The organism is Halomonas urumqiensis, assembly GCF_003028575.1.
In the GTDB taxonomy this organism is placed as follows: domain Bacteria; phylum Pseudomonadota; class Gammaproteobacteria; order Pseudomonadales; family Halomonadaceae; genus Halomonas; species Halomonas urumqiensis.
This window is the reverse complement of sequence record NZ_PYUD01000003.1, coordinates 399973-508656: the sequence shown is the minus strand read 5'-3', so window position 1 is coordinate 508656 and position 108684 is coordinate 399973. Positions and strand designations below refer to the sequence as shown.

109 protein-coding genes and 1 tRNA gene (1 of these 110 only partly in view) are annotated in these 108684 nt (G+C 63.4%); 50 read left to right on the top strand and 60 right to left on the bottom strand.

The window, feature by feature from the left end:
* The 5 genes from C6V82_RS12160 to def form a co-directional block, all read right to left on the bottom strand.
* On the bottom strand, positions 1-127 hold a 127-nt coding region (locus C6V82_RS12160), incomplete at its 3' end, for an NAD-binding protein (RefSeq protein ID WP_146157041.1).
* A gap of 107 nt (positions 128-234) precedes the next feature.
* Positions 235-441 carry a dodecin gene (locus C6V82_RS12155; RefSeq protein WP_102587263.1) on the bottom strand — a complete coding sequence of 69 codons (207 nt, stop codon included), beginning with the start codon at positions 439-441 and terminating at the stop codon, positions 235-237.
* Positions 442-519: 78 nt separating this feature from the next.
* Positions 520-1887 (bottom strand): 16S rRNA (cytosine(967)-C(5))-methyltransferase RsmB, encoded by a 1368-nt coding sequence (gene rsmB, locus C6V82_RS12150; protein WP_102587262.1) that lies wholly within the window; start codon positions 1885-1887, stop codon positions 520-522.
* A complete protein-coding gene (gene fmt, locus C6V82_RS12145) occupies positions 1884-2873 on the bottom strand; it encodes a methionyl-tRNA formyltransferase (protein WP_102587286.1) in 990 nt (329 codons plus the stop codon). Before fmt ends, rsmB begins: the two co-directional genes overlap by 4 nt.
* A gap of 110 nt (positions 2874-2983) precedes the next feature.
* Positions 2984-3496 carry a peptide deformylase gene (gene def, locus C6V82_RS12140; protein WP_102587261.1) on the bottom strand — a complete coding sequence of 171 codons (513 nt, stop codon included), beginning with the start codon at positions 3494-3496 and terminating at the stop codon, positions 2984-2986.
* 163 nt (positions 3497-3659) lie between these two features.
* On the opposite strand from def, the gene C6V82_RS12135 reads away from it, so the two are divergent.
* The 5 genes from C6V82_RS12135 (at position 3660) to aroE (ending at position 8378) form a co-directional block, all read left to right on the top strand.
* Complete coding sequence (locus tag C6V82_RS12135) at positions 3660-4769, top strand: LysM peptidoglycan-binding domain-containing protein (RefSeq protein ID WP_102587260.1); 1110 nt, start codon at positions 3660-3662, stop codon at positions 4767-4769.
* A gap of 80 nt (positions 4770-4849) precedes the next feature.
* A complete protein-coding gene (gene dprA, locus C6V82_RS12130) occupies positions 4850-5932 on the top strand; it encodes a DNA-processing protein DprA (RefSeq protein WP_102587259.1) in 1083 nt (360 codons plus the stop codon).
* Positions 5933-5976: 44 nt separating this feature from the next.
* Entirely contained in the window at positions 5977-6540 is a 564-nt protein-coding gene (gene tsaC / locus C6V82_RS12125) for an L-threonylcarbamoyladenylate synthase type 1 TsaC (RefSeq protein WP_102587258.1), read from the top strand.
* Positions 6541-6627: 87 nt separating this feature from the next.
* A complete protein-coding gene (hemF, locus tag C6V82_RS12120; protein WP_102587257.1) occupies positions 6628-7566 on the top strand; it encodes an oxygen-dependent coproporphyrinogen oxidase in 939 nt (312 codons plus the stop codon).
* The gene (gene aroE / locus C6V82_RS12115) at positions 7566-8378 is read left to right on the top strand and encodes a shikimate dehydrogenase (RefSeq protein ID WP_102587256.1); all 813 of its coding nucleotides are present in this window, start codon (positions 7566-7568) and stop codon (positions 8376-8378) included. Before hemF ends, aroE begins: the two co-directional genes overlap by 1 nt.
* A 16-nt stretch (positions 8379-8394) precedes the next feature.
* Here the strand turns inward: aroE and C6V82_RS12110 are convergent, their stop codons facing one another.
* Positions 8395-8652 carry a hypothetical protein gene (locus C6V82_RS12110; RefSeq protein WP_102587255.1) on the bottom strand — a complete coding sequence of 86 codons (258 nt, stop codon included), beginning with the start codon at positions 8650-8652 and terminating at the stop codon, positions 8395-8397.
* A 35-nt stretch (positions 8653-8687) separates the two neighbouring features.
* Positions 8688-9491 carry a M48 family metallopeptidase gene (locus C6V82_RS12105; protein ID WP_102587254.1) on the bottom strand — a complete coding sequence of 268 codons (804 nt, stop codon included), beginning with the start codon at positions 9489-9491 and terminating at the stop codon, positions 8688-8690.
* 153 nt (positions 9492-9644) lie between these two features.
* On the opposite strand from C6V82_RS12105, the gene C6V82_RS12100 reads away from it, so the two are divergent.
* Positions 9645-10511 (top strand): ATP-binding protein, encoded by an 867-nt coding sequence (locus C6V82_RS12100; protein ID WP_102587253.1) that lies wholly within the window; start codon positions 9645-9647, stop codon positions 10509-10511.
* Between the two features lie 61 nt (positions 10512-10572).
* Here the strand turns inward: C6V82_RS12100 and der are convergent, their stop codons facing one another.
* The 14 genes from der to trmJ form a co-directional block, all read right to left on the bottom strand.
* On the bottom strand, positions 10573-11976 hold the full coding sequence (gene der / locus C6V82_RS12095) for a ribosome biogenesis GTPase Der (protein WP_102587252.1): 1404 nt from the start codon (positions 11974-11976) through the stop codon (positions 10573-10575).
* The gene (gene bamB, locus C6V82_RS12090; RefSeq protein ID WP_229843182.1) at positions 11973-13121 is read right to left on the bottom strand and encodes an outer membrane protein assembly factor BamB; all 1149 of its coding nucleotides are present in this window, start codon (positions 13119-13121) and stop codon (positions 11973-11975) included. Before bamB ends, der begins: the two co-directional genes overlap by 4 nt.
* Before the next feature lie 11 nt (positions 13122-13132).
* Positions 13133-13807 carry a YfgM family protein gene (locus C6V82_RS12085; protein ID WP_102587250.1) on the bottom strand — a complete coding sequence of 225 codons (675 nt, stop codon included), beginning with the start codon at positions 13805-13807 and terminating at the stop codon, positions 13133-13135.
* A gap of 70 nt (positions 13808-13877) precedes the next feature.
* Entirely contained in the window at positions 13878-15188 is a 1311-nt protein-coding gene (gene hisS / locus C6V82_RS12080) for a histidine--tRNA ligase (protein WP_268248455.1), read from the bottom strand.
* Between the two features lie 28 nt (positions 15189-15216).
* Complete coding sequence (gene ispG / locus C6V82_RS12075) at positions 15217-16332, bottom strand: flavodoxin-dependent (E)-4-hydroxy-3-methylbut-2-enyl-diphosphate synthase (RefSeq protein ID WP_102587248.1); 1116 nt, start codon at positions 16330-16332, stop codon at positions 15217-15219.
* 10 nt (positions 16333-16342) lie between these two features.
* Positions 16343-17419: a RodZ domain-containing protein gene (locus C6V82_RS12070; protein WP_102587247.1), complete on the bottom strand. Its 1077-nt coding sequence runs from the start codon at positions 17417-17419 to the stop codon at positions 16343-16345.
* A 30-nt stretch (positions 17420-17449) separates the two neighbouring features.
* Entirely contained in the window at positions 17450-18199 is a 750-nt protein-coding gene (pilW, locus tag C6V82_RS12065; RefSeq protein ID WP_102587246.1) for a type IV pilus biogenesis/stability protein PilW, read from the bottom strand.
* A gap of 113 nt (positions 18200-18312) precedes the next feature.
* The gene (gene rlmN, locus C6V82_RS12060; protein ID WP_102587245.1) at positions 18313-19440 is read right to left on the bottom strand and encodes a dual-specificity RNA methyltransferase RlmN; all 1128 of its coding nucleotides are present in this window, start codon (positions 19438-19440) and stop codon (positions 18313-18315) included.
* Between the two features lie 75 nt (positions 19441-19515).
* Positions 19516-19938: a nucleoside-diphosphate kinase gene (gene ndk / locus C6V82_RS12055; RefSeq protein ID WP_229843181.1), complete on the bottom strand. Its 423-nt coding sequence runs from the start codon at positions 19936-19938 to the stop codon at positions 19516-19518.
* Positions 19939-20172: 234 nt separating this feature from the next.
* On the bottom strand, positions 20173-20499 hold the full coding sequence (locus C6V82_RS12050) for a HesB/IscA family protein (RefSeq protein WP_102587243.1): 327 nt from the start codon (positions 20497-20499) through the stop codon (positions 20173-20175).
* Between the two features lie 77 nt (positions 20500-20576).
* Complete coding sequence (locus C6V82_RS12045) at positions 20577-21734, bottom strand: aminotransferase class V-fold PLP-dependent enzyme (RefSeq protein WP_102587242.1); 1158 nt, start codon at positions 21732-21734, stop codon at positions 20577-20579.
* A gap of 64 nt (positions 21735-21798) precedes the next feature.
* Positions 21799-22269, bottom strand: a complete 471-nt coding sequence (gene iscR / locus C6V82_RS12040) for a Fe-S cluster assembly transcriptional regulator IscR (RefSeq protein WP_102587241.1) — start codon at positions 22267-22269, stop codon at positions 21799-21801.
* 81 nt (positions 22270-22350) lie between these two features.
* A complete protein-coding gene (cysE, locus tag C6V82_RS12035; protein ID WP_102587240.1) occupies positions 22351-23202 on the bottom strand; it encodes a serine O-acetyltransferase in 852 nt (283 codons plus the stop codon).
* A 123-nt stretch (positions 23203-23325) separates the two neighbouring features.
* Positions 23326-24117, bottom strand: a complete 792-nt coding sequence (gene trmJ, locus C6V82_RS12030; protein WP_102587239.1) for a tRNA (cytosine(32)/uridine(32)-2'-O)-methyltransferase TrmJ — start codon at positions 24115-24117, stop codon at positions 23326-23328.
* 142 nt (positions 24118-24259) lie between these two features.
* On the opposite strand from trmJ, the gene C6V82_RS12025 reads away from it, so the two are divergent.
* The gene (locus C6V82_RS12025; RefSeq protein WP_102587238.1) at positions 24260-25054 is read left to right on the top strand and encodes an inositol monophosphatase family protein; all 795 of its coding nucleotides are present in this window, start codon (positions 24260-24262) and stop codon (positions 25052-25054) included.
* Between the two features lie 106 nt (positions 25055-25160).
* On the opposite strand, the gene secF is transcribed toward C6V82_RS12025, so the two are convergent.
* The 5 genes from secF to queA form a co-directional block, all read right to left on the bottom strand.
* A complete protein-coding gene (gene secF, locus C6V82_RS12020; RefSeq protein WP_102587237.1) occupies positions 25161-26087 on the bottom strand; it encodes a protein translocase subunit SecF in 927 nt (308 codons plus the stop codon).
* 9 nt (positions 26088-26096) lie between these two features.
* Positions 26097-27947: a protein translocase subunit SecD gene (gene secD, locus C6V82_RS12015; protein ID WP_102587236.1), complete on the bottom strand. Its 1851-nt coding sequence runs from the start codon at positions 27945-27947 to the stop codon at positions 26097-26099.
* Between the two features lie 155 nt (positions 27948-28102).
* Positions 28103-28435, bottom strand: coding sequence for a preprotein translocase subunit YajC (gene yajC / locus C6V82_RS12010; protein ID WP_102587235.1), 333 nt, complete (start codon positions 28433-28435; stop codon positions 28103-28105).
* Positions 28436-28548: 113 nt separating this feature from the next.
* Positions 28549-29667 carry a tRNA guanosine(34) transglycosylase Tgt gene (gene tgt, locus C6V82_RS12005; protein ID WP_102587285.1) on the bottom strand — a complete coding sequence of 373 codons (1119 nt, stop codon included), beginning with the start codon at positions 29665-29667 and terminating at the stop codon, positions 28549-28551.
* Between the two features lie 26 nt (positions 29668-29693).
* The gene (gene queA / locus C6V82_RS12000; RefSeq protein WP_102587234.1) at positions 29694-30734 is read right to left on the bottom strand and encodes a tRNA preQ1(34) S-adenosylmethionine ribosyltransferase-isomerase QueA; all 1041 of its coding nucleotides are present in this window, start codon (positions 30732-30734) and stop codon (positions 29694-29696) included.
* 152 nt (positions 30735-30886) lie between these two features.
* On the opposite strand from queA, the gene C6V82_RS11995 reads away from it, so the two are divergent.
* Positions 30887-30973 (top strand) — tRNA-Leu (locus C6V82_RS11995).
* A 99-nt stretch (positions 30974-31072) separates the two neighbouring features.
* Positions 31073-31378, top strand: coding sequence for an addiction module antidote protein (locus C6V82_RS11990; protein WP_102587233.1), 306 nt, complete (start codon positions 31073-31075; stop codon positions 31376-31378).
* Positions 31379-31500: 122 nt separating this feature from the next.
* On the opposite strand, the gene C6V82_RS11985 is transcribed toward C6V82_RS11990, so the two are convergent.
* Entirely contained in the window at positions 31501-33567 is a 2067-nt protein-coding gene (locus C6V82_RS11985; protein ID WP_102587232.1) for a TonB-dependent receptor family protein, read from the bottom strand.
* Between the two features lie 246 nt (positions 33568-33813).
* The gene (locus tag C6V82_RS11980) at positions 33814-34074 is read right to left on the bottom strand and encodes a hypothetical protein (RefSeq protein ID WP_102587231.1); all 261 of its coding nucleotides are present in this window, start codon (positions 34072-34074) and stop codon (positions 33814-33816) included.
* 92 nt (positions 34075-34166) lie between these two features.
* On the opposite strand from C6V82_RS11980, the gene C6V82_RS11975 reads away from it, so the two are divergent.
* The gene (locus C6V82_RS11975; protein ID WP_102587230.1) at positions 34167-35210 is read left to right on the top strand and encodes a patatin-like phospholipase family protein; all 1044 of its coding nucleotides are present in this window, start codon (positions 34167-34169) and stop codon (positions 35208-35210) included.
* A 78-nt stretch (positions 35211-35288) separates the two neighbouring features.
* Here the strand turns inward: C6V82_RS11975 and C6V82_RS11970 are convergent, their stop codons facing one another.
* On the bottom strand, positions 35289-36026 hold the full coding sequence (locus C6V82_RS11970; protein WP_102587229.1) for a Crp/Fnr family transcriptional regulator: 738 nt from the start codon (positions 36024-36026) through the stop codon (positions 35289-35291).
* A 780-nt stretch (positions 36027-36806) separates the two neighbouring features.
* Here C6V82_RS11970 and C6V82_RS11965 point away from each other — a divergent pair.
* Together C6V82_RS11965 and C6V82_RS11960 are read left to right on the top strand one after the other, a co-directional pair.
* On the top strand, positions 36807-36989 hold the full coding sequence (locus C6V82_RS11965; protein ID WP_102587228.1) for a hypothetical protein: 183 nt from the start codon (positions 36807-36809) through the stop codon (positions 36987-36989).
* A gap of 146 nt (positions 36990-37135) precedes the next feature.
* The gene (locus C6V82_RS11960; RefSeq protein WP_102587227.1) at positions 37136-37330 is read left to right on the top strand and encodes a hypothetical protein; all 195 of its coding nucleotides are present in this window, start codon (positions 37136-37138) and stop codon (positions 37328-37330) included.
* 88 nt (positions 37331-37418) lie between these two features.
* On the opposite strand, the gene C6V82_RS11955 is transcribed toward C6V82_RS11960, so the two are convergent.
* The 3 genes from C6V82_RS11955 to C6V82_RS18125 form a co-directional block, all read right to left on the bottom strand.
* Entirely contained in the window at positions 37419-37913 is a 495-nt protein-coding gene (locus C6V82_RS11955; protein ID WP_102587226.1) for a DUF4124 domain-containing protein, read from the bottom strand.
* Positions 37914-38028: 115 nt separating this feature from the next.
* On the bottom strand, positions 38029-38625 hold the full coding sequence (locus tag C6V82_RS11950) for an exopolysaccharide biosynthesis protein (protein ID WP_102587225.1): 597 nt from the start codon (positions 38623-38625) through the stop codon (positions 38029-38031).
* Positions 38615-38770 carry a hypothetical protein gene (locus C6V82_RS18125; protein WP_180978238.1) on the bottom strand — a complete coding sequence of 52 codons (156 nt, stop codon included), beginning with the start codon at positions 38768-38770 and terminating at the stop codon, positions 38615-38617. Before C6V82_RS18125 ends, C6V82_RS11950 begins: the two co-directional genes overlap by 11 nt.
* A gap of 164 nt (positions 38771-38934) precedes the next feature.
* Here C6V82_RS18125 and C6V82_RS11945 point away from each other — a divergent pair, with 164 nt between their 5' ends.
* The 7 genes from C6V82_RS11945 to C6V82_RS11915 all read left to right on the top strand — a co-directional run bounded on the left by C6V82_RS11945 (position 38935) and on the right by C6V82_RS11915 (position 46247).
* Complete coding sequence (locus C6V82_RS11945; protein WP_102587224.1) at positions 38935-39552, top strand: LysE family translocator; 618 nt, start codon at positions 38935-38937, stop codon at positions 39550-39552.
* Between the two features lie 155 nt (positions 39553-39707).
* Positions 39708-40904, top strand: coding sequence for an EAL domain-containing response regulator (locus C6V82_RS11940; RefSeq protein ID WP_180978237.1), 1197 nt, complete (start codon positions 39708-39710; stop codon positions 40902-40904).
* Positions 40905-41084: 180 nt separating this feature from the next.
* Entirely contained in the window at positions 41085-41630 is a 546-nt protein-coding gene (locus C6V82_RS11935) for an NUDIX hydrolase (RefSeq protein ID WP_102587222.1), read from the top strand.
* Positions 41627-42553, top strand: coding sequence for an AAA family ATPase (locus C6V82_RS11930; protein WP_102587221.1), 927 nt, complete (start codon positions 41627-41629; stop codon positions 42551-42553). The genes C6V82_RS11935 and C6V82_RS11930 overlap by 4 nt, the downstream gene beginning before the upstream one ends.
* A gap of 1 nt (position 42554) precedes the next feature.
* Positions 42555-43502: a DUF58 domain-containing protein gene (locus C6V82_RS11925; RefSeq protein ID WP_102587220.1), complete on the top strand. Its 948-nt coding sequence runs from the start codon at positions 42555-42557 to the stop codon at positions 43500-43502.
* 23 nt (positions 43503-43525) lie between these two features.
* Entirely contained in the window at positions 43526-45691 is a 2166-nt protein-coding gene (locus tag C6V82_RS11920; protein WP_180978236.1) for a transglutaminase TgpA family protein, read from the top strand.
* Positions 45692-45761: 70 nt separating this feature from the next.
* Complete coding sequence (locus C6V82_RS11915) at positions 45762-46247, top strand: glutathione peroxidase (protein WP_102587218.1); 486 nt, start codon at positions 45762-45764, stop codon at positions 46245-46247.
* Positions 46248-46265: 18 nt separating this feature from the next.
* Here C6V82_RS11915 and C6V82_RS11910 read toward each other — a convergent pair whose 3' ends face one another.
* On the bottom strand, positions 46266-47060 hold the full coding sequence (locus C6V82_RS11910) for an IclR family transcriptional regulator (RefSeq protein WP_102587217.1): 795 nt from the start codon (positions 47058-47060) through the stop codon (positions 46266-46268).
* Positions 47061-47436: 376 nt separating this feature from the next.
* Between C6V82_RS11910 and C6V82_RS11905 the strand changes: the two genes are divergently transcribed.
* The 6 genes from C6V82_RS11905 to C6V82_RS11880 all read left to right on the top strand — a co-directional run bounded on the left by C6V82_RS11905 (position 47437) and on the right by C6V82_RS11880 (position 52569).
* Positions 47437-47895 carry a 2,4'-dihydroxyacetophenone dioxygenase family protein gene (locus C6V82_RS11905; RefSeq protein WP_229843180.1) on the top strand — a complete coding sequence of 153 codons (459 nt, stop codon included), beginning with the start codon at positions 47437-47439 and terminating at the stop codon, positions 47893-47895.
* 82 nt (positions 47896-47977) lie between these two features.
* Positions 47978-48967, top strand: coding sequence for a tripartite tricarboxylate transporter substrate binding protein (locus tag C6V82_RS11900; RefSeq protein WP_229843179.1), 990 nt, complete (start codon positions 47978-47980; stop codon positions 48965-48967).
* Between the two features lie 34 nt (positions 48968-49001).
* Positions 49002-49472, top strand: a complete 471-nt coding sequence (locus tag C6V82_RS11895) for a tripartite tricarboxylate transporter TctB family protein (RefSeq protein WP_102587216.1) — start codon at positions 49002-49004, stop codon at positions 49470-49472.
* A complete protein-coding gene (locus C6V82_RS11890) occupies positions 49472-50977 on the top strand; it encodes a tripartite tricarboxylate transporter permease (protein ID WP_102587215.1) in 1506 nt (501 codons plus the stop codon). Before C6V82_RS11895 ends, C6V82_RS11890 begins: the two co-directional genes overlap by 1 nt.
* A gap of 24 nt (positions 50978-51001) precedes the next feature.
* Complete coding sequence (locus C6V82_RS11885) at positions 51002-51700, top strand: SDR family NAD(P)-dependent oxidoreductase (RefSeq protein WP_102587214.1); 699 nt, start codon at positions 51002-51004, stop codon at positions 51698-51700.
* Between the two features lie 80 nt (positions 51701-51780).
* Entirely contained in the window at positions 51781-52569 is a 789-nt protein-coding gene (locus C6V82_RS11880) for an SDR family oxidoreductase (protein WP_102587213.1), read from the top strand.
* A gap of 206 nt (positions 52570-52775) precedes the next feature.
* On the opposite strand, the gene C6V82_RS11875 is transcribed toward C6V82_RS11880, so the two are convergent.
* Positions 52776-53165 (bottom strand): DUF7079 family protein, encoded by a 390-nt coding sequence (locus tag C6V82_RS11875; protein WP_102587212.1) that lies wholly within the window; start codon positions 53163-53165, stop codon positions 52776-52778.
* A gap of 165 nt (positions 53166-53330) precedes the next feature.
* Between C6V82_RS11875 and fabV the strand changes: the two genes are divergently transcribed.
* From fabV to C6V82_RS11855, 4 genes are all read left to right on the top strand, one after another.
* A complete protein-coding gene (fabV, locus tag C6V82_RS11870; RefSeq protein ID WP_102587211.1) occupies positions 53331-54551 on the top strand; it encodes an enoyl-ACP reductase FabV in 1221 nt (406 codons plus the stop codon).
* A gap of 62 nt (positions 54552-54613) precedes the next feature.
* Positions 54614-54826 (top strand): hypothetical protein, encoded by a 213-nt coding sequence (locus C6V82_RS11865; RefSeq protein WP_102587210.1) that lies wholly within the window; start codon positions 54614-54616, stop codon positions 54824-54826.
* Positions 54827-54981: 155 nt separating this feature from the next.
* Complete coding sequence (locus tag C6V82_RS11860; RefSeq protein ID WP_180978235.1) at positions 54982-55959, top strand: GlxA family transcriptional regulator; 978 nt, start codon at positions 54982-54984, stop codon at positions 55957-55959.
* Positions 55960-56011: 52 nt separating this feature from the next.
* The gene (locus C6V82_RS11855) at positions 56012-56923 is read left to right on the top strand and encodes a DMT family transporter (RefSeq protein WP_102587209.1); all 912 of its coding nucleotides are present in this window, start codon (positions 56012-56014) and stop codon (positions 56921-56923) included.
* 19 nt (positions 56924-56942) lie between these two features.
* Here C6V82_RS11855 and C6V82_RS11850 read toward each other — a convergent pair whose 3' ends face one another.
* Complete coding sequence (locus C6V82_RS11850; RefSeq protein WP_102587208.1) at positions 56943-57560, bottom strand: class I SAM-dependent methyltransferase; 618 nt, start codon at positions 57558-57560, stop codon at positions 56943-56945.
* Between the two features lie 169 nt (positions 57561-57729).
* Between C6V82_RS11850 and C6V82_RS11845 the strand changes: the two genes are divergently transcribed.
* The 5 genes from C6V82_RS11845 to astB all read left to right on the top strand — a co-directional run bounded on the left by C6V82_RS11845 (position 57730) and on the right by astB (position 63974).
* Positions 57730-58944 carry an aspartate aminotransferase family protein gene (locus C6V82_RS11845; RefSeq protein ID WP_102587207.1) on the top strand — a complete coding sequence of 405 codons (1215 nt, stop codon included), beginning with the start codon at positions 57730-57732 and terminating at the stop codon, positions 58942-58944.
* Positions 58945-59012: 68 nt separating this feature from the next.
* Positions 59013-60077 carry an arginine N-succinyltransferase gene (locus tag C6V82_RS11840; protein ID WP_102587206.1) on the top strand — a complete coding sequence of 355 codons (1065 nt, stop codon included), beginning with the start codon at positions 59013-59015 and terminating at the stop codon, positions 60075-60077.
* Complete coding sequence (astA, locus tag C6V82_RS11835) at positions 60077-61093, top strand: arginine N-succinyltransferase (protein ID WP_102587205.1); 1017 nt, start codon at positions 60077-60079, stop codon at positions 61091-61093. The genes C6V82_RS11840 and astA overlap by 1 nt, the downstream gene beginning before the upstream one ends.
* Before the next feature lie 41 nt (positions 61094-61134).
* Positions 61135-62604: a succinylglutamate-semialdehyde dehydrogenase gene (astD, locus tag C6V82_RS11830; protein WP_102587204.1), complete on the top strand. Its 1470-nt coding sequence runs from the start codon at positions 61135-61137 to the stop codon at positions 62602-62604.
* Complete coding sequence (astB, locus tag C6V82_RS11825) at positions 62601-63974, top strand: N-succinylarginine dihydrolase (protein ID WP_102587203.1); 1374 nt, start codon at positions 62601-62603, stop codon at positions 63972-63974. The genes astD and astB overlap by 4 nt, the downstream gene beginning before the upstream one ends.
* 92 nt (positions 63975-64066) lie before the next feature.
* On the opposite strand, the gene C6V82_RS11820 is transcribed toward astB, so the two are convergent.
* Positions 64067-65116 (bottom strand): SPFH domain-containing protein, encoded by a 1050-nt coding sequence (locus C6V82_RS11820; RefSeq protein ID WP_102587202.1) that lies wholly within the window; start codon positions 65114-65116, stop codon positions 64067-64069.
* A 2-nt stretch (positions 65117-65118) separates the two neighbouring features.
* Positions 65119-65589, bottom strand: a complete 471-nt coding sequence (locus C6V82_RS11815) for a nodulation efficiency, NfeD-like protein (RefSeq protein WP_102587201.1) — start codon at positions 65587-65589, stop codon at positions 65119-65121.
* Between the two features lie 126 nt (positions 65590-65715).
* Here C6V82_RS11815 and C6V82_RS11810 point away from each other — a divergent pair, with 126 nt between their 5' ends.
* Entirely contained in the window at positions 65716-66459 is a 744-nt protein-coding gene (locus C6V82_RS11810) for a trimeric intracellular cation channel family protein (RefSeq protein ID WP_102587200.1), read from the top strand.
* Between the two features lie 7 nt (positions 66460-66466).
* On the opposite strand, the gene C6V82_RS11805 is transcribed toward C6V82_RS11810, so the two are convergent.
* The 6 genes from C6V82_RS11805 to C6V82_RS11780 all read right to left on the bottom strand — a co-directional run bounded on the left by C6V82_RS11805 (position 66467) and on the right by C6V82_RS11780 (position 77405).
* A complete protein-coding gene (locus C6V82_RS11805; RefSeq protein ID WP_102587199.1) occupies positions 66467-67288 on the bottom strand; it encodes a PEP-CTERM/exosortase system-associated acyltransferase in 822 nt (273 codons plus the stop codon).
* Positions 67289-70123, bottom strand: coding sequence for a bifunctional diguanylate cyclase/phosphodiesterase (locus tag C6V82_RS11800; RefSeq protein WP_102587198.1), 2835 nt, complete (start codon positions 70121-70123; stop codon positions 67289-67291).
* Positions 70124-70156: 33 nt separating this feature from the next.
* Positions 70157-71383, bottom strand: coding sequence for a hypothetical protein (locus tag C6V82_RS11795; protein ID WP_229843178.1), 1227 nt, complete (start codon positions 71381-71383; stop codon positions 70157-70159).
* On the bottom strand, positions 71352-71786 hold the full coding sequence (locus tag C6V82_RS11790; RefSeq protein ID WP_229843177.1) for a hypothetical protein: 435 nt from the start codon (positions 71784-71786) through the stop codon (positions 71352-71354). Before C6V82_RS11790 ends, C6V82_RS11795 begins: the two co-directional genes overlap by 32 nt.
* 455 nt (positions 71787-72241) lie before the next feature.
* Complete coding sequence (gene nhaD / locus C6V82_RS11785; RefSeq protein WP_102587197.1) at positions 72242-73729, bottom strand: sodium:proton antiporter NhaD; 1488 nt, start codon at positions 73727-73729, stop codon at positions 72242-72244.
* 118 nt (positions 73730-73847) lie between these two features.
* Complete coding sequence (locus C6V82_RS11780) at positions 73848-77405, bottom strand: translocation/assembly module TamB domain-containing protein (protein ID WP_102587196.1); 3558 nt, start codon at positions 77403-77405, stop codon at positions 73848-73850.
* 141 nt (positions 77406-77546) lie between these two features.
* On the opposite strand from C6V82_RS11780, the gene C6V82_RS11775 reads away from it, so the two are divergent.
* Positions 77547-78263, top strand: coding sequence for a DUF3581 family protein (locus C6V82_RS11775; RefSeq protein ID WP_102587195.1), 717 nt, complete (start codon positions 77547-77549; stop codon positions 78261-78263).
* Between the two features lie 132 nt (positions 78264-78395).
* On the opposite strand, the gene C6V82_RS11770 is transcribed toward C6V82_RS11775, so the two are convergent.
* On the bottom strand, positions 78396-79412 hold the full coding sequence (locus C6V82_RS11770) for an acyltransferase family protein (protein WP_102587194.1): 1017 nt from the start codon (positions 79410-79412) through the stop codon (positions 78396-78398).
* Between the two features lie 163 nt (positions 79413-79575).
* Between C6V82_RS11770 and C6V82_RS11765 the strand changes: the two genes are divergently transcribed.
* A complete protein-coding gene (locus tag C6V82_RS11765; RefSeq protein WP_229843176.1) occupies positions 79576-80520 on the top strand; it encodes an alpha/beta hydrolase in 945 nt (314 codons plus the stop codon).
* Here C6V82_RS11765 and chrA read toward each other — a convergent pair.
* Positions 80517-81716: a chromate efflux transporter gene (gene chrA, locus C6V82_RS11760; protein WP_102587193.1), complete on the bottom strand. Its 1200-nt coding sequence runs from the start codon at positions 81714-81716 to the stop codon at positions 80517-80519. The two genes, C6V82_RS11765 and chrA, sit on opposite strands and share 4 nt — an antisense overlap.
* A gap of 132 nt (positions 81717-81848) precedes the next feature.
* On the opposite strand from chrA, the gene C6V82_RS11755 reads away from it, so the two are divergent.
* Positions 81849-82817 (top strand): magnesium transporter CorA family protein, encoded by a 969-nt coding sequence (locus C6V82_RS11755; RefSeq protein ID WP_102587192.1) that lies wholly within the window; start codon positions 81849-81851, stop codon positions 82815-82817.
* A gap of 48 nt (positions 82818-82865) precedes the next feature.
* Here C6V82_RS11755 and C6V82_RS11750 read toward each other — a convergent pair whose 3' ends face one another.
* The 11 genes from C6V82_RS11750 to C6V82_RS11700 all read right to left on the bottom strand — a co-directional run bounded on the left by C6V82_RS11750 (position 82866) and on the right by C6V82_RS11700 (position 92250).
* Positions 82866-84023, bottom strand: a complete 1158-nt coding sequence (locus C6V82_RS11750; protein ID WP_102587191.1) for an MFS transporter — start codon at positions 84021-84023, stop codon at positions 82866-82868.
* Between the two features lie 92 nt (positions 84024-84115).
* Positions 84116-84967, bottom strand: a complete 852-nt coding sequence (locus tag C6V82_RS11745; RefSeq protein ID WP_268248453.1) for a DNA-3-methyladenine glycosylase family protein — start codon at positions 84965-84967, stop codon at positions 84116-84118.
* Between the two features lie 86 nt (positions 84968-85053).
* Positions 85054-85263, bottom strand: coding sequence for a DUF3820 family protein (locus C6V82_RS11740; RefSeq protein ID WP_102587189.1), 210 nt, complete (start codon positions 85261-85263; stop codon positions 85054-85056).
* A 154-nt stretch (positions 85264-85417) separates the two neighbouring features.
* Positions 85418-85624, bottom strand: a complete 207-nt coding sequence (locus C6V82_RS11735; RefSeq protein ID WP_102587188.1) for a cold-shock protein — start codon at positions 85622-85624, stop codon at positions 85418-85420.
* Between the two features lie 265 nt (positions 85625-85889).
* On the bottom strand, positions 85890-86672 hold the full coding sequence (locus C6V82_RS11730) for a DUF1499 domain-containing protein (protein ID WP_102587187.1): 783 nt from the start codon (positions 86670-86672) through the stop codon (positions 85890-85892).
* A gap of 121 nt (positions 86673-86793) precedes the next feature.
* Positions 86794-88068 (bottom strand): TRAP transporter large permease, encoded by a 1275-nt coding sequence (locus tag C6V82_RS11725; protein ID WP_102587186.1) that lies wholly within the window; start codon positions 88066-88068, stop codon positions 86794-86796.
* Between the two features lies 1 nt (position 88069).
* Positions 88070-88639 (bottom strand): TRAP transporter small permease, encoded by a 570-nt coding sequence (locus C6V82_RS11720; protein ID WP_102587185.1) that lies wholly within the window; start codon positions 88637-88639, stop codon positions 88070-88072.
* A gap of 5 nt (positions 88640-88644) precedes the next feature.
* Positions 88645-89670: a TRAP transporter substrate-binding protein gene (locus tag C6V82_RS11715; RefSeq protein ID WP_219724482.1), complete on the bottom strand. Its 1026-nt coding sequence runs from the start codon at positions 89668-89670 to the stop codon at positions 88645-88647.
* A gap of 43 nt (positions 89671-89713) precedes the next feature.
* The gene (locus tag C6V82_RS11710) at positions 89714-90670 is read right to left on the bottom strand and encodes a C-terminal binding protein (protein WP_180978234.1); all 957 of its coding nucleotides are present in this window, start codon (positions 90668-90670) and stop codon (positions 89714-89716) included.
* 98 nt (positions 90671-90768) lie between these two features.
* The gene (locus C6V82_RS11705) at positions 90769-91524 is read right to left on the bottom strand and encodes a fumarylacetoacetate hydrolase family protein (RefSeq protein ID WP_102587182.1); all 756 of its coding nucleotides are present in this window, start codon (positions 91522-91524) and stop codon (positions 90769-90771) included.
* 3 nt (positions 91525-91527) lie between these two features.
* A complete protein-coding gene (locus C6V82_RS11700) occupies positions 91528-92250 on the bottom strand; it encodes a FadR/GntR family transcriptional regulator (protein ID WP_102587181.1) in 723 nt (240 codons plus the stop codon).
* A 200-nt stretch (positions 92251-92450) separates the two neighbouring features.
* On the opposite strand from C6V82_RS11700, the gene C6V82_RS11695 reads away from it, so the two are divergent.
* The 3 genes from C6V82_RS11695 (at position 92451) to C6V82_RS11685 (ending at position 95187) form a co-directional block, all read left to right on the top strand.
* Positions 92451-92804 (top strand): hypothetical protein, encoded by a 354-nt coding sequence (locus C6V82_RS11695; RefSeq protein WP_102587180.1) that lies wholly within the window; start codon positions 92451-92453, stop codon positions 92802-92804.
* A 52-nt stretch (positions 92805-92856) separates the two neighbouring features.
* Entirely contained in the window at positions 92857-93429 is a 573-nt protein-coding gene (locus tag C6V82_RS11690) for a nucleoside deaminase (protein ID WP_102587179.1), read from the top strand.
* Positions 93430-93588: 159 nt separating this feature from the next.
* The gene (locus C6V82_RS11685) at positions 93589-95187 is read left to right on the top strand and encodes an SLC13 family permease (protein WP_229843174.1); all 1599 of its coding nucleotides are present in this window, start codon (positions 93589-93591) and stop codon (positions 95185-95187) included.
* A gap of 86 nt (positions 95188-95273) precedes the next feature.
* Here C6V82_RS11685 and C6V82_RS11680 read toward each other — a convergent pair whose 3' ends face one another.
* The gene (locus C6V82_RS11680) at positions 95274-97484 is read right to left on the bottom strand and encodes a heavy metal translocating P-type ATPase (RefSeq protein ID WP_102587177.1); all 2211 of its coding nucleotides are present in this window, start codon (positions 97482-97484) and stop codon (positions 95274-95276) included.
* 312 nt (positions 97485-97796) lie between these two features.
* Here C6V82_RS11680 and C6V82_RS11675 point away from each other — a divergent pair, with 312 nt between their 5' ends.
* On the top strand, positions 97797-99005 hold the full coding sequence (locus C6V82_RS11675) for an MFS transporter (RefSeq protein ID WP_229843173.1): 1209 nt from the start codon (positions 97797-97799) through the stop codon (positions 99003-99005).
* 49 nt (positions 99006-99054) lie between these two features.
* Here the strand turns inward: C6V82_RS11675 and C6V82_RS11670 are convergent, their stop codons facing one another.
* From C6V82_RS11670 to C6V82_RS11660, 3 genes are all read right to left on the bottom strand, one after another.
* Positions 99055-100362 (bottom strand): MFS transporter, encoded by a 1308-nt coding sequence (locus C6V82_RS11670; RefSeq protein WP_102587175.1) that lies wholly within the window; start codon positions 100360-100362, stop codon positions 99055-99057.
* A 129-nt stretch (positions 100363-100491) separates the two neighbouring features.
* Positions 100492-101100 (bottom strand): glutathione S-transferase N-terminal domain-containing protein, encoded by a 609-nt coding sequence (locus tag C6V82_RS11665; RefSeq protein ID WP_102587174.1) that lies wholly within the window; start codon positions 101098-101100, stop codon positions 100492-100494.
* 30 nt (positions 101101-101130) lie between these two features.
* Positions 101131-102303, bottom strand: a complete 1173-nt coding sequence (locus C6V82_RS11660) for a YbfB/YjiJ family MFS transporter (protein ID WP_102587173.1) — start codon at positions 102301-102303, stop codon at positions 101131-101133.
* 69 nt (positions 102304-102372) lie between these two features.
* Between C6V82_RS11660 and C6V82_RS11655 the strand changes: the two genes are divergently transcribed.
* The 8 genes from C6V82_RS11655 to C6V82_RS11620 form a co-directional block, all read left to right on the top strand.
* Complete coding sequence (locus C6V82_RS11655) at positions 102373-102558, top strand: hypothetical protein (protein WP_102587172.1); 186 nt, start codon at positions 102373-102375, stop codon at positions 102556-102558.
* An 83-nt stretch (positions 102559-102641) separates the two neighbouring features.
* The gene (blaOXA, locus tag C6V82_RS11650; RefSeq protein WP_102587171.1) at positions 102642-103433 is read left to right on the top strand and encodes a class D beta-lactamase; all 792 of its coding nucleotides are present in this window, start codon (positions 102642-102644) and stop codon (positions 103431-103433) included.
* A 114-nt stretch (positions 103434-103547) separates the two neighbouring features.
* The gene (locus tag C6V82_RS11645) at positions 103548-104309 is read left to right on the top strand and encodes a metallophosphoesterase (protein ID WP_102587170.1); all 762 of its coding nucleotides are present in this window, start codon (positions 103548-103550) and stop codon (positions 104307-104309) included.
* 125 nt (positions 104310-104434) lie between these two features.
* Positions 104435-104725 carry a nucleotidyltransferase family protein gene (locus C6V82_RS11640; RefSeq protein ID WP_180978233.1) on the top strand — a complete coding sequence of 97 codons (291 nt, stop codon included), beginning with the start codon at positions 104435-104437 and terminating at the stop codon, positions 104723-104725.
* The gene (locus C6V82_RS11635; protein WP_229843172.1) at positions 104718-105080 is read left to right on the top strand and encodes a HepT-like ribonuclease domain-containing protein; all 363 of its coding nucleotides are present in this window, start codon (positions 104718-104720) and stop codon (positions 105078-105080) included. The genes C6V82_RS11640 and C6V82_RS11635 overlap by 8 nt, the downstream gene beginning before the upstream one ends.
* Before the next feature lie 142 nt (positions 105081-105222).
* A complete protein-coding gene (locus C6V82_RS11630) occupies positions 105223-106068 on the top strand; it encodes an AraC family transcriptional regulator (protein WP_102587168.1) in 846 nt (281 codons plus the stop codon).
* Positions 106069-106113: 45 nt separating this feature from the next.
* Positions 106114-106725: a LysE family translocator gene (locus tag C6V82_RS11625; RefSeq protein ID WP_229843171.1), complete on the top strand. Its 612-nt coding sequence runs from the start codon at positions 106114-106116 to the stop codon at positions 106723-106725.
* 339 nt (positions 106726-107064) lie between these two features.
* A protein-coding gene (locus C6V82_RS11620) for an OmpA family protein (RefSeq protein WP_102587167.1) crosses the window boundary here: on the top strand, positions 107065-108684 show its 5' portion. 591 nt of this gene lie beyond the right edge of the window; 1620 of the gene's 2211 nt are visible here — the first part of the coding sequence; its start codon is at positions 107065-107067; the stop codon falls past the right edge of the window.

Below are 108684 nucleotides of genomic sequence, written 5' to 3'. Positions count from 1 at the left end.
GCTTGGTGTGCAGCTCGCGCAGCTTGTCACCGTCGGTGTCGACCACGGTGATGTCGTTCTCTTCGCGAGCCAGGTGTTCCGCCAGGGTGCCGCCGACCTGGCCGGCGCCGAGAATGATGATCTTCATCGCTTATTCGAATCCGCTGCCATCGATGGCGACGCTGGGTTGTGCGTCGCAACAAGATGACGGCTAGCCTAAACCAGCCGTCGCGGGAAAGACAGGGTTCAGCAGGATCAGTCGAGGGTGAAACCGACCTTGATGGTGACCTGCCAGTGGGCGACGCGGCCATGCTCGATATGGCCGCGGGTGTCGGTTACCTCGAACCAGCGCATGCCGTGCAGGCTTTCCGAGGCCTTGGTGATGGCGTTGGATACGGCGTCTTCGATGCCCTGATCGGAGGAGCCGGTGAGTTCGATATGCTTGTAGGTGTGGTGGCTCATGCGTTCTCCTTCGTGTCGCTACGAATCATCTTGCCAGGTGGCGTGCCAGGGTAGCCCTGGCAGTGACCTTGCCTGGTATCAGTCTGGCATACGCTTGCGCAATCGTGCATAGAAGAAGCCATCGTGACTGTCGTTGGCCGGCAGCAACTGGCGGCCGGCGCCGGCCGGACGGCCCCAGGCGACATCGCCGGGGGTGGTCGGCTCGACATCCGGGGTGCGCGAAATGAACGCCGCGACCTGATCGGCATTCTCCTCGGGCAACACCGAGCAGGTGGCATATAGCAGGGTGCCACCGGGCCGCAGCAATGGCCACAGGTTGTCGAGCAGCCGCGCCTGCAGGGCGGCAAGTTTGGTGATGTCAGAGGGTCGGCGCAGGCACTTGATGTCCGGGTGTCGACGGATCACCCCACTGCCGGAACATGGTGCATCCAGCAGGATGGCATCGAAGGGCGAGCCATCCCACCACTCACGGCCGGTGGCGTCGCCGTGATCGAGGGTCGCCGAGAGCCCGAGTCGGGTCAGGGCGTCCTCCACCTTGGCCAGGCGGGCGGCGTCGCTGTCGACCGCATACAGGTCGATGTCGAAGACCTCGAGCAGGTGCGCGGTCTTGCCCCCCGGTGCGCAGCAGGCATCCAGTACCCGGGCGCCCGGGCGTGGCGCAAGTGCCGGGCCGAGCAGCACGCTGGCAAGTTGGGCGGATTCATCCTGGACACTGACCTGGCCTTCCTCGAAGCCGGGAAGCTCATGGACGTCACATGGCGTTTCCAGGGTGATGCCATCCGGGGCATGGATGCACAACCGGGCGGCCAGACCCGCGGCGTCGAGCTGGTTCATGTAGGCTTCACGGTCGCCATGGCGGCGATTGACGCGCAAGGTCATGGGGCCCGGCGCGTTGTTGGCCATGGCGATCTCGCGCCAGTCATCGGGCCATGCCTGGCGCAGCGTCTTGAGCAGCCATTTCGGATGCAACAAGGCCACGGCGGGGTCCTGGTCGACCTCGGCCTGGAGAGCCGCGGATTCGCGCTGCAGGCGACGCAGGCAGCCGTTGAGCACGCGGGTCGCCCACTCCTTGCCGAGCAGGCGGGCCGCGCCCGCGGTTTCGCCGACGGCGGCATGGGCGGGAATGCGCAGGTAGAGCAATTGATAGGCACCCAGCAGCAACAAGGCCTGTACATCGGCATCGCGGGCCTTGAACGGCTTGACCAGCAGCAGGCTGGCCAGGGCTTCGAGACGTGGCAGGGTGCGGCAGGTGCCGTAGCAAAGCGCCTTGAACAGTGCCCGGTCGCGAGCGACCACCTGGTGGTCGTCAAGTCCGGTCAGCGATCCCTTGCCGGTGATGACCGGCACCAGCGCCTGGGCGGCGGTGGCTCGCACGGCAAGCCCGTTGTCGTGCTGCGTCGGGCGGGAAGGGCGGCGGCCCTGGCCGTTGGGTGTCTCGCGGCTCATGCCGGGGTCTCCTCGTCATGACGGCCCAGGCGCAGGCCCGGGGGAAAACGGTCGGCGCGGGCGTGCAGCAAATCATCGACGTTCAGTGCCTTGCCACCCGGCAGTTGGGCGCGGGTGACCCGCAGTACCTCATCACCCTGCTTGCCACAGGCGATGCGCAAGGCATCCCTGTCGCTCTCGAGCAGTGTGCCAGGCGCGCTGGGTGATTCACCCTCGGCAAGCGAGGCGGGCTGGGCCATCAACAGGCGCAGGCGTTCATCACCCATGGCGCACCAGGTGACAGGCCAAGGGTTGAAGGCGCGCACCCGAGCGGCCAGCGCGGTGGCCGGCGCTCGAAAGTCCAGCTCGGCTTCGGCCTTGGAGAGTTTGGCGGCGTAGGTGACGCCTTGCTCGGGCTGTGGCGTGGCGGGAAGGCTATCCTCGGCCAGCGCATCGAGGGCCTCGACCAGTGCCTCACCTCCCAACGTGGCCAGGCGGTCATGCAGCTCACCAGCGGTGGTGGTGGCGGTGATCGGCGTGCGCTTGACCAGCAGCATGTCACCGGTGTCCAGGCCCGCGTCCATCTGCATGATGGTGACCCCACTCTCGGCATCGCCAGCCTCGATGGCACGCTGGATCGGTGCGGCGCCACGCCAGCGTGGCAACAACGAGGCATGCACATTCAGGCAGCCGTGCCTTGGCGTGTCGAGCACCGCCCCGGGAAGGATCAGCCCGTAGGCCACCACCACCATCAGGTCGGCATCGAGTGCGGCGAGTTCTGCCTGTGCCGCTTCGGACCTGAGGCTCTCGGGTTGATACACCGGCAGGTCATGGCGCAAGGCCAGCGACTTGACGGGGCTTGGGGTCAGTTTGCGGCCACGCCCGGCGGGGCGGTCCGGTTGTGTATAGACGGCGACGACATGGTGTCGGCTACCCAGCAGGGCAGTGAGACTCTCGGCGGCGAAGTCGGGCGTGCCGGCGAAAACGATGTTGAGGGGTCGAGACATGATCTGGGCCTTGCCGGGGTGGATGCCCTTCCATGATAACGGAGCCAGCCACAAACGACGAAGGCCGACTGTTGGGTCGGCCTTCCTGCCATGGCATGACGGTCGGTTGGTCAGGCCGGCTGGGTCAACTTGTGACGCTTCAGCATCTTCTTCATGATTCGCTCGCGTTTCAGCGCCGACAGGTAATCGACGAACAGCACACCCTCAAGATGGTCGTGCTCGTGCTGAATGCAGTGGGCAAGCAGACCTTCGGCTTCCAGTTCATACGGATTGCCCTCGCGATCGAGCGCCTTCAGTTGCACTTTCAGGGCGCGCGGCACCTCGGCGTAGTATTCCGGAATCGACAGGCAGCCTTCCTGCATCGGCTCGCGCGCATCGCCGATCGGTTCATAGTGCGGGTTGATCAGCACCAGCGGCTGCGTGCCGTCGTCACTGACATCCATGACGATCACTCGGCGGTGAACGTCCACCTGGGTAGCGGCCAGGCCAATGCCACGTGCCGCATACATGGTCTCGAGCATGTCGTCGACCAGTTGGCGTACGTCGTCGTCGACCGCCTCGACCGGTGTGGCTTTGGTGCGCAGCCGCTCATCGGGGAATTCGAGGATGGGTAATTTGGCCATGGCGTTGGAACCACCGTTATGCTGTCATTCAGGAAATGCCACTATTCTAGGAGTGCGTGATTTCCTATGGAATCAACGCACATGCATCGTAGCGATAAAATCAGACTATATCATGCCGCCACGGTTCCATGTGGCAGGTGTGTAATCAGCGGGAGCAGCGGGGATGAAGCAGACGTCGGATGGCAAGTCACGTGGGCGGCGATTCAAGGGTGCGGCGGGATCGCTCGGGCTTGCCGCCATCCTGTTACTGTCGGCCAGTGGCCTGGCGGCCCAAGGCTTGAGCTGGGAGGATGGCCTGCAGCGTGATGCGCCGGACCGCTACACCGTGGTGCGCGGCGATACACTTTGGGACATCTCGGGGCGCTTCCTGCGCCATCCCTGGCAATGGCCGGAGGTCTGGCAGGTCAACCCGCAGATTCGCAACCCTCACCTGATCTACCCGGGCGATGTGGTTTATCTCTACGATTGCAACGGTCGCCCTTGCCTGGGGCTCGAGCGCGGGCAAGGTGTCGCGCGACTTTCGCCAGGTGTGCGCACCACCTCGCATCGTGATGCCATTGAGCCGATTCCGCTCGAGGCCATCCGTCAGTTCCTGCGCGAACATCGCATCATCGATGACCCGGAAAGCCTTGATGAACTGGCCTACGTGGTCGGCGGAGATGACCGTCGCCTGCTCAGCGGCGAAGGGGATCGACTCTATGCGCGTGGCAGTGTGGAGCGTGGTGGCCGCGTTGGCTTCTATCGGATCGGTGAGACGTTCCGCGATGCCGAGAGTGGCGAAGTGCTGGGGCTGGAGCTCGAGTCGATTGGCCAGGCGCGCCTGGAGCGCAGCGAGGACGACATCGCGGTGCTCGAGGTCACGCAGTCGCGGCAGGAAGTGCGCAACAACGACATCGTGATGCCGCTCGAGAGCCGTGATCTTCAGACCGAGTTCTATCCGCGCCCCCCGGAGCGCGAGGTCGAGGGTCGCATCCTGGCGGTACCGGGAGGTGTCCAGTTCATCGGCACTCTGCAGGTCGTATCCCTCGACCGTGGTCGCCGCGATGGACTTGAACCGGGACACGTACTGATGGTCGAGCAGATGGGCGAGCAGGTCAGTGATCCGCGCACCGGTGAGTTGCTGCGGCTACCTGGCGAGGACGCTGGCCTGGTCATGGTATTTCGCGCCTACGAAAAAATGAGCTATGGCCTGGTCATGCAGGCCACACGGCCCCTCGAGGTCGGGGATCGACTCTATAATCCCCGTAGCGGCCTGGGTACCGCCTCGCGCTAGCGTTGCTGGCTCTGTGACATCGGACTAGGCGCCGGGATGGCGAGCATCACCGTGAGGCGGAAGCCTCGGGAGGGAGTGTCATGCAGGCCAGGGAATGGCTGTTGCTGTCGAGTCTGCCGGGTATGGGAGCGGGACGGCTTGCCGAGCTTGCCGAACACCAACCGGTCTGGCCGGAAGGCTGGCTCGCCGTGCTACCCGGTCGTGCCGCCTCGGCCATGCGGTTGTGGCTCGAACACCCCAAGCGAAGTCCCCTTGATGAGATGCTGGCCCGCCACGAGGCTTGGCTTGACGCCGAGCCCACGCGACAATTGTTGTATGCGGGCCACTCGGCCTGGCCGGCACTACTCGCGCAGATTCCCGATCCCCCTCCGGTGCTGTGGGCCGATGGTGATACCGGCGCACTGGCACCCCCGCGCCTGGCTCTGGTGGGTTCCCGCCGCCCGACCCGAGAGGGGCTGACCAATGCCGCCCATTTTGCCTCGGCGCTTGCCGATCGAGGCTGGTGCGTTGTCAGTGGCATGGCGCTGGGTATCGATGCCGCCGCTCAACAGGCGGCCCTGGAGCGAGGCGGTAGCAGCATTGCGGTGCTTGGCTGCGGCGTGGACGTGGTCTATCCGCCTCGTCATCACCGGCTGCACGCCAGATTGCGTGAGCCCGGCGGCCTGCTGCTCTCCGAACATCCTCCTGGCACCGTGGCCAGGCCGGGCTTCTTTCCACGACGCAACCGCATCGTCACCGGGCTTTCGCTCGGGGTGCTGGTGGTCGAGGCCGCCGAGCAGAGTGGCTCGCTGGTCAGCGCGCGGCTGGCCGGTGAGCAAGGACGCGAGGTTTTTGCATTGCCCGCGTCGATTCACAACCCCCAGGCCAGCGGCTGCCTCAGGCTGTTGCGTGAAGGTGCGGTGCTGGTGCGCGATATCGACGATATCCTCGCCGAACTGGTGCAATGGTGCACCCTGCCGGTTGTCGAGGCGACCCCCGGCTTGGATGAGGGGCTACATGACCCCTTGCTGCGCTGGCTGAGTGGTTCGCCGACCCCGGTGGATGCCCTGGTGGGGTTGTCGGGGCTCGGGATTGCCGAGTGTCAGCGCCGGTTGCTGGAACTGGAGCTTGCGGGGCAGGTGGCGCACACCGCCGGTGGCTGGGTGCGTCTGTCGGGGTCGTGATAGAATCTGTGCTCGTTTATGACTCGAATTACCGCGAGGAGCCCATGACCGAGCCCCGTTCACCCGAGCTCGATGCCGCCGTATCCGCTCTGCGGTCGGGTGGTGTGATCGCTTATCCCACCGAAGCCGTGTGGGGGCTTGGCTGCGACCCCGACAACGACGAGGCGCTGGCCCACCTGCTGCGACTCAAGGCCCGCGACCCGGCCAAGGGCATGATTCTGGTGGCCGCAAGCATTGCGCAGTTCGCGCCCTGGCTCGAGGGGTTGCCCCTGGCACTGCATGCCCCGCTGGTGGACAGCTGGCCGGGCCCCAACACCTGGCTGGTTCCCGACAATGGCCGTTCTCATGCGCTGGTGCGCGGCGCCCATGAGCGCGTGGCGTTGCGAGTGAGTGACCACCCGGTGGTGGTGGCGCTTTGCGATGCCTTCGGCGGGCCAGTGGTCTCGACATCGGCCAACAAGGCAAGCGAAGCGCCGGCGATGAGCGCTGCCCAGGTGCAGAGCATATTCTCCGATGGGCTGGCGGCGATCCTCGATGGCCCGCTGGGGGGGCATGAACGTCCCAGCACCATCCGCGATCTGGCGAGTGGCCAGGTGCTGCGCTCATGAAGGCCCATATCGAACGCCTGCTCACGCCCCTTGCGGCTTGCCAGGCTCACATCCCGACTTACCCGATATCAGTGCGAGGAGGCTTGCGTGGCTCACCCCAGGCTCGATGAGGTCAAGACCTATCTGCTCGATCTACAGGATCGCCTTTGCCAGGCGTTGGCCGAGGAGGATGGCGGCAGCGGTTTCGTCGAGGAGTCATGGCAGCGCGAGGAAGGCGGTGGTGGCCGTTCCAGGGTGCTGGTTGAAGGCGGTGTGTTCGAGAAGGGGGGGGTCAACTTCTCGCATGTGTTCGGCGAGGGGCTGCCACCCTCGGCAACCGCTGCCAGGCCCGAGCTCGCGGGTCGTAGTTTCCATGCCGTGGGTGTCTCGTGGGTCCTGCACCCGCGCAACCCCCACGTGCCGACCAGCCACGGCAATGTGCGCTTCTTCATCGCCGAGAAACCAGGTGAAGCGCCAGTGTGGTGGTTCGGTGGTGGCTTCGACCTGACACCGTTCTATCCGGTATTCGAGGATGCGGTGCACTGGCATCGTGTCGCGCGTGATGCCTGCGCGCCGTTTGGCGATGATGTCTACCCGCGTTACAAGGCGTGGTGCGACGAGTACTTCACCCTCAAGCATCGGGATGAGACCCGCGGGGTCGGCGGGCTATTCTTCGATGACCTCAACGAGGGCGGCTTCGAGGCCTGCTTCGCCTTCCAGCGCGCCGTGGGCGATGCCTTTCTCGAGGCCTATCTGCCGATCGTCAAGCGTCGTCGCGACACGCCTTATGGTGAGCGCGAGCGCCAGTTCCAGCTCTACCGCCGGGGGCGCTATGTGGAGTTCAACCTGGTGTGGGACCGCGGCACGCTGTTCGGCCTGCAGAGCGGCGGGCGCACCGAGTCGATCCTGATGTCGATGCCGCCCCTGGCGCGCTGGGATTATGGCTGGACACCCGAGCCACAAAGCCCCGAGGCGCTGCTGTATGACCACTACCTACACCCGCGGGATTGGCTAAGTGAGGCCGAGACGCACGCTAAGGAGACCTAATGACTGATCGTTACTGCGTCTTTGGCCACCCGGTGGGCCACTCGAAGTCGCCCGGCATCCATGTCGCCTTCGCCACCCAGACCGGGCAGGATATCGACTATACCGCCATCGAGGCGCCGCTGGACGACTTTCCCGGTGCCTGGCGAGCGTTCACGGCCGCGGGTGGCTGCGGCGCCAATGTCACCGTGCCGTTCAAGGAAGATGCCTTTCGGCTGTGCGATGTCTTGAGTCCCCGTGCGCAGCGAGCAGGGGCGGTCAATACCCTGGTGCTAGGCAAGGATGGCCAGACGTGGGGTGATACCACCGATGGTGTCGGGCTGGTGCGCGATCTCAAGCACCACGGTGTGGCGCTTGCCGGGTCTCGGGTATTGGTGCTGGGTGCGGGGGGGGCAGTGCGCGGGATATTGGAGCCTCTCCTGGTGGAAGGGCCTGAACAGCTGATGGTGGCCAACCGCACCCCCGCCAAGGCCGAGGCGCTGGCCGCGGACTTTGCCGATCTTGGCGCCATCCATGGCGGCGGCTTCGAGGCGGTCGCGGGTCCCTTCGATGTGGTAATCAACGGCACCAGTGCCAGCCTTGCAGGCGATCTGCCCCCACTGCCGGACGACCTCTTCGCGGAGGGGGCCAGCGCCTACGACATGATGTATGGCGCCGAGCCCACGGTATTCCTGCGCTGGGCCAGTGCGCGTGGCGCACGCTGCACGGATGGCCTGGGCATGCTGGTCGAACAGGCCGCTGAATCCTTCTTCCTTTGGCGCAACCGTCGCCCGGATACCGCGCCGGTACTCGAGGCGCTCAGGAAGTCGCTATGACCGAGCGACTGGTGTCTCAGCGCTTCTTGACGTAGAGCCCCACCATGCACATCCCCATGCCGATCACCGATAGCAGCATGCCACCGTTGACCAGCCACGGGTGGCGTTGCAGCCAGGAGACGAAGGGTTGAGGCGTGTCTCGGCACACCCCTTCCAGGTAGTCCCAGTGCCCACCGGACAGCGTGCATTCACGCACATCGCCGAGTTCCCAGAAATAGACCCCCAGCAGGACCAGAATGGGGGCGACCAACAGCAATAATCCGAGTCTCAGCATGCGTGTTCCGTGTCAGGGCGTGTATCGAAATCGCCTTATGGGCGTGGGCAGTTCGGGGTGCGGCCGGCCTGGCGTGCCTGCTGGAAGCGAGCCACGGCGTCGTCCATGTTGGCTTCGAGCCCGGACATGCGCTGGCCCTGGCTCGGGTGGGTCGACATCCAGGCCGGTGGGCGAGCGCCGTCGGAGGCGGCCTGCATGTTCTGCCACAGCGCGACGCTGGCGCGCGGGTCGAACCCAGCATCGGCCATTATCTCGAGGCCATAGACGTCCGCTTCGCTCTCATGACGGCGCGAGAAGGGCAGCAGAATACCGTATTGGGCGCCCATGCCAAGTACCCCCATCATCTGCTGCCCGCCAGCCCCCTGCATGCCGGATGCCGACGACAATACCGACAGGCCGAGCTGTGTGGCCGATTGGGTGGAGGCCCGCTCATTGGCGTGGCGCGCCAGCACGTGGGCGATTTCGTGGCCGATGACCGCCGCCAGTTGATCCTGGTTCTCGGCAATATCGAGTAGCCCGGTATTGATGCCCATGTAGCCACCCGGCAGGGCGAAGGCGTTGGGCTCGTCGGATTCGAAGACGCGAATCTGCCAGTTCTGCTGGCGATCCTCGCCGGAGAGGGTGTTGACCAGCGCGCTTGCCACGCATTCGGCATAGCGATGAGGCGTGCCGCCGACCGTGGGCAGGTCCTGCTGGTATTGAGCAAAGGCCTGCTGGCCCATTTGATTGAGCTGTTCGTCCGAGTAAAGGGTGAATTGCTGGCGACCGGTAGGCGAGGTGGTACAGGCCGCGAGGGTGATGCTCAAGGCGCCAATGGCGATACAGTGCATCCAACGCATGGGAGGTCTCCTGGTGACCGGCTCTTGTGAGTGACATCCGTTTCCAAGCGAGTGCATCACCATAATGCCCCTGGACGGAACATCACGGTTCGCCACAAGATACCCGGAATGCCCACAAGGTCAACTCTCGCAAGACGATAAGGAGCCAACGTCATGGACGCCGAACTATCGCGTCGCCTGCTCAACCTGCTGGATCACGTTGAACACTGGATGCCCCCGCCCCCGCAGGAGGTGGACTGGTCCCGGGACGTGGCGGCGCTGTGGCAGCGCCACACCCTGGGCGGACGGTTGTTGCCGGTCCCCGTGCGCGATGCCTTGAGCCTCGACGACCTGCTTGGCATAGAACGCCAGAAGCTGGCATTGGTCGACAACACCCGTGCCTTCCTCAAGGGCCTGCCGGCCAACCACGCCTTGCTGTGGGGGTCGCGCGGCAGTGGCAAGTCTTCGCTGGTGCGCGCCCTGCTCAATAGCCTGTCAGGCGAAGGGTTGCGCCTGGTACAAGTAGACCGCCACGACCTCGCCGGGCTTCCGCTGCTGGTCAACCAACTGCGCGACCAGACGCATCGCTTCGTGGTGTACTGCGATGACCTCTCCTTCGAGGGGCATGATGATGCCTACAAGGCGCTGAAGAGTGTGTTGGATGGTGCATTGACTGGCCCGCCGCCTAACGTGCTGCTGTATGCCACCTCCAACCGTCGTCACCTGCTGCCGGAGTCGATGAGCGACAACGAGGGCTCGCGGCTGGTAGGCGACGAGCTGCATCATGGCGATGCCGTGGAGGAGAAAATCTCGTTGTCCGACCGTTTCGGCCTATGGCTGGGGTTCCACCCCTTCAATCAGGATGTCTACCTGGAAGCCTGTTGCCATTGGGTCACTCAACTGGGACGTGCCGAGGACTGGAACTCTGAGGCGCGTGCCGAGGCCATCCGCTTTGCCACCCTGCGAGGTGGCCGCAGCGGCCGAGGCGCCTGGCAGTTTGCCACCCAGTGGGTCGGTAGCCGGCGCTTGCACGGCGAGTAGCATCAGGCAGCGGCTAGCATGAATGGCCGCTGCCGGGTATCAAGTGCCGACTATCAAATGCCTAGCGCCGGCTCTTGCGCGCCTCCTTGGTGCGACCAAGCTCGCGTTTCTTGGCTTTTTCCCTGTCGCTTGCGCCGGCCATGCCGTCGAAGGGGTTGTTGCCCGAGCGGAACTCGAAGCGTAGCGGCGTGCCACGCACCTTCAGCACCTTGCGGAAGGTGTTGGTGAGGTAGCGGCGATAGGCCTCCGGCAGCGATGAGGTCTGGTTGCCATGCACCACGATGATCGGCGGGTTACTGCCGCCCTGGTGAGCCATGCGCAGCTTGATGCGACGCCCATTGACCAGCGGTGGCTGATGCTGCTCGACGGCATCCTGGAGAATGGTAGTCAGTCGGTTGGTGGACCAGTGGCTGTTGGCGGAGGCGAAGGCGCGTTCTATCGACGGATAAAGGTCACCGACCGCGGTGCCATGCAGCGCCGAAATGAAGTGCAGTTCGGCGTAGTCGGCAAAGCCCAGGCGGCGCTTGATCTCGGCACGCATCTTCTCCTTGGCTTCCTGCTCCAGGCCATCCCACTTGTTGACCGCAAGAACCAGTGCGCGGCCGGTGGTCAGCACGTAATCGAGCAGGTGCATGTCCTGCTCCACCAGCCCGCTGCGCGCATCCAGCACCATGACCGCGACATGGCACTCCTTGATCGCCTCGAGAGTCTTGATGATCGAGAACTTTTCGGCGATTTCACGGACATTCTTGCGCCGCCGCACTCCGGCGGTATCGACCAGCACGAACGGCTTGCCACGTCGCTCGAAGGGGATCTCGATGGCATCGCGTGTGGTGCCGGCCTCATCGAACACCACCACCCGTTCCTCGCCGAGCAGACGATTGACCAGGGTCGACTTGCCGACATTGGGACGGCCGATGACACCGATACGGATGCCCTTGGTGCCGGTGTCGGCGGGGATGCTCTCGTCGCGCTCCGGGAAGGGCGCCAGCACTTCCTCGATCAGCGTGGTGACGTTGCGTCCATGGGCGGCGGCGATGGGGCGCGGGTCGCCAAGCCCCAGTTGCCAGAAATCGGCCATGGCGCTGTGCTCTTCGAGGCCGTCGACCTTGTTGACCACAAGCCAGGTCTTCTTCTGGTTGACCCGCAGATGGTTGGCGATGGCCTCATCGGCGACATTGAGACCGGCCCGCGCGTCCACCATGAACAGCACGATATCCGCCTCGTCGATGGCCGCCAGGGACTGCTCGGCCATGGCCGCGTCGATGCCCTCCTCGTCGCCACTGATGCCGCCGGTATCGATTACCGTGTAGGCCTTGCCGCCCAACAGGCCGTTGCCGTACTTGCGATCCCGGGTCAGCCCCGGAAAATCGGCCACCAGCGCATCACGTGAGCGAGTGAGGCGGTTGAACAGGGTCGACTTGCCGACATTGGGCCGGCCAACCAGGGCGATCACGGGTGTCATTGGATATCCAGGGTCTCGAGGCTGCCGTCGTTGGCGAGGGCATGAATGCGGGCGCCATCGGTGACAGGACGCACGCTGATGCCGGACTTGTCGACCCGGGTACGGCCGACGATCTCGCCGCTGCGGGCATCGAGGAGGTGCAGGTAACCCTCGAAGTCACCGAACACGATGTTGCCTCCGGCGAAGGCCGGGGCGGTCAGGCTGCGCCCGCCAAGGGCCTCGTTACGCCACACTTCGTCGCCGTTGTCGGCATTCAGTGCCAGTACGTGCCCGGCTTCGGTGACGGTGAACAGCAGGTCGCCGACCAGCAACGGGGTCAGGTAGCTGGAGTGCTCCTTGGCCCAAAGTGGCTCGCCTCGGGTGGCCTCGAAGGCTGCCAGGCGACCGTTGAAGCTGGTCACGAACAAGCGACCATCGGGGGTCAGCACCGGCTGGCCGGCCAGATCGACGAGACGTTCGATATCGCTGCGGCCCTGGGATACGGCGACTCGACGCTCCCACACCGGTTGGCCGTTGCGGTTGTCGAGCGTCACCAGGCGACCGTTGGAGAAGCCGGCGAAGGTCACCGGGTCTATCACCGTGGGTGTACCGGTGCCGCGCAGGGTCAGCGAGGGGCGGTTAGTGCCGTAGACCCAACGCTCCTGACCAGTGTTGCGGTCGAGTGCCGTAACGCTGCCGTCGACGCTCTGGATGACCAGCAATTGCTGATTGGGCTGTGGCGCGGCCAGCACTTCACTGGGTACCCGAGCCCGCCAGCGTATGCTGCCGTCACGCTGGTCGACCGCCAATACCTCGCCATTGCGGGTGCCGAGGTAGATGTCGCCGGCCACTGCCGTCAGGCCACTGGAGATGGGTACCTCGAGCTCGGTTTCCCATTGCACCTCACCGTCATCGGCATCCATTGCATAGAGCCTGCCATTGGCATCGGCGGCAAACAGGTTATCGCCGTCACGCGAGGGGGCGATGGGGTAGCGGGCACGGCCAAGGCCGTCGCCAATGCCCTGGCTCCAGGCTTGGCTTAATTCGGCCTGGGGCGTTATATCACGCAGTTCCTTGGGCGGATATTGGGGTTGTACCTGGCTGCCGGAGCAGCCGGCGAGCAGTGCCAGGCCGGCCATGGCGGCGATCAGGAAAGTCGGTTTCATGCTGTTGATTCTCATGCGCCTGAATCCTCCGTGCCCGGGGCATCGAGGCCCAGGTTGTCGAGCTTGAGCTGAATGCCGTAGAGCGGCTGGTCTTGTTCATCGGCGAGGCGCATGGCGTCGCGCCAGGCCTGGTGGGCGTCTTCCTTGCGCCCGAGTGTATCGTAGGCATCGCCACGTACCTCAGCACGCTGGGCGGCGAGGGCCTCTGGCACGCCACTTTCGAGTGTGTCGAGTGCCGTCTCCGGCTCTCCATCGGCGAGTTGCAAGCGCGCCAGGCGCAGGCGGGCCAGCCCGGTCACGTAGTCGCGTTCGGTTTGCGAGATGACGGTCTGCAAGGCATCGCGTGCGCCGTCCAGGTCATCCTGGGCGACGGCGAGGCGCGCATCGATCAGCAGGGCGAGGTCGGCGTAGAGTGTCTTGCCGTGCTCATCATTGATCTCCACCACCAGCTGGCGCGCCTCGACGATGGCATCCTCGCCGAGGTCATTGCCGGCAGTGAGGTTGATCAACTGCTGGTAGCGCATCGAGGCCGCTTCGGCCTTGCCCGCCTGGTAGTCCTGCCAGGCGTTCCAGCCAAAGATACCGGCGGCGGCGATCGCCACACCGGCGATCAGCGCCATGCCGTTTTCCTTCCACCAGCGCTTGAGCGCCTCTACCTGTTCTTCTTCGGTTCTCAGCTCCGCCACGGGCGGTCTCCTTTTTCATTCGGGTATGCCGAAAGGCATGCGGGTTGACCGAAAGCATCCCGCTTGACGATCAGGCTCGCGTATCGTCGAGCAAGCGGCGCAGCGTCTCGGCAAGCTCGGCCTGGGGCAGGCTCAACTGGTCGCGCTCCTCACGCAGGAACTTGAGTGTCGCCGTACCGTTAGCCAGTTCATCTGCACCGAGCAGGATCGCTAGGCGGGCGCCACTCTTGTCGGCCTTCTTGATACGGCTCTTGAAGCTGCCGCCGCCGCAGTGCAACTGGACACGCAGGTCGGGCAGCGCGCTGCGCAGGCGCTCGGCAAGCAGCAGTGCCTGTGAGCTTGCGCTGTCATCCATGGCCAGCAGGTAGAGGTCGAGTTCGCCAAGCGCGTCATCAGGCACCAGCTCGAGGGTCTCCAGCAGCAGCACCAGGCGCTCGATGCCCATGGCGAATCCCACCGCCGGGGTAGGCTTGCCCCCCAGTTGCTCGACCAGGCCGTCGTAGCGGCCACCGGCACACACGGTCCCCTGGCTGCCCAGCGCCGTGGTGGTCCACTCGAACACCGTGCGGCCGTAGTAATCGAGCCCCCGCACCAGGCGCGGGTTGATCACGTAGGCGATACCCGCGGCATCGAGCATGCCGGTGAGTGCCTCGAAGTGCTCGCGAGACTCGTCGTCCAGGTGGTCGATCAGTTTCGGAGCCGCGGCCAGCATCTCGGCCATCTGGGGGTTCTTGGAGTCCAGGATACGCAGCGGGTTGCTGGTCAGGCGACGGCGTGAGTCCTCGTCGAGCTGATCGTGATGATCCTCGAAGTAGGCCACCAGGATCTCGCGGTAGGCGGCACGCGCTTCCAGGGAACCCAGCGAGTTGAGCTCGAGGGTGACGTGATCGAACAGCCCCAGCTCACGCCACAGCCGTGCCGACAGCAGAATTACCTCGGCGTCGATGTCTGGCCCTTCAAGGCCGAAGGTCTCGAGGCCGATCTGGTGGAACTGGCGATAGCGACCCTTCTGGGGGCGCTCGTAGCGGAACATCGGTCCTTGATACCACAGCCGCTGGGTCTGGTTGTGCAGCAGGCCATGCTCCATGGCGGCGCGCACGCAACTGGCGGTGCCTTCCGGGCGCAGCGTCAGGCTGTCGCCGTTACGGTCGTCGAAGGTGTACATCTCCTTTTCGACGATGTCGGTAACCTCACCGATGGAGCGCTTGAACAGGGCGGTCTGCTCGACGACCGGCGTACGGATCTCGGCATAGCCATAGCGTTGCATCAGGTTGCGGACCTGGCCTTCGAAGTACTGCCACAGTGCCGACTGGCCGGGCAGCAGGTCGTTCATTCCCCGGATGGCCTGAATCTTCTTTTGACTGGATTCGGACTTGCTCACTCTGACTCCTTGAAGGTGCGGCCGCGCTTCAGACCTCGCGGGCGATGACATCCTGTTCGGCCTGCTGCTTCTCGCGGATCTTGTCGCGGATCAGCCGCTCGAGATCATCGACGAGGTGCTCGTTGCTCATCTTTGATGCCGGCTTGCCGTCGATATAGACGAGGTTGGCGGGGCTGCCGCCGGTCAGGCCGATATCGCTCTCCTTGGCTTCACCGGGCCCATTGACCACGCAACCGATGACCGAGACATCCAGCGGCGTCATGACGTCCTCGAGGCGCTCCTCCAGGGCGTTCATGGTGCCGATGACATCGAAATTCTGGCGTGAGCAGCTGGGGCAGGCGATGAAGTTGATGCCCTTGGCGCGCAGGCGCAGGCTCTTGAGCATGTCATAACCGACCTTGATCTCCTCGACGGGGTCTGCCGCAAGCGACACCCGAATGGTGTCGCCGATACCGTCCATCAGCAGCATGCCAAGGCCGATCGACGACTTCACGGTACCGGAGCGCAGCCCGCCGGCTTCGGTGATCCCCAGGTGCAGTGGCTGCTCGATCATGCCAGCCAGCTTGCGGTACGCGGCAACGGCCATGAACACGTCCGAAGCCTTGACGCTGACCTTGAACTCGTGGAAATCGAGGCGATCGAGGTGATCGATGTGGCGCATGGCCGATTCGACCAGGGCGTCCGGGGTCGGCTCGCCATACTTCTTCTGCAGGTCCTTTTCAAGCGAGCCTGCGTTGACGCCGATGCGGATCGGGATACCGTTATCGCGTGCGGCGCTGACCACCGCGCGCACACGATCTTCACGCCCGATGTTGCCGGGGTTGATGCGCAGGCAGTCTACCCCGAGTTCGGCCACGCGCAGGGCGATCTTGTAATCGAAGTGAATATCGGCCACCAGCGGCACGTCTACCTCGCGCTTGATGCGGCCAAAGGCTTCGGCGGCGTCCATGCTGGGAACCGAAACGCGCACGATATCGGCGCCAGCGGTTTCGAGTTGACGAATCTGGGCGACGGTAGCAGCTACGTCCAGGGTGTCGGTGTTGGTCATGCTCTGCACGGAAATCGGGGCATCTCCACCGACCGGTACCTTGCCGACATGGATCTGGCGCGACTTGCGACGAACGATGGGGGATTGTGCGTGCATGGTGACGGACTCATTCTCCCAGGGTGAAGCGGGCAACATTGTTGGCGCCAGCGCGAGTGCTGAGGTCCACGGGCTCACCGGACCAGGTCAGCTCGACTCCAGTGGCATTGCCGACTGTCAGGCGAAAGGGCGGCTCGCCTTCGACGCTCGCCGTGGTGCCGGGTTCCTGAAGACCGACGAACACGCGCTCGTTGCTGGCATCGAAGATCTCGGTCCACGACTGTTCGTTGAAGGTCAACTGCAGTTGGGTCCTGGCAGTGGCGGCATCGCCATCGCCCTGGTCCGCCTGCTCAGCGCCTTGTGCGCTGGCAGTTTCCTGAGTATCTACGTCTTGAGCCACGGTATCCTGGGTATCCGGATCCTGAGTGTCGGTGTCCTGGGCGGCTCCGAGCGCCTCGGCGGGCTGCGGGTCCACCCCGGCGGGCTCACTGCCGCCGTCTGACGCCACGCTTGACTCGCCGCTCACCGGATTGGCTGTCTGCGAGTCATCGTCGGCCTCATCGACCAGGCCAAGGTCGTTCTGATCGTCGGGCAGAGGTGGCAACTGGTCGTCGGCGAGGCCGGCGGCCGACTCGGCGGCTGGCGTATCGCCTTCGGTGATGGTCGTGGTGCCATCGAGGCTATCCACCGATACCGGGCCACTGTCGCTGATGCCGGGTGGCTCGTTGCCGCCACGGCTCTGCCACCACATCAGCGTCAAACCGATCAACCCCGCGATCACCAGGACCGTGACCAGGCGGAACAGCCAAGCCCCCAGACGCGATGGCGGGCGTGTGACATTGACCGGGCTGACCTTGCGCTCGGTGTCCTCCCCCGCGAAGCGTGCGCGATAAGCATCGAGCACCGGTTGATCGTCGATCCCCAGCAAGCCGGCATAGGAGCGCAGGTAGCCCCGGCGGTAGGCGGCGACCGGCACCTCTTCGTAGCTATCCTCCTCGAGGCCACGAATCACCGCGGGGCGCAGGTTCAGTGCCGTGGCGACTTCGGCAAGCGATAACCCCTGATTTTCACGCTCGCGCTTGAGTAGCTCGCCGGGGGAGGTCATGACCGCAGTGTCGGCGGTATCAGTGAAATGTGTGTCGCTCATGGCTGAGCATCCTTCGTCAAGATTCGTGGATCAGGGCGCACGGCGTGAACCTTCGAGCTGTTCGGTGTAGAACGCCACTGCGTCCCGGTCACCCCTGGCCTGGGCGATCTCGCGCGCCAGACGCAGGGCGGAAATATTGGGGCCGGCCAGACGAATATAGGTGTCGAGTTGCTGCTGGGCGCGATCATGATTGCCCGCGGCATGTTCGAGCATGGCAAGCGCGTAGTAGCTGCGTGCGCTGCGCGGGTCGATGTCCTGGGCGCGGGCCAGACTCCGGCGCGCCGCCTGGCTGTCGCCCAGTTCCTGCTGACATTGGCCGAGGTTGGCGAACAGTTGAGCACGATTGGGGTATTGCGGGTCCTGTGACGCTTGCTCCAGCTGCTCACACGCTTCGCGGACACGGCCTTGATCATACAAGAATGCCGCATAATTATTGCGCGCCCGGGTGAAGTCGCTGTCGGCAGCCAGGGCGCGCTTGAAGCTATCGTCGGCCAGTTGGCTCTCGCCCTGACGTTGATAGACCATCGCCATGGCCTGAAGTGCCTCGGCATCATTGGGGTCGATCGTCAGGGCACGATCCAGGGCCGCCATGGCGCGCTGCAGGTTGTCACGCTCGAGGTAGGCCACGCCGAGCTGGGTATAGGCATCCGCCGGGTTGACCTCGTCACGTCCGGTCAGGCCTTGCTGTTGGGTGGCGCAACCAGCCAGCCACAATGACCCCAGCAGCACCGCCAGGGTGGGTAGCCGGGTACGACCGGGCAAGGGTGAGCGGCGAATCATGATGTTCTCCCGACAATCGACACGACTTCTCCGAGCAGTGGTGTAGGCCCGTGGGCTGGAAAGCCTGTTCATCAAAGCGTCGAGCCCGGTTGAAGTCAAGGCGACCCCCTTGGTCAGTCGGCGTCGATCTGGATCGACTGGATGTAGCGTTCGTGGCGTCGGGTACGATCCTTGACGCGTCCCACCAGTTGGCCGCAGGCGGCATCGATGTCATCCCCCCGTGTGGTGCGTATTGGTGCCGTGTAGCCGAGTTCATAAAGCCACTGCTGGAAACGTACCACCTGGTTGCGCGACGGTTTCTCGTAGCCGGAATGGGGAAACGGGTTGAATGGAATCAGGTTGATCTTGCACGGCAGCTCGCGAAGCAGTTCAGCGAGCTGGCGGGCGTGCTCCTGCTGGTCGTTGACATCCTTGATCACCGTGTACTCGATGGTCACCATACGCCGGTCAGCGCACTTGTCCAGATAGCGGTGGCAGGCGTCCAGCAGCGTGCGGATATTGTACTTGCGATTGAGCGGCACGAGTTCATTGCGCAGCTCGTCGTTGGCGGCGTGCAATGAGATGGCAAGGCTCACGTCCAGCTCATCACCTAGCCGGTCGATCATCGGCACCACGCCTGAGGTCGACAGGGTGACGCGGCGCTTGGAGAGCCCATAGCCGTCGTCGTCCAGCATCAGCTTCATTGCCGGTACGACGTTGTCGTAATTCAACAGTGGCTCGCCCATGCCCATCATGACCACGTTGGTCACCGGGCGGTTAGCGGTGTCGTTGCGTGGCCCGGCGCTGCGGCTTGCGACCCACACCTGGCCGATGATCTCGGCGGCGGTGAGGTTGCGCTGGAACCCCTGCTTGCCGGTGGAGCAAAAGCTGCAATCCAGCGAGCAGCCAACTTGGGAAGAGACGCACAGGGTGCGTCGCTTGCCATTGTCGGCGGGGATCAGCACGGTTTCCACGTAGCTGCCGTCCTCGACCTCCAGCACCCACTTGCGGGTGCCATCGCTTGACGTGCCCTCGTAGACCACGCCAGGCCCGCGAATCTCGGCGACCTCGTCAAGCCGGGTACGCAATGCCTTGGACAGGTTGGTCATGGCCGCGAAGTCGTCACAGCCCTCGTGGTGAATCCACTTCATCACCTGGGCGGCACGGAACTTCTTTTCGCCGATGGAGAGGAAATAGGCTTCCATCTCATCGCGCGACATGCCGAGCAGGTTGGTTTTCTGGGGTGCGGTATCAGCGGTCATGGCAATCAGCGGGTCGGAGAAGGGGAAGCAGCACGGGAGGCGGGGGCATGGCCCCCGCCCGCAGGACGAGCGCGATCAGCGTGGGCAGATCTCGTCGGTATCAAAGAAATACGCGATTTCACGCTCGGCGGACTCCGGGGAATCAGAGCCGTGCACGGCGTTGGCATCAATGGTCTCGGCGAAGTCGGCGCGGATGGTGCCCGGTGCGGCTTCCTTGGGGTTGGTGGCACCCATCAGCTCGCGGTTCTTGGCGATGGCGTCGTCACCTTCGAGCACCTGAACGACCACTGGGCCCGAGGTCATGAAGCCAACCAGGTCCTTGAAGAAGGGGCGTTCCTTGTGCTCGGCGTAGAAACCACCGGCCTTGTCGTCGGAGAGGTGCAGCATCTTGGCGGCCACGACCTTGAGGCCGGCCTTCTCGAAGCGAGAGACGATCTCGCCGATGGCGTTCTTGGCGACGGCATCGGGCTTGATGATGGAAAGGGTGCGCTGGGTCACGGGCATTTCTCCGGATTGGCAAGGGTGAGACGCAAACGCCATCGGGCGTCGTTTTCATGGTGGTTGGTAAATCGCCGAATAGCGCCGCGCCGCCCGGGGCTCACCGTAGAGGGAGCGCGGGGCGGCGCGGCGAATCGAATGAAGCTGGTCGGCACGTTCGCCGATTGGGTGCGCATTATAACGCTGTGGGGCCTGGTTGAACAATCGTCGCTCGGGAGCCGCGGCCTGGCGTGCTCATACGGTGAAGCTCTCTCCGCAACCGCACTGATCCTTGACGTTGGGGTTGTTGAAGCGGAAGAAGCGGTTCAGGCCTTCATTGACGTAATCGACTTCGCTGCCGTCGAGCATCTCAAGTGCGTCTGGTGCGACGAAAACTGTCGCGCCGTGGTCCTTGAAGCTGATCTCGTCGGATGCCGCTTCATCGGCGAAGTCCAGTACGTAGCTGTAGCCGGAGCAGCCGCTTGGCTTGACCGATACACGCAGGCCAAGGCCATGGCCGCGTTCGTCGAGTACACGACGGATCTGGTCGGCGGCGGCGGGGGTGATCGAGAGGTTCGCCATGATCAATCTCCTGAATTCGGTGAATGCCTGTGATTCGGCGCGGTACGGCGACATGTCGCTGTGTGCCAGGCCGGATGTCAGGTCGTGGTGCGGCGCAGCCCTTCCAGGGCATGCCGCAGGGCCGCCAGGGCCTTGTCGATGTCTGCGTCGGTCGTGAAGCGCCCGAAGCTGAAGCGCAGGGAAGCAAGCGCAAGCGGGCGCGGCACGCCGATACCCTTCAATACATAGGATGGCTCTACGCTCGCCGAGTTGCAGGCCGAGCCGGTGGAAAGGGCAATCTCGCGCAGCGCCATCAGCAATGATTCGCCATCCACGCCTTCGAAGGCGAGGTTGATGATGTTGGGCACCGCGACACGGGTATCGGTATTGTGGTGGACGCCGTCGATATCGGCCAACCCCGCCAGTAAGCGGTCGCGCAATGTGGCAATGTGTTGCTGGTCGGCTTCTCCCTCGGCGGCAGCCAGGGCGAACGCTTCGCCCATGCCAACGATCTGATGCGTGGCCAGGGTACCCGAGCGCATGCCTCGCTCATGGCCGCCGCCGTGAATCAAGGCGTCCAGGCGGAAGTCGGGTGTGCGCTTCACGTAGAGTGCGCCAATCCCCTTGGGGCCATAGGCCTTGTGGCCCGACAGCGACATCAGGTCGATGCCCAGTGCCTTGACGTCCAGAGGTATGCGGCCCACCGCCTGAGCGGCGTCGACATGGAAGGCCGCGCCACCGGCGTGGACGACCTCGGCCAGCCCGGCAAGCTCATGAATGGCGCCGAGCTCGTTGTTGACCGCCATCAGCGAGACCAGCACGGTATCCGCGCGCATCGCATCGCGCAGCGCCTGGGGCGTGACACGGCCATCACGGCCGGGAGCGAGCCAGGTCACCTCGAAGCCTTCCTGCTCGAGCGTCAGGGCGGTATCGACCACCGCCTTGTGCTCGATCGCCGAGGTGACCAGGTGACGCCCGCGGCCACGGTTGGCGCGCATGAATCCTGTCAGCGCCAGGTTGTCGGCTTCGGTGGCGCCGCTGGTCCAGACGATCTCGCGCGGGTCGGCGCCGATCAGATCGGCTACCTGGCGACGCGCCCCTTCCACCGCCTGTTCTGCCTGCCAGCCGAGCATATGGCTGCGCGACGCTGGGTTGGCGAAGATGCCATCCAGTGTCAGGTGGCGGCACATGATCTCGGCGACCCGTGGGTCGACCGGGGTGGTGGCGGCGTAATCGAGGTAGACGAGTGAGTTCATGATCGGCAGCGGGATATCCTGAGTGGCGAAAACGTCAACTGACGGGAGGCAAAGGGCGTATGGCTCAGGGCGCCGTCGCCAGGATGCCGTCCTCGCCCGGTTGACGCCGTTGGCGGCCGGCGATGCGCTGCACTTCCTGTCGGGTGGCGAGCTCCTTAAGGGTGATGCCGTCGAGAAAGCCATGGATATGATCGGACAACTCGGACCACAGATGATGCGTCAGGCAGGTATCTCCCTGTTGGCAGTCCGATAACCCGCCACAACGTGTGGCATCCACCGATTCATTGACCGCATCGATCACTCGGGCCACCGAAATTTCTTCGGCTGCAGTGGCCAGCAGGTAGCCGCCCCCCGGCCCACGAACGCTTTGCACCAGGTTTGCCCGGCGCAGCCGGGCGAACAGTTGCTCGAGATAGGAAAGCGATATCTCCTGGCGCCGTGAAATGTCGGCCAGGCTGATGGGGCCAGCGTGGGCATTCACGGTAAGGTCGAGCATGGCGGTAACGGCGTAGCGTCCCTTGGTGGTCAGGCGCATTCGGTTGACTGCCTCTGCGCCGGTTCGGTTCGGCGCTCAATGGTCGGAGACGAGCATTATGGTAAAGCCCGAGTGCTACGGTCAACCATTGTACCGGTCACGCTCCCTGGGCGTCTCGTCGGTGTCCTCCTCGACGGGGGGGCAGCAACTGTCGACATCGGCAAGGATATCGGCGAAGTCCTCGTCGCGCAGTTCCGGCAGGCGTCCATCGCGATAGCTGGCGTCGAGCTTGCGCAGCGTGCCGCACATGCGCTCGATACGCTCGTCGACGGCATGCATATGGTCGAGCATCGCCTGGATCGAGCGTGCCACCGGGTCTGGCATGTCCTGACTGATGCCGTAGGCATCGAAGCCGAACTTGCGGCGCATTGCCTCGCGGCGCGTCGGATCCACCTCAAGCTCCTCGGCCTGGTCGGGGTCGATGCGCTGCACGATCTTGCCGGGAATGCCAACGACGGTAGCCCCGGCCGGTACTTCCTTGGTGACCACCGCATTGGAGCCGACCTTGGCCCCGGCGCCCACGGTGAATGGACCGAGGATCTTGGCCCCGGCGCCAACGATCACGCCGTCGCCAAGGGTCGGGTGACGTTTGCCCTTGTTCCAGCTGGTGCCGCCAAGGGTCACCCCCTGATAGAGCGTGACGTCGTCGCCTACCTCGGCGGTTTCGCCGATGACCACGCCCATGCCATGGTCGATGAAGAAGCGCCGGCCGATGGTCGCACCAGGGTGGATTTCCACGCCGGTCAGCCAGCGCGAGAAGGTGGAGCAGGTGCGCGCCAGCCACTTGAGATTCTTTCGCCATAGCCAGTGGCTGAAACGGTGGATCAGCAGGGCGTGCAGCCCCGGATAGTTGGTCAGCACTTCCAGGAAGTTGCGTGCCGCCGGGTCGCGGGTGAATACGCTGTTGATGTCCTCGCGCAGACGTTGAAACATGCGGCGGTCCTTGAATGTGTGAGAGTGCCCGCGATCGCTTGTCGAAATGGCTCGCAAGGGCGTGTCACATGGGGCTATCTACAAATAGGGCTGTCTTTATAGTGGGGGCGTTGCCATCAGCCTTCAAGACGCCGCATCGTCGCCGGCATCAGGTGAGCCTTGAGCGCTTCTGTTGGCGGCGACCTTTTCGGTGGCCGAAAGAATGCCGCGCAGGATGTTGAGCTCCATGCGTTCCGGGCGTGAACGCAGGGTCAGCCGGCGCAGGCGCGCCATCAGTTGGCGAGGCATGGCCGGGTCATGGAACTCGATGGCGATCAGCGTGCGCTCCAGGTGGGCGAAATAGTGCTCCAGCTCCTCGTGGGTCGCCAGCGGCTGGCCTTGGCTGTCATCAGGTGGTGTCGCGCTGCCACCCTGTTCATGATCGAGCCATGCCAGGCGGCATTCATAGGCCAGCACCTGTACGGCGGCGGCCAGATTAAGCGAGCTGAAATCGGGGTTGGTGGGGATGTGCACATGGGCATGGCAGCGCTGCAGTTCGGCGTTGGTCAGCCCGCTATCCTCGCGACCGAACACCAGCGCCACGCGGGCAGCCGAATCGGCCAGTTCCAACGGCAACCGGCTACCCAGCTCGCGCGGGGCGATCATCGGCCAGGGCAGGGTGCGTGAACGGGCACTGGCACCTACCACCAGGGTGCAGTCCGCCACGGCTTCCTCGAGCGTTGCCACCTGCCGCGATCGATGCACCAGCGTATCGGCCCCGGAGGCACGCGAGATGGTGTCGGCGGTCAGCGGCTCGCAACGAGGCGCTACCAGCGCCAGGTCGCCAAGCCCCATGTTTTGCATGGCGCGTGCGGTGCCGCCGATGTTGCCGGGGTGGCTGGTGCCGATCAGGACGATTCGGATGCGTTCGAGCATAGGGGCCTGCCTGGATGGAGTGTCGCGAAAGCCGCACATACTAGCATGTGGCGGCCGCGCTTCGAATGGCGCATGGCGTCGGCTTCTGCTAGGATTCGCGCCGTCCCGTTCTTTAACACCACCGACTCCTCAAGGCCCGATCATGCATCCGATGGTCCAATTCGCGTTGCGCGCCGCGCGCACCGCTGGTGAACAGTTCCTGCGCATCCGCGAGAGAATCGAGAATGCCCACGAAGAGCACAACCTCGACCGTCTGCTCGAGGACGCCGCTCGCAATGCCGAGTCGCTGATCGTTCGTCAGCTGTCTCGTGGCTACCCCGAGCACGGCGTCGTCGGCCGCTTCACCCCCCATACCGCCGGGCAGGGTGAAGGCCGCGACACGCTGTGGAAAATCGAACCCTTCCATGGCTATTCGAACCTTGGCGTTGCCGCCTCCGGTTTCGCGCTGTCGGTGGTGTGCCTGGTCAAGGGCCGTCCGGAGCACGCGGTGGTGATCTGCCCCTTCAGTGATGATGAGTACCTGGCCAGCCGCGGTCGCGGCGCTCAACACAATGGCAAGCGCATCCGTGTGCCGAAGACCACCAATGTAGGCGGCTCACGTATCGCCATGAGCCTGCCGGAAAGCTGGTTGCGCTCGCGCCACCTTCCGGCCTATCTCTCCGTGGTCCAGCAGCTTGGCCCGCAGGTCGAGGTGCAACTCGCATCGGGAAGCGGCCTGCTCGACCTTGCCGAGCTCGCCGCCGGCCGAGTGGATGCGGCCTTCGTGCTGGGTCTCGAGGAGCAGGACATGCATGTCGGTTCGTTGCTGCTCAAGGAAACCGGTGCGTTGATGGGCACCCCTGATGGCAAGCCTTCTGTCGATACCGAAGGCCAGTTGATGGCTGCCGGCCCGCGTCTCTACAAGGCGCTGGTACAGCAACTCACCCCGCACTTCTGAGCCGTAAGCGATAAGCCTTAAGCTGTAAGTAAAAACCCCACGCGCCAGACGGCGCGTGGGGTTTTTGTTTTGCCACAAACTAATGCTGATCAACAGCTTACAGCTTTCAGGGCAACTCTTCCTCGCCTTCCTCGGTTTCCTTCTTCGGCGGGATGAGATCTTCGCGGTCGAGCTTCACGGTGATCAGCAGCGCGGCCGCCACGTAGATGGACGAGAACGTCCCCACGACGATGCCGATGATAAGGGCGACCGAGAACTGGTGGATCATGTCACCGCCGAGCATCAGTAGCGCGATCAGCACCAGCAAGGTGGTGCCGGACGTTGCCAGCGTGCGCGACAGGGTCATGTTGATCGCTTCGTTGAAGATCGCCGGCATGTCGTCGATGCGCGATTTGCGGATCGTCTCACGGATGCGGTCGTAGACCACGATGGTGTCGTTGAGCGAGTAGCCGATCACCGCCAGTATCGCCGCCAGCACCGTGAGGTCGAAGTCGAGCTGGAACAGCGAGAAGATCCCCAGCACGATGATCACGTCGTGCACCAGGGCCAGCAGCGCGCCGATGGCGAACTTGTACTGGAAGCGGAAGGCCACATAGAGCATCACGATGCCCAGCGCGACCATCATCCCGAGCCCACTCTGGTCACGCAGTTGCTCGCCGACCTGGGCGCCAACGAACTCGGCGCGGACCAACTGGACCTGCTCCCCCCCCTCGCGCAGTAGCGATACCACGCGTTCGCCGACGTCGGCGTCGAACGTCTGCTGTAGGCGGATCAGCACTTCGTTGGAGGCGCCGAAGTTCTGTACCGAGACATCGCGGAATTCGGCGGCCTCGAGCAACTGGCGCACCGCATCCAGCGAGGGTGCCACGGCATAGCGAACTTCCACCAATGTGCCGCCGGTGAAGTCGAGCCCCAGATTGAGCTGTTGGAACAGCAGCGAGACGATCGATACCAGGATCATCAGGCCGGAGATCGCAAAGGCGATTCGGCGCTTGCCCATGAAATCGAATTGTCGGTTGATGAGGGCTTTCATTACCACCTCTTAAATCGAGAGCTTCTTGACCGGCTTGCCGCCGTAGGTGAGGTTCACCATCGCACGGGTCACCACCAGGGCAGTGAACAGCGAGCTGATGATCCCGAGCGAGAGCGTCACCGCGAAACCCTTGACCGGCCCAGTGCCGATGGAAAACAGGATCACGGCCACCAGCAGGGTGGTGATGTTGGCGTCGACGATCGAGGTGAAGGCGCGCTCGTAGCCGGCATGGATGGCCTGTTGAACCGACAGCCCTCCACGAAGCTCTTCGCGTATTCGCTCGAAGATCAGTACGTTGGCATCTACCGCCATGCCAAGTGTCAGCACGATGCCGGCAATGCCGGGCAGCGTGAGGGTGGCGCCGAGCAGTGACATGGCCGCCACCACCAGCGTCAGGTTCAGGGCCAGGGCAACGTTGGCGATGATCCCGAACACCTTGTAGCGAATCAGCATGAACAGCACGACCAGCAGCAGGCCCACCTGAACCGACATGATGCCGCGTTCGATGTTCTCGGCCCCCAGGCTCGGGCCGATGGTGCGTTCCTGCACGAAGTAGATCGGCGCTGCCAGGGAGCCGGAGCGCAGCAGCAGGGCGAGCTCGGCGGCCTCGGTCGGCGATTCGAGACCGGTGATGCGGAAGCTGTTGCCAAGCGCGCTCTGGATGGTCGCGAGGCTGATGATGCCGCGCTCGGTATAGGTGTCGCGTACTGTGGTTTCCTCGCCATCCACCATTTCGATGGCATCGCGGGTCTTGTGCTCGATGAACAGCACGGCCATGTTGCGGCCGATGTTGGTGCGGGTGGCACGGTTCATCAGGGTGCCGCCGGTGCCATCCAGGTTGATGTTGACCTGGGGGCGACCGTTCTCGTCGAAGCTTCTGCTGGCGCTGGAGACGCTGTCGCCGGTGATGATGACATCCCGCATCAGGTCGGTTGAGCGGGACGCGTCATTACGAAACGGGAATGGCTCGGTCTCGGCACTCGGGGCGTCCGGGCGCGCCTCGAGGCGGAATTCCAGGTTGGCGGTAGCGCCCACCACGCGCTTGGCGGCCACGGTGTCCTGGACGCCGGGCAACTCGACGACGATGCGATCCGGCCCCTGCCGTTGCACCAGAGGCTCGGCGACCCCCAGCTCGTTGACACGATTGCGCAGTGTCGTGAGGTTCTGGTTGATCGCGTAGTCCTGGATTTCGCTCACCGACTGGTCGGTGAGCGTCATGGCGAGCTGCGCGCCACGCCCATCCCCTTCGTTGGCGTACTGGAAGTCGGGGAATTCACGGCTGATCAGGGTGCGAGCCGCGTCGCGATCCTGCGCATCGGTGAAGGTCAGCGTGAGGGTGCGCTCGTCGATCTCGGTGTCACGATAGCGAATGCGTTCGTCGCGCAGTATCTCGCGCATGGCACTGGCATTGACCTCGAGGCGCTGGGTTACCGCTGCCTCCATGTCCACTTCAAGCAGGAAATGCACGCCGCCTCGCAGGTCCAGGCCGAGGGTCATGGGCGAAGCGGACAGCGACTGCAACCACTCCGGTGTCGATTCGGCCAGGTTGAGTGCCACCACGTAGTCTTCGTCGAGCATCGCGCTGATACGGTCACGGGCACTGATCTGGTCATCCGGGGTAGCGAAGCGTATCAGCACATTGTTCTGTTCAGTTTCCAGAGACTCGATGTCGATGCCGGCACTGTTCAGGGATTCACGAATACGCTCGATCTGACTCTCGTCGAGGGTGGTGTCACCACGCGCTCCGCTGATCTGTACTGCGGGATCTTCGGGGAAGAGGTTGGGCAGCGAGTAGACCAGGCCAGCGAGCAGGATGGCGAGTACCAGCAGATACTTCCACAGGGGGTAACGGTTGAGCATGCGAGCCTTGCCCTTGATTTCTGACAACGTGCGTTGTGGACGATTGAAGGCTGACGGGAAGACGTCATGACCACCGACGGCGTCTGTCGGCGGTCGCAGCACGACCCCGCCGGCCTGGCTTCATGAGCAGCCAGCGGGGTCGTGGCGGGCACGGGTCAGATGGACTTGATGGTGCCCTTCGGTAGCACGGCCGCCACAGCGTTCTTCTGCACGCTGACTTCGGTACCTTCGGCGACTTCGATGCGAATGAATTCGCTGTCGTCGCTCACCTTGGTGATGCGGCCCAGCATGCCGCCGCCTATGACGATCTCGTCACCCTTGGTCAGGCTGCCGATCAACTGCTTGTGCTGCTTGGCGCGCTTGGACTGAGGCCGCCACAGCAGGAAGTAGAAGATGAGCACGAAGCCGACCAGCATGACGATCTGGGCGATACCGCCGCCGGCGGGAGCGTCCTGGGCGTAGGCCGGAGAGATAAGGAAGTCCAGCATCTGGGTGTGTCTCCTGGTTGTCGATTGAAGGCGTTCAACGTGAGTTGTTGGAACTTGGTATATCGAATCGGTCGATGGCGGACAGGGGCGCTAATCCGCTGGCCGACCGCGGGTCAATTCGGTGCGGGAGGAACCGGCAGACCGCGCTGCGCGTAGAAGCCTTCCACGAAGTTGGCCAATGTACCCGCTTCGATGGCACCGCGCAAACCAGCCATCAGGCGCTGGTAGTAGCGCAGGTTATGGATGGTATTGAGCATCGCCCCGAGCATCTCGCCACACCGCTCCAGATGGTGCAGATAGGCGCGTGAGAAGTGTTGGCAGGTGTAGCAGTCGCAGCCATCCTCGAGCGGACCGGTATCATGGCGATGCCTGGCATTGCGGATCTTGACGGTGCCCAGGGCGGTGAACAGATGACCATTGCGTGCGTTGCGTGTGGGCATCACGCAGTCGAACATGTCGATCCCGCGCCGTACGCCTTCCACCAGATCCTCGGGCTTGCCGACGCCCATCAGGTAGCGGGGCTTGTCGTCGGGCATCCAGGTCGGCAGGTAGTCCAGCACCTGGATCATCTCCTCCTTGGGCTCGCCGACCGACAGCCCGCCGATCGCCAGGCCATCGAACCCGATCTCCAGCAGGCCTTTCAGCGACTGTTCACGCAATTCGGGATACATGCCGCCCTGGATGATACCGAACAGCGCCGAAGGCGAGTCGCCATGAGCCTCGCGTGAACGCCGCGCCCAGCGCAGCGAGCGCTGCATGGAAAGCGATGCCTCCTGCTCGGTGGCCGGGTAGGGCGTGCACTCATCGAAGATCATCACCACATCGGAACCCAGCGAACGCTGGACCGCCATGGACTCCTCGGGGCCCATGAATACCTTGGCGCCATCCACCGGCGAGCGAAAGTGCACGCCCTGCTCGGTGATCTTGCGCATGGCACCTAGCGAAAAGACCTGGAAGCCACCGGAGTCGGTGAGAATGGGCTTCTCCCACTGGGCGAAGTCGTGCAGGTCGCCGTGGGCCTCGATGACCTCCGTGCCGGGGCGCAGCCACAGGTGAAAGGTATTGCCGAGGATGATCTCGGCGCCGATCTCGGCAACCGACTCAGGGGTCATGCCCTTGACCGTGCCGTAGGTGCCCACCGGCATGAAGGCGGGGGTCTCGACGCTGCCGCGGGGGAAGGTCAGGCGACCACGACGGGCACGGCCATCGCTTGCCAGCCGTTCGAAAGTCATGAAGCATTCGTTACGCATGATCGATTTCAACGTTCCTTGCGGGTCAAGAACATGGCATCGCCATAACTGAAGAAGGCATAGCGCTCGGCCACCGCCTCGCGATACGCCTGCATGATGTGGTCAAAGCCGGTGAAAGACGCAACCAGCATCAACAGGGTCGACTCCGGCAGGTGGAAATTGGTCACCAGCGCATCGACGCACTGCCACTCGTAACCGGGGTAGATGAAGATATCGGTCTCGCCGCTGTAGGGCGCGATCTCGCCCGTGGCGCTTTTCATGCAGGCGCTCTCCAGGCAGCGCACGCTGGTGGTGCCCACCGCAATGACGCGGTTGCCCCGCGCCTGTGCGGCGCGCACCTGGCCACAGACCGTCTCGCTCACTTCTATCCACTCGCTGTGCATATGGTGCTCGCGAATATTATCGGCGCGTACCGGCTGGAAGGTGCCGGCCCCCACATGCAGGGTGACGAAGGCGCTCTCCACACCCTTGTCGGCCAGTCGCTCGAGTAACGGCTCGTCGAAGTGCAGCCCGGCGGTGGGGGCCGCCACGGCGCCGTCACGACGCGCGTAGACCGTCTGGTAGCGGTCCCTGTCGGCAAGCTCGTCCTCACGGGTGATATAAGGTGGCAGCGGCATGTGGCCGTGACGCTCCAGCAGCGTGATCAACGGCGTCTCGCCGAGAAAACGCAGCTCGAACAACGCCTCTTGCCGCCCCTCGACCACCGCGTGAATATCGCCCTCGAAGACCAGCTCGGTACCGGGCTTCGGCGACTTGCTGGAACGCAGGTGCGCCAGGCCACGGTGGGCATCCAGCGGACGCTCCAGCAGCATCTCCACCCTGCCGCCGCTGGCCTTGTGGCCATGCAGGCGTGCCGGAATCACCCGGGTGTCGTTGAAAACCAGCAGATCCCCGGGGGCAAGCAGCGCCAGCAGATCGGGAAAGCGGCGGTGGGTGATCTCGCCGCTGGCGCCCTCCAGGCACAACAGGCGGCAGTCACTGCGTTGCTCGGAAGGGTAGCGGGCAATCAGCTCGTCGGGCAGGTCGTAATGGAAGTCGGCGCGCTGCATGTCGGGTCGGGGTCCACGGATCACAATCGTTCGGTCGGCTCGCAGAAAGCCGGGCAAGCCGCATAGGATACCGATTCAGCGCCATGAAGTCAGCGTTGTATCGCCCCGGCGATTGACCTGCCCCGGCGCACACGTATAATACGCAACGCGTTGCCGGCGTGGCGGAATTGGTAGACGCAGCGGATTCAAAATCCGCCGAGGGCAACCTCTTGTCGGTTCGAGTCCGACCGCCGGTACCAGATACGAAACAGCCGCCCTAGGGCGGCTGTTTGTGTTTCTGGGGGTGTGGTGGCCTGGCAGCCAACTCGTCTCAAGCAGGTCATAAGGAGAGCACGAACATGAAAAGCCACGACGCTGCCGTTGTCGAGATGCTGCGCGATGACCCTGACATGGCGCTCGATTACCTGCGCACCGCCTTCGATGAGCTGGACGAGGAGGGGGGAGAATCTGCCTTCCTGATGGCGCTGCGTAATGTGGTGGAGGCCCAGGGCGGCATGGCTGCCGTGGCTGAGCGTGCCAAGGTCTCACGCGAGAGCCTGTACCGGGCATTGTCACCCAGGGGGAACCCGACCCTGCGCACCATGACGGCCGTTATCAAGGCGACTGGCATTCACTTCCATGACCTGACGCATCAGGCTCCCTGATCCGTCTGGCTGATTGGATTCACAATCCGCCGTGGGCAACCTCTTGTCGGTTCGAGTCCGACCGCCGGTACCAGATACGAAACAGCCGCCCTAGGGCGGCTGGTGACTAACGGGCGGCTTCTCTAGAAGCTCAGTTCAAGACCAGCGTAGAAGGTTCGTCCGGCGGCGGGTTCGTAATAGCGACCTCCGAAGGAGTTGATGCGCACGTTCTCGTAATAGTTTTCATCGAGCAGGTTACGGACTCCCAGGTTGGCCCCCAGTTGGGTAGTTCCGCCGCCGAGGCGCCAACTGTCACCGGCCTTGAGGTTGAACAGCCAGTGGTCGTCGATCGTCACCTCGTTGGCATTGTCGGCATAGTAGTCGCTGGTGTACTGGGCCTCGAGAGTGGCGAAGCGGTCACCGCTGCCGTACCAGGTCAGGCCATTGTGCCAGACTTGTCGTGGCTGCCCCGGCAGGCGGTTGCCGGCGACGTCGTTACCGCTGTCCTCGAACCGGTCGAAGCGGTAGTCGGTCAGCGTCAGGGCGCTGGTCCAGCGCCAGGCCAATGAGAAGCTCCAGTCCACGCCCATTTCGATCCCGTCGCGGGAGGTCTCGCCGGCGTTTTCGTAGAAGGTTCTTTCGTTTGGCGCGTCGAAGCCGATCAGTTCGTCATCGGCAGCCACCGAAAAGGCCACTAGCTCATAGCCCAGGCCATTGTCGAAGATGCCGCGCAGTCCGATCTCGCGGTTCAGCGCCTTCTGGGGTTGGACCTCGGGATTGAAGCCACCTCGCCCATCGGGCCGAGCAAACTCGGTAAAGGTCGGTGTCTCGAAGGCGTTGCCCAAGGTGGCATAGACTTGGTGGTCGGGTTGGTAGCGATAGCTCAGCCCCAGGCTGCCGGTCCATTCACGGAAGGTGCGCCTTCCGCTATCGTCCTGGCCGTCGGCGATGAATCGGTCGTCGATGTCCATGCGTACCTGGTCATGGCGGACGCCAGCGCTGAGCTCCAGTGTGTCGGTGAGCCCAAGTTCCGTCTGCAGGAAGATACCCGCCGAGGTGGCAGTCTGCTGCTCATCGGCGGTGATGCCGGTCACCTCACCTCGTGCATTCACCGAGCGCCGACCACGGTCGTCTTCCTGGCGGGCCAGATCGATGCCGGTGACATAGCGCAGCGGCATGTCACCCACCCTGCGTTCACCCGTGTAGTCGGCGCCGCCACCGTAGTAGTTGCGCGCATAGTCGATCAGGCTGCTGCCCGGGAAGGGCAACTGCTGTTCGAAGTCACGGCGGCTGGCGAAGCCGCGGATATTGATCTCGCCGCCCAGGGCGTCGAGATCTTCGTAGTGCAACCCGACCAGCTGCTGCTCCACGCGTTGCCCCGAATCCAGCGGGATTGCCACATCGCGAGCCTGACGTCGATCCTCGGCAACCTCCTCGAGGGTCAGGGCACTGGGGTCCTCGGCGGTGGGCATGTCGAGGATATTGACCAGCGCCGACAGGGTCCGGTCGTCGTCCAGGCGATAACCGACCCGTGCATTGAGCAGCCGCTTCTCTACCTTGCTCTGTTCGCGGTAACCGTCGAAATCCAGGGCTGAAACACTCACGCTGTGCACCCAATTGCCGGTTTCGCCGCCATTTCGCACGGATAGTTTGTGGAACCCGTCGCTGCCTTGCTGAAGCGTCAGCACAGGCGAGCGCCGCATCTCGCTGCCATCGCCGGTGGTGATGTCGATCACGCCGCCGGCGGCATTGCCGTAGAGTACCGAGGAGGGCCCGCGGATCACTTCGATGCGCTCGGCGCTGTCCAGGTCCACGGCATCGATCTGGGCCTGGCCGTCGGGCAGGGTGTAGGGGATACCGTCGACACGGATATGCAGGCCGCGGATACCGAAGGTGCCCCGGGCGCCGAAGCCGCGGCTGGAGATACGCTGGCCCTGGGCGAAATTGTCGCGGTTCTGCAGGAAGACCCCGGGGACCCTGTCCAGGGCCTCGTCCAGCCGAACCCCTTGCTGGCCCTGCTGGATATCCTCTCGGGTCAGCGCCGAGACGGCGGCCGGGGTGTCGTAGAGGTCCCGAGCGAGTCGCGGGGCGGTTACCGTGATGGTGGGCATGGCTTCTGGGGGTGCGTAGTCTCCCGTCGGCTCGGGCTGAGCCCAGCTGACGGGCACGATCAGCCCGGTCAGGCACAGCGTTGGCAAGCGATGTCGCATGGTCACGGCTCTTTGCATCGGGGCGAATCCAAAGCATAGCGTTGACAACAACGTCTTTCGTTTAGAGATCCTTGGCCCGGCCTGCTTCAGCGTCGTCCAGATGATGGGTAGCCGGATTGGTGCTGACCTGTTCGCCGCGCTTCGCGACATGTTGTAACCGGCAAGACGTTATATCAGTGTCGGCGCAGCCGTTCCCGGCGACCTTCACTGAGGCCACCCTCGTTGTACGCGATTGGCTGCCGGCGACTAGTCCACCTCGCCCGTCTCGATATCCAGTGCGGTGGTCGATGTGCCCAGAAGGACTTCCTGGGTACGGTTGCCACCCCAGAAATTTGGCGAGGGGGCAGAGACTGGCAGGTAGACCAGGCCGCGCTCTTCATCGGCGGACATATGCGTCCAGACGTTGGCGCCACCACCTGCGACCAGCAAGACAATCACAGGCTGGCTGGCGCCGGCGAGGTAACGGCTATGTTCGCTACCATACAGATGCCCCTCTCGTCCTGTCATTATGCTGCTGGTAGCGTTTGCGTCCGGTCCCCTGCCATGACCCTCCTGTTGGGCTGGATGCCCTGCTCATCCATCACCCGATAGGTCCAAACATGGCACAGAAATCCAAACTGATTAACCTCGCCCTTCAGGGTGGAGGTGCGCATGGCGCTTTCACTTGGGGGGTTCTGGACCGGATTCTGGAAGATGGCCGGCTGCAGATCGCAGGAGTCTCGGGCACGTCGGCGGGGGCCATGAACGCGGTAGCGTTGGCCGAAGGCTTCACGCGCGATGGCCCCGAAGGCGGCCGCGAGGCCCTCGAGCGATTTTGGCGATGCATGGGTGACGGCGCGAAGAACAGCCTGATGCGACGCACGCCCTATGACATGTTGACGGGCAACTGGGGGCTGCAGAACAACCCCATGTATCACGCAATGGATGCGCTATCCCGTGTGGTCTCGCCCTATCAGCTTAATCCTATGAATATCAATCCTTTGCGCGATATGGTAGAGGAATGCATCGATTTTGAGATGGTACGTAGGTGCACTGCGTTCAAACTCTATGTTTCGGCCACCAACGTGGAGAGCGGCAATATCAAGATCTTCCCCGGCGAGGAGATAACGGTGGACATGCTGATGGCCTCGGCCTGCTTACCGCACATCTATCAAGCCGTCGAAATAGACGGCGTGCCATATTGGGATGGCGGCTACATGGGGAATCCGTCGTTGTTTCCTTTCCACGGGGAGACAGGTACCAACGATATCTTGGTGATTCAGATCAACCCGATCGAGCGCAAGGGAGCACCGAAGAGCTCACAGGATATCCAAAACCGGATGAACGAGATCAGTTTCAACAGCAGCCTTCTCAAGGAACTACGCGGAATCGACTTCGTCGACCGGCTGATCCGCCAGGGCAAGCTCTCGGCAGATGAATACCGTCAGGTGCGGGTACATGTCGTGGAAAACCAGGTGGAACTGAACCCCCTGGGCGCTTCATCGAAGATGAATGCCGAATGGAAATTTCTCACCAAGCTGCGCGATCTCGGCCGTGATACCGTCACATCTTGGCTGGATGAGAATTTTGCCGCCATCGGGGAGCGCTCGAGTGTCGATCTTCGCCAGATTTTCCAGGGTATCGGCGCCCAGCACCAAGGGTAGGTGTAGGTCCCGGATACAAGACAGCCGACATTGAGCGGCTGCTTGCGTTTCCGGGTGCCTGATGACCCGAGGGGAGCCCTATCCAATCCCCTTGTCTCGTGGGGGGCGACGATAGCTCAGCAGGCGGTCGTACTCCTTCTTGACGACCTCGTAGCACTCACAGACGCGCTCTTCCAGACCGGGTCTGTCCAGGATTGTGATGCGCCCACGATGGTAGTGAATCAAGCCGGCCTTCTGCAGTTTTCCAGCTGATTCGGTAACACCCTCCCGACGCACGCCAAGCATGTTGGCGATCAGCTCCTGGGTCATCAGCAGCTCGTTGGTTGGAAGGCGGTCCAGGCTCAGCAACAGCCAGCGACACAGTTGTTGATCCAGGCTGTGATGCCGGTTGCATACCGCGGTCTGGGCCATTTGTGTGATCAGAGCCTGGGTGTAACGCAGCAGCAGATCCTGCAGTGGACCCGCCCGGTAAAACTCGGACTTCAGTGTCGGACCCTGAAGACGGTAGGCGTGGCCGGCACTTTGTACGATGGCACGGCTCGGTGTGGTTTCGCCGCCCATGAACAGCGAGATGCCGACGACACCCTCCGCACCCACAACGGCGATTTCTGTCGAATCACCATCGTCCATGACGCAGAGTAGCGACACGATGGAATCCGTCGGGAAATAGACATAGCGCATCTTCTCGCCCGACTCGGCTAGTGAATCCCCCAGCTTCAACTCGACCGGCTGGAGAAGAGGCATCAGACGCTGGTATTCATTCAATGGTAGCGCCGCCAGCATGTAGTTCTGACGAGGATCTGGTTGTGAGGCCATGACGGACAACCCTTCTTGAAACGGGGGCAAGCTTTTTGCGCGAGGCACAAGCCCCCCTGATGCGCGCAAATGCGAAGTGCTCCAAACTTACTTTAGCCCGGGAGCGCGTAATGTCTATGTGCGTTAGTGAAACGTTGTATAAATTCCTGGCCTTGGACTGGAACAAAACCTGGACATAAATCCGCCTGAGGTGGGCGTGCCCTACAACAGCATAGAATAGCCCAAGGCATGAGCAAGAGGCTGCGGTGGCGGGCCTGGCCCCTTGCGGCAGGCTATCGAGCCAGAACTGGCACGATACCACAATGCTACGTTCGCCAGCGCACAGTGAGTGTGCGATCTAAGGTTCATCCTCGGGGTGAATCTAGTAAAGGAAGTACCTAAACAGGAAATTTCGCCTTGGGTTATAGGTGTGATAAAGCAATCCGAAAAAGAGTAATATTTATGAAATCCACGCAATGTAAATCTAATTATTTTGATACTGAAGTCCTTGATTTTTGGGGCGACCAGGCACGGGCTCAATTGTCATGCATGAACGCAATGGCTGCCTACCTGGGCTGAGTCGGATGGCTGTGTGAAAGAGCCATTAAGATATTGAAGTACAATACACCTGGTGCGCAAGAATAGATGTTTTTGGGCAGCAGGAAGTGTTGGTTCCATGATGTTTCGGGCACGAAAGTGGTGGCTGTTATTGGATCGAATTCAAATGATGATGGGCTGATGGTCATGTGTTGTCCCGGGTCGGCCTAGTCTCTGACGCAGGATGCGTCAAAAGGAAGTGTTATGAAATACATGTTTGCCCTGACGCTTGGAACGATTGCCTTGCTCTTGGCTGTCACTATTCAGGATTCCTCTAATGTACGAGTTTTCCTTGCTACCATGGGGCTGGCGTTCTATGCGGTGGCACTGATCCCTGGCGCTGCGCGAGGTGAGCCGAAGGCAATTTGGCAGCGTCTTCCCCAGTAAATGGTCGAATCTTCTGAGGTTCTTTTTTGTGTTCTGTGTGGCGGCGAACCGACAAGGCTATTTTCGTCCCTGGAATTGGCGGAAACGATGATGCCTTGGGCTAGAGCTGACTTTATCAAGCGCTGACTTTATCAAGAGGAATCAACATGCAACTGATCGATCAGCTGAATGCCCCCCAGGCGAAGGCGTATGCCAAGCATTGCTTCGAGGGGAAAACCGCCGAAGAGCTACGTGCCGCGACAAATGAAGCACCCGATCCCGAAGTGCTTAGCCACTGGGGCCTGACGGAAGGCCAGTATGCCGAAGCAGTCAGCACGGCTTTAGCGGAACTCGAAGCGTAACTGACTCGATGCCGGAAAGCGTCGTCGTCATTACCTCCACGATCTGACGCCTCGCCCTTCGCGACGTGATTCCCCAGCCGCTTTCCTCTCAGCGTGCCGGCCCCGAGTATCTGGCGACTTCCCCGTCGCAGATGGCGGCGCGGTGCAGGCCCGGCGAAAAGCGGGGGTTTCGCCAGTAATACTGTTTGCATCGGTCGCTGACATGCCGCTCATTCTGGAAGTTGTCGGGGTGGCCGAGTATCTGGATGGCGACGGCTTCCGACATGCCGACGGCGAGGATGCCCTTGCGCCGGGCTTCGACCCGCTGGTTGTGGCGCTGCAGGCTGCTTTGTCTGGATTTGCGGGGTTTGCGTGTTTGCCGGGAGGAGGCCGTTTCGCGGGGGATGGCCCGCAGGGGCCGTTGGTGTGCCGCCGGGGGTTGGTAGGTGGTAAGGGGGCTGCCTTCCACGCGTGATGCGTCCTCGCCGCATGGTGAGTCCTGAAAGGTCGCCCGGCCGTTGACGTCGCAGCGGTAGATGGGGGTGGCGTGGGTAGCGAGTGCGTACGCGAGCAGCAGGGTGGCCACGATCAGCGGTTTCATCATCCATGATGCCTGTGTGTGTAGGGTAATCAGGGGCAACCTAGCACACACTTGGTGACATGGACGGGGCGATGCCTGTTTCGGGACAGCGGCGCCGGCGGCCAGTTGTCCGCTGCCTCTACATCACGCTGATGAGCACCACGGCCAGAGTGCCGCCGGTCAACGCGTAGCCAAGCAGGGCGAGCAGCCCGTCGTCGGCGAGCAGGGCCAGGCCGAACAGGGTGAGCGCGAGGCCAGCACCATTGGCGGTGAATGGCACCACTTCCATGGGCGGCATGGCCAGCGCGATCACCAGGCAAGTCAGGGCCACCAGTCGATGGGCCGGAGAGCGCGTCAGACGCGTCAGGCGGGGTTTGAGCAGGCGGTCGATCCAGCGGGCCGGTCGCCGTGCCCAGCCCAGCACGTGGGTGAAGCGCTGCCGCGACACGCGGCGATTGAGCAGCCAGGCCGGCAGCCACACGTGCTCGCGCCCGGCCAGCAGTTGCCCCGCCGATAGGATCACCAACGTGGCCATCAGGGTGGGAACCCCGGGGATGTCGCCGACCAGTGGGGCGAGGGTGATCAGCCCCGCGACCAGCAGAAAGGGGGCGAAGGAGCGGCGACCGATACTGTCGAGAATGGCACCCAGGCTGACGCTGCTCTTCTGCTGGCCGGCATGGCCGAGACGGTCGAGCAGCTCGGCGAGATGTTGCGGTGTATCGGACTCACCGGCCATGCCGCCCCCGGGTCCACAGCAGCAAGGCGCCGAGCAGCAACAGGGCGGGTCCAATGAATCCCACCGGGCTTGTCGCATACCAGCCGATGACCGGCAGGGCGCCGCCCAGCACCATCAGGGCGATGGCAAAGATACGAACCGTCATGGGTGACTCCAAACAAGATGAGCGACCAGTCTAGCGGCGCGAGCCCCGGAATACAGCCCGTTGTCTGTCGCCTTGGCAGGGGATGTCGTATGGTGGCGGTGTGGTCCTCCATCCGGGTGGGTGTGGGGCTTTTTTCGTTGTGATCGACCCTGGACGTGCTTGCCATGCCCTTCTCGTTATGGATGTCACTTGCCGCTATCTGCGCCATGGGGGCCATGTCGCCCGGCCCTAGCCTGGCGCTGGTGCTGCGCCACACCTTGGGCGGAGGACGTGCACCAGGGGTCGCGGCGGCGATGTCCCATGCCTTGGGCGTCGGGCTCTATGCGTTGCTCACGGTATGGGGTCTGGGTGCCTTGATCGTCAGCTTCCCCTCGCTGTTCCAGGCGATCATCTGGGGTGGTGCCGCCTACCTGGCCTGGCTCGGCACCAAGGCGCTGCGCGCGGGAAAAGGCAGCGCCATGCAGGCGACCGGCACACCCACCACGCGCCGCCAGGCGGCCCGCGAGGGGATGCTGGTGGCACTCGGCAATCCCAAGCTCATCCTGTTCTTCGTCGCGCTGCTCAGCCAGTTCGTCACTCCCGAGATGAGCGTGGCCGCCAAGGCGTTGATCGTGCTGACCGCCATGATCATCGACGGAGGCTGGTATGTGCTGGTGGCGCTTGGCCTCTCGCACTCCCGCGTGCTGCCCTGGCTGCAGGCCAGGGCCCACTGGATCAACCGCATCACCGGTGCACTGTTGATTGCCCTGGCGTTGCGTGTGGCATTGGGCCCGCTGGACTGAAGCGCCCCTCGTTCAGGGGACAGGCAAGTGTTCGCGTCTAGCGTTGATGCAGCGCAATGCCGAGACCGGTGTGCCGAAACGGGCCTGGTGGTAGGCTCATCAATCTGATTGACCGGAAGCCGCCGATGAACGAATTGTCGAACAGGACAAGGGCGATGGCTGTGGTGCTCGAGGCTGACCCTGATGTGGCCGCCGTGCTGTCGCTGCAGCTGGACGTTCTCGGCATGGAAAGCCGTTATTACTCCCACTCTTCTCTGCTGTTGAATGACATCCTTCGACGGCAGCCGCAACTGGTGATCATGGGGCTCGAACTCGGCGCCGACGACAGCATCGCGTTGCTGCGCCGGCTGGGGGAGTGCCACTACCGTGGGTCGGTTCTGCTGCTCAGTGGCGTCGAAGCCAAGATCACGCGAATCGCCGAGCGGGTCGGCGAGACCCTCGGGCTCAACATGCTTGGCTCATTGGACAAGCCGATGCGCATGGTCGAGCTGCGGCAATGTCTGGATAGCGTCGGTGTGGGCCGTGAGCGACCCATCGAGACGTGTCGCGAGCCGGTCTTCACCTGTGATGAACTGGAGCATGCGCTTCACGCCGGTGAACTCACCCTGCACTACCAGCCGCAGTTCGAGCTCTCCAGCGGCAGGCTGAGTGGTGTGGAGGCACTGGTGCGCTGGTCGCACCCGGAGCTCGGGCTGATCGGCCCCGGCAATTTCCTGCCGCTACTCTCGCTCGAACAGAGCAAGCGCCTGACCAGCCATGTGCTGACCCAGGCCCAGCATGATGCCGCTCAGTGGGCACGGGCCGGGGTGACACCGACGTTATCGGTCAACGTCACCGCCGATGACATGATGAGCCCCGATTTGCTGGCGCTTACCCGCATGCGCAGCCCCAGCGATCCTTCGCTGGTTCTCGAGATCACCGAGACCGCCGCCATGGACGATGAGTTGCTGGGCAGCGAGGTCGCCGCGCGGTTGTGCCTGAGTGGCCTGGAGATGTCGGTGGATGACTTTGGGATCGGCTTTTCGTCGCTGGCGAGACTGCAGTCCTTGCCGATCAGCGAACTGAAGATCGACCGTAGCTTCGTGCGCCTGGTAGAGCAGGAGGCTCAGAGCGCGGCGATCGTCGAGGCAGTGGCGCTGCTGGGCCGGCGCATGGGCATCCGTGTCGTGGCCGAAGGCGTGGAGGACATGGCGTGCCTGCCTCTGCTGGAGCGCTTCGGTTGCACGCATGTTCAGGGATTCGGCCTCGCCCGGCCGATGCCGGCACCGGATATTCTGGCGCTGGGCACCCATCACGAGGCGATACGCGCCAGCAGTGCCGACACCGGGCTGCCGTTCGGCAGCGTACCTTAGGCCGGGCTGACCTCGATCCCAAGCCGTGAGCGGCAGAACGTCTAGGCCACCGCCGCAGGTGCCGCCCATGGCCGCGGTCGTGCCCAGGCGTTGAGCATGGTCACGCTGCGCGTTCCGGTCAACGCGTGACGCCATGAGTGGGACTGGTTAGGCTGAAGGAATTTCCAGGGAGAGAGATTCATGAGCGACGCCACTGGTGCACCGACGCTACCCGCGCCGGTCATCGCCGATGAGCGCATCCAGCTGGTGGATGCACGCAATCGCCCATGCGGTAGTGCCTGGCGGGCATCCATGCGGCGCTTTCGGTACTGGCATCGCGCCACCTATATCGTGGTGACCAACACGCGCGGCGAGTTGTGCGTGCAGCGCCGCACCCTGACCAAGGAGGTCTTTCCGGGGGGCATCGACCTGGCCGCCGGTGGCGTAGTGGGGGCCGGCGAGGCCGTTCACCTGGCGGCACGCCGTGAGCTGGCCGAGGAACTGGGCATTCAGGGGGTACCCTTGCGGCACGCACTGGAGTTCGTCCATGCCGAGGGAGGCAACCACATCTTCGGCAGCATTTTTCTGGTGACCCATGACGGCGCCCTGAGCCTGCAGGCGGAGGAGGTCGCCGAGGCATTCTGGCTGCCCCCCGGCGAGGCACTGGCGCTGGCCGGTGTCACCCCCGATACCCGCCAGGCGGTGGTGTCCCTGATGGATGCCGGTCTTCTGGAGTCGCGCACATGAATCGCCTGACGCGTCTCGATGGTCTGGATGCCGTGGTGGCCGCCCTGGAGGGGGTGGTGTTGGGGAAGTCCCGCGAGGTGCGCCTGGCGCTGTGCTGCCTGCTGTGCCGTGGCCACCTGTTGATCGAGGACCTCCCGGGTCTTGGCAAGACCACCCTGGCCCAGGCGTTGGCGCGGGTCACCGGGCTCGACATGCAACGCCTGCAGTTCACCAGCGACCTGCTGCCCGCCGACGTGCTGGGGGTCTCGGTGTTCGATCCGCGAGAGGCGCGTTTCACCTTTCATCCCGGGCCGGTGTTCCATGGCGTGGTGCTGGCTGACGAGATCAACCGCGCCACGCCGAAGACCCAGAGCGCACTGCTCGAGGCGATGGAAGAGGGGCGGGTCACGGTGGAGGGCGAGACCCGGCCACTGCCTGATCCATTCTTCGTCATCGCCACTCAGAATCCCCAGGATCAGGCGGGTACCTTCGCGCTTCCGGAGTCGCAGCTCGATCGCTTCCTGATGCGTCTGTCGCTGGGCTATCCCGCTCCCCGCGCCGAACGCGAGATCCTGCGTGGCCGTGCCGGCCGCGTGAAGCTCGACGACCTGCCGGTGCTGCTGGATGCCGAACGGCTGCGTGGCTGGCAGGCAAGGCTTGCCGACATTCATGTCGCCGAGGCGTTGCTCGATTACGTGCAAGCCCTCGCCGCGGCGAGCCGAGAGCATCCGGAGCTCGCCTGGGGCCTCTCGACACGCGGCGTGCTGGCGCTGCTGCAGGCCGCGCGTGGCTGGGCGCTGCTGGCGGGACGGGATCATGTGCTGCCGGAGGATGTCCAGTCGGTGTGGGTCGCGGTGGCTGGGCACAGGCTCAGCAGCGGGCGTCGCGAGGAGGGCGAGGCCCTGGCGCGGCACCTGCTGACACATGTGCCGGTGATGGCCTGACATGGGAGTCGGCGCCGCGGCCCGGGCCAGGCGGCACCGCTGGCATCGTCGCCTGGCGGTGCCGCTGAACCAGGCCCTGCCCCAGCGCCGCCTGTTCCTGCTGCCAACGCGCTTCGGCGCCGGCTGGGCGGTGCTGGTACTGGTGCTGGTGCTGTTCGGCATCAATTACCAGAACACTCTTGCCTACATCCTGGCCTTCTGGTTGTTCGCCCTGGCGACGGTCACCCTGCTGCGCACCTGGCGCAACCTGCTCGGTATACGGGTCTCTCTGCGCCTGCCCCACGAGGTCTTCGCCGGCAGCGAGGCACGCCTTGGGGTCGTGGTCAGTGGTGGGCGGGCGCGGACCGCGGTGGAGGTGCATGGGGCCGGGACGGGCAGTGTGCTGGACCTGCCCGAAGGGCAAGGCGAGTCGGTGCTGGCCATGCCGGCCGCGCGGCGTGGTGTTCAGCCGGTGCCGTTGCTGCGGGTGGAGAGTCGCTGGCCGCTGGGCCTGGTGCGGGCCCTGGCCTGGATCGATGCCGACCAGACGCTGCTGATCTATCCGCAACCCCATGAAGATGACGAGACTTTCCACCGGCGCGTGGGGGCGGGGCTCGAGGCCAGCGACTTCGCCGGCCTGCGCCGTGCCGAACCCGGCGATAGCCCGGCGCGGTTGGCCTGGAAGCAGTGGAGCCGGACCGGCGTGCTGTCCACCAAGGTATTCAGCGTACCGCCGCGCCAGCAGGTATGGCTCGACTACGACAGCTGCCAGGGCGACCCCGAGCGGCGCCTCTCGACGCTGTGCGCGCGCGTGTTGGTGCATCACAGTGCCGGCGACCGGTACGGACTGCGTCTGCCGGGATCTACCCTGCCCCAGGGGCAGGGAGCCAGGCAGAGACGCGAGGCGCTGGAGGCACTGGCACGCTTCGACCCTGAGCTTGCCACACCCACGTCGACGAGGTGGCAATGAGGGGAGCCAGGTGGGGTGACGGGATGCGAGCCAGGATGGCGGGCTGGCGCCGCGGAGGCCATGGGCCGGTGGCCGAGACGGGGCAAGCCGAGCTGGCCCAGCGGGCGGTGCTGGCCGATGGCCATGCGCTGACAGCGGTGATGCTGCGCCAGCTGTTCATTGGCCAGTGCCTGGTGCTGGCGCTGCACCTGACCTGGATGCCGGCGTGGCTTGGCGGGCTTGCCGTGGCGGTGGCGGGCTATCGTTACCTGCAGCTGCGCCGACGCCTGCCGTGGGCCGGAATCCTGCTGCGCCTGGCGGCGGTAGCGGGGGTGCTGGCGATGCTGTGGCTGGAGTACGGCACCCTGTATGGCATGGAGGGGCTGATTGGCCTGCTGCTCGGTGTCTACCTGCTGAAACTGCTCGAGACCCACGACCGTCGGGATGCCCGGGTGGTGGTGTTGATCGGCATGATCACCACCACCGTGGCGTTCCTTCACGACCAGGGCATCCTGATGGCGGCGGGCGCGCTGGTCGCCGTGGCCTGGCTGGTTCAGTCGCTGGTGTGGCTGAGTGGCGCCAGCGGCTCGCGCCAGGCCTGGCGGGAAACCGCCTGGCTGCTGCTGCTATCGGCACCGTTGATGGCGCTGCTGTTCGTCACCTTTCCACGTCTCGGCCCGTTGTGGAACATGCCGCAGGTGGAACGCGCCTCCACGGGGTTGACCGACGAGATCGCCCCGGGCGATATCGCCAACCTTTCGCGCAGCTCGGCCAGGGCCTTCCGGGTCCGTTTCGAGGGGCGCGAGCCGTTGCCCGCCGAACGTTACTGGCGGGTCTATACGCTGTCCCATTTCGATGGTGAGCGCTGGTCCCGGGCGCGCCCGGAGCCGCTGGCGTCGGCATTGTCACGTCCGCTTGGGGACTTCGTGCGCGAAGCGGACCGCTCGCCCTGGCAGCCGGATGGTTCCGCGTCCTTCGAGGCGGAGTTGTTGCTGGAGCCCGACAATCGCCCCTGGCGGCCTTCGCTCGGTACTCCGCTTGCCAGCAGCGAGCGTCAGCGCTATCTGGTCGACGGCACCCTCGAGGGGATGGCGCCGTTGAGTACGCGCAGCCTGTTGACCATCGAAAGCACCGGCCTCGCCCCGGCCTTCATCGGCCCCTCGGGCCCCGGCTGGCATTCCATGCTGCCGCGCCAGGGCAATCCGCAAACCCGCGCCTTGGCCGAGCGTCTGTGGCAGGAAAGCGAAGGCGATGCGCGCGCCTTTCTGGACAGCGTGATGGCACGTTTCGGGGAAGCGCCTTTTCGCTACACACTCTCGCCGCCACGCCTTACGTCAGCGAATCGCGTCGACGAGTTCCTGTTCGACAGCCGTGCCGGCTATTGCACCCATTATGCGTCCGCCCTGGCGGTGCTGGCTCGCTCCGCGGGCATCCCGGCGCGGGTGGTGGCCGGGTTCCTGGGAGGCGAGCGCCATCCCGATGGGTATTTCACCGTACGTGACTATGATGCCCATGCCTGGGTGGAGGTCTGGCTAGAGGGGCGTTGGCAGCGCATTGACCCCACCGCCGCCATCGCCCCGGAGCGGATCGAACAGGGGCCCCAGGCGATCGAGGAGGGTAGCGAGGCGTTTTTGGCCGACTCGCCGTTCTCCCCCTTGCGCATGCGTGACGTGGGTTGGCTTAACGACCTGCGGCTCGACTGGGAGCGTCTGGAATATCGCTGGCAGCGTGGTGTGATCGGCTACCAGCGGGAAGCGCGCAGCGTACTGCTGTCAGAGCTCATGGCGTGGCTGAAGGGAGCATGGCAGTGGCTAGCCGACCTGCTGCCCGGGCGCGGTGGCTTCGCCGCCCTGTTGGGCCTGGCGGGGCTCGCCGGCGTCGCTGCCTCCGCGCTCATGCTGCTGCGTCGCGGTATTCGCCGTCATCGTCAAGGAAAGGATGAGCGGGCCCTGGTGCTGGCGCTCCAGGCCTGGCTCGGCAAGCAGGGCCTGGGGCCCAGGCGGGGGGAGCCACCGGCGGCTCATCTGCGCCGTATCGCCTCACTCGCCAGCGCCGCAGGCCCGGCCCTGGAGGAGTGCGCACAGCATCTCGAGCGCCTGCGCTATGCCCGGCTCGGTGGTGGCGAGGCCCGCCAGCGCAGGCGGCTGCTGGCCCGGCGCATCAAGGAGGTTCGCCGCCGCCTGAAACGTCGAGGTTCAGCGCCGGTCTGATACTCAGCGATGCTGGCGCCCGAGGGAATGGCGTGGCATCGTATTCAACAACGCCCGTGTAGGCCCGATCATGTCCATCCACGACCACCAGTGCCGCACCCATAGCGGCGAGCCATTCAATCTCGGCGCCCTGCAGGGGCAGGTGCTGCTGATCGTCAATGTCGCCAGCCGTTGCGGCTTTACCCCGCAGCTCAAGGAGCTCGATCGCCTGTATCGTCGCTATCGCGACCGCGGTTTCACCGTGCTGGGTTTTCCCTGCAACCAGTTCGCCCGGCAATCCCCCGAGTCGGCGCTGGATTTCTGCGCGTTCAGTGCGCGTCAGTATCAGGTCAGCTTCCCGCTGATGGAGAAGGTCAAGGTCAATGGCGCGGGCACCCACCCGCTGTTTCTCGAGCTCAAGCGAGGAGCGCCAGGGGTGCTCGGCACGACGGTCATCAAGTGGAACTTCACCAAGTTCCTGGTGGGCCGCGACGGCAAGGTGATCCAGCGCTTTTCCCCGCGAGACGGTGAGTTTGCGATTCGTGAAGCGCTCGAGAAGGCGCTGGACGAGATCTGAGCAAGTGCCCCGGTCGGCTCAACCGAAACCGCTTTCCTCACACAGCCTGGCGATCAGTGAGCTGATCGTGCGTTCGCCGTCAGTCGGCAGGCGATAGCGCGGTACGCTCACGCTGACCGCACTGGATGGCGTGCCATCAGGGTCGAGGATGGCACGGCCAAAGCAGATGATGCCGGCCTCGTTCTCCTCGTCATCGACCGAATACCCCCGGCTGGCGGTCAACGCCAACTCATCGGCAAGTCGCCCGCGATCGGTGATCGTACGCGGCGTTACTGCCTCGAGCGTCAACTGGTCCAGATACCGTTCGCGCACCTCGAGGGGCAGGGCGGCGAGGTAGGCCTTCCCCACCGAGGTGGAATGCATCGGCACCGGCATGCCGATGTAGGAGGCCATGCGCACCGCTTCCGGGGATTCCACCTTGTCGATGAAGGTCATGTGGCATCCCGCCGGCACCGCGAGGTGTACGGTTTCCCCGCTGGCACTTCCGATGGCTTCCAGGGTGGCGTGCAGGCGCTTTGGCAGGCTGTGCTGACTGCGGGCCTGCTGGGTGATCTGCAGCAATTGCCGGCCGATGACATAGACGCCATCCATGGGGTTGCGCTCCACGAAGCCTTCATGCTCCAGAGTGTTGAGCAGCCGATGGACGGTGGGGCGAGGCAGGCCGCTGGCCTGCTGGATATCGCGTGAGCGGGCATTCGAGTCCAGTTTGGCGATCAGTTTCAGCAGCCTCAGCCCCTTGGCTACCGCGGCGGTACCCTGTACGGGGGACTTTTCCGATGCGCTCGAGACGTTCGCGGGGTCGCTGGTATCCATGGGTCTCCTCTAATACGAATGTCTAGTCTTCGTCGTTGCCGCTTTATTGACGCCTGTCAAGAATGCACACTATCCTCCTCAAGTGACCACATGGTGTACATGTTGTCCACTATATGGACGTCTTGATATGGACAGTTTGGCTTGTGAGGGCCGCATGAGCTTGTACGCATGCACCGTCACCAGTGGACAACCATTCGTGGACAGCCATCAGTGGACAACATGGAATCGCTTCGTTGCGAGAGGCATCGATATCGGTCACGACCCAAGGGCCTGCTCGCCAGGCCATGCCGTCATCCACATCAGGAGATCCGGGGTGGACGATCAGGAACGACTCAAGCGTATGCCATATCAGTACCCTCAGCCATCGGAGGCGGCGATGGAAATCGTCGTTCCCCACACCATTCCCGATGACGAGCGGGTCTGGGTACCCCAGGCGGAGAACGTTCATTTCAGGCCGTTGTGCCTGAATGTATCCCAGGGGTACTGGGTCAACCTGCTACGGGTTCGCAAGTCAGGCGTGCTGAGTCGCCACCGCCATCCCAATCCGGTACATGGCGTGGTGCTCAAGGGGCGCTGGCGCTACCTGGAGCACGACTGGGTCGCCACCGAAGGCAGCTATGTCTACGAGCCTCCCGGCGAGACCCATACCCTGGTGGTGGATGACGATGTCGAGGAGATGATCACGCTATTCCAGGTGAATGGCGTGATGGCCTATGTCGACCCATGGGGCAAGCACCTGGGCTACGAGGACGTGTTCACCAAGATCGACATGTGCCGCAAGCACTACGAGGCCTGTGGGCTGGGCGGAGAGTATGTCGATCAGTTCATTCGCTGACGACGCAAGACAACCCCACCAATCGGCTCGACACGAAGGGCCGGTGCACAACAACAAGCAGGAAAATGAAAGGAGCAACGCCATGCGGTTCGCGACACATCGGATGACTCGTAAAGCGCTCACCACAGCGGTGGGTATCGGTAGCCTGGTACTGGTCTGCGGCGTGGCCCAGGCAGACTATCCCGAGAGGCCCATCGAGCTGATCGTGCCCTGGTCCGCCGGGGGTGGTACCGACGCGGTGGCCCGTCAACTGGCCAGTGGCCTGGAGCAGGAACTCGGGCAGCGCGTCAACGTGGTCAACCGTACCGGCGGCGCCGGTGTGGTAGGGCACACGGCGATGACCACGGCAAACCCCGACGGTTACACCTTGGGCCTTGCCACCGCGGAAATCAGCACCTACCGCCATATCGGCACATCAGCCATTTCCCACGAGGATCTGACCGCCATCGCCATGGTCAACCTCGATGCGGCCGCCTTCAATATCAATGCCGATTCCGAGTGGGATTCGCTTGAAGCAGCGCTAGCCGATATCGACGCCAACCCGGACACCTATACCGTCTCCGGTTCCTCGCCGGGCGCTGCCTATCACCTGGCGTTCGCCGGCTTCCTCAACCAGCAGGGCATCGACCCGAATACCGTTCCGCTGGTGCCAAGCGAGGGGGCCGCGCCGGGGTTGCAGGAGCTCGCCGCAGGTGGCGTGGATATCGTCTTCTCCTCGCTGCCGGAATCGGAGTCGATGCGCAGTGCCGGACGCGTGCGCACCCTGGCAGTGTTCGCCGACGAGCGTCTCGACGCCTTTCCCGACATTCCCACCTCGGAGGAGTTGACCGGTGAGCCATGGGCCGCGGGTACCTGGCGTGGCATCGCGGGTCCCGAGGGGCTGCCTGACGATGTGGTGGCTACCCTTGCCGAGGCCACCCAGCGCGTATGGGATTCGGAGGAGTTCCAGTCCTTCATGGCCGACAGCGGTTTCGGTGTCGACTGGCGTGGACCAGAGGACTTCGCCGCCTTCATGGCCGAGGCGGATGCCAACAACGCCGAGATCATCGACACCCTGGGTCTGGCGAACTGAGCGGGCCGATTCCCTGCCATGACAAGGATTCGGCATGCGTGTCAATGACCTCGTGATGGGAGTGGTGATGGCGCTGATTGGCGCCATCACCGTCTGGGGCTCCCGTAATTTTCCCGCGATGCCGCGCCAGGAGTTTGGCGCGGGTACCTTTCCGACCCTGATCGGCGGCTTGCTGATGCTGCTTGGGGTACTGCTGGCGCTGCGTGCCTGGAAGCGTGGTGATCTCGGCTTCTCCTGGCAGGGCGAATTCGCTGCATCACGGGTTTTCCTCTGTATCGCGGCCGTGATCCTCGCTGTGGTTGGCTACCTGCTGCTTGCACCGTTGCTCGGGTTTCCCGTGGTGGCGTGGTTGATGACCACCCTGATGATCGGCTGGCTGAGTTCCGGCCGCTGGGGGCTTTCGGTGCTGGTCGGCGGGGTGGCGACCCTGCTGATCTGGCTTGCCTTCGTCGAGCTATTGCGAGTGCCACTGCCGCTGGGCGTTCTGGAAAGGGTGGTGTACTGATGGCTGAATTGCAGCAAGCCCTGATGATGGTGTTCAGCTGGGAGGTGCTGGCGGTGGTGCTTGGCGCCTCGCTGTTCGGCCTGTTCATCGGTGCCATTCCCGGGCTCACCGCTACCATGGCCACGGCCCTGCTGGTGCCGGTGACCTTCTTCATGGACCCATTGCCTGCCATTGCCGCCATCGTCTCGGCGACGGCCATGGCCATCGTCGCCGGCGACATTCCCGGTGCGCTGTTGCGCATTCCGGGGACGCCGGCCTCGGCTGCCTACACCGAGGAGGCCTACCAGATGGGGCGCCAGGGGCGGGTGGGGCAGGCGCTGGGCGTCAACCTCGCCTGCTCGGCCGTGGGCGGGGTGATCGGCGTGGCGATACTGGCGTTCTTCGCGCCGCTGGTGGCGGAGTTCGCGCTGCAGTTCACCAGCGACGAATACTTCTGGCTTGCCTTGCTGGGGCTCTCCTGCGCGGTATTGGTGTCGGGGAGCGACCCTCTCAAGGGGGCGATCTCGATGCTGCTGGGGTTGCTGGTGGCAATGATCGGCATGGATTCGGTCTCCGGTCAGATGCGCTTCACCTTCGGCCTTCCCGAACTGCTCAGCGGCATTTCGATCCTGCCGGTGCTGATTGGCCTGTTCGCGGTGGCCGAGCTGCTGCGGCGGCTGCCCGAAGTGGGGCAGCGTGTCATCCCGACGCCTCCCGTTGCCGAGAAGCCGTTTCGTGGGGTGGGCACGTTGATGTGGCGCTACAAGGGCGGCATGGCGCGCAGCGGCGTGTTGGGGACGCTGATTGGCGCACTGCCCGGGGCGGGGGCCGACATTGCCTCGTGGATCAGCTATGCGCTGTCGCGTCGGTTGTCGCGCACCCCGGAACGCTATGGCACGGGGCATCCGGAAGGGCTGGTGGCGGCCAGTTCGGCGAATAACGCCGCACTTTCCGGGGCCTATGTGCCCGCGCTGGTGTTCGGTATTCCCGGCGATACCATCACCGCCATCATCATCGGCGTGCTGATGATGAAAGGCATCACGCCTGGTCCAGATGTCTTCACCACCGATGCCGCGCTGGTCAACGCCATCTTCATCGTGTTCCTGCTCGCCAACCTGCTGCTGTTGCCGCTGGGGTTGCTGGCGGTGCGCGGTTCAAGGCACATCCTCTCGGTGCCGCCGGCCGTGCTCTACCCGCTGATCCTGCTCTTCTGCATCGTGGGGGCGTTTGCCACCAACAACAGCAATTTCGATGTGTGGATCATGCTGATTCTGGGTGTCATCGCCTTCTTCCTCGCGGAGAACGACTTCCCGATAGGCCCGATGATTCTGGCGGTGATCCTCGGCCCCGTGGTGGAGAGCAATTTCATGCGCTCGATGATCAAGCACAGCGGTGACATGACGCTGCTGTTCGAGCGCCCCATCGCGGCGGTGCTGGGGGTGATCGCCATTCTGGTGTGGGTGGCCATCATCGCGACCACCGTCTGGCCCGTACGCAACAAGCGCAGACAATCCGTGCAGGACTGAGCCAACCATTCGGAGAAACCTCAGATGAGAACAGTGGTAGTCGTGGGCGGAAGCTCCGGTATCGGTCAGGCGATTGCCGAGGGATTCGCCGGCGAAGGTGCCCGGGTCAATGTCACCGGGATCGAGGCCGAACCTTCGCGGCGCCAGCATCGTGACATCGGCTACACGCAGCTCGATGTCTCCGATTCGGCGGCGGTGACTCGCTATTTCGGCCACTTCACTCACTTGGATGTGCTGGTCAACTGTGCCGGAGTGATTCGGCGCGGGGGGGCTGAGTTCACCCCCGACGGGTTCGCCGAGGTGGTGAACATCAATCTCAACGGGACCCAGCGCTGCTGCCAGGCGGCGCTGCCGGCACTGCGCGCCGCTTCCGGGTGCGTCATCAACACGGCGTCCATGCTGTCGTACTTCGGCAGCGGGCAGGCGCCGGCATATGCGGCCTCCAAGGGAGGCGTGGCACAGTTGACCAAGTCGCTGGCCATCGCCTGGGCCGCCGAGGGGGTCAGGGTCAATGCCCTGGCGCCGGGCTGGATCGCCACCGATTTGACCGCGCCCTTGACCCACGATGACGCTCGCTCGGCAGAACTGGTCGGGCGTACCCCGATGGGGCGCTGGGGCGTGCCTGAGGATCTGGTCGGTCCGGCGTTGTTCCTGGCTTCCCCCGAGGCCGCCTTCGTGACGGGTGTGCTGCTTCCGGTGGACGGCGGCTATGCGGCGCGTTGAGCCGGCCTGGGCGGTAGTCGGCATGATAGTCGATAAGTTTCATTCATCAGGGGGCAACCCCTTTTCAAAAGGAGCATGACATGGATCTGGGAATCGCGGGACGCTGGGCGATCGTCGGAGCCGCAAGCCAGGGGCTCGGCAGGGGCTGTGCCGAGGCCCTGGCCGCCGAAGGCGTGAACCTGGTGATCAACGCGCGTGGCCGGGAGACGCTCGAGGCCACCGGCGAGGCGCTTCGGCAGCGCTATCCGGAGATCGAGGTGCATACCGTGGCCGGCGATATCGGACATCACGAGGTGCAAAAGGCGCTGCTCGACGCTTGCCCTCAGGTCGATATCCTGGTCAACAACAACGGGGGGCCGCCGCCCGGGGACTTTCGCGATTGGCAGCGCGATGACTGGGTGGCGGCGGTGGAGGCCAACATGATCACGCCCATCGAGCTGATCAAGGCCTGCGTGGACGGCATGGCCGAACGTGGCTTCGGCCGCGTGGTCAACATCACCTCGTCGGCGGTCAAGGCGCCCATCGACATTCTCGGGCTCTCCAACGGGGCGCGTTGCGGGCTGACGGGCTTCGTCGCTGGGCTTGCCCGCCAGCCGCAACTGGCGGCGCGCAATGTCACCCTCAACAACCTGTTGCCGGGGGCTTTCGACACGGCGCGTCTGCGCGGCAACCTGGAGCGCACGGCGCAGGCACAGGGTGGGTCCGTGGACACCGTGCGTGAGCAGCGCGAGCAAGCGATTCCCGCGGGGCGATTCGGCAACGCCGAGGAGTTCGGTGCCTTCTGCGCCTTCATGTGCAGTCAGCAGGCGGCATATCTCACCGGGCAGAATATTCTGTTGGATGGTGGCAGCTATCCGGGCACCTTCTAGGCTCTGCCTGAAAACTGGCTGCGCTCGGCCATACGGCGTTAAAAATCGGCTCGTGCGCGAGTCCGATCAAAATACTCATTTACAACCCGTAAACTCGCACGCGAGCCCGGTCCGTCTTTTCGCCGATTTTTGCCTTGTCTGACCATCGCTCGCCAACTTTTCAGACAAAGCCTTGTGTCTCTCCGGGCAGCCTCGCCGTCGGCGCGTCACTGGGGTAGCTCGCCGCGGACGACCATCAGGCGCGCCATCAGTTCGTTCCAGCGGTGGCGCGTCATCATGGTGGTCAGGCCCGAGAACAGCGCCCAGCTCTTGCGCCGCCAGCCGTTGAGCCTCAGGTTGTGGGCCACCAGTTGCTTCATCAGCCGGTGGTCGTCGAAGTGTCGCCATTCGCCAGCGACCGTCATTTGATAGCGCGCCAGCACCGGCGCGAGTTCCAGCCGGAAGATCCACTCCAGTTCTCGCAGCGTCAGGTCATGGCGCTGGATCACTTCGATCATGCGCGCATAGTCGCGCTCGCCGGGTTCGCGCTCGAGCCACAACGGGGCGAGCGCAAGCCACAGATCACCGCGCTCATCGACCAGGTCCTGTGCATTCATCTCAAGCCTCCCGCGTGGCGTTGTTCATCGAGGTGCATCCTGCCCGAGGCAAAGGTCGGGCTCAAGGGCGGACAGCGCGCGGCACCCTCGCTAGAATAGGGGCCATCGCCAACTCATGACACCGGGCAGGCGCGAGCCACCCGACCGACTAAAGTGAGGTCTTACGTGATCATCAAGCCCAAGGTACGTGGTTTCATCTGCACCACCACCCACCCCGTCGGCTGCGAGCGCAATGTGCTCGAGCAGATCGAGGCAACACGCGCCCGTGGCCTGGACAAGGTCCTGGGCGACGGGGCGCAGCGGCCAAAGAAGGTGCTGGTGATCGGTGCCTCGAGCGGCTACGGCCTCGCCGCGCGAATCACTGCCGCCTTTGGTTATGGCGCCGACACCCTGGGCATCTTCTTCGAGAAGCCGGGCAGCGAGAAGAAGCCGGGCACCGCCGGCTGGTACAACAGCGCCGCCTTCGACAAGTTCGCCAAGGCCGAGGGGCTCTACAGCAAGTCGATCAATGGTGATGCGTTCTCCCATGAGGCCCGCGAGACCGCCATCGAACAGATCAAGCAGGACATGGGGCAGGTCGATCTGGTGGTCTACTCCCTGGCCTCGCCGGTGCGCAAGCTGCCCGATTCCGGCGAGCTCAAGCGTTCGAGCCTCAAGCCGATCGGTGAAACCTACCGTGCCACCGCCATCGATACCAACAAGGATGCCATCATCGAGGCCGAGGTCGAGCCCGCCACCGAGCAGGAGATCGAGGATACCCGGGCGGTGATGGGCGGAGAGGACTGGGAGCTGTGGATCGACGCCCTCGACCAGGCCGGGGTGCTGGCACCTGGCGCGCGCAGCGTGGCATTCAGCTATATCGGCACCGAGATCACCTGGCCGATCTATTGGCATGGCGCGCTTGGCAAGGCCAAGGAGGACCTCGACCGTGCCGCCGGCGAGATCGACAAGCGCCTGTCAGAAACCGGCGGTGGCGCCAATGTGGCGGTACTCAAGTCGGTGGTCACCCAGGCCAGCGCGGCGATTCCGGTCATGCCGTTGTATATCGCCATGGTCTACAAGGTGATGAAGGAGAAGGGCCTGCACGAGGGCACCATCGACCAGCTCAACCGGCTGTTCGGCGAGCGCCTCTACTCCGGCAAGACGGGGGACATGGCAACCGATGATGCCGATCGCCTGAGGCTGGATGATTGGGAGCTGCGCGACGACGTCCAGCAGGCCTGCAAGGACCTGTGGCCCCGGGTCACCACCGAGAATCTCTTCGAGATTACCGACTACGCTGGCTACAAGCACGAATTCCTCAAGCTGTTCGGCTTCGAACGCGACGACGTGGACTATGATGCAGAGGTGAACCCCGTCGCCGATTTTGATGTCGTCAATCTATAAGCCTGCCGCTTGTTGTGGCGCATTCAGGTCGGCGGCGGGCAGCCATCGACAGGGAGACGGCCATGGACACGCGAGAGAGCAAGACCCCGGAAGAGGAGCTTGAGCACCTCAGAGAGGTAAAGGAGCCAGAGGACTTCGCACACCCGGAGCCCGATGCCGACCAACCGGAGGCGAAGAGCCCTGCGGGCGGTCTGCCGCTGATCCTGCCGATCATCATCGTCGCGGTATGTCTTCTGGTAGTGGCGATGCTGTTGTTTGGCGACGGCATCATGTGACCCTCTCATATAGCCCTGCGCGGCCAGGCGTTCGCCTGGCCGCGCGCGTACACGGGGGCAAGGATGCCCTGGCCGCAAGCCTTGGGTAAGATGGCGGCGTTGCTTGTCTCCGATCGATCAGCCCCGACAGGCGCCTAACCCAGGGCATTTCTTGCATGTCAGAGTCTTTCCCGCCTTCCCATGTGCCGCGCCTGACCCGGCAGGTCGGTGTCGTGGTACTCCCCGGCTTCTCCTTGCTTGCCGAAGCGTGCGCCACCGAGCCGTTGGCGGTGGCCAACCAATTGGCGGGGCAGGCCCTGTACCGGCTGACCACCTTCGCTCTCGATGAGCGGCCGGTGACCAGCGGCTCGAAACAAGTGCTCGCGCCCGCCGAGTGCATCGGCGAAGGGACGGTCGCTCTGGACATGTTGCTGGTGTGCGCGGCGGAACCCGTGGTCGCGGGCCAGCTTGCTCCGCTGATGGCATGGCTTGGCAAGCAGGCGTCGCGGGGGGTGGTGCTGGCCGGCATCGGTGGGGGAACCGAGGTGCTGGCGCGTGCCGGCCTGCTCGACGGCTACCGTGCCGCGCTGCCCTGGCAGCGCTATGAGGCGGCGGCCCGCGAGTACCCCAGGGTGCGGCTGTCACGCCATCTGTTCGAAATCGACCGCGACCGCCTGACGTGTGGCGGCGGTACCGCCGCCATGGACATGATAATGACGCTGATCGGCAGTCAGCAGGGCCGAGAACTCGCTGAACGGGTCTCCGAACACTTCGTGCTGGAGCGCGTACGCATGGGCGACGAACCCCAGCAGATATCGCTGCGTTCGCGTCTCGGTCATGCGCCCGAAAGCTTGGTCGAGGCGGTGGCGCTGATGGAGGCCAACATCGAGGAGCCGTTGACCACCCACGAGCTCGCCGAGCACCTGGGCATATCGCGGCGCCAGTTGGAGCGCTTGTTCAAGAAACACCTGCAGGCGGTGCCCAGTCGCTACTACCTGGACCTGCGCCTGCAGTGTGCCCGGCGAATGTTGCGCGAAAGCGATGTGCCGGCCGGGGATATCGCCCTGCAGACCGGCTTCTCGTCGGCGGCGCATTTTTCCACTGCCTACCGTAACCATTTCGGCCTCACTCCCCGCGAGGAACGCCTCGCCTGATGGGTATTCACCACGCTGCCGACACCCTTTCCGCTGATTGACTGGAGCCCCCATGCGCGCCTTGCGGCCCCACCTGTTCCTGTTGCTGGTTGTGGCGATCTTTTCCGGCAACATCCTGGTCGGCAAGGCGCTTGCTGACCTGCCGCCCTTCACGATCTCGATGGGGCGAGTATTTATCGCCCTGTTGATCATGCTGCCGGTGGGCTGGCATCAGGCCCGCTACAACATGCCGATGTTCCGTCGCCATTGGCGACCGCTGCTGGGGCTTTCGCTGACCGGTGTGGCCTTCTTCAATGCGTTGATTTACGCCTCTCTCAAGTACACCTCGGCCACCAACGTCGCGATACTGGAAAGTACCATCCCGGTGGTGACCCTGCTGCTCAGCGTGCTGCTGCTGGGTGAGCGCTTCCGCGCCCTGCAATGGTTCGGGGTGGCGCTGTCGCTGGCCGGGGCGGTGGTGGTGATCCTCGCGGGCACGCCCCGGGCGGGTGCGCCGGGAGGCGTCAACCCGGGCGACATGATCATGTTGCTGGCGGTGCTGGTGTGGGTCGGCTACTCGTTTCTGGTCAAGGAGCATATGGCGCTCTTTCCCCGCTACGGCAGCCTGCTGGTGATGCTGGCCATCGCCAACCTGGCGTTGGCTCCCATCGCGCTGTTCGAGGGCGCCTGGCAGGTGATCCCGTCGCTTGGGCTTGGGGAAGTGGCCGGGCTCGCCTACCTGGGGATCTTTCCTTCGGTGGTAGCGCTTTTGCTCTACAACCATGCCCTGGCCGATATCGGCCCGACCCGCGCGGCGGTCTACCTCAACCTGCTGCCGGTGTTCACCATGCTGGGTGCCTGGTGGTTTCTCGGCGACGACATCCTGGCCTTGCAGGTGCTGGCGAGCCTGGTGGTGATCATCGGCGTGTGGTGCACCATCATGCCGGCGGGGCGCAGTAAGCAAGGGGTGAGGAGTAAGGGGTGAGAAGTGAGTTGCGAGCGATTCAGACCGCGCGCGCAAGCAGGGCGCGAAACAGCGAGCCCATCATCACTGGCCTGTCGACCTCGATGGCGAAGCCGGCGGTTTCCAGCAGCGGGCGCGCCTGGCGGGTGATGTCGGTGGCGATTGCCGAGGTCAGCTCATTCAGCGCGCGGCGGGCAAGCCCGGCGGGTTCATCATCGGCCTGGAATTTGTCCATCACGCACAGCTGAGCATGCGGCTTCAGCACCCTGTGCGCCTCCATAAGGCCACGCTCGGGGTCGGGCATGACCGCAAGGATCAAGTGCATCACCACGACGTCGAAGTGGTCGTCCGGGTACTCCAGGCGCTCGGCGTCCATGGTGTCGGCCTGCACGTCCATTCCCAGCGACTCGGCACGCTTCGCGATGCGCTTGACCATGGCCGGTGCCAGGTCGGTGGCGTGGATCTCCACGTCGCGGGGCAGCCACGGCAGGTCCAGACCGGTCCCGGCGCCCACCAGCAGCACGCGCATGCCGGGTTGCCAGTTGACCTGACCAAGCGCCTCGCGACGGGCCCGGCGGAAGGCGCGTTCGGCCACGGCATCGTACACCGGGGCATACAGGTTGTAGCGCAGGCGGTTCCATCCGGTGGTGTTGAACATGGCATCGCTCCTGGCAGCGTTAGGGGGACAAGCCTAGCTGATGGCCGGCCTGGCGGCGAAGTTGCGGCGCTGCCTTTTACACAAGTCGCCGTCCCATTGCTGAAAGCCTTTCACCGACACGCTCCCTATACTCGTTGGACATGGTATTTCATCCACGATGGAGAGCGACATGAGCCACACCCCGACCCGCGCCGATTTCGACCAGTACATGGTGCCCAACTATTCACCCCAGCAGGTGATACCGGTGCGAGGAGAGGGGAGCCGCCTGTGGGACCAGCAGGGTCGCGAGTACATCGACTTCGCCGGTGGTATCGCCGTCAACGCCCTGGGCCATTGCCATCCGGCGCTGGTCGAGGCCCTCACCGCACAAGCCAACACGCTGTGGCATCTTTCCAACGTGTACACCAACGAGCCAGCGCTGAAGCTCGCCAAGGCGCTGGTGGAGCGTACCTTCGCCGACAAGGTGTTCATGTGCTCCTCAGGGGGCGAGGCCAACGAGGCGGCGCTGAAACTCGCTCGCCGCTACGCCCATGACCATCACGGTGAGCACAAGGACAAGATCATCTCGTTCCGCCAATCGTTCCATGGCCGTACCTTCTTCACCGTCAGCGTGGGTGGCCAGCCCAAGTACTCCCAGGGCTTCGGTCCGGTGCCGGGCGGTATCCTGCACGCCGAGTTCAACGACCTGGAGAGCGTTCGCCAGCTGGTCGGCGACGACACCTGCGCGATCATGGTCGAGCCGATGCAGGGCGAGGGTGGCATCGTCCCGGCCACCCCTGAATTCCTTTCCGGCCTGCGCGAGCTGTGCGACGAGCACGATGCGCTGCTGATCTTCGATGAGGTGCAGACCGGGGTCGGGCGCAGCGGCAAGCTCTACGCTTACATGCACTACGGGGTGACCCCGGACATCCTGACCAGCGCCAAGTCGCTGGGCGGCGGCTTCCCCGTGGGGGCCATGCTGACCACCGACGCCATCGCGCCCTCCATGGGCATCGGTACCCACGGCTCCACCTATGGCGGCAATGCGCTGGCCTCGGCTGTGGCGCTGGCCGCGGTGGAAACCATCGATACGCCCGAGGTGCTCGAGGGGGTGCAGGCACGTCATGAGTTATTCCGCGAGCTGCTCGAGTCGATCAACCGCAAGCACGAGGTGTTCAAGGAAGTGCGTGGCATGGGCCTGCTGATCGGCGCCCAGATGAGTGATGCCTGGGAAGGCCGCGCCAAGGACATCCTGCCGCTGGCCATCGAGGAGGGCCTGATGGCGCTGATCGCCGGCCCCAATGTGCTGCGCATGGCACCGTCGCTGGTGATTCCCGACGCGGACATCCGCGAGGGAATGGCGCGCCTGGAACGGGCCGTCGAGCGCCTCGTCAGCCAGGGATGAGCGGGTCGATGCCTGGCGCCCACTCCACGGCTTCGCAGCCTTTGTCGCAACCTTCAGGAGAACTTGCCATGCTGGTTGTCCGCCCTGTAAGGCCGGCTGATCTGCCGGCCCTCGAGCGGCTGGCGGGGTCGGCCACACCACGCCTGACCAACCTGCCGGCCCACCGCGACCGGTTGGAGGAGCGCATCGCCCGCTCCCAGCGGGGCTTTGCCCGCGAGGTCGATTTCCCGGGCGACGAGCACTATACCTTCGTGCTTGAGGACTGCGAGCGCGGTGAGGTGGTGGGGACCGCCACCATCCGTGCCCAGGCCGGCTCCAGCGAGGCGTATTACACCTATCGCCAGGAGACGCTGATCCATGCCTCGCAGCAGCTCAATGTGCGCCGCGAGGTACAGACGCTGTCATTGTCCCACGAGGTCTCCGAAGCCACGTTGCTGTGTGCGCTGTCGCTCGATCCGCGCTACAAGGGCACCAGTGCCGAGAGCCTGTTGCGCCGGGCGCGGCTGATGTTCATCGCCCAGTATCCGGAACGTTTCGCCGAGGTGCTGGCGCTGGCCTTTCCCGGGTATCTGGATGGCGATGGCGAGTCGCCGTTCTGGAACAGCGTGGGGCGGCATTTCTTCGTGCGCAGCTATGAGGAGATCAATCACATCGCCGGAGTGCGCTCGAAGAGTTTCATCGCCGAGGTGATGCCGCAGTTTCCGCTCTATCTGCCGCTTCTTACGCCCCAGGCGCGCGCCGCCATCGGCCGCGAGCATCCTGCCCACGAAGGGCCGCTGGAGGAGATGCTGGCCGAGGGGTTCGTGCGCTCGCGGCATGTCGATATATTCGACGCGGGACCGGTGATCAAGGCCGAACGCGAGCGGCTGCAGAGCTTCCGCCGCGCGGCTTGGCACCCGGTGCGCCTGCGCCCGTCGTCGAGCCTGCCGGATGCCGAGCCGGCGATGGTGGCCAACCAGAAGCTCGGTGAGTTTCGCTGTGTGGTGGCGCGTTATGCCTTGTCGCCCACCGGCCAGATCATGCTTTCCGCCCAGCACGCCGAGGTGCTTGGAGTGGAAGAGGGGCGTGCGGTCCTGGCCGCCCCCCTGGCCCTGCCGGCCGCCGACGATGCACTCGACGAGGGAGACCTGTGATGCGCATTCGCCCCATCGCCCACGGCGACCTGGAGGGCTTGCAGGCCCTGGCCCAGCAGACCGGGATCGGCTTTACCTCGCTGCCCGACAACCGCGAGTTCCTGGCCGCCAAGATCGAGACTGCGGTGAGTGCCTTCGAGGAACGCACCCCGGTGGATGACCGGCTCTACTTCTTCGTGCTGGAGGATGACGAAAGCGGTGAGCTGGCCGGCTGCTGCGCGGTGATCGGCGAGGTCGGCCGCGACATCCCGTTCTACAACTACCGGCTTGGCACCCTGGCCCATTCGTCGGTACAGCTCGACCTGCATCGCACCATCGACACGCTGTTTTTGAGCTCTGACCATACCGGCGATGCCGAGGTGTGCTCGCTCTATCTGCGCCCGGAATACCGGCGCGACCGCAATGGCACGCTGCTCTCCCGTGCGCGCTGGCTGTTCATGGCGCAGTTTCGCGATCGATTCCCCGACAAGGTGCTGGCGGAAATGCGTGGCCACTTCGACGAGAACGGCATCAGCCCGTTCTGGCAGTGCCTGGGCAGCCACTTCTTTCCGCTCGATTTCAACGAGGCCGACCGCCTCACGGGGCTTGGACAGAAGAGCTTCATCGGTGAGCTGATGCCGAAGTTTCCGATCTACACCCCGTTCCTCACCGAGCAGGCGCGTGCCTGCATCGGCCAGGTGCATGAACACACCCGCCCGGCGCTCGAAATGCTCAAGCGTGAAGGGCTGCGCTGGGAAGGTTTCATCGACATCTTCGATGGCGGCCCCACCGTCGAGGCCTATGTGGATGACGTGCGCGGGGTGCGCGAATCGGCGTTGTGCCAGGTGGAAGTCGTGGCAAGCGCCGCACATGACGAGCGGCCGAGATGGCTGGCCTCGACCACCTCGATGGTCGATTTTCGTGCCAGCTGGCTGGGCCGTGGCCCCGACGAACACGGGGTCATCGTACTGACCGAGGAGGAGTCGCACCGGCTGGGAGTCGGTGCGGGCGATGCCCTTCGCTTACTCGCGTCTTGATTGAATCGAACGAGCGCGCGGGCCAAGAGACAGGAGACACCATGCACGCCAAGCAACAACACGTCATCGACGGTCAATGGGTTGACGGTGATGCCCCGTCGTTCACCAAGCACGATTCGGTTTACGGGCACGCCCTGTGGACCGGCAATGCCGCCGACGACGCCCAGGTAACGGCGGCCGTGGCGGCCGCCCGTGGTGCCTTTCCAGCCTGGGCGCGGACCTCGTTCGCCGAGCGCCAGGCGCTGGTCGAGCGTTTCCGCGAAGTGCTGGAACGCCATCGCGAGGATCTGGCGCATGCCATTGCCGGCGAAACCGGCAAGCCGCTGTGGGAGGCACGCACCGAAGTCGGTGCGATGATCGGCAAGGTGGCGTTGTCGATTCGTGCCTACCAGGAGCGCACCGGCGAGTGCGAGCGCGACCTGGGCGATGCGCGCGCCGTGCTGCGCCATCGCCCACATGGTGTGCTGGCGGTGTTCGGCCCCTACAACTTTCCTGGCCACCTGCCCAATGGCCATATGCTGCCGGCGTTGCTGGCCGGCAATACCGTGGTCTTCAAGCCCAGCGAACAGACGCCGCTCACCGCCGACCTGACGCTGCAGTGCTGGCAGGAGGCGGGGTTGCCCAAGGGGGTGATCAACCTGGTGCAGGGGGCGGCGACCGTCGGCCAGGCACTGGCCGCTTCGCCCGATATCGACGGCCTGCTGTTCACCGGCAGCGCCAAGGTGGGCGGTATGCTGCATCGCCAGTTCGCCGGCCAGCTCGACAAGATCCTGGCGTTGGAACTGGGTGGCAACAACCCGCTGGTGATCAAGGACGTGCCGGATCAGGAGGCGGCGGTGCTGACCATCCTGCAGTCGGCGTTTCTCTCCGGTGGACAGCGCTGCACCTGCGCAAGACGGTTGATCGTGCCGGAAGGGCAGGTCGGCGATCATCTGCTCGACGCCCTGAGTGATGCCATTTCCCGCTTGCACCTCGCCGGCCAGTTCGCCGAGCCCGCTCCCTTCTACGCGGGGCTTGTCAGCGTGGCGGCGGCCGATGGCCTGCTCAAGGCCCAGGAGGATCTCGAGGCGCTGGGTGGCACGGTGATCTCGCGCATGGAGCGTCTCGCGGCTGGCACCAGCCTGCTGTCGCCTGCGTTGATCGATGTCACCGGCCTGGCGGTGCCCGACGAGGAGCACTTCGGGCCGCTGCTCAAGGTGCATCGCTACGCCGACTGGGACGAGGCGATCCGCCTGGCCAACGACACCCGCTACGGCCTTTCCGCCGGATTGATCGGGGGGGAGCGGGCCGACTGGGACGACTTCCTGCTACGCATTCGCGCCGGTATCGTCAACTGGAACCGCCAGACCACCGGGGCCTCGGGTGACGCGCCCTTTGGCGGCGTGGGCGACAGCGGCAACCACCGCCCCAGCGCCTACTATGCCGCCGATTATTGCGCCTATCCGGTGGCTTCCGTTGAGGCCGAAGCCCTCAGCCTGCCAGACAACCTGCCACCCGGGGTGAGCCTGTGAACGACGCCAAGCATGACGCCACGGGCGTCAGAGAAGTCAACTTCGACGGACTGGTCGGCCCGACCCACAACTACTCGGGCCTGGCCCATGGCAATGTCGCCTCGATGTCCCATGGTGGCCTGGTCGCCAACCCGCGTGAGGCGGCCCTGCAGGGACTTGCCAAGATGAAGTCGTTGATGGATTCAGGCTACGCCCAGGGCGTGTTGCCGCCCCAGCAGCGTCCGGATCTTGGCGCACTGCGCTCACTGGGCTTTTCCGGTAGCGACGCCAAGGTACTGGCGCGGGCGGCGGGCGAGGCGCCACAGATCCTGCGTGCGGTGTGTTCGGCGTCGAGCATGTGGACGGCCAACGCCGCCACGGTGACGCCGAGCCTGGATGCCGCCGATGGTCGTGCGCACTTCACGCCGGCCAATCTGCAGTCGAGCTTTCACCGTTTCCTGGAGCCCGCCACCACGGCGCGTGTGCTGGCGGCGATCTTTCGCGATGAGCGGCACTTCGCCCACCACCCGGTATTGCCGAGCACGCCGGCGTTTTCCGACGAGGGCGCGGCGAATCACACTCGCTTGTGCGCGGCCCATGGCGAGCCAGGCGTGCACCTGTATGTCTACGGGCGCGAGGCGCTGGGCTGGGAGAATCAGGCGGGCGTGGCGCCGAAGCGCTTCCCGGCCCGCCAGACCCTCGAAGCCAGCCAGGCGGTGGCTCGCCAGCACGGGTTGTGTGACTTGCAGACGGTGTTCGCCCAGCAGCATCCCGATGCCATCGATGCCGGGGTATTCCACAACGACGTGATCGCCGTGGGCAATGGCCCGGTACTGCTCTATCACGAGATGGCGTTCCTCGATGAACAGGCCACCCTCGAGGAATTGCGCGACAAGATGAACGCGCCGCTGATTCCGGTGCGGGTGCCCAAGGAAGCGGTGAGCATGGAGGATGCCGTGGCCTCTTACCTCTTCAACTCGCAGTTGCTCTCCAATGCGGATGGCAGCATGACCCTGGTGGTGCCGGGCGAATGCCAGGAGCGTGAGAGCGTGTGGCGCACCCTTCAGGATCACCTGCTGGCGGGCAACAACCCGATCAGCGAGGTGGTGGTCAAGGACGTCAAGCAGAGCATGCGCAACGGCGGGGGGCCAGCCTGCCTGCGCCTGCGCGTGGTGCTCAGCGAAGCCGAACGCGCCTCACTTTCCGGCCGGGTACTGCTCGACAACGCGCTGCATGGTGAACTCGTCGCCTGGGTCGAGAGACACTACCGCGACCGCCTGGCCCCGGAAGATCTTGCCGACCCCGCGCTTGCCAGCGAATCGCTCGCCGCGCTTGATGAGCTGACGCGCATACTCCAGCTGGGCAACGTCTATCCGTTCCAGTTGGGGTAGCTAAGGTGGATAGCCCCAGGAGGGAATCCCGGTAGAGACAGTCCCGCTGGACTCGCCGGTTCACCGGCGAGTCCAGCGTCGTCAGCCAAGGCTCAGTTGCCGCTGGCGGCGCCGCCGACCACGCCGCTCCGCAGGCTGCCCTGGTTGCCACTGGTCGAGAGGTGGTTGGCCACAGCGTCCTCGGGTGAGCCAGCCATTTCGCGGAACATGCCCATGGAGCCAAGCAGGGCGGAGGACTCGTAGGGCACGAACACACGTTCGCCGTCCTTGGCCATGTTCGGCAGCACCTTGATATAGCTCTGGCCGAGCAGGTAACCCACGACGGTGCGCTTGTGCTCGTCGCTGTCTCCAATCGCGTTGAGCACCAGCTTGATCGATTCCTGCTCGCCCTGGGCGCGCAGGATCGCCGATTGCTTGTCGCCTTCGGCGTTGAGGATGGCGGATTCCCGCTGCCCCTGGGCCATGGCGATCGCCGCCGACTTTTCGCCCTCGGCCTCGGTCACGGTGGCGCGGCGCTTGCGCTCGGCGGCCATCTGCAGGCGCATGGCCGATTCCACTTCCTCGGGCATGGCGATGTCCTGCACTTCGACCCGCGAGATCTTCACGCCCCATTTGGAGGCGGCTTCTTCCATGGCCCGCTGGATCTCGTTGTTGACCTCCGCGCGGGACTCGAAGAGCTTGTCGAGTTCCATCTTGCCGACCACCGAGCGCAGGGTGGTCTTGGCCAGCACCTCTACCGCCTGGCTCATGTTCTCGACCTCGTAGACGGCCCGCTTGGGGTCGATGATCTGGTAATAGAGCGCGCCGTTGATATTGACCGTCACGTTGTCGGTGGTCACCACCGGCTGGCCGGGGAAGTCCATGACCGTCTCGCGGCGGTCGATGCGCGTTTCGTTGCTGGTGATGGCTTGATAATCCTCGCCCATCTTGCGATAGCGGATCATGGTGATGGCGCGTGGCTGCTCGATGAAGGGCACGATGATGTTGATGCCGCTCTCCAGCAGCCGATGAAAGGAACCCAGGCGTTCGATCACCATGACCTCGGACTGGCGAACGATCACCAGCCCCTTGGAAATGATCAGAATGCCGATGATGACGATGATAAGGCTGAGAATCAGCCCGGGGCCGATGGGAAGGTCCATGCTCACTGCTCCGTGTGTGGATTGGAAGGGGTTGGGTAGGCGACGACGGCGGTAGTGCCCTCGAAGCGGATGAAGGTGACCTCTGTGCCAGAGGGGAGTTCTTGCTCGCCCGTGGTATCCAGGCGCAGTCGATAGAGGTCGCCGTTGATGTTGATGACGGTGGCACCGTCGAAGTCACGGATATGGGTGCGATAGGTTCGGCCTCGTTCGACACCGGTGCCGGTGGTGCCGTAGGCCACGCCGCGAGGTGAGAACCATGGCCGGATCTTCCACACCGCCAGTGGCACCAGCACACCCGAGAACGCCCCCATGCCGAAAAGCTGCCAGGCAAGCGACAGGTCGAGTGCGGCAAGGCCTGCCGTCAGGGCGGCGGCCAGCGCCAGCGCCAGCAGCACCATCGCGCCACTGGTCAGTTCGGCAAGCCCCAGCAGCAAGGCAATGGCCAGCCATACATAGGCGGGATTCCAGTCCATGACACCTCCAGTCGCCAAAGGCTGACATCGTGGCGTATCCACCCGCGGGTGTCGATGAGTTTTCAAGCGGGATATCTCGGCGCAATGCGCTATCCTGCTGGCCACCAATGAACAGGAGTGCATGGCGTGACGGGGTTGATCTACTGGTTGGACATGGCGGGGGTGATCGTTTTCGCCCTTTCGGGGGTCGTCCTTGCGTGTCGCACGCGTATGGACCCCTTCGGCATGCTGGTGCTGGCCGCGGTCACCGGCATCGGTGGCGGCACCTTGCGTGACCTGGTGCTTGGGGTGCGACCGGTATTCTGGGTAACCGACACGACTTACCTGTGGGTGATCCTTGGAACGGTCGGGCTGTCGATCATCGGCTTCCACTATATTCATCGTCTCTCGCGGGGGTTTCTGCCGGTGGCCGATGCGTTCGGGCTTGCGCTGTTCACGGTGATCGGCACGCATAAGGCGCTGCTGCTCGATGCACCCGGGGTCGTGGCGGTGCTGATGGGGATGTTGACCGGGGTGGCTGGCGGCATGGTGCGTGATGTGCTGGCGCGCCGGGTGCCCATGGTGCTGCGCCAGGAAGTCTATGCGACGGCAGCCATCGCGGGTGGGGTCATCTATGTGATGCTGGAATCGCTGGGCTCGCCAGCGGTATTGACCATCGCACTCGCGCTTGCCACGACCCTTGGGCTGCGCCTGGCGGCCATTCACTGGCAGTTGGCGCTGCCGACCTTCGCCTGGGTAGTGATCCCGCGCAGCCAGGACGCAGTCAGGCCAGCGCAGGACTCACCCTCTGGTGACATGCAGGCTGGCTCACGTCCCAAGGTCAGGGTCAGGCTGATCGGGCCTGGCAAGTCGCGGCGGACCACCAAGTAACGCCGCGTCATAGCGTGGCGGTGTCCATTGCGTGGGGCATCGCTGATGTCAGTTGCGGCCGCAGCTGTTGCTGGATGTGTTCATAAAGGGGCACGAGCCGTTCAGGCAGGTATCGTTCGGCCTGGTGCTGGTCGATGTAGAAGGGCGCGCGCGGCCCATGGTAATCGATCAGTTCGCCGATCCGCTCGAACGCCAACCCTGACATCTTCAATAGCCGTGCAAAGCGTGGCTCCATCATCGCGAACACGTGCTGGCGTTGCGCCATGCCCACCACTGCGGTTGCGGCAAAAAACAGGCTCAATCCCACGGGAATGGGGTTGTGTCGGGGTCTTCCCTTCGCTACCGAGACATCCTCCTCCTTGATGCCGGCCACGTTGCTGCGATGCTTGCGAAACACATGGCTCACCGCGAGCCGTGACACCTCGCAGACACTGTGCCGGGGAAAGTGCTCCGGCCTTAGCGAGGGGTGGGTGAAACGCTGTCTGGCATAGGCCTGAAGGGGCAGCAGCGAGAGATGTGGCTCAGAATTCTGGCCTTGCAGCTGGCCTTTCAACACCACTCGCATGCAACCGGCGACCTGGGCGCTGGGAAGGTGTTCGATGATGCAATGAATGGCGTGGCTGTCGAACTCGTCGTACTCGAGGCGGCGCTTTGCATCTGTCGGCGGCTCGTACTTGAGTTCCTCGCAGTAGACGTCATGGCGCAAGCGAAAGGCCCTTTCTCTCTCCCTGGCGTTGGCGGGAATCGAAAGCCTGAACTCGCTCTTGAAGTCATTGACTACGGCGTCGAGGGAGGTGTTGCCACTCGCTGACGATGAACGAATCGTCATTCAAGAATTCCTTGTCAAGTCGATGCCCAGGACATCGGATACAGGTTTGGGTCTGCCCAGATGAAAGCCCTGCCCGTAGGCAATGCCATAGGACTGAAGGATGGGAAGCAAGGCTTCTTGTTCAACGAATTCGGCAATGGCCTGTTTACCGAATCCAGCGGCGATATCGGCAATGGCGCGCACGATGACGCGGCTGTCGGCACTGATGGGCAGACTGCGGATGAAGCTACCGTCGATCTTGATGTAATCCACCGGTAGCTGGCCGAGATAGTGGAAGCTGCTGAAGCCGACCCCGAAGTCGTCGAGTGCGGTGCGGCAACCCAGGTCGCGCATCGCCTGCAACACACCGCGTGCCGTGGAGAAGTCGGTGACCGCAGCGGTCTCGGTGACCTCGAGGATCAGGTAATTGGGGTCGGCGCCACTGGCGGCGAGTTCATCGGCCAGGTATTGCTTGAGCCCCTCGTCATGCAGCGACTGCCCCGACAGGTTGACCGCCAGGCTGATCCCGCGCTGTTGGACCTTGCTCAGCACCTTGAGGGTATGGTGCAGCACCCAGCGATCCACGGCGACGATCTGTCCGCTGCGCTCGGCCACTGGAATGAAGTGCCCAGGCAGCACCATGCTGCCGTCTTCGTCGCGCATCCTCAGCAGCACCTCAAAATGGCGCACGTCGCGATCCTCCAGGCGCATGATCGGTTGCACCATCAGCTCGAAGGCATCTTCCTCCAGGGCGCGGTGCACCCGTTCCACCCAGTAGACGCGTGCCTGCAATTCATCCTTGGCGCTTGCCACCGTGGCCAGCAGATGCCAGCGCTGGGCACTCGATGCCTTGGCCTTGTACATCGCCATGTCGGCGCTGGCCATCAGGTCGGTGGCGCTGCTGCCATGGGCGGGGAACAGCGCGATACCGGTACTGGCATCGACCCGGTGGCGTCGCTCGCCGATATTGAAGTCAAGTGCGCCCAGCACATGATTGACCTGCTTGGCGACGCGGCTGGCCTGTTCGCCGTCGGCGCCTTCGAGCAGCAACGCGAACTCGTCACCCCCGAGGCGGGCAATCACACCACGATGGCCCAGCTCCTCGTTCAGCACGCGGGCCACCCGGCGCAGCAACTGATCACCGGCCTGGTGGCCGCTGAGCTCGTTGACATCCTTGAACTGATCGAGATCCATCATCAGCACGGCACCCTTGCCGCCGCGCGCAAGGGTGGTTTGCAAGGCTTCCTGGAAATAGCGGCGGTTGTAGAGCTCGGTCAGCGGGTCACGCTCGGCAAGCCAGGTAAGACGGGATTCGGCTGCCTTGCGGTCGGTGATATCCAGGCCCACCGAAATGCGGCCGGCGTCGCCGCTGGAGCCTGCTGGCAGCGGGGCGTGATACCAGGCAATCGTGCGCACCTGGCCATCGGGAATGCGCAATGGCCGTTCGTCCTGGCGAAGGAACTCGGTGGATGGTTCGCTTGCCGTGGGAGCGAAGACATCCTCGAACAGGCGCTCCAGCAGTATGTCTTCGCGAGTGGCCATCATCGCAAGGGCGTAGTCATTGACCAGCGTGATGCGGCCATTGGCATCCTGGGTGACGATGAACACCCGCGCGGTGTCCAGCAGACTGCTGATGAAATCCCGTTCTCTGGCCAGTTCCTCGACGCGCTCGCCAAGTTGCTCGCCACGGGCGGTGACTTCACTCTCCAGCGTCTCGAGCTGCCGGGCCAGTTCCAGCGTCGAGTCCTCGAGGATGTCGATCTCGTCCGGCAGGCGGTACGTTCGATGAGGAATCGCGGTGCGCGCCTGGGCAAAGCCACCGCGAGCCAGCGCCGGCAGCACCGAGGAGATTCGGCGAAGCCGAGCCATGGGGCTGAGCAGGATGGCCAGCAACAGCAGCTCCGCGGCAAGCCATCCGCCAAGGCCGACCAGGATAAGCGTGCGGGTGTTATCGCGAATGGCACTTATCTGGGCGCTGATGTCGGAGCTCAGAAGGAAATAGCCGGTACTGCGCCGATCACTGTCGCGATCCATGCGTATCGTGCTGAGTTCGATATCCCGGCCACCCGCCTGGAAGCGCAGGGGGGCAGCGATCAGCTCGTCAAGGCTCGCCTGTGAAGCGGCTTCATCGAGCAGCGGCAAGTGGCTGTCCTGGCGAGTCAAGGCCACGAGATGTCCATTCCACTCCTCGATCCGACGCTCGTCGGAGGGTGGCTGGGAATTCGCCGCACCGACCACCAGCAGCGCCACGTCGCTCCCTGAGACCTGGTGAACCTGGCGGGTTACGTCAGCAAGCGAGCGTGACAGGATCACGGTGCCGACGCTGCGTCCCTCCACCAGCACCGGCACCACCGCATATTGCCGGCAATCGGCGTAACAGCGCAGGGTCGTCAGTGGCATCTCCGCTGCCATGACCTGGCGAACCCAGGCAAGCGCCGATCTTTCGCTCGCCTCCTGCCCCTCGCCCCACTCGGCTCGTTGGCGTCCCGCGGCATCGAAGACCAGTATTTCGTCGATACCGGCCTCCAGTTGCAGGGTTGGCCATTGGGGAGCGATGGCCTCATCGATCCCGCTGGATTGGGCGGCTTCGAGTGAAGGCCCCAGACGCTGTGCCGACGCCACCATGGAGGCAAGCTGGCGCAGGCTCTCTTCCGAACGCTCGAGTGCCAGGTGAATCTCGCCCGCCTGGCGCTCGAGATGCTGCAGGCGAATCTCTTCGAACTGGCGGGTCAGGTTGGCATGGCCCAGCCACGAGAACAGCAACACCAGCCCCAGCAGCAACAGGCTGCTCAAGGCAATCACCCGCCAGGTCAGGCTCAGGCGGGGATTGGGGCGGCTGCCGGTGGGTGAGGTCATTGCGAGGGTTCCTGCCCGGTGGACGACATGCAATCAGAAGCGCAGCGAGAATTGGAACAACAGCATGTCCCAGCGGCGGCGTGTCTCATCGGGGTCGGGGTTGTCCTGGGTCGGTAGCCATCCCGTTCCGTCCACGCGGTGGTACTCGGCGGCCAGCAGCACTCGAGAAGTGGCGTTCCACTGCAGGCCGAGGGTGAAGTCATTGGCGTATTGGCTATGCGCGGGGCCTGCGCCGCTAGCCGCGTACCGGCTGCCGGAAGGGTCATCGCGGTTGCTGACCAGGCTGTCGTAGCGGACCAGCCACTGCCAGTCATCGAGGAAGCGACGCGTGTATTGGACGTACCAGCTTTCCCCTGTCTGGTCGAAATTGACACGCGGGTCGTTGAAGCCCTGCAGGCTCGAGTTGCGAAGGGCGAATTCGCCGGTCAGGCTCCACAGCTCGGCATTGTATTGAAGTGACACTATCCAGGGTTGGAAGGAAAAGTCGCCGGTACCCAGCGCCGGAACCTCGGAGGCGAACCGCGCGTTGACATCTGCCGCACTGAGCGCGGCCACGATGCGACCGCCATCGTGCTCGTAGCGCAATTGAGCGATGGCCGAAGGCCGTGGCTCCAGGTCACCAGGCGTGTCCTCGAAGCGCAGCGTACTGCGCAAGTCGTCCCCGGCCTGGGTATCGCCGGTGCCGGCCTGGAGGCGCAAGGTACCCGAGGGCATGCGGTGTTCGGTGTAAATCAGCGCGCCGTCCGCCGACATGCCAAGCGAACGTGTCCTGTCGAAATAGATCGATTGGGGCAACAGGATGCTGGGGCGTGTGAACGCCACGTCCCTGGTCTGGTTGTAGAAGCCGAAGGGGTTCTTGAAACGGCCAAGTTGAATACCAAGCGTACTCTGCTGGTTGGAGACCATCTGATAATCGATGACCCCATAGTCCAGCTTGGGTCGGCTGATCTTGCCATCCGCACCGGCGCGACGGCTCAATACCTGGGCGGCGATCAGCACGTCCTCATGTGGGCGCAGCGAGGCGTTGGCGCCGATCTCGGTGTACTCGAGGCTGCCGTCCTCCTGGCTGCTGGGGCCGAAGAAGTCGTTGTGATCGGTGATCACCAGTGCCTGGCTCAGGAAACCATGCAACTGCAGGGTGTCGAGCATGTCGCTATCGGCGTGTAATGGCCCGGCCGTCAGTGCAAGCAGCAGACTGCCCGCCAGCATGCCGCAGCGATGGCAACGCTCACTCGATCGCGATGACTTGGACACGGTCATCCAGGTACTCCCTTTCAAGGTATCCCAGCGCACCGGGTGTAGTGGCCAGACGCTCGAGCATGTCGGGTTGTGTGAAGGCCCGCATGGGGGCTTGTCCGGTGCCGGAAAACACCATGCGATCCCAGGCGAGCTGGAGTTGATGGGGGTAGACGCCCAGGCGTTCCTTGGCGAACCGGGCATGCACGGGATGGTTGTTGTCCAGCACGAAGACGCGAACCGCCATGCCATCCGGCCAGGAGCGCTGGCGCATGGCGAAAAGGGCGCGGGTGGTGTCACGAGTCAGTCGCTGTGTTTCGACGTCGACATGGGCAACCAGTACCACGGTTGACTCGTCATCACTGGCCATCGCCGGCCCCGCGATGACCATCAAGGCCAACACGATTGCCGTGATCAGCCGCGCCACTGGGCGGCGACCTCATGGCGGGATACAGAGACGTCTATTGCCACCCCTCCAGGGCGGAACGACAAACAGAGCTGCATGGTTCGAGAGTTCCCTGTGATGCAACACGTCTTGCATGCGAGTGGCAAGGAGCCTTGCTCCTCATGCGTTCCAGGCATGCCGATAACGTTATCTCCCGGCGAACGTCGTGTGGCCAATTGTTAGGTGAGCTTGTCGAATCTCGTGGCAAGCGATTCGCTACGCTACCGATCTGGCCATCATCTTGGGATACGCTACATCAATGGAAAACAATGTAAAGCACTGTTCGTCAACGGCAAGCCGCGACAATACTCGTAACATGCCATCCAAAAGCATGGCCCGGTGTCATTCGCCACCGGGCCATGAGGTGATCCAGGCCGGGAGATCAACCCTCCAGCCTGGAATCTGCGGCCATGGATCAGCCCTAAACAGGCTTGAGATCAGCCGTAAACTGAGAAGCTGGCCGCGTTCAACCACAGGTGCACGGCAATGCTGGCGGCATAGCCCAGGGCAATGACCGGCGCCCAGCGCAGGTGACCCATGAAGGTGTAGTTGCCGCGTGCCTGGCCCATGAGTGCCACACCCGCGGCCGAGCCAATCGACAGCAGGCTGCCCCCCACGCCGGCGGTCAGGGTGATCAGCAGCCAGTGGCCATGGGACATGTCGGGCTCCATGGTCAGCACGGCGAACATCACCGGGATGTTGTCCACCACCGCCGAGATCACTCCCAGGGCGATATTGGCCCAGGTGGCATCCCAGCCGGTGTAGAGCGCTTCGGACAGCATGCCGAGATAGCCCATTACCCCCAGGCCGCCGACACACATCACCACCCCATAGAAGAACAGCAGGGTATCCCACTCGGCGCGTGCCACACGGTTGAAGACATCGAAGGGCACCACGCTACCCAGTTGTGCCAGCTTCTTGTCGTCGCCGCGCCGGGAATAGCGGGTACGCTTCTTTTCCAGCGAGCGCGGCAGGCTGCGACGCAGGTAGTAGCCGAAGAACTGCAGATAGCCAAGACCGGTCATCATGCCGAGCACTGGCGGTAGGTGCAGAACAGTGTGGCAGGCCACGGCGGTCGCCACGGTCAGCAGGAACAGGAAGATGATGCGCCGTGCGCCGCGCTTCAGCCAGACATCCTCCTCGACGCTGTCGGGCTTGCGGTTCTGGATGAAGAAGCTCATCACCACGGCCGGGATCAGGAAGTTGACCAGCGACGGCACCAGCAGCTCGAAGAATTCACTGAACTCTACCAGGCCCGCCTGCCATACCATCAATGTGGTGATATCGCCGAAGGGGCTGAAGGCACCCCCCGCGTTGGCAGCCACCACGATATTGACGCAGCACAGGTTGATGAAGCGCTTGTCGCCTTCCGCGACCTTCGTGACCACCGCGCACATCAGCAGGGCGGTGGTCAGGTTGTCGGCGATCGGTGAAATACAGAAGGCCAGTACACCGGTGATCCAGAACAGCTGGCGGTAGCTGAAGCCCTTGCGCACCATCCACGAACGCAGTGCGTCGAACACACGGCGTTCGTCCATGGCGTTGATATAGGTCATGGCCACCAGCAGGAACAGCATCAGCTCGGTGAATTCGAGCAGCGTGATCCGAAAGGCGTGTTCGGCCTCATCAGGCATGCCAGCCTGAACATAGAACCAGCCAATCAATGCCCAGATGATGCCGGCAGCCACCAGCACCGGCTTGGACTTTCGCATGTGCAGCTTTTCTTCGCCCATTACCAGTGCATAAGCGAGCACGAAGACGATCAGCGCCAGCAGGCCCGAGAGGGTGCCGGTCATGTCCAGCGAGCCGGTGGCAGCATGGGCGGCGGGTGCGAACAGCAGCAGGGCGAGAACGGCGCACACGAGGGAGCTCGACCGCCGGGCGAATCGCCGGGGCCTTTGTTGGTTACCACAGGTTGTCAGCATGGCTGAATTGTCCTGAGAATAGAGGAGGGAAGGGGAAAAAATCGCCGCGATCTTAGCACAGACTAGTGCAGCGCAACATGCTGGAAACGGTCGTTCGACTAGTGCATTGGTACAAGTGTCAGGGGACGCTCGGATATGCCTTCTCGACCGCCTGTTGCCAGGTTTCCTCGGTCACTTCGATCATCGGTTCGTCAGGCGCCTGTTGATCCGCTTGGCCTTGTTCATTCTGGCTTCGTTCATTCTGGCTTCTTTCATTCTGGCGTTGGCCGGCCCGCTGCTCGAACCAGCGACGCGGCTGCAGCAGGCGCAGTCGCGTTTCACCATTCACCAGCGCGATACCGACACCCAATGCGCCGAGCCGCGCATAGAGATCTCCGCTGAGTGATTCATCGCGCATCAGCAGGCTGGCAAGCAGAGTAAAGTCATGCCCCTCGAGACGCGCATCGCTGAGCTCGAGCTCACGTTCCCGGACATGCAGGCCGGCGGTACCTTCGAGGTTGCGTACCGTCAACCAGCGGCCAAGCCAGGCATTCTCACGCGCACTGTCGAGAAACAGGCGTGCCAGCAGGCCGCTGTCGCGCATGGCGAGCGCTACCTTGGCATCGATCACCAACGGCTGTGCCCAGGTCAGTTGGCCGGACACCAGCTCCAGCCTGGCCCACCACCCCGCGTCGCGCTGGCCACTGGCATCTTGGCGGGAGATGTTATCGAGGCGCAGGCGAGTACCGGTGGCGTCGAACCGCTGGCCGTTGATATCGCCATCGCGGAGTTGTGCGTCGAGCCGCAGGTCGCCGTTCAATTGTTGGTCGGCAAGGCGCAATCCGGCGTCGAAGGCTTGCAGTACCAGGTCGCCTTGCAGCGTCAGGCCCTCGAAGGTCAAGTCGGCTTCGATTCCCGCCTGTCCCGAGAGCAGCTCGAGACCGGCGTCGCTTGGCAGGTAGGCGTTATAGCGCGAGAGGTCATCGAGATTGGCGATCGGCAAGCGAATCCGGGTGGTGATGTCATCAAGATGGTCGCTGTCACGGGCCCTTTGCATGTCGGGGATAAGTGTCTCGAGGGTGAAGTGGCGGCCACTGACATGGGGACGTTCATCACCTCGTTGCACAAGATCGAATTGCGGGATGCCAAGTTCGAGCCTGACGCCGGGCGCCTCGCGGCTACCCTCGACCATGGCATCGAGTGTGCCCCGTCCGCTGGCCTGATAATCCAGGAAGCCCACCGCCAGTTCGTCCGCCGACACGCGCAGCAGGCTGCCTGGCAACAGGCGGTCGTCGCCCATCGACAGGTCGGCGGTAAAGCGACCACTACCGGTGAGCGTCAGCCCCTGGGCCGCCGGCAGGAAGGCCTCCAGCATGCCAAGGTTGGTGATCAGCCCATTCAGCGCCAACTCTCCCGACATCGGTGCACGCGCCCCGCCGCCTGGCACCGGCAAGGGGCCGAAGACTGCGCGCCTGGCGATGAGTCGCGAACGCAATCGCTCACTTGTCGGCACCTCGGCCGTGGCGGCCTGTATCTCCAGTTGGCTGCCCGAGAGATCCAGGCGGCTGCCATCCAGACGGGCCTCGCTGACGCGCAGGTCCAGCGCAAGCTCGCCATCGATCGGCTCGTCGAAGAGTCGTCCGCTGATGCGTTGGCCGGTGATATCGATACGGCCCCTGGCCAGCCCCTCTTCCACTTCGAGCTGGCCGTTGGTCACCGCTCGGCCGTCGCTCAATCGGAATGGCAGGGTCTCGGGCAGATAGACCTGCAGCACGTCAACGTCGGGCATCTCGGCGCCTCGCCATGATAGCGTCAGGCGGGGCAACGTCAGCACGCCATCAAGGTCATCAAGGACGCGCTGTGCGATCAGATCGCTCTCCGCGACCAGCTCGAAGGTACCGTCCTGCATCAGCCGTCGCGCATCGGAAAGGCGTACCACCTGGGCCTGTTCCACCTGTGCCTCGAGCCGGCCACGCGGCACGCCGAGGGCAGGCAGCCAGGTGACCACGACACTGCCACGGCCGCGTGCATTCAGGTCGAGCACATTGACCCCGAGTGACTCGGTGGTCACCGCAAGCTGGCTGCCGGATGCCACCCGCCCTTCCTCCAGGCGCAGGCTGGCGGCCAGTTCCCCGTCGCCGTCGAGCAGGATCTCGTTGCCTGTGCTGATCGCATCGAGGAAGGTATCCAGCACGCTCAACTGACCGACCTGGCCACGCATGGCGATGCGTCCATTCAGGGGCAATGGCCCATCACCATCGAGCATCGATGCCACGGGTTGCGAGGATTGCAGGCTCGCTGCGTCAAGGCTCAACGTGGTGGTCAGTGGCGCCGCGTCGCGCTCCCCTTGAGCCGTCACCGCCAGGTGAGAGCCGGAGAGGTCGAGTCGTCGCTCGGTGGGGTCGAGCTCGAGCATCAGGTCGAGGGCCAGTTCGCCACCGAGTGTCTGGCCGAGAAGGGTCAGGGCGATGTCGCTGCCTGCCAGGTGAAAGCCGCCTTCGAGTATGCCGTCGGCATAGTCGAGCCGACCATCAAGCCCGGCGCTGCCGCTCTCGAGGGTCAATGGCCCGCCCTCGGGCAGGTAGACGGCAAGCGCACCGACGTTGGGCAGCCGGGCATCCCGCCATTCTAGGCTTGCCTGGCTGAGGCGGCGCGGTGCATCCGCGAGGTCGGCGCCGGGCAGGCTCGCGGCGAGCAGGAAACGCTGGCTGGTCATGAACGGCTCGGCAAGCCCGGCACGCTGCATCACCATGTCATTGAGCTCGATCTCGAGCTCGGCCCGGCGTCCATCTCCATCCGCGGTGACGGTGCTGGTGATGCGTCCGCCGCCGCTGAGGCGATGCTGCTCCGGGGCTTCGCCCGCCACTATCCAACGCCGTTCGGCCTGATCTTGCGCGGTGTCTTCTTCGCCGCTGGCCAGCAGCAGCGATTCGTCTATCTCGACCACCAGCGACGGCGAATCCAGGATAAGCTCGCTGCCCGGCGTCAACACGCCGTCTTCAAGTCGCAGTTCGCCACGCAGTTCGCCATGGCCGGCAAGGCCAAGCCAGTCCAGGTCGCGCAGATAGGGGGCGAACACATCCCAGGCGTCGGCCGTGGCGGCAAGGGAAAGCTCACCCGACAGGTGGCGAGTCGCTGCCAGGTCGAACGGCTCAGCCAGGTCGATGGGCGCGAGGGAGAGCCCGGCATCGAGGGTGATGTCGTTGGCCAGAAGCGTCTCGTCGCGCCATACGCGGGACTCCCCAAGCGCCAACATGAGCTGGTCCGCCACGAGCCGGCCGTCGGTCAGACGCAAGCCACTGACAGACACGTTGCCCGCGCCCTCGAGTCGATAGCGCCCCAGTCTGGCGGTGCGGAGGCCTTTCGCCGCCCCACGTTCGAGTTCGACATGGCCCGACAGCAACGCGTCAAGCGACACGCCGAGCTCGGCACCGGCCACATCGATTGCCATGGAAGCGCCTTGCCCAACGCCACTCAGGCGCAGTTCGCGCAGGTTGAACTGCCCTGGAAGCAGGCTCCAACCGGAATCCCAGTGCACGCTGACATTGCCGCGTTCATTCAGCCATGCCTGGGTCCAGGGCAGGTTGAGCAGCAGGTTGATGACCACCAGATACAGCGCCACCACCAGCAGCGGGACGACCAACAGCCATCTCAGACGCCGGGCCAGGCGACCGGGCAGGGATGTCTCTCCAGACATGTACGACCGCTCCTTGGGTGACATTCGCTCATGTTAACGCGCCGAATGGCTCTATTGGCGAGCGATTTTGTGGCATCATCTCGTCTGGGCCAAGAACGGCAAGGTTCGCATCGCCAACGACGCAGGGCAGGCACAGCACGCATGTTTCTCGATGAATTCCACTCGCGTACCGGGGAATGGGTCACCATCTCCGCGGCGCAGGCCAGTCGTTTCGCCAAGGGAGTGGCTGGCGACTACAACCCCATCCATAACCCCGAGGCACGGCGCTTCTGCGTGCCCGGTGACCTGCTGTTCGCCTTGGTACTCGAGCGCTTTGGCCTCTCCCAGCAGATGAACTTCCGCTTCCTCAGCATGGTGGGCGACGGCACGCCGCTGCGTTTCGATGAGGGGGAAGATGGCTTGCTGTGGGTCCGCGATGAGGACGGCAAGCGCTATCTCGAAGTGGAACGTGAGGGTGACATCACTCTTGACGAGGCCGTGGTCGAGGCCTTCACCCGCTGCTATGTGGCGTTTTCCGGCAAGAACTTCCCTCACTACCTCAAGCCACTGCTGCAAGAGCAAGGCGTGATGTTCAACCCGCGTCGCCCGCTGGTGATCTACGACAGCATGGGCTTCTCGCTGCAGCGGCTGGATGCCCTGGCCCCGGCGCTTGAACTATCGCGCTCATCGCTCGAGGTGGCCGGCAAGCGTGGCGACACCCTGCTCGAGTTTCGCATCATGGAGGGCGACACGCCCATCGGCGTCGGTTCGAAGAAGCTAGTGGTAAGTGGGCTTCGCGACTACGACGCCGCCGCGATGGATGACATCGTCGCCGAGTTCTACCGCCTGAAGGCGGCCTATGAAGGTGACACACCCTGAGTTCTCCCCCTGCCCTGATCGACAGATGCCCTGATCGGCAGATGCCCTGATCGGCAGATGCTCTTATCGACAGTTGCCCTGATCGACTGTCGTCCGAGGGGGGCGAGTGCCGTGATGCGATGCGTCTTTCGTTCAGGTCACCCGCAGGCGCTTGCCGAACATCAGGCCGCTCCAGTTGCTGCGGTTTACCACGCGGTTGAGCATGATCGAACCCGAAAGCCCCACGACCATCAGCGCGGGGGCATATAGCCACAGCGGCACGTCGATCTGCCAGGTGATGAAATCCACCAGCGAAAAGAACAGCGGGTGGGCCAGGTAGATACCGAACGAGTATTCGTTGACCTTCTTCACCAGCGGCGTGGCGGTAAGCCCCGACAACCAACTCATTGCCCACAGCATCGCGAAGATGAACAGCGGCACCACCCAGGTCTCCTTGGACGAGTACTCGAGTTCACCACGCAGGGTGAACAGCACGATCATCGCCACCGTGACCGCCAGCCAGGCAGGGTTGGAGAGTCGCCGGAACCAGTATTTCTGGCGCAAATCCGGATAGTATTTCACCAGCAGCAGGGCGAGGAAGAACAGGTAGATCCAGCCTATTGGGGCTATCCAGTGCAGGTAACCGGGCGGTTCGATGGCCTGCCAGCGGAAGAACCCCCAGTATCCCATGCTGATCAGCGCGCCGATGAACAGCCAGCGCCCCGAGGGTAGCCAGCGCTTGAGGTCGAAGCGGTTATAGAGCCAGAACAGCACATAGAACTGCATGGCGATGATCAGGAAGTAGCCGTGCCAGCCGGCGAATACCAGGTACTCGACCATGTGTGTGGTGAACCCGACGGGATCGTCGCTTGCCATCCGACGCAGGTATTCGGCAATGGAGTAGATCAGTCCGTACACCAGGTACGGCACCATGATGTACTTGAAGCGGTTGGCCAGGAAATTGTGCGGGACATCATCGCCGTAGCGCGCCGAGAACAGAAAGATCGAGATGAAGATGAAGATCGGCGTACCCAGTACCAGGGGAATGCGCGCCAGATCCAAGCTGACATGCCCGAGATAATTGTCTTCGATGCGCCCGATCAGGTGGAACAGGAAGACCGCGAGGCATCCATAGAACCGCAACCAGTAGATTTCCTCGATGCGCTTCATGGGGTCTCCAGCAGTTGAAATGGCGAAGTGGCACGCAAACGGGGTTGGAACAATGTGACCCCGAACCGGGTCGGACAGCATTTAGCCTCATGAATTCCCTGCATAACGGTAACGCCATGTGTCGGATCTTTGCCCGACCCGATTGCCGCCAAGGAGGATAGATATGCGCTCGATGCATCGTTCAGCGATTCGCTCCACCCTGGTTCGCCGTCTGTCATCTCTGGCCTTTTTCGCCCTGATGGGGGGGGTATGGCTGACGTTTGCCTCGTCCGCTCACGCTGCGGGGCAGGTCAGCCACCAGAGCTTTCCTTCACAAGTGCTCGAGCGCGACTACCCTTACACTCTCTACCTGCCCGAGGGGTATGCGGTATCGAACCAGGCGTATCCGGTCATCTACCTGCTGCATGGCTCCTTCGGTAGCGAGACCGACTGGGTGGATTCCGGCCTGCTGCGCCGCACCGCCGATCGGATGATTCGCCTTGGCGTGATACCGCCGGTGGTCATCGTCATGCCGGGTTCGGAGAGCTGGTGGATCGACGGCTACAACGAATCGGCACGTACGGCTTTCATGGACGAGCTGATCCCTCACATCGAGGATAGCTGGCATGTGGTGCCCGAGCGCGAATGGCGTGGCGTGGCGGGGCTTTCCGCCGGTGGATTCGGCGCGCTCAACTTCGCCTTCGAGTTTCCCGAGCGCTTCGCCGCGGTAGCCGCGTTCAGCCCGGCAAGCTATCACCCGTTGCCGCCGGAGCAATCCTCCGCATGGCGCCACCCGGCGTTCCAGCGCAATGGCGAGTTCGACCCCACGCTTTGGGAGCAAACCAACTACACAGCACACCTGGACGCGTACCTCGCCGGTGACACCATGGTGCCGGTGTATCTGACCGCCGGGGGGCGCGACCACCTCAACGCCGTGCATCATGCGCGCCTGCTGCAGAGTGCCTTGCTGCCTCATCAGCCGGCCAATGTGCGGCTCGACGTACTGCCCGGTGGGCATACCTGGCGCGTCTGGCGGGCGAGCCTGCCGCGCGGATTGAGTTTCATGTCGCGCCACCTGCGCGAGCCTGTACCGTTCGAGGGCGACGACGCCCAGGTGGTCGCTCCTTAACTGGTCGCACCCGCACCCAGTGCCATGCCACCCAGACCGCACACCAGCACGGCCACCCAGGGTGGCAGTTTCCACACTGCAAGCAGTGCGAAGCCGACCAGAGCCAGGGCGAATTCGCGCGGCCCGAGGATCGCACTGGTCCACACCGGGTGATACAGAGCGGCACCCAGCAGCCCCACTACGGCCGCATTGACCCCGCGCAGCACGGCTTGAATACCGGGGCGCACGCGCAGGGTGTTCCAGAACGGCAGCGCCGCCAGCAACAACAGCATCCCGGGGACGAAGATCGCCACCAGCGCCAACAGGGCGCTGAGTACGCCACCCCCGTCGAGCGCCATGCCAAGATAAGCGGCGAAGGTGAACAGTGGGCCCGGTATTGCCTGGGCGGCCCCGTAACCGGCCAGGAAGTCACTCGCGCTCATCCAGCCGCTCTGCACCACCTCCGCCTCGAGCAGCGGCAGCACCACGTGGCCCCCACCGAATACCAGCGCCCCGGCGCGATAGAAGGCATCCACCAGCGCAATGCCCTGGCCGGCACCCGACATCGTAAGCATCGGCAGGCCCGCCAGCAGCACGATGAACGCCGCCAGGTACACCATCCCCGTGCGCCGGCTGACCGGCATGGGCTGCATGGTGTGGCTTACGGCCTTGCCATCGCGGCACACCCATAGCCCGGCGAGCGCCCCCATCACGATAGCCGAGACCTGGCCGAAGGCACCACCCACCCCTATCACCAGCAATACCGCAAGCACCGCGATGGTGGCGCGCTGGCGATCCGGGCAGAGTGTTTTGGCCATGCCCCACACCGCATGAGCGACGATGGCCACCGCCACGACCCTCAGGCCGTGAATCAACCCGCTGCCGAGCAGGCCATCGATGCTTGCCGCCCCCAGGGCGAACAGCACCAGCAGGATTGCCGAAGGTAGTGTGAAGGCCGTCCAGGCCGCCAGCGCGCCCAGCGGCCCAGCTCTCATCAAGCCCAGCGAGAAGCCCACCTGGCTGCTCGCTGGCCCCGGCAGAAACTGGCATAACGCTACCAGGTCGGCATAGGCATGTTCATCGAGCCACTGGCGCCTGGCCACGAACTCGGTTCGGAAGTAGCCCAGGTGCGCAATCGGGCCGCCGAACGAGGTCAGGCCAAGGAGCAAAAACGCGCGGAAGACCTCGCCTGCGCGCCCGGAGGAAGGCGTTACCATGCTATCTCCTGCGTAAGCTGAAAGGATGTTTGATCAAGCACGCAAACGCTCCGGTTCCTTCGGGCCCAGAGTGTGCCATAGAGTGTGCCATAGAGTAGGTTGACGACTATCGCATGCCAGGATGACAAGACAATGATACGAACACTGCTGCTGGATACCGAGGGTCAGGTGGAGGTGGGCGATGAACGTCTGATCGAGCGCTGGAGCGAGATGTCGGACTGCCATATCTGGATCGACCTGCAGGGGGAGAGCGTGGCCAGTGAGCGTGCGATGCTGGAAGCCTTCGGTTGCCACCCCATGGCCATCGATGATGCCCACCGCGAGCGGCACCCGCCAAAGATCGAGGAATTCGATACCCACACGTTGATTCTCTATCGCGGCATCTCCTCCTTCGATTCGGACCTGAATTTCGTTCCCCAGCAGATGGCCTTCTTCGTCGGTGAACGGTTTCTGATCAGCCTGCACCCTGGCACGGCCATGAGCATTGACCGGCTGCTCGCAGGTGATGGCAAGACTCTGCTGCGCCGCTCCCCCGAGCATGTGGCGCTCAAGATCATGTACGTGTCAGCCGGCTTCTACATCGACAGTCTTCTGGAGTTCGAAAACCAGCTCAGCGATATCGAGGACGAACTCCTGGAAGATGGCAGCGATGCGCTGATGCGCCGCGTGATCGGTTATCGCTCGCGACTGGTGAAGATGCGTCGGGTCTTCAGCTACCACGTGGGCATCACCCAGGAGCTCACCGCCTACGACTACTCGCATCTGCCTCGTGGCAACGACGACACCCTGCACGCCATCAATGACGTTCACGAACGCTTCGACCGCCTGCTGACCCTGACCCAGATGTACTACGACATCTGTGGCGACCTGGTGGATGGCCATATCTCCCTGGCGTCCCATCAGCTCAACATCACCATGCGCGTACTGACGGTGATCACCGCCATCTTCGTGCCCTTGACCTTCCTGGCCGGTATCTATGGCATGAACTTCCAGCACATGCCGGAACTCGCCTATCGCTATGGCTACTTCGTACTGCTGGTGATGATGTTGCTGATCGGCCTGGGGCTGCTGTGGGTGTTTCGCCGCAAGAAGTGGCTTTAAAGCGACCTGGCGGGGCAGGTACCACTGACGGCGGTCGGCGACGCCCGATCAGCGGCCCGTCAGCCGCACCATCCGGCGCAGCGCGACCAGACCCGCGATCAGCAGGCCCATCAGTGCCACCAGCAGCAGCGGAAAGGCACCGGTGCCGGCCCAGTCGAGCAGTGGGCCGGCAATCGAAGGCAGCGCCATTGCACCGACCCCACCGGCCAGGAAGATCAGGCCGGTGGTGCGCCCGCTCATCGCCATCAGCGCATTGCTGAGGCCGAACAGGGTAGGGAAGATCGCCGAACACGCCAGGCCGAACAGCAGCGCGATCAGCCACAGCGGCAGCCAGCCGAACTGCAGGGCCAGGGCGGAAAGCAGCCCAAGTCCGAGGCAGCCGCGCAGCACCATCCAGGGTGTCATCTTGCGCAGCAGCGGAATCGCCAGCAGCCGCCCGGCAGACAGTGTCATCCAGAACAGCGTGACCAGCAGTGCCGCATCCCCCGTCGCCAGCCCCTCCAGGGTGGCGTAAGCAGTGATCCACCCGGCAAAGGTGATTTCGGTGCCCACGTAGAGCCCGAACATCGCAAGGAACAGGCCCAGCCGCCGGGCATTTGGCGGCGGTGGTGGCTCTCGCTCGCCATCGCGGCTCGGGTCTGGTCTGGGGCTTGGCACGCGTGCCAGGGGAATCACCAGCAGCAGCGCGTAGGCGGCCACCAGCCAGAATGTCCAGGCGGCCTTGCCAGTTAGCGCCAGTACCCCGATCAGCACCAGCGGAACCAGCATGTTGCCGAGCCCGAAACAGAAATGCAGTGCGCTGATCCAGGGCGGCGATCGCACGCCATGTGCCCACAGCAGCAGGGTGTTGGAGCTGGCATTGATCGACACTTCCGCAAAGCCGAGCACGAACACCACGCCTGTGAGCACGACCAGCGCATGGCTGAATGGCACGGCAATGAGCCCAGCCGCCATCAGCAACAGCATGCCGATCACCACCCGGTGGCCCGAGAAACGATCCACCAGCAGGCCCGAACCTACTGAGCCGAGCATATTGCCGAGTGCTCTCGCGGTGAACAGCACGGCGATCTGGCCCATGGTCGAGCCGGTCATCTCGGCCAGGTGCGGTAGCGCCGGCCCCAGCAGGCCACCACTGGCGCCGATGGCGATGAAGATCAGGAAATAGCGGTAGGTTGCCCGTCGGGCATGGTGGGTTGCGTCCTGCATGTCCACTCCAGGGCTGTTTATCGCGAAGAGGTGGGGATGATGCGTGATAATTGTGTCACGTTCAGGGTGGGCGAGCATGGCCGTTCAAGCCATCAGCGCGACCACAGCTGCAGGGTCAGATAACTGCGCCACGGTGTGGCGACGTTGGGATCGAGATGGCCACCGCTCTCGGTGACGGAGGCAAGCGCCTTGCGGATGCCGAGATCGCCGCCCAGCCAGATGTCTGGATGGGCAGCGCCGCGCATCGCCGCGTAATCCGCCGTCCATGGGCCGATGCCCTTGAGGGCGGTCCAGTGCTCGGTGCGCGCTCTCTCGGCGGGTGCGGCATCGGCGTACCAGGCAGCGAAGCGGCGCAGTGTATCGCGCCGGGCGTTAGGCATGCCAAGAAAGCCAAGATCGCTTGCGGCCAGCGCCTGGGGGGGCGGGAAGAAGTGGCCAGGCGGGAAGTAGTGGCCAGGCGGGAAGTAGTGGCCAGGCGGGGAGAGCGTGGCAGGCTCGCCCAGGGTTGTGACCAGCTGTATAGCCAGTTTGCGTGCCGCCACCACCGTGACCTGCTGGCCAAGGATCGCCCGCACACCGGCTTCGAACAGGCTCCAGGTATTGGGCAGGCGCAGCCCTTCGATCAACGCAAGGCCAGGCAGCCCCTCGGCCAGATGCGCCTCTATCACCGCCGTGTCGGCATCCAGGTCGAGCACACGACGAATCTGGCGAACCACGTCGGGCAGTGCCGAGGGATCATCGAGCGTGAGTGTGATCGCGAAGCGATGATGGCGGGGTTCGTGCACGGCGGTGAACGCACCTCGTGCCTCGCGCCAGTGGAACCGTCGGCCATAGTGGTCGTCGCCAACCCATTCCAGGCCGGGCAGATGGCGCGACATGAGAAAATCACACAAGTGTGCCCATGCGTAGGGCGGGCGATAGGACAGGCTGATCAAATGGATCATGGCGGATAGTGTCATCCGGCGCGTGGGCCCCGCAGGCTGGAAACGGCAACGAATGGGAGCCTGCTAATCGGTCGGCCACGTGGTTGTCAGCGGCGCAGCGGTTCCAGCAGGCCGGAAAGGCCGTTGTGGTCGATCTCGTGCATCAGGTGCAGCAGTCGACCGATCCGGCTATCGGGAAAGCCTTCTCGGGCGAACCAGTTCAAGTAGGGGCCGGGCAAGTCGGCGATCAACCAGCCTTTATATTTGCCAAATGGCATGCGCAGGGTGACCAGCGTCTGCAGATCCTCGGGGTTCACCGGCGTCCTCTCGTGTCGCATCAGGTGGCTTCGAAAGAGGATAACTCTAGCAGCCAATCATGTTCATGGCAGCCCTGAAACGCAATAGGGCCAGCATGAGCGGGCCCTATTGATCGAGCCGGGGAGGCTCGAGAACTCGTTGGATCTATTCAGATCACGCGAGTTGCTTGATGTTCGAGGCCTGAAGGCCTTTCTTCCCCTGGGTCACGTCGAATGAGACGGTCTCGCCTTCCTGCAGAGACTTGAAGCCTTCTGCCTGAATTTCGGAGAAGTGAGCAAAGACATCATTGCTGCCGTCTTCCGGCGTAATGAAGCCAAAGCCTTTTGCATCGTTGAACCACTTGACTGTTCCAGTCGTCATAATTAAATCCTTTCGCGCTCAGCGCTTTATGAAATTCCTGGTGTAACCCAGATGAAGTAGCGGGTCGAACAAGGAAGATATCTTCAGGCTGTCGAAAGAATTCGAATGCTTCTGAAACTTTACTGCTTGCTAACCAACTGGTACCCACGGTGTCATGCATAAGCGCACGGGTCAAATCCTTTCTCAGCTTCTTTCTCAATCCTCTTTCCCAGCTTCTGTCTCAACCCTCTTTGCTCGATCACTCTCGTGCTTGTTGTTCCAAGCGTCATTCCGCAAGCCTGTTGGGATGCTTGGCCTTGAGCGCCTCCAGATAGCCATTCACCCGCCCGGCATTGGTGCCGATATCGCTCATGCCCATGCGTGATGCCGAGCGAACGTCCACCCGCACGCCGTCATTCCCGGGAGTCAGGCGTACCACCACGTCATCCTTGAAGCCAAACCAGCGGGTGGTGGCGGTGGCCTCGAGCCTGGAGTCACTGACATGGGCGATTTCCCACCCCGCCTCGCGCGCCACTTCCTCGACGGTCTGGCGTACTTCTGCAAGGGGTAGGGCGATAGTCAGCGGCTGGATCGACGGGTAGGCCGTGCGCTGCTGGCGGGCGAAGTCCTCGCCTGGATAGTCCACGGCATTGGGCGCCGCCTCGCGGGCCGGGGCCAGCGTCTCGAAAACTGGCGGGTCTTGCATGTCGGTGGTGATGTCGTGAATCGGCGGTACGTTCTGGGCGCGTTGCATCATCTGCCAGGGCACCACCATCATGCCCGCCACCGCCGCGATGACCATAAGCCCCACTAGCGCTGGCTTGCCGCGACGACATACGCTTGCGATACCCAGTGCGACGAGCCCCAACGCCGCCGCCCCCATGGCCAGGTAGGCGCCCTGGCGCAGCAGGCCGAACGACTCGCCGAGCGAGGTAACACCCAGGCGGTGGAGCGGGCCCGCCCCTCCCATCAGGGCGGCGCCAATCACCAGCAGCAGCACGGCAACCCAGGCGAATACCACTGGCCAGCGGCCGCCGCGAGGACGAGGTCTCAGGGAAAACTTTGACATGCGCGCTCCGAAGGTTCGCGGTTGACCTCCACCAGCATAAAGGCCTAGGGCAGTTCCTGCTGCACTGTGTCCTCCATGCTTCCCTAACGCAGACGCTTGTTGGTCACGTGGCAGGCGCTTGTCAGAACATCAGCCCCGGAAGCCAGGTCGAAAGCAGCGGCACGAATGCCAGCAGCATCAGGCAGGCGATCAGCGTCACCAGGAATGGCAAGACCATGCGTGACAGTTCGCCGATCGAGACGCCAGAGATGCTGCAAGTGGCAAACAGCGTGATGCCAACAGGTGGCGTCGCCATGCCGATGGCCAGTGCGACGACGGTAATGACACCGAAGTGCACCATGTCGATGCCCAACTGTTGAGCGATAGGCGTGAATATCGGCACCACCAGGAGAATGATTGCCCCGGTTTCCATGAAGGTGCCGAGGATCAGGTACAACAGAATCATCAGCATCAGAATCAGGTAAAGATTGGTCGAAAGCCCGAGAATGGTATCGGAGACCATCTGCGGCACCTGCTCGATCGTCATGATCCAGCCGAATGGGCTCGCAACGGCGATGAGCAGCACGATCATTGCCGAGTTCAAGGCCGCCTTGTAGAAGATGGGCAAGATGTCCTTCCAGCTCAGCTCCCGGTAGATGAAGGTGCTGACGACCAACCCGTAGACGACGGCAATGCCAGCCGACTCGGTTGGTGTGAAGGCCCCGGTCATGATCCCGCCGAGTATGATGACAGGCATCAAGATGCCCCAGAAGGAGTCGATGAGCTTCTTCCAGCGCTGTTTCCAGTTCTGCTTCGCCTCTGCCGGGTAGCCGAGCCGGTGGGAGCGTATGATGCTGACTATGATCAACGCTCCAGCCAGCAGCGCGCCCGGAATGATTCCGGCAATGAACAGTTGGCCGATGGACACGTCGGCGACAATACCGAACAGAATGAAGGTGATGCTGGGAGGAATGACCACACCAAGGCATGAAGCCGAGGCAACGACAGAAGACGCGTAGGACTTCGAGTAACCACGCTTGACCATTTCAGGTATGGTCAACTCCCCCACGGCGGCCGCGGTGCCGGGTGCGGAACCCGAAATCGAAGCGAAAAACGTACATGCCATGACCGAAACGGCCGCAAGCCCACCCTTGAAATGTCCCACCAGGGCGCTGGCAAGCTCGACGATTCTCCTCGAGATACCGCCACGCTCCATGATGGATCCCGCCATCATGAACAACGGAATGGCAAGCAAGGGGAAAGAGTTGATACCGGCGACCATGCGCTGTGGCAACATCTCGACGGGCATCATGCCACTGGCGACAAGACTTGCCAGGGCAGCAAGCCCCATGGCGAATCCAATGGGGATGTTGATGATGAACCCCGCCACCAGGACGGTTAGAAGAACGGCCAGCATGTCATGCCCCTTTTCGGATCAAACGTAGTCTGTTCTGGGAGTTGAATATTTCGATTATGCAGTAAAGAAGTATCAGTGCACCCATGATGGGAACCGAGGCGTATATCCAGCTCATGGGGATTCCGAGCGCAGGAGATGTTTGTAAACGTGTTGCCATGACCACCTTGGAACCATAAAAGACCAGATATCCCGAGAACGACATGATGCAGAGATTTCCGACAATCTCGATCATGGTCCGTAGCTTCTCGTTGAAGAGGTTGACGATGATGTCGATGCCAATGTGTATCTTGTCCCGAACGCCCATTGCAATGGATAGAAAGCTGCACCAGATGAAGATGAAGCGAATGGCTTCCTCGCTCCAGGAGCTTGACCGATTGAACCCGTAGCGCATCACCACCTGGTAGAAGGTCAACGCGGCAATGGCAATCATCATGGCTACGATGCATGCCTTGAGAAACAGATCGAGATAGCGAACTGGGCTCTTGCTTTTCTTGTGATCCACCACTGTTCCCTCGAAATCAGGATGTTGAGAAGGAGACCGGAGCGCCATGGCGTGATAGCGCTCCGGCACGGGCGTTACTCCGTTGCCATGATGTTGGAGATGAGTTCTTCCCCTCGTTCTGGATCCCCGCTACCCAGCACTTCGTAGTAGCTGGGGTAGATCTTTTCCAGAGCCGCCTCGATGAAGGCATCCTTCTCTACTTCATTGATCTCCATACCATGGCCTTCGAGCGCCTTGCGCATTTCGACCTGGTAATCGGCCAGTGCCTCACGCTGGATGGCGCTCGCCTCCAGTGCCGCCTTGGAAATGATCTCCTGATGCTCCGCATCCAGGGTGCTCCACCAGGCTTCGCCCGCAATGTACTGGCGCGGGTAGTAGAAGTGGCCGCTCAAGGAGAGGTAGTCCTGCACCTCGTAGAAGCGCTGGCTGTTGATCAGGTTCATCGGGTTCTCCTGGCCATCCACCACACCTTGTTGCAAGGCCGTGTAGAGTTCACCGAAGGACATCGGTACGGCAGAGGCGCCGAACGCATTCAGGGTGTCGACCATGACCTCGCTTTCCATCACACGGATCTTGAGGCCTTCGAGGTCTTCCATGCTGCGAATGGGCCGCTCGTCATTGGTGAAGTACCTGAACCCTCCATCGTTATAGGCCAGGTGCCTGATGCCCGCGTCCAGGTATTTTTCCTGCACCATGCTGCCGATTTCACCATCCAGGACATTATGGGCATGGTCGATATCGCGGAATATGAAAGGGAGGTCCCACAGCATGGCCTCGGGTACGAAGCCACCCATGGGACCATTCTCGACATCACCCATCTCGATCATGCCGAGTTGAACTCCTTCCACGATCGCTCGTGCGTCGCCAAGTTGGCCCGCTGGGTAGATTTGGACATTGATCTCACCGTCGGACCGTTCTTCCACCATTTTCTTGAAGGCGTCGACCCCGACATTCTGCGGGTCATCAGGATTCGTGTTGCCGTTGTGAGCGAGTTTTATATCCACGGCTGCATTGGCAAGCGAGCAGACAGACAGTGTTGCCATGAAAGTGCCGGCAACAAGGGTGTGCATTAACGTGGTGCGTGCTGGTGACGTGGTCATTTTGTTTTCCCTCATGAGACATTCTTGTTGTTGGATCATGTGTTTAGTTGACCGGGTGGGCTGGCGTGCCGCTATGGAGCGTTCTAGCGACTTCTTGCGAAGCTTTTCTTCTCAGCTCCGACACGGAATCCTGAGACAGGAAAGCGGTGTGGGGGGTGATGATGACATTGTCCAGTCTGGACAATGCGGGTGCTCCATGGGGAGGTTCTCGTTCGAGAACATCCATGGCGGCGCCGGCGATACGATTTTCTATCAATGCGTTATACAGGTCGTCTTCCTCTATCAGTCCTCCTCTCGATGTGTTGATGATAAGTGCACTCTCCTTCATCCTGCCTAATGCCGATTTGTCGATGATATGGGCGGTCTGGTCGTTCAGGGGAAGGTGAAGCGATAGGTAATCGACCTCATCGAGGAATTCATTGAGGTCATCGATCTTGTGAATATTCTGGCGGGACAGCGCCTCGGCCGAGCTGTAGGGGTCGTGGCCCACCACATTCAAGCCGAAGGCCATGGCGCGCTTTGCCACTTGCTGGCCAATCGCGCCACAACCAAGCAAGCCGAATGTCTTGCCTCTCAGCCGTGGCGCACTCTTACCATCATTGGCATTCCATGTGCCGTGCCTGACTTGCTCGTTCAGGTGGCAGATGTTTCTGGCCAGCGCCAGGAAAATACCGAACGTATGATCCGCGACTTCGTCCTGGCAGTAGTCGGGAACGTTAGCCACAACGATGCCTTTCCTGGATGCTGCTTCAAGGTCGACGTTGTTGTATCCAATGCCCGCCCTGACAATGACCTTGCAGTGGTTCAGGTTGTCGATGACGTCCGCACCTACTTGCGCATATACCACTAGTAGCGCATCCACGTCCCTGCCGAGCTCAGAGAGCGTTGCGGCATCATGAGAAGGGCTTAATTCGAAGTCGATGCCATTTTCCTTGAATACACTCTGTTCGAGTGACGTGTCAGGGAAGATGGTATCCGTCATCAATACCGATGCAGTCATGATATCGTCTCTTGTCATTGTTGTCTTTTTGGGCGCAGAAAGAGCCCGTATCGCTTTGCTGGAAGCAATACTATGCGCGTTTATATGTGGTGGTGGCGTTATTCGATATTCAGCGTGTTGGTCAGGGTGCCGATCCCATCAATGGTGATTGACATCTCATCTCCCGAGTTGACCGGCCCCACGCCATGGGGTGTTCCAGTGAGGATGACATCCCCGGGCATCAGCGTCATGCACCGAGAGATATAGCTGACAACCTCATTGACCTGGAAGATGAACATGTTGATGTTCGAGCGTTGTCTGACTTCTCCGTTGACTGTCAGCTGTATACTGGCATCTTGCTGGTTGATCTCTGTGACGATACCCGGACCCAGTGGGCAGAAGGTGTCGAAGGACTTTCCGCGAGTCCACTGCTTGTCGCTGAGCTGAATGGCCCTGGCCGTGAAGTCATTCGCGCAGGTGAAGCCGAAAATCACCTCAGCTGCTTCCTCTATGGAGACATTCTTCGCCTGCTTGCCGATGACGATCGCCAGCTCACCTTCATGGTCGAGCCGGCCCAGGCCTTCTGGTGCCTTGATCGTGTCCTGATGCGCGATGACGGTTGTCGGTGGCTTCAAGAACAGCAAGGGGGCCTTGGGCAGCGCCTCATTCATCTCTTTGGCGTGATCCAGATAGTTCAGGCCCACGCAGACCACCTTGGACGGCTCGCAAGGGGCAAGTAGCGTGACGTCGGACATAGGGACTGTTTCATCGCTTGGCTCGACACTGTCGAACATGTTGCCTTCGAGTCTGGTAACGATCCCTTCGGCCAAATGGCCATGATGAGTCTGGTTGTTATAGTTATAACGAACGTACATGAATTATACTCCTCCTTTTATTGTGTCTTTCTTGACCAGGTGGTTGAGTCTTTCCTGGACATCCATCAAGTGCAGCTGCATTTCGTTTTCGGCCTGCTCTGCATCATTGTTCTTCAAGGCTTCAAGAATCTTTCCATGAAATTTTATGGACTCCTTCATGACGGGCTTGTCATACCCGACACTCTTCTGGGCCCTGAACACCAACGTGATGATGGCGTTGTAGAGGCTCGCCAGTACCCGGCTGTTCGACGCCTTGGCGATCTGCTGATGAAAGGCGATATCAGCAAGAACGTAGTCATCATTGTTATCGTCACGTTCCGCCTTGATCATCAACTCCAGTTGCTGTGACATGATGCTGATATCCTGCGCCTCGATGCGACCGGCTGCCAGGCGAACCATGGTGCGCTCCAGAAACATCCTGGCTTCCGTCACATCATCGTAACTGCAGTCGTTCAGCAGAATCTTCAGTGCCAGTGTTTCCTCCAGGATCGAGGAGAAATTGGTGGTGATGACGGTTCCGGCATTGGTTCTGCTCAACAACCCCTGCAAGGAAAGAATCTTGAGGCCTTCCCGAACCGAAGCCCGGCTGACGCCAAATTGCTCGCACAGTTCACGTTCGCTGGGAATGCGATCGCCTTCCTTGAGATCACCGCTGACGATCATGGACTTGATCTTGGCCACGACGTCGTCACTCAGGCTCTTCTTCTCCAGCGGCTCAATTTTCATATGGCGGTTACTCTCGGCTAATGCGGCTCATGTTCCGTGGACTCGTGGTGCTGTGGTTCTATGATCTGATGGTCAGACCACGCAATGGCCTTAAGTTAGTTGCGCATGAAATCCGGGTCAAGATTTTTTTCGGGCGGTTGCGCCGTACGTCGTCATGCGCAATCCTCGATCCCGACCATCCCTCCCGGCGCGAGAATCGCATGGCCAAACCCAACGACCCGGGCACTCTTGCGGCCCACGTTCGCCGGCTGCTCGAAGTGACGCCCTCGAGCCAACTGCCGATGACCTATCAGCAAGTCGCCGAATCGCTTGGCCTGGCCCCGCCACGCACCATCCAGCGGGTCGCCATGGCACTGGAAAGCCTGATGCGTGAAGACGCCGAGCAGGGCCGGCCGTTCATCGCCGCGCTGGTGGTGAGCCGCCGGGGGGAGGGCATGCCCGCCAGGGGGTTCTTCGATCTCGCCGTGGCACTCGGGCGTTTTCCCGATGAACCGGCGCGTCACGAGGAGTGGTACCGGCAAGAGGTCGAGCGAGTGATGGCCCAGCGGTCATGAGTTTCAAGGGGCTCATGCGAATTGCATGTCTGAATGAATGATCGGAGGCAGCATGAAACCGCTGTTGAACACAGGGACAGAGGTGACGGAGTCCACACTAGCCGCCATCGCGCATATGCCCACGGCAAGCCTGCCGGTGCTGATGAGTGACGACTTCGCGCGGCGCCTCAGCGACGCCGACTTGATGCGTATCGCAGTGCTGCTGGCGCGCAAGAGCTATGCAGAGGGCGGCTGCCCGATTGGTGCCGTGATCGTCGATAACGCCACGCGGCGCATTCTCGGCAAGGGGCACAACACCCTGGTGCAGGAGAATCATCCCTATAACCACGGGGAGACCGCCGCCATCCGTGATGCCGGTCGCATCGACTTCAGCCGCACGACACTATTCACCTCGCTGAGCCCTTGTGATGTCTGCGCGACGCTGCTCTACATGCGTGGCTTTTCGCGGGTGGTGGTGGGCGATGTCACCAATGCCTCGGGCACGGAAGCCCTGTTGCGCAGCAAGGGTGTGCAGGTCGAGGTGCTGGAAGATGTGCGGGGTATCGGGCTCTACGCACGCTTTCGCGCCGACAACCCGGCGCTGGACCGCGAGGATTGGAAGGGCGTGAGCGGGGCCGGTGAGTGAACGTTTGTCCGCGACAAGTCATCGCCAACTGCTAGCATGGAATTCATGGACTGTTTGCCACGCAGTGCGGACGCAAGACAACAGCCGAGCGCCTATAGGAGCTGCCTGGCCCTGACTTCCGCGAGCCCTGATTTCGCCATGTAGACAAGGGACATGAAGATGAGCGAACAACAACGCGAGCACGAAGAGTACGACGAATTGGCTGGGGGAGGGGGCGGCGGCCGGTCAGCCAGGATGATCTGGGGCCTGCGCGCCTTCGGGCTGTTCATGGCGCTGCTGGTGTGGCTTGCCATGGGCCAGGCCGAAGGGCTCTCGCCGGACGCGCGCTGGGTCGCGACCATTGCCACCCTGATGGCGGTGTTCTGGATGACGGAAGCCATCCCGCTCTCCGCCACGGCCTTGCTGCCGATCGTGCTGATCCCGATGTTGACGGCACGCACCGTCGGCGAGGCAACAGCCCCCTACGCAAGCTCCATCGTGTTTCTGTTCCTGGGTGGCTTCCTCATCGCCATCGCCATGGAGAAATGGAACCTCCACCGGCGCATCGCACTGTTGACGCTAGCCAAGGTTGGGGTCGAGCCGCGGCGGATCGTCCTTGGCATGATGCTTGCCACCGGCTTTCTGTCGATGTGGGTGTCGAACACCGCCACCACCTTGATGATGCTGCCGATCGGGCTTTCCGTACTGCGGCTGGTGGCGGAGCGCAGCGGCGAGTCGGCGGAAACGGTCACCCCTGGCCATGATCACCACCGGGCGGGCCATGTCGACTTCATCACCGACGCCAACATCCAGCGTTTTGGTGTCTGCCTGCTGCTGGCGATTGCCTGGTCGGCCAGCATGGGCGGTCTTGGCACGCTGCTCGGAAGTCCCCCCAACGCCATCGTCGCCGGTTATGCCGCCGACGAGCTGGGCCGTACCATCGGCTTTCTCGAATGGATGATGCTCGGAGTGCCGCTGGCCTTCACCTTCATTCTGGTGGGCTGGGTGCTGATGACCCGCGTGCTCTACCGCTTCAAGGTCGAGGAGATTCCCGGCGGCAAGGAGATGATCGACGGCGAGATCCATAAGCTCGGCCCGCTCAGCCAGGGCGAGAAGATGGTGATGCTGGTGTTCGGCTCGGCGGCCTTCCTGTGGGTGGTGCCCGGGGTGCTCGGCAATCTCCCCTGGATAGGCGAGCGGCTGGGGCCACTGGGCCAGCTAAATGACACCGCCGTTGCCGTGGCCGCTGGTATCGCGATGTTCATTCTGCCCGCACGCGGGCGCAGCGAAATGGTGCTGAATTGGCAGGATGCCGAAGATGGCTTGCCGTGGGGCGTGCTGCTGCTGTTCGGCGGTGGCCTGAGCCTCGCCGGCGCGGTGGCGTCGACTGGCCTGGATAGCTGGTTCGGCGAGCAGATCACCGGGCTGCAGGTGCTGCCGATACTGTTGCTGGTCGCCGCCGTGGCCATCATCGTGCTCTTCCTGACTGAGGTCACCAGCAACACGGCCACAGCCGCGACCTTCATTCCCGTGCTCGGCGGGGTGGCGGTCGGTATTGGCGCCGACCCGATGACACTGCTGATTCCGGCGGCCTTCGCCGCGACCTGCGCCTTCATGTTGCCGGTCGGCACCCCGCCCAACGCCATCGTGTTCGGTACCGGCGCGGTCACCATTGCCCAGATGGCGCGCGGTGGCGTGGTTCTCAACCTTGTCGGGGTCGTGTTGATCACCTTCTTCTGCTATCTGCTCGGCGGCGTCGCCCTTGGACTGCAGTTCTAGGCTGGGCGGAGAGGGGCGTGGCGATGCCAGCTATTTCGCGTTTTGCGACCGCCCCGATATCGACTCAGCCAGGATGCCAGGCTCGCTCAATCAGATGATGGGGCAATGGCAATCTTGCTCGAGCCGGCTACGGCGGCGTTGTCGAGCGTGAAGCGATAGCCAAGCAAACGCATGGCGTTCAGGGTCACCAGCACGGTGGCGCCGGTATCCGCCATCACGGCGATCCACATGCCGGTGATGCCGAATGCCGTGGTGACAAGGAAGATGGCTTTCAGGCCCAGGGCCAGGGCGACGTTGGTCTTGACGTTGCGCAGCGTCGCCCGCGAGAGGGCGATCAGCTCGGCGATGCCGCCGACGCGGTTCTTGAGCAGGGCGGCATCCGCCGTTTCCAGGGCCACGTCGGTGCCGCCGCCCATGGCGATGCCGACATCGGCCACCGCCAGGGCCGGGGCATCGTTGATCCCGTCGCCTACCTTGCCGACCGGCCCGCGCCCTTCGGCCTGCCACTGCTGCACGCGCCTTGCCTTGTCCTCCGGCATCAGTTCGCCATGCGCCTCGATGCCCAGAGAACCACCGATGGCCGCCGCCGTGCGCGCATTGTCGCCGCTTAGCATGACCGCCTCGACCCCCAGGCGTGACAGGGCGGCGAGTCCTTCGAGTGCATCTTCGCGTGGCTCATCGCGAACAGCGATCAAGCCCAGCGGGCGCGTGCCTTCGATCCCTCCATGTTCGACCAGCACGGCAAGGCTCTTGCCGGCTTCCTCCAGCGTGGCGATCCGCGCGCCAAGGCCGCCATCGAGCATGGCCTGTTCGGCGAACTGCCGAGGGGTGATCAGGCTCAGCTCGCGCCCCTCGACTTTTCCGGCGACCCCACGTCCCGCAAGGGCGCGGCTTTCGCTGGCCTGCGCAATCGGCAGCCACAACTGCCGGGCATACACCAGGATGGCCGTGGCAATGGGGTGGCTGGAGTCACGCTCCAGCGCTGCCGCCAGCCTCAGGACCTCGTTCCCACCCTGGCCAGTCCAGTCCTCCACGTCGGTGACCCTGGGGGTGCCGGCGGTGAGTGTGCCGGTCTTGTCCAGTGCGATCAGGCGCAGCTTGCCCAACTGCTCGAGCACCGCACCGCCCTTGATCAGCAGGCCATGCCTTGCGCCCGCCGAGAGACCGGCGGCGATCGCCGCGGGCGTCGAGATCACCAGCGCGCAGGGGCAGGCGATCAACAGCAGGGTCAGGGCGCGATAGACCGATTCCGACCAGGCCATGGTCGAGACCAGCGGCGGGAGTATCGCCATCAGCAGGGCGAGTCCCACTACCGCCGGCATGTAGTAGAAAGCGAAGCGGTCGATGAAGCGCGCCACCGGTGCCTTGGCGGCCTGGGCCTCTTCCACCAGCCGGATGACCCGGGCGATGGTGTTGTCCTTGGCGCCGCGTGTCACCTCCACTTCCAGGGCCGCATCGAGGTTTACCGTACCGGCGAAGATGTCATCCCCCGGGGCGCGCGAACGAGGCACGGATTCGCCGTTCACCGGCGACTCGTCGAGTTCCGACTCGCCCGACAGGATACGGCCATCGCAGGGCACTCGGTCGCCGGGCCGAATCATCACTCGCTGCCCAGGCGTGAGCGAGGCAGCCGAAACTTCTCGGGTTTCGCCACCCTCCATCAGCCGCGCCGTGGATGGGGTCAGGTCCGCCAGGGCCGTGATGCTGTGACGCGCCTTTGATGCGGCCACACCCTCCAGCAGTTCACCCACGGCGAACAGGAACACCACTACCGCGGCCTCCGCCGCGGCGTTGATGGCCAGTGCGCCCAGGGCGGCGATACTCATCAGCATCTCGATGGTGAAGGGGTTGCGCATCTTCAGCGCGCCCCAGGCGGCTTGCATGATCGGCAGCAGACCCACCAGGGTGGCCGCGACGAAGGGCCAGTTGCCAAGGGTCGGCCAGGCCAGGCGCAGGGCGAAGGCCAACAGCAGCAGCCCTCCGGTCACCAGCACCAGGCGCCCCTTGGTGGTCTGCCACCAGGTTGCCGACGGGGTAGCGGAATCCGCCTTCTCATCCTCATCGATCAGCCGGTAACCGAGCTCGGCGAGGGTACGCTCGATCGCATCATGTGAAGGCGTCGCGTGCAGGTGGGGCTGGATCGTCACCGAGCCTGTGACCGAGCTGGCCGATACCTCATCGATGCCTGCCAGTCGGCCCAGGGCGGATTCGACCTTGCGCTCGCAGCCGCCGCAGTCCATGCCCTCGACGCGCAACCTAAGGGCTGACGAATCCCCAGTGTGTGCTGGTTTGTGCATGGTGGTGCTCCTGCGGATAATCTAGTGTTCAGCGTAAACCCTGTAGCGACTGCAGCTTCAACTACAGCTTCAACTACAACTACAGCTTCAACTACAGTTTCAAGTCGATTTTCTATAGCGGCTTCAAGAGCGACTTCAAATTCGATTCCGATGCCTGCAAAGGAGTAATTGACATGCCGGACGCCACCCACGGCGGCGCTCACGATCTGGGCAATCGGTGACTGGAGTCGCCAACGAAGGACCACGATGATGACTTCAGAGACCGGTATGGACGACCGTCACCTTCCGTGGCCCTTGCGATGGTGCGGGCCCGTGGCGACGATTGCCGTGGCTCAGTTGCTTGGCACGTCACTGTGGTTCAGCGCCAATAGCGCGGCAGCCGACCTGATGATCGCCTGGCAGGTCAGCGCCGCCGATATCGGCTGGCTGACAAGCTCGGTGCAGGTAGGCTTCATCCTCGGCACGCTGTTCATCGCGCTTAGTGGCCTGGCGGATCGCTATCGTGCCAGCCGGATATTCGTCTGCAGCGCGGTTGCCGGCGCGCTGTTCAACGCCGGCTTCGCCTGGTTATCGGAGGGGCTGACCAGCGCCATGGTGTTTCGCTTCCTGGTAGGCGTGTCGTTGGCGGGCATCTATCCGGTTGGCATGAAGCTGATCGTCAGCTGGGCCCCCGAGCGTACCGGCCAGGCGCTGGCACAGCTTGTCGCGATGTTGACGCTAGGCACGGCGCTGCCCCATGCGCTACGGCAAGTGGGTGCCGACCTCCCTTGGCAGACCATCATTCTCGCTTCGTCGGGGCTCGCGCTGCTTGGTGCCCTGCTCATCCATTGGCTGGGGGACGGGCCTCATCTGCCAGATGCTCGCCAGAGGAGGGCGCCTTCGCCCTCCGCAGTGGGGCGGCGGGTCACGGTCCTTGATGCGTTCAGGGTCAATCGGTTTCGGGCCGCCGCCTTGGGATACTTCGGGCACATGTGGGAGCTTTACGCCTTCTGGACGGTGGTGCCGTTATTGGTGTCGCACACGGTGCTGGCCAGCAAATTCGCCGTGCTTGGGGTATCCGGCATGTCGTTCGGCATCATCGGCGTCGGTGCGCTGGGCTGCGTGATGGGTGGGTGGTTGTCACGCCGCTTCGGCAGCGCGAAGGTGGCGTTGGGCGCGCTTGGCGCCTCGTGCGCATGTGCCGTGGTGTTTGCCATGTTCTGGCAGGACCTGCCGGCCATCGCGCTTGGCCTTCTGCTGCTGGTGTGGGGCGCGACCGTCGTCGCGGACTCGCCGCAGTTTTCCGCCTTGTCGGCGCAGGCCTGCCCCCGGGAATTGGTGGGTGCGGCGCTGGCGATTCAGAACTCCATCGGCTTTGCCATCACCGTCGTCTCGATTGCCGCCACTACCATGCTGTTCGAACGTATTGGACTTGGCGCCGCCTGGCTACTGGTTCCCGGCCCGATCGTGGGGCTGCTCGGCTTCGCCTGGGCATCCAGGCGAAGCATCAATGAGGGTGTTTCCACTGAAGGCACACCGTGACGGCAACTGTCTTGCAAGGGCTCTCATGCAGGGGCTCTTGTAGAGGCGCTTAAAGGGTCTCTTCCTCTTCCGCGACAGGCTCTAGTGGGTCGCCATTTTCGTCCAGCAATTGGTGATCATAGGCTGCCTGAAGGCCGGTATCCTCAGCCGCTGGCTGCTCTTCCGGCGTTTCAGCGTCTGTTTCCTCTGTCCAGTCCGCCCAGTAATCAATGTGGCCTGGATAAATCGGCGACAGTATCGCCACCACAATGCCGGTCACCGAGAAGACCGAAAACGCATAGGCATACCCGAAGCCGTCCACCAGCAGGCCAACGACCGGAGACCCGGCTGCCTGGCCAAGCGCACACGCCATGAAGGGCAACACCGGCCCCATCGACAATCGGCCTGGCAACAGGCGAATGCCCGTCATCAGATATAGCCCCGTCAAACTCATGTAAGCGAGCCCGAATACCATCGCGGAGAAAATCGCCAGACCCAGCGTGCTGGGGCTGGCGGCCAGCAACACCAGGCTTGAAGAGAGCATCATCAGCATCAAGGCTTGGGTGATCGGGGGGTTGTTGCGGTCGGCCAGGTCACTGATCACGGCGCCACCGAGGCCGGCGATACCTGCCGCGAACCATAGCCAACCGGTGTTGCCCGGGGGCAGTGCTCCGAGGCTGACCAGCAGGTCCGGTGCGAACAGCCAGTACGGGGCGGAAACAAAGCCCATGGCAAAGGCAAACAACGAGAGCCGGATGAGCCGCGACCACTGCGACCGAGTAAGGGGCGGTGGCGGTGCAGCGTTTGCCGGCACGACACGTGACACCGAGGGAATGAAATACCACGCGGCCACGACCCCGATACCCGCCAGTACGGCAAAGCTTACATACGTTAAACGCCATGCATCGGCCAGGAACACAACGGTAGGCACGGCAACGATAATGCCGATGCTGGTGCCTGCGTTCATGATGGAACTCACGCGGCCGTGCATCGTGCGGCTGACCAGCGCCTGCATGGCCGCGGTCAGCGCCGGCATCATCAAGCCGGTACAGATGCCGCAGATAAACACACCGGCCCCGAGGGTGAGTGCGTTCGGGGCCTGGCTGATGAGCGTAAGGCCCCCGGTACCGAAACACCCCGACAGGACCGCCAGGTTGCGCGCGCCGAGGCGATCAGCGGCCACCGGTGCGACCAGCGTGGCGAGCACAAAACTGATGAAGGGCAGCGCCCCGATGATGCCGACGAGGTACGGCGTCAAAGAAAGCTCGGCACTGATGGAGGGGACGAACAGGCCGAAAGCGAAGCGCGCGAGCCCGTAACTGATCGCGACCAGCGCTGCACCAAAGAGCGCAAATCCCATGTTCGACAAGGTCTTCATGCCGGGACCCTCACTGTCGCTTGTCTTGAATGGCTTTCGACAGCGGCGATTGTCCCAGTGACATCGGTCATGAGCAATGCGCAATCACCGGGGGTGCCGGTTTTTAACCTTTTCGAAGGCCGGTTTGGCTCACTGAAAGGCGGTTGTCTTGACGTTTTCTGTGCTGGTGATCCGGCGGTGCCAGGCCTCAAGCCTCGGGCGGTCCTTCGCCCAGCTCACCTCGGGCAGTCGGAATGCCAGGTAGTCGAGCGCGACGGCGACCGAGATGTCCGCAAGGGTCAGGGCCGTGGTGGCCTGTGGGACATCGAGCTCTGGCTCCAGCTCCAATTGATCCAGCAGTCGTGTGATGGCCCGCTTGCGGCGCTGCCCCAGCACGCTGGCGTCCGCCTCGCTGCCCTGATGTTTCCTTGCGATCACCGTGTTGAAGGCGGCATCCATCAACCCCTGGCCAAGCCCTGCCAGATGCAGCACCTCACTCAACCGTGATGCAGGGATGAGCGGTTGACCGTGGCCGAGCCCCTCGAGGTAAAAGGCGATCAACAGCGACTCGCCAAGCGCCGTGCCATCGTCCGCTATCAGCGCGGGGATGCGTGCCGCGGGGTTGGCCTCGAGCAGTGCCGGGTCATCGCTCCAGGGGTCGCACCAGCGCAGCGTCACCGCCTCGGCCAGGCCCTTTTCCAGCACCATGATGCGCACCATGCGGGCATAGGGTGAACTTGAGTTCAGAAAGAGTTCCATGCGTGCTCCCTCGTGGGTGAATGAGCGGTCCTAGCGTACCTGTACGCCACGGCTGAGAAGGATCAAAGCGCAGCCGCCGCCGAGCATGACACTTCCCATAATGAACAGCGGGGTATACGTTCCCCAGTGAGCATAGAGCGCGGACATGCCATACCCGGAGGCCGCTTGTGCCGCCGCGAACGCCGCGGTGGCGCGCCCCCACAGCTGCTTGTGAGCGGTCGGGCCCACCAACTCGGCGAGGCGGCCAGAGGTCAAGGCAACGATTCCGGGAATCATGGCACCGACCACGAACGAGGATACCGAGCGGCTGAGCATCGCCAAGGATACCAGTGGCAGCGCGATTGCAATGGCCTTGGCCGCGAACGCAAGCGTCAGCCCATGGTGCCAGCCCAGCCGCCGCGCAACGGCGCTGGCGATCAAGGGGCCGCACACGGCGCCAACGCCAAAGATGCCCCACTGCAGGGCGGCGGCATGGTTGCCCAGGACTTTCTCCCTGGCCAGGTAATCGACCCAGAACACCGTATGTGGCACGAAGCCCGCTGCATCCAGGGCGTAGGCGCCGATCACCAGCGCTACTACCATGGCTACCCCACCGCGTGCGCCGGACGCATTCGCTTGCCCAGTTGGCGGGACAGCCGGCATCCGCAGGTGAGCCAGTCCACGGTCACCCAGCAGCCCTGCCACCATGCTGAGCAGGCCAAGGGTGACCCAGGTCGCCATCAGGCTGGCCGCGATCAACATCGGCACTACCCAAGCCGACAGCAGCGCCCCCAGGCCGATGCCGGCGAATACCAACCCACCGACACTGGTACGCCGCTCGGCCGGAGTGGCGGCAAGCGCCAGTGAAGGGCCGATTACCATCAACATGGCCCCGGCGATGCCGGAGACCAGCCTCCAGACGAAGAACCAGGCGAAGCTGGCGGGCCAGGCACACAGCAGAAAGCTCAGGGTGATGGCCGCAAAGCACACGCCGATGACGGCCCGCGCGGGGTAGCGTTCGGATAACGTATGCGCGGACAGGGCGCCGATCAGGTAGCCAAGCAGGTTCGCGGCCCCCAGGTAGACCGCCTGGCTGGCGCTGAACCATTGCGCCTGAATCAGCACCGGCAGCAGTGGGGTATAGGCAAAGCGAGCCAGGCCGATCCCGGCAAGCGTGGCCATGATGCCGGTGAGCAGGGCAGGAATGTCTCGCTTGTCGAGCATGGAGGGCTGTCCTGGTGAAACGGCAATGCCTGATAGAGTACCCTCAGGCCCTGGCTCACGGAAAAACTAATGACCATGCACAATCCCCCTCATCCCGGTGAATTCATCCGCGAGGTTATCTGGAGCCTTTCGGTCTCAGCTCTCGCCAGCTCGCCGAAAAGCTGGCTGACCATGCAGGATCAGTTTGACCTTTGGCGGGCACGCCGCGCGGTGGACCTGCGCGAGGTGGAGTCGATCTCCTTCGATGCGGTGTAAGGCAGGGCCGATGAGCCCAGCCTGCGGGGGCTGTTTGATTTATATCAGCATAACGGAATATAACCATGACCCTAAAATTATTGATGGCGGGAGCCCTGGCACTCGTCCCGGCACTCAGCCTGGCACCCCTGACGGCGGTAGCCGATGCCTGGCAGTCGCGCGACGACTGGGCGGCGCTCTTTCAGGAGCACGATGCCGAAGGCGCGTTGCTGGTGGTGGATGAACGCCAGGACTCACGGGCGACCTGGGTGCACAACGCCGCGCGTGCCGAACAGCGCTTTGTGCCGGCCTCCACCTTCAAGGTGCCGCATACCCTGTTCGTGCTGGATGCCGGCGTGGCGGAAGATGAATTCCAGGTGTTCGCCTGGGATGGAATCGACCGTGGCGTCCCGGCATGGAATGCCGACCAGAATCTGCGCTCCGCCATGCGCAACTCGACGGTGTGGCTCTATCAGCGCTTCGCCCGGGAGCTCGGCGAGGAGAGCGAGCGCCGCTACCTGGAGGCGATCGGCTTCGGCAATGCAGAGATCGGCGCCGATCTCGAGAATTTCTGGCTGGAGCCGGGCCACCTGGAGATCTCCGCCGAAGAGCAGATCGACTTCCTCCAGAGACTTCATCGCAATGAGCTGCCATTCGACGAGGCCGACCAGCGACTGGTCAAGGACCTGATGATCGTCGAAACCGGTCGCGACTGGATGCTACGCGCCAAGACCGGCTGGTCCGGTGAGCTCGGCTGGTGGGTGGGCTGGGTCGAATGGCCCAGCGGCCCGGTATTCTTCGCACTGAACATGGATACCCCCAATCGCATGGACGATATCCCCAAGCGGGATGCCATTGTCCGTGCCGCCTTGCGCGACATGGAAGCGCTGCCCTGAACCGATGTCTTCAGCGTGCGTTCGCCGCTACGGGCGCTGCCTGCCACGCCAGCGAGCGGGAAGTGAGGGCGCGGTTCCTATATCCTGATAGCGGTAGTCGACAAGGAGGGTGCCATGCGACTCAGAGTGCTGTCGGACCTGCACCTGGAACACTTCGACGAGGGCCGTGAACTGCCGGATGTGGCGGCGGATGCGGTGATTCTCGCCGGCGATATTCATCGTGATACCGAGGGACTGGGTTGGGCCGCCAAACGCTTCAGGGGGATGCCCATCCTCTACGTGCCCGGCAATCACGAGTTCTATGGCACCTGCATGCCGCGGCTGCGCCGGGCGCTGGCCAGCGAGGCCGAGCGGCTCGGCATTCATCTGCTCGACAACCGCTCGCTCACCCTCGGGGGCGTGCGGTTCCACGGCACCACGCTATGGACCGATTTCGCCCTCTACCGCGATCAGCCTGACCATGACCCCACTCTGACCGAAGAGAAGGCGCGCTGGCTGATGCCGGACTTCAGCATCATCGAACAACCCGAAGGGGAGACCTTCAGCCCGGCTCAGAGCCGGCGGCTGCACGCCGAGGCCCTGGCCTGGCTCACCCAGGCACTGGCCGAACCCTTCGACGGGCCGCAGGTGGTGATCAGCCATCATGCGCCGCTGGCCGAGTGCATCCCACCACGCTACCAGGGTGATGGGTTATCGCCGGCCTTCGCCTCGCATCTGCCGGCGTTGATGGGGCGCATGGACCTATGGATTCACGGCCACGTTCACGAGCCAGTGGACCGGCGCGTCACGGGCACGCGGGTGCTGGCCAACCCCGGCGGCTACCCAGGGGAGTTCGAGCCGCCCCTTTTCACCCCCGGCCTGGTGATCGATGTCTGAGGACTCGCCGGCTGTGCGCTGGCTCCAATTCATATCGGCCGTATATTGTCAGCGCGTCGATCCGAGGCATAGGACAAACGGTCTTGCGCTGCTAGTCTGAGAGTAGATAAATCAGGTATCGAAACATGAACAGAGCCAAGACCCTGCAACTGCTGCGAGACCATATGCCGACCCTGGCTCGTGAATACGGGGTCAGGTCATTGGCGCTGTTCGGTTCCATGTCCCGCGACGAGGCTCGAGACGACAGTGATATCGATATTCTGGTGAGCTTCGATGGCCCGGCAATCTCGGCCCGCTATTTCGGGGTGCAATTCTACCTGGAGGATCTGCTAGGCCATTCCGTGGACCTGGTGACCGACAAGGCGCTTCGCCCCGAGCTCCGGCCGTATGTCGAGCGTGAGGCACTGTGTGTCTGAGTCCCGTCCACCGCGCGAATGGCGCTTCTATATCAACGACATGATCGGCTTTGCCGAGAAAATCCTGGCTTATACGGAAGGCCAGGATCAGCATAGCTTCAGCGCCCATGATCTTATCTACGATGCCACCCTACGCAATCTAGAGCTGATTGGCGAAGCGGCAACCCGCATTCCGGATACTGTTCGTCGGCAGTATCCGGATATTCCCTGGCGGATGATCATTGCGACCCGGAATCGCCTTATCCATGCCTATCTGGGTATTGACGACGATACCGTCTGGAGCATCATTCAGGACAATATTCCCGAACTCTTGGCTCAACTGAGTGAGATCAAGAGCCAGCAAGCCAGCGAGTAGTGTTGTCATTTGCTTATCCCAAGCGGCTCCATGGCCAGCCTTCCTTTCAACATGACCGTCAGCGCTTTGCGCAATAATGTCCAAGCCGGTGGCCTGGCGTTAGGCTTAAGCTACGCCTGTATGGCATTCAGGGAGGCGCGGCATGGCGAAACAATCCAGCCGGTTCGACTACTACAAGAGCCGACAGATACCCGAGCTCACGGTGCTCCAGGCGTCGCTGAGCGACTTCAGCTACGACCGCCACGCCCATGATGAGTACGCCTTCGGCGTCACGCTGACCGGGCGGCAGGACTTCTTCAGCGATGGGCGGTTTCACCGCAATCCGCCCGGCAACGTCATCCAGTTCAACCCCGAACAGGTGCACGACGGCCACCCCGGGGACGACAGCACCTTGGGCTACGTGATGGTATACGTGCCTTCCGCCCTGCTCGAGGCATCGTTCGCCGACGCGGCAGGGGCTGAGCGTGCCGCTCGGTTCAGGGGAAGCGAAACCTTGCTGGCCGACGCCGAGCTGCGCCGCGCCATCCTCGATCTTGCCGAGCTGACGACCGGCCAGCAGGGCACGCGCATCGATCAAGAGCACGCCCTGCATCGCATGGCGACACGCCTGGTGCACCGGGCGGGCAAGTTCCAACCCGGTGGCAGGATCAGCCGCCCCGATGCGCTGCTGCTGCGCGCCAAGGAATACATCCACGCACATCTGGAGACGGACCTCTCGCTGGACGAGATCAGCCAGAAAGCCCATCTCTCCAAGTACCACTTCCTACGCTTATTCCGGCAGCAGTTCGGCATCACGCCGCACCAGTACGTGCTGAGCTGCCGGGTGAATGCCGCGCGCAGCGCCTTGGAAACCGGCGTGGCACCAAGCGAGGTGGCCTTTCGCTACGGATTTACCGACCTCAGCCACTTCAACCGTCGCTTCAAACGTATCTACGGCAAGACCCCTCACCAATACCAGTTAAGCGTCACCGGCCGTCACCGAATATAGGCCGCCCGGCAATACTTAACGCATTTCCCGTCGGAGAGCTTCCCCATGGAGGTCGTCGCCTATGCCCTGGGCGTCATGTACACGCCTGGGCCTGTGAATCTGCTCGGCCTGAATGCCGGCCTCAACGGCCAGGCCAAAACCTCACTCGGCTTCTTCGTTGGGGTGGGTATGGCCATGCTGACGCTATTCCTGCTGTTCGGCTGGGCAGGGGCGGCCTGGGTGCGCGACGACATGCTCGCCGCGGTAGGCGCAGTGGGATGCGGGTATATCCTCCACCTGGCGATAAAGGTCGCCCGCTCGACCATCGACCTGGGGGTAGTACGCAAGGCGCCGCGTGTGCTGCTGTTCCGCGATGGCCTGGTCATGCAGCTGTGCAACCCCAAGGCGATGATTGCGACCCTGCCTATCGCGACTATTCAGTTCCCCGCCGCCGGCGTCCATGGCGCCGGCTTGCTGCTCTGGTCGCTTGGGCTGGCCGTGCTGGCCTTCGGAGCCCCGGGCAGCTATGCCCTGGTGGGCAGCGTGGTGGGGCGGCGTATCGAGAATCCCTGGCTGCTAAAGGGGTTCAGCCTTGCGATGGCCGCACTGCTGGTGTGGGTGGCGATCATCATCGGCTACGAGCACGTGTGGTTGCCGCTGGCCTCGGGCGAGCTTTGAAACTCCTGCATGTGATGCCGACCGGACGTCCGGCAAGCAACGCCTCAACATCGGGCGCCTATGTGTGCCGTCGTACAGATGGTCGAGATGTCATTACCCATAATGACGACATCTGACAAGAAGCCGGAAGTGCTCCGTATCCATCTTTTCAATGAGATAGCGCGACTCGGTAACGCTCACTCCCCTCTCCTGGCCAGAACCATTCCCAACCACCGCTGGTGCAGTGACTCGCCCGCCGGGAATTCCTCCTTCACCTACATGGTGAAGACACCGCGCCGGCACCGTTGATTTCAGATAACCGTCATCATGCCCGGGCAGTAATGATTCAGGAGAAATGAGATGAAACAGCGTATGCGCCTTTTCAGGAAGCCCGCGGTGATTCTGGCCTCGCTGTCATTGATGAGCCCAGGCTTTGCCCAGACAACCCTGTCGTCGGCTACCGACTCGGACATCATTACTCTCGCTCAAGTGACGGAAGCTGCTGATACAACAGAGGAAGCTCTCCTTGCCGAGCAGGAAGCTTCTGACCAGGACGAGGCAGGCGTTCAAGCCGAGCAGCAAGACGCTTTGCAGGCCGAAGCGGATGCCCAGACCGAGCAGCAAGCCACCGAGCAGGCTGAGACAGATGCCCTGGCTGAGCAACTAGCCATTGACCAGGCCGAAGCCGATGCTCAGGCCGAGCAGCAGGCCACCGAGCAGGCTGAGACAGATGCCCTGGCTGAGCAACTAGCCATCGACCAGGCCGAAGCAGACGCCCAAGCCGAGCAGCAAGCCATCGACCAGGCCGAGGCAGACGCTCAGGCCGAGCAGGAAGCCGCTGATCAGGCCGAGGCGGACGCCCAGGCCGAGCAGGAAGCCGCTGATCAGGCCGAAGCCGATGCCCAGGCCGAGCAGCAAGCCGTCGAGCAAGCCGAGGCAGACGCCCAAGCCGAGCAGCAAGCCGTTGAGCAGGCCGAAGCAGATGCCCAAGCCGAGCAAGAAGCCGCTGAGCAAGCCGAAGCAGACGCCCAGGCCGAGCAGGAAGCCACTTTGCAGGCCGAAGCCGATGCCCAGGCGGAGCAGGAAGCCACTGAGCAAGCTGAAGCCGATGCCCTGGCCGAACAGCAAGCCGCTGAGCAGGATGAGACAGATGCCCTGGCTGAGCAACTAGCCATCGACCAGGCCGAAGCGGATGCCCAGGCGGAGCAGGAAGCCACTGAGCAGGCCGAGGCGGACGCTCAGGCGGAGCAGGAAGCCACTGAGCAAGCTGAAGCAGATACGCTGGCCGAGCAGGAAGCCATCCAGCAGGCTGAGGCAGATGCTCTCGCCGAGCAGGAAGCCATCGAGCAGGCCGAGGCAGATGCACTTGCCGAGCAGGAAGCCGCCGAGCAAGCAGCAGCAAACACCGTCGCCGAGCAGCAAGCCGCTGAGCAGGCCGAGGCAGAAGCACTTGCGGAGCAGGAAGCCAGCGACGAGGCTGACGCACAGGCTCTGGCCGAGGCCGAGGAAGACGCCCTGGCCGCCGCCGCCGACCTTGAGGACCAGGAAGCCAGCACGACATCCGAATCGGTCGTGACCTCGGAAACCACACGTACCAGCGACGAGGAAGTCCGGACCGCGACGGCGTCAGAAGAGGATGATGACGACAACCAGATTTGGAAATACTTGGGAGCTGCTGCGGCAGGTGCTGTCGCCGGTGCCTTGATCCCGCAACTCGGTGGACGAGTCGTCGACAATCAAGGCGACCGGTTGATCGTTGAGCGCGACGGCGAGATGCATGTACGCAAGGACGAGAATCTCCTGTTGCGTCGTCCTGGAGTCACTGAGACGAGTGAATCGTTTGCCGATGGCATCACCCGCTCCACCATCACTCGTGACGATGGCAGCCGGATCGTGACCGTTCGTGATTCCGGTGGCTTTGTCCTCAAGCGCACTCGCTATCTACCCGATGACACCGCCATTGTGCTGATCGACGAAACG

What these genes read in the sequence shown, in the direction of transcription:
- C6V82_RS12155 (WP_102587263.1), bottom strand. Translation starts at nt 441, where the DNA reads ATGAGCCACCACACCTACAAGCATATCGAACTCACCGGCTCCTCCGAT.
- rsmB (WP_102587262.1), bottom strand. Translation starts at nt 1,887, where the DNA reads ATGAGCCGCGAGACACCCAACGGCCAGGGCCGCCGCCCTTCCCGCCCG.
- fmt (WP_102587286.1), bottom strand. Translation starts at nt 2,873, where the DNA reads ATGTCTCGACCCCTCAACATCGTTTTCGCCGGCACGCCCGACTTCGCC.
- def (WP_102587261.1), bottom strand. Translation starts at nt 3,496, where the DNA reads ATGGCCAAATTACCCATCCTCGAATTCCCCGATGAGCGGCTGCGCACC.
- C6V82_RS12135 (WP_102587260.1), top strand. Translation starts at nt 3,660, where the DNA reads ATGAAGCAGACGTCGGATGGCAAGTCACGTGGGCGGCGATTCAAGGGT.
- dprA (WP_102587259.1), top strand. Translation starts at nt 4,850, where the DNA reads ATGCAGGCCAGGGAATGGCTGTTGCTGTCGAGTCTGCCGGGTATGGGA.
- tsaC (WP_102587258.1), top strand. Translation starts at nt 5,977, where the DNA reads ATGACCGAGCCCCGTTCACCCGAGCTCGATGCCGCCGTATCCGCTCTG.
- aroE (WP_102587256.1), top strand. Translation starts at nt 7,566, where the DNA reads ATGACTGATCGTTACTGCGTCTTTGGCCACCCGGTGGGCCACTCGAAG.
- C6V82_RS12110 (WP_102587255.1), bottom strand. Translation starts at nt 8,652, where the DNA reads ATGCTGAGACTCGGATTATTGCTGTTGGTCGCCCCCATTCTGGTCCTG.
- C6V82_RS12105 (WP_102587254.1), bottom strand. Translation starts at nt 9,491, where the DNA reads ATGCGTTGGATGCACTGTATCGCCATTGGCGCCTTGAGCATCACCCTC.
- C6V82_RS12100 (WP_102587253.1), top strand. Translation starts at nt 9,645, where the DNA reads ATGGACGCCGAACTATCGCGTCGCCTGCTCAACCTGCTGGATCACGTT.
- der (WP_102587252.1), bottom strand. Translation starts at nt 11,976, where the DNA reads ATGACACCCGTGATCGCCCTGGTTGGCCGGCCCAATGTCGGCAAGTCG.
- bamB (WP_229843182.1), bottom strand. Translation starts at nt 13,121, where the DNA reads ATGAAACCGACTTTCCTGATCGCCGCCATGGCCGGCCTGGCACTGCTC.
- ispG (WP_102587248.1), bottom strand. Translation starts at nt 16,332, where the DNA reads ATGCACGCACAATCCCCCATCGTTCGTCGCAAGTCGCGCCAGATCCAT.
- C6V82_RS12070 (WP_102587247.1), bottom strand. Translation starts at nt 17,419, where the DNA reads ATGAGCGACACACATTTCACTGATACCGCCGACACTGCGGTCATGACC.
- pilW (WP_102587246.1), bottom strand. Translation starts at nt 18,199, where the DNA reads ATGATTCGCCGCTCACCCTTGCCCGGTCGTACCCGGCTACCCACCCTG.
- rlmN (WP_102587245.1), bottom strand. Translation starts at nt 19,440, where the DNA reads ATGACCGCTGATACCGCACCCCAGAAAACCAACCTGCTCGGCATGTCG.
- C6V82_RS12050 (WP_102587243.1), bottom strand. Translation starts at nt 20,499, where the DNA reads ATGGCGAACCTCTCGATCACCCCCGCCGCCGCCGACCAGATCCGTCGT.
- C6V82_RS12045 (WP_102587242.1), bottom strand. Translation starts at nt 21,734, where the DNA reads ATGAACTCACTCGTCTACCTCGATTACGCCGCCACCACCCCGGTCGAC.
- iscR (WP_102587241.1), bottom strand. Translation starts at nt 22,269, where the DNA reads ATGCGCCTGACCACCAAGGGACGCTACGCCGTTACCGCCATGCTCGAC.
- cysE (WP_102587240.1), bottom strand. Translation starts at nt 23,202, where the DNA reads ATGTTTCAACGTCTGCGCGAGGACATCAACAGCGTATTCACCCGCGAC.
- trmJ (WP_102587239.1), bottom strand. Translation starts at nt 24,117, where the DNA reads ATGCTCGAACGCATCCGAATCGTCCTGATCGGCACCAGCCACCCCGGC.
- C6V82_RS12025 (WP_102587238.1), top strand. Translation starts at nt 24,260, where the DNA reads ATGCATCCGATGGTCCAATTCGCGTTGCGCGCCGCGCGCACCGCTGGT.
- secF (WP_102587237.1), bottom strand. Translation starts at nt 26,087, where the DNA reads ATGAAAGCCCTCATCAACCGACAATTCGATTTCATGGGCAAGCGCCGA.
- secD (WP_102587236.1), bottom strand. Translation starts at nt 27,947, where the DNA reads ATGCTCAACCGTTACCCCCTGTGGAAGTATCTGCTGGTACTCGCCATC.
- yajC (WP_102587235.1), bottom strand. Translation starts at nt 28,435, where the DNA reads ATGCTGGACTTCCTTATCTCTCCGGCCTACGCCCAGGACGCTCCCGCC.
- tgt (WP_102587285.1), bottom strand. Translation starts at nt 29,667, where the DNA reads ATGACTTTCGAACGGCTGGCAAGCGATGGCCGTGCCCGTCGTGGTCGC.
- queA (WP_102587234.1), bottom strand. Translation starts at nt 30,734, where the DNA reads ATGCAGCGCGCCGACTTCCATTACGACCTGCCCGACGAGCTGATTGCC.
- C6V82_RS11990 (WP_102587233.1), top strand. Translation starts at nt 31,073, where the DNA reads ATGAAAAGCCACGACGCTGCCGTTGTCGAGATGCTGCGCGATGACCCT.
- C6V82_RS11985 (WP_102587232.1), bottom strand. Translation starts at nt 33,567, where the DNA reads ATGCGACATCGCTTGCCAACGCTGTGCCTGACCGGGCTGATCGTGCCC.
- C6V82_RS11980 (WP_102587231.1), bottom strand. Translation starts at nt 34,074, where the DNA reads ATGACAGGACGAGAGGGGCATCTGTATGGTAGCGAACATAGCCGTTAC.
- C6V82_RS11975 (WP_102587230.1), top strand. Translation starts at nt 34,167, where the DNA reads ATGGCACAGAAATCCAAACTGATTAACCTCGCCCTTCAGGGTGGAGGT.
- C6V82_RS11970 (WP_102587229.1), bottom strand. Translation starts at nt 36,026, where the DNA reads ATGGCCTCACAACCAGATCCTCGTCAGAACTACATGCTGGCGGCGCTA.
- C6V82_RS11965 (WP_102587228.1), top strand. Translation starts at nt 36,807, where the DNA reads ATGAAATACATGTTTGCCCTGACGCTTGGAACGATTGCCTTGCTCTTG.
- C6V82_RS11960 (WP_102587227.1), top strand. Translation starts at nt 37,136, where the DNA reads ATGCAACTGATCGATCAGCTGAATGCCCCCCAGGCGAAGGCGTATGCC.
- C6V82_RS11955 (WP_102587226.1), bottom strand. Translation starts at nt 37,913, where the DNA reads ATGATGAAACCGCTGATCGTGGCCACCCTGCTGCTCGCGTACGCACTC.
- C6V82_RS11950 (WP_102587225.1), bottom strand. Translation starts at nt 38,625, where the DNA reads ATGGCCGGTGAGTCCGATACACCGCAACATCTCGCCGAGCTGCTCGAC.
- C6V82_RS18125 (WP_180978238.1), bottom strand. Translation starts at nt 38,770, where the DNA reads ATGACGGTTCGTATCTTTGCCATCGCCCTGATGGTGCTGGGCGGCGCC.
- C6V82_RS11945 (WP_102587224.1), top strand. Translation starts at nt 38,935, where the DNA reads ATGCCCTTCTCGTTATGGATGTCACTTGCCGCTATCTGCGCCATGGGG.
- C6V82_RS11940 (WP_180978237.1), top strand. Translation starts at nt 39,708, where the DNA reads ATGGCTGTGGTGCTCGAGGCTGACCCTGATGTGGCCGCCGTGCTGTCG.
- C6V82_RS11935 (WP_102587222.1), top strand. Translation starts at nt 41,085, where the DNA reads ATGAGCGACGCCACTGGTGCACCGACGCTACCCGCGCCGGTCATCGCC.
- C6V82_RS11930 (WP_102587221.1), top strand. Translation starts at nt 41,627, where the DNA reads ATGAATCGCCTGACGCGTCTCGATGGTCTGGATGCCGTGGTGGCCGCC.
- C6V82_RS11925 (WP_102587220.1), top strand. Translation starts at nt 42,555, where the DNA reads ATGGGAGTCGGCGCCGCGGCCCGGGCCAGGCGGCACCGCTGGCATCGT.
- C6V82_RS11920 (WP_180978236.1), top strand. Translation starts at nt 43,526, where the DNA reads ATGCGAGCCAGGATGGCGGGCTGGCGCCGCGGAGGCCATGGGCCGGTG.
- C6V82_RS11915 (WP_102587218.1), top strand. Translation starts at nt 45,762, where the DNA reads ATGTCCATCCACGACCACCAGTGCCGCACCCATAGCGGCGAGCCATTC.
- C6V82_RS11910 (WP_102587217.1), bottom strand. Translation starts at nt 47,060, where the DNA reads ATGGATACCAGCGACCCCGCGAACGTCTCGAGCGCATCGGAAAAGTCC.
- C6V82_RS11905 (WP_229843180.1), top strand. Translation starts at nt 47,437, where the DNA reads ATGGAAATCGTCGTTCCCCACACCATTCCCGATGACGAGCGGGTCTGG.
- C6V82_RS11900 (WP_229843179.1), top strand. Translation starts at nt 47,978, where the DNA reads ATGCGGTTCGCGACACATCGGATGACTCGTAAAGCGCTCACCACAGCG.
- C6V82_RS11895 (WP_102587216.1), top strand. Translation starts at nt 49,002, where the DNA reads ATGCGTGTCAATGACCTCGTGATGGGAGTGGTGATGGCGCTGATTGGC.
- C6V82_RS11890 (WP_102587215.1), top strand. Translation starts at nt 49,472, where the DNA reads ATGGCTGAATTGCAGCAAGCCCTGATGATGGTGTTCAGCTGGGAGGTG.
- C6V82_RS11885 (WP_102587214.1), top strand. Translation starts at nt 51,002, where the DNA reads ATGAGAACAGTGGTAGTCGTGGGCGGAAGCTCCGGTATCGGTCAGGCG.
- C6V82_RS11880 (WP_102587213.1), top strand. Translation starts at nt 51,781, where the DNA reads ATGGATCTGGGAATCGCGGGACGCTGGGCGATCGTCGGAGCCGCAAGC.
- C6V82_RS11875 (WP_102587212.1), bottom strand. Translation starts at nt 53,165, where the DNA reads ATGAATGCACAGGACCTGGTCGATGAGCGCGGTGATCTGTGGCTTGCG.
- C6V82_RS11865 (WP_102587210.1), top strand. Translation starts at nt 54,614, where the DNA reads ATGGACACGCGAGAGAGCAAGACCCCGGAAGAGGAGCTTGAGCACCTC.
- C6V82_RS11860 (WP_180978235.1), top strand. Translation starts at nt 54,982, where the DNA reads ATGTCAGAGTCTTTCCCGCCTTCCCATGTGCCGCGCCTGACCCGGCAG.
- C6V82_RS11855 (WP_102587209.1), top strand. Translation starts at nt 56,012, where the DNA reads ATGCGCGCCTTGCGGCCCCACCTGTTCCTGTTGCTGGTTGTGGCGATC.
- C6V82_RS11850 (WP_102587208.1), bottom strand. Translation starts at nt 57,560, where the DNA reads ATGTTCAACACCACCGGATGGAACCGCCTGCGCTACAACCTGTATGCC.
- C6V82_RS11845 (WP_102587207.1), top strand. Translation starts at nt 57,730, where the DNA reads ATGAGCCACACCCCGACCCGCGCCGATTTCGACCAGTACATGGTGCCC.
- C6V82_RS11840 (WP_102587206.1), top strand. Translation starts at nt 59,013, where the DNA reads ATGCTGGTTGTCCGCCCTGTAAGGCCGGCTGATCTGCCGGCCCTCGAG.
- astA (WP_102587205.1), top strand. Translation starts at nt 60,077, where the DNA reads ATGCGCATTCGCCCCATCGCCCACGGCGACCTGGAGGGCTTGCAGGCC.
- astD (WP_102587204.1), top strand. Translation starts at nt 61,135, where the DNA reads ATGCACGCCAAGCAACAACACGTCATCGACGGTCAATGGGTTGACGGT.
- C6V82_RS11820 (WP_102587202.1), bottom strand. Translation starts at nt 65,116, where the DNA reads ATGGACCTTCCCATCGGCCCCGGGCTGATTCTCAGCCTTATCATCGTC.
- C6V82_RS11815 (WP_102587201.1), bottom strand. Translation starts at nt 65,589, where the DNA reads ATGGACTGGAATCCCGCCTATGTATGGCTGGCCATTGCCTTGCTGCTG.
- C6V82_RS11805 (WP_102587199.1), bottom strand. Translation starts at nt 67,288, where the DNA reads ATGACGATTCGTTCATCGTCAGCGAGTGGCAACACCTCCCTCGACGCC.
- C6V82_RS11800 (WP_102587198.1), bottom strand. Translation starts at nt 70,123, where the DNA reads ATGACCTCACCCACCGGCAGCCGCCCCAATCCCCGCCTGAGCCTGACC.
- C6V82_RS11795 (WP_229843178.1), bottom strand. Translation starts at nt 71,383, where the DNA reads ATGACCGTGTCCAAGTCATCGCGATCGAGTGAGCGTTGCCATCGCTGC.
- nhaD (WP_102587197.1), bottom strand. Translation starts at nt 73,729, where the DNA reads ATGCTGACAACCTGTGGTAACCAACAAAGGCCCCGGCGATTCGCCCGG.
- C6V82_RS11780 (WP_102587196.1), bottom strand. Translation starts at nt 77,405, where the DNA reads ATGTCTGGAGAGACATCCCTGCCCGGTCGCCTGGCCCGGCGTCTGAGA.
- C6V82_RS11775 (WP_102587195.1), top strand. Translation starts at nt 77,547, where the DNA reads ATGTTTCTCGATGAATTCCACTCGCGTACCGGGGAATGGGTCACCATC.
- C6V82_RS11770 (WP_102587194.1), bottom strand. Translation starts at nt 79,412, where the DNA reads ATGAAGCGCATCGAGGAAATCTACTGGTTGCGGTTCTATGGATGCCTC.
- C6V82_RS11765 (WP_229843176.1), top strand. Translation starts at nt 79,576, where the DNA reads ATGCGCTCGATGCATCGTTCAGCGATTCGCTCCACCCTGGTTCGCCGT.
- chrA (WP_102587193.1), bottom strand. Translation starts at nt 81,716, where the DNA reads ATGGTAACGCCTTCCTCCGGGCGCGCAGGCGAGGTCTTCCGCGCGTTT.
- C6V82_RS11755 (WP_102587192.1), top strand. Translation starts at nt 81,849, where the DNA reads ATGATACGAACACTGCTGCTGGATACCGAGGGTCAGGTGGAGGTGGGC.
- C6V82_RS11750 (WP_102587191.1), bottom strand. Translation starts at nt 84,023, where the DNA reads ATGCAGGACGCAACCCACCATGCCCGACGGGCAACCTACCGCTATTTC.
- C6V82_RS11745 (WP_268248453.1), bottom strand. Translation starts at nt 84,967, where the DNA reads ATGATCCATTTGATCAGCCTGTCCTATCGCCCGCCCTACGCATGGGCA.
- C6V82_RS11735 (WP_102587188.1), bottom strand. Translation starts at nt 85,624, where the DNA reads ATGACGACTGGAACAGTCAAGTGGTTCAACGATGCAAAAGGCTTTGGC.
- C6V82_RS11730 (WP_102587187.1), bottom strand. Translation starts at nt 86,672, where the DNA reads ATGTCAAAGTTTTCCCTGAGACCTCGTCCTCGCGGCGGCCGCTGGCCA.
- C6V82_RS11725 (WP_102587186.1), bottom strand. Translation starts at nt 88,068, where the DNA reads ATGCTGGCCGTTCTTCTAACCGTCCTGGTGGCGGGGTTCATCATCAAC.
- C6V82_RS11715 (WP_219724482.1), bottom strand. Translation starts at nt 89,670, where the DNA reads ATGACCACGTCACCAGCACGCACCACGTTAATGCACACCCTTGTTGCC.
- C6V82_RS11710 (WP_180978234.1), bottom strand. Translation starts at nt 90,670, where the DNA reads ATGACTGCATCGGTATTGATGACGGATACCATCTTCCCTGACACGTCA.
- C6V82_RS11705 (WP_102587182.1), bottom strand. Translation starts at nt 91,524, where the DNA reads ATGTACGTTCGTTATAACTATAACAACCAGACTCATCATGGCCATTTG.
- C6V82_RS11700 (WP_102587181.1), bottom strand. Translation starts at nt 92,250, where the DNA reads ATGAAAATTGAGCCGCTGGAGAAGAAGAGCCTGAGTGACGACGTCGTG.
- C6V82_RS11695 (WP_102587180.1), top strand. Translation starts at nt 92,451, where the DNA reads ATGGCCAAACCCAACGACCCGGGCACTCTTGCGGCCCACGTTCGCCGG.
- C6V82_RS11690 (WP_102587179.1), top strand. Translation starts at nt 92,857, where the DNA reads ATGAAACCGCTGTTGAACACAGGGACAGAGGTGACGGAGTCCACACTA.
- C6V82_RS11685 (WP_229843174.1), top strand. Translation starts at nt 93,589, where the DNA reads ATGAGCGAACAACAACGCGAGCACGAAGAGTACGACGAATTGGCTGGG.
- C6V82_RS11680 (WP_102587177.1), bottom strand. Translation starts at nt 97,484, where the DNA reads ATGCACAAACCAGCACACACTGGGGATTCGTCAGCCCTTAGGTTGCGC.
- C6V82_RS11670 (WP_102587175.1), bottom strand. Translation starts at nt 100,362, where the DNA reads ATGAAGACCTTGTCGAACATGGGATTTGCGCTCTTTGGTGCAGCGCTG.
- C6V82_RS11665 (WP_102587174.1), bottom strand. Translation starts at nt 101,100, where the DNA reads ATGGAACTCTTTCTGAACTCAAGTTCACCCTATGCCCGCATGGTGCGC.
- C6V82_RS11660 (WP_102587173.1), bottom strand. Translation starts at nt 102,303, where the DNA reads ATGCTCGACAAGCGAGACATTCCTGCCCTGCTCACCGGCATCATGGCC.
- C6V82_RS11655 (WP_102587172.1), top strand. Translation starts at nt 102,373, where the DNA reads ATGACCATGCACAATCCCCCTCATCCCGGTGAATTCATCCGCGAGGTT.
- blaOXA (WP_102587171.1), top strand. Translation starts at nt 102,642, where the DNA reads ATGGCGGGAGCCCTGGCACTCGTCCCGGCACTCAGCCTGGCACCCCTG.
- C6V82_RS11645 (WP_102587170.1), top strand. Translation starts at nt 103,548, where the DNA reads ATGCGACTCAGAGTGCTGTCGGACCTGCACCTGGAACACTTCGACGAG.
- C6V82_RS11640 (WP_180978233.1), top strand. Translation starts at nt 104,435, where the DNA reads ATGAACAGAGCCAAGACCCTGCAACTGCTGCGAGACCATATGCCGACC.
- C6V82_RS11630 (WP_102587168.1), top strand. Translation starts at nt 105,223, where the DNA reads ATGGCGAAACAATCCAGCCGGTTCGACTACTACAAGAGCCGACAGATA.
- C6V82_RS11625 (WP_229843171.1), top strand. Translation starts at nt 106,114, where the DNA reads ATGGAGGTCGTCGCCTATGCCCTGGGCGTCATGTACACGCCTGGGCCT.